The organism is Pseudomonas sp. DTU12.1 (assembly GCF_009873475.1).
GTDB lineage: Bacteria > Pseudomonadota > Gammaproteobacteria > Pseudomonadales > Pseudomonadaceae > Aquipseudomonas > Aquipseudomonas proteolytica.
In genome coordinates, this window is sequence record NZ_CP045254.1 from 1547401 (window position 1) to 1660553 (window position 113153).

Annotated in this window: 109 protein-coding genes and 1 pseudogene (2 of these 110 only partly in view); 55 read left to right on the forward strand and 55 right to left on the reverse strand. The window is 60.8% G+C overall.

Going from position 1 to position 113153, the window contains the following annotated elements:
- Positions 1-775 carry the 5' portion of a LysR substrate-binding domain-containing protein gene (locus tag GDV60_RS06790; protein WP_070995747.1) on the reverse strand. It extends 122 nt beyond the left edge of the window, so only the first 775 of its 897 coding nucleotides appear in the window; it begins with the start codon at positions 773-775; its stop codon lies off the left edge, out of view.
- 109 nt (positions 776-884) lie between these two features.
- Between GDV60_RS06790 and GDV60_RS06795 the strand changes: the two genes are divergently transcribed.
- The 8 genes from GDV60_RS06795 to rpoS all read left to right on the forward strand — a co-directional run bounded on the left by GDV60_RS06795 (position 885) and on the right by rpoS (position 8003).
- Positions 885-1997, forward strand: coding sequence for an S-(hydroxymethyl)glutathione dehydrogenase/class III alcohol dehydrogenase (locus tag GDV60_RS06795; protein ID WP_029297245.1), 1113 nt, complete (start codon positions 885-887; stop codon positions 1995-1997).
- 8 nt (positions 1998-2005) lie between these two features.
- Positions 2006-2851 (forward strand): S-formylglutathione hydrolase, encoded by an 846-nt coding sequence (gene fghA / locus GDV60_RS06800; protein ID WP_029297243.1) that lies wholly within the window; start codon positions 2006-2008, stop codon positions 2849-2851.
- Between the two features lie 54 nt (positions 2852-2905).
- Entirely contained in the window at positions 2906-3379 is a 474-nt protein-coding gene (gene ispF / locus GDV60_RS06805) for a 2-C-methyl-D-erythritol 2,4-cyclodiphosphate synthase (protein WP_029297241.1), read from the forward strand.
- Complete coding sequence (gene truD / locus GDV60_RS06810) at positions 3376-4434, forward strand: tRNA pseudouridine(13) synthase TruD (RefSeq protein ID WP_159906673.1); 1059 nt, start codon at positions 3376-3378, stop codon at positions 4432-4434. Before ispF ends, truD begins: the two co-directional genes overlap by 4 nt.
- A complete protein-coding gene (gene surE, locus GDV60_RS06815) occupies positions 4422-5171 on the forward strand; it encodes a 5'/3'-nucleotidase SurE (RefSeq protein ID WP_092234024.1) in 750 nt (249 codons plus the stop codon). The genes truD and surE overlap by 13 nt, the downstream gene beginning before the upstream one ends.
- A gap of 41 nt (positions 5172-5212) precedes the next feature.
- Positions 5213-5848: a protein-L-isoaspartate(D-aspartate) O-methyltransferase gene (locus GDV60_RS06820; RefSeq protein WP_169865481.1), complete on the forward strand. Its 636-nt coding sequence runs from the start codon at positions 5213-5215 to the stop codon at positions 5846-5848.
- 211 nt (positions 5849-6059) lie between these two features.
- Positions 6060-6893: a peptidoglycan DD-metalloendopeptidase family protein gene (locus tag GDV60_RS06825; RefSeq protein WP_159906675.1), complete on the forward strand. Its 834-nt coding sequence runs from the start codon at positions 6060-6062 to the stop codon at positions 6891-6893.
- A 105-nt stretch (positions 6894-6998) separates the two neighbouring features.
- Positions 6999-8003 (forward strand): RNA polymerase sigma factor RpoS, encoded by a 1005-nt coding sequence (gene rpoS / locus GDV60_RS06830; protein WP_025855149.1) that lies wholly within the window; start codon positions 6999-7001, stop codon positions 8001-8003.
- 195 nt (positions 8004-8198) lie between these two features.
- On the opposite strand, the gene GDV60_RS06835 is transcribed toward rpoS, so the two are convergent.
- Positions 8199-8408 carry a cold-shock protein gene (locus GDV60_RS06835; RefSeq protein WP_002554837.1) on the reverse strand — a complete coding sequence of 70 codons (210 nt, stop codon included), beginning with the start codon at positions 8406-8408 and terminating at the stop codon, positions 8199-8201.
- Between the two features lie 392 nt (positions 8409-8800).
- Here GDV60_RS06835 and dcd point away from each other — a divergent pair, with 392 nt between their 5' ends.
- Together dcd and GDV60_RS06845 are read left to right on the forward strand one after the other, a co-directional pair.
- Positions 8801-9367: a dCTP deaminase gene (dcd, locus tag GDV60_RS06840; RefSeq protein WP_003219273.1), complete on the forward strand. Its 567-nt coding sequence runs from the start codon at positions 8801-8803 to the stop codon at positions 9365-9367.
- A 107-nt stretch (positions 9368-9474) separates the two neighbouring features.
- Positions 9475-9672, forward strand: a complete 198-nt coding sequence (locus GDV60_RS06845; RefSeq protein ID WP_029297182.1) for a hypothetical protein — start codon at positions 9475-9477, stop codon at positions 9670-9672.
- Between the two features lie 174 nt (positions 9673-9846).
- On the opposite strand, the gene GDV60_RS06850 is transcribed toward GDV60_RS06845, so the two are convergent.
- The 11 genes from GDV60_RS06850 to GDV60_RS06900 all read right to left on the reverse strand — a co-directional run bounded on the left by GDV60_RS06850 (position 9847) and on the right by GDV60_RS06900 (position 19535).
- Positions 9847-10611 (reverse strand): ABC transporter ATP-binding protein, encoded by a 765-nt coding sequence (locus GDV60_RS06850; RefSeq protein WP_133714113.1) that lies wholly within the window; start codon positions 10609-10611, stop codon positions 9847-9849.
- 13 nt (positions 10612-10624) lie between these two features.
- Positions 10625-11743, reverse strand: a complete 1119-nt coding sequence (locus GDV60_RS06855; protein ID WP_159906677.1) for a succinylglutamate desuccinylase/aspartoacylase family protein — start codon at positions 11741-11743, stop codon at positions 10625-10627.
- A gap of 9 nt (positions 11744-11752) precedes the next feature.
- Positions 11753-12463 carry an ABC transporter permease gene (locus tag GDV60_RS06860; protein WP_029297172.1) on the reverse strand — a complete coding sequence of 237 codons (711 nt, stop codon included), beginning with the start codon at positions 12461-12463 and terminating at the stop codon, positions 11753-11755.
- The gene (locus GDV60_RS06865; RefSeq protein ID WP_092234039.1) at positions 12460-13188 is read right to left on the reverse strand and encodes an ABC transporter permease; all 729 of its coding nucleotides are present in this window, start codon (positions 13186-13188) and stop codon (positions 12460-12462) included. The genes GDV60_RS06860 and GDV60_RS06865 overlap by 4 nt, the downstream gene beginning before the upstream one ends.
- A 60-nt stretch (positions 13189-13248) precedes the next feature.
- Positions 13249-14031 carry a transporter substrate-binding domain-containing protein gene (locus tag GDV60_RS06870; protein WP_159906679.1) on the reverse strand — a complete coding sequence of 261 codons (783 nt, stop codon included), beginning with the start codon at positions 14029-14031 and terminating at the stop codon, positions 13249-13251.
- Positions 14032-14274: 243 nt separating this feature from the next.
- Positions 14275-16716, reverse strand: coding sequence for a penicillin acylase family protein (locus GDV60_RS06875; protein ID WP_159906681.1), 2442 nt, complete (start codon positions 16714-16716; stop codon positions 14275-14277).
- 216 nt (positions 16717-16932) lie between these two features.
- The gene (locus GDV60_RS06880) at positions 16933-17577 is read right to left on the reverse strand and encodes a glutathione S-transferase N-terminal domain-containing protein (RefSeq protein ID WP_070995754.1); all 645 of its coding nucleotides are present in this window, start codon (positions 17575-17577) and stop codon (positions 16933-16935) included.
- 173 nt (positions 17578-17750) lie between these two features.
- Complete coding sequence (locus GDV60_RS06885; RefSeq protein ID WP_026136698.1) at positions 17751-17951, reverse strand: SEC-C metal-binding domain-containing protein; 201 nt, start codon at positions 17949-17951, stop codon at positions 17751-17753.
- The gene (locus tag GDV60_RS06890) at positions 17948-18439 is read right to left on the reverse strand and encodes an LEA type 2 family protein (protein WP_159906683.1); all 492 of its coding nucleotides are present in this window, start codon (positions 18437-18439) and stop codon (positions 17948-17950) included. Before GDV60_RS06890 ends, GDV60_RS06885 begins: the two co-directional genes overlap by 4 nt.
- A gap of 125 nt (positions 18440-18564) precedes the next feature.
- Entirely contained in the window at positions 18565-19035 is a 471-nt protein-coding gene (locus GDV60_RS06895) for a YchJ family protein (protein WP_070995755.1), read from the reverse strand.
- A 2-nt stretch (positions 19036-19037) separates the two neighbouring features.
- Positions 19038-19535: a DUF6231 family protein gene (locus GDV60_RS06900; protein WP_029297160.1), complete on the reverse strand. Its 498-nt coding sequence runs from the start codon at positions 19533-19535 to the stop codon at positions 19038-19040.
- Positions 19536-19726: 191 nt separating this feature from the next.
- On the opposite strand from GDV60_RS06900, the gene GDV60_RS06905 reads away from it, so the two are divergent.
- The 3 genes from GDV60_RS06905 to GDV60_RS06915 all read left to right on the forward strand — a co-directional run bounded on the left by GDV60_RS06905 (position 19727) and on the right by GDV60_RS06915 (position 21644).
- Entirely contained in the window at positions 19727-20422 is a 696-nt protein-coding gene (locus GDV60_RS06905) for an OmpA family protein (RefSeq protein ID WP_159906685.1), read from the forward strand.
- A 180-nt stretch (positions 20423-20602) separates the two neighbouring features.
- Positions 20603-20893: a DUF1145 domain-containing protein gene (locus GDV60_RS06910; protein ID WP_092234058.1), complete on the forward strand. Its 291-nt coding sequence runs from the start codon at positions 20603-20605 to the stop codon at positions 20891-20893.
- Positions 20886-21644, forward strand: a complete 759-nt coding sequence (locus tag GDV60_RS06915; protein WP_159906687.1) for a collagen-like protein — start codon at positions 20886-20888, stop codon at positions 21642-21644. The genes GDV60_RS06910 and GDV60_RS06915 overlap by 8 nt, the downstream gene beginning before the upstream one ends.
- 108 nt (positions 21645-21752) lie before the next feature.
- On the opposite strand, the gene GDV60_RS06920 is transcribed toward GDV60_RS06915, so the two are convergent.
- Positions 21753-22217 carry a CopD family protein gene (locus GDV60_RS06920; RefSeq protein ID WP_070995758.1) on the reverse strand — a complete coding sequence of 155 codons (465 nt, stop codon included), beginning with the start codon at positions 22215-22217 and terminating at the stop codon, positions 21753-21755.
- Positions 22218-22316: 99 nt separating this feature from the next.
- On the opposite strand from GDV60_RS06920, the gene dinG reads away from it, so the two are divergent.
- From dinG to pdxH, 5 genes are all read left to right on the forward strand, one after another.
- Entirely contained in the window at positions 22317-24461 is a 2145-nt protein-coding gene (dinG, locus tag GDV60_RS06925) for an ATP-dependent DNA helicase DinG (RefSeq protein ID WP_029297151.1), read from the forward strand.
- Positions 24462-24549: 88 nt separating this feature from the next.
- The gene (locus GDV60_RS06930; RefSeq protein ID WP_159906689.1) at positions 24550-26805 is read left to right on the forward strand and encodes a beta-galactosidase; all 2256 of its coding nucleotides are present in this window, start codon (positions 24550-24552) and stop codon (positions 26803-26805) included.
- A gap of 52 nt (positions 26806-26857) precedes the next feature.
- A complete protein-coding gene (locus GDV60_RS06935) occupies positions 26858-28003 on the forward strand; it encodes a serine hydrolase domain-containing protein (protein WP_104911728.1) in 1146 nt (381 codons plus the stop codon).
- A 139-nt stretch (positions 28004-28142) separates the two neighbouring features.
- Entirely contained in the window at positions 28143-29153 is a 1011-nt protein-coding gene (locus GDV60_RS06940; protein ID WP_070995760.1) for an OmpA family protein, read from the forward strand.
- A 27-nt stretch (positions 29154-29180) separates the two neighbouring features.
- Positions 29181-29828 (forward strand): pyridoxamine 5'-phosphate oxidase, encoded by a 648-nt coding sequence (gene pdxH, locus GDV60_RS06945; RefSeq protein WP_029297146.1) that lies wholly within the window; start codon positions 29181-29183, stop codon positions 29826-29828.
- A 44-nt stretch (positions 29829-29872) separates the two neighbouring features.
- On the opposite strand, the gene GDV60_RS06950 is transcribed toward pdxH, so the two are convergent.
- Positions 29873-30109, reverse strand: coding sequence for a hypothetical protein (locus GDV60_RS06950; protein ID WP_070995761.1), 237 nt, complete (start codon positions 30107-30109; stop codon positions 29873-29875).
- A 157-nt stretch (positions 30110-30266) separates the two neighbouring features.
- Here GDV60_RS06950 and GDV60_RS06955 point away from each other — a divergent pair, with 157 nt between their 5' ends.
- The gene (locus GDV60_RS06955; RefSeq protein WP_029297142.1) at positions 30267-30731 is read left to right on the forward strand and encodes a glycine zipper 2TM domain-containing protein; all 465 of its coding nucleotides are present in this window, start codon (positions 30267-30269) and stop codon (positions 30729-30731) included.
- A 519-nt stretch (positions 30732-31250) separates the two neighbouring features.
- Here the strand turns inward: GDV60_RS06955 and GDV60_RS06960 are convergent.
- The 3 genes from GDV60_RS06960 to nhaA form a co-directional block, all read right to left on the reverse strand.
- Positions 31251-31586, reverse strand: a complete 336-nt coding sequence (locus tag GDV60_RS06960; protein ID WP_029297138.1) for a hypothetical protein — start codon at positions 31584-31586, stop codon at positions 31251-31253.
- Positions 31587-31622: 36 nt separating this feature from the next.
- Positions 31623-32033, reverse strand: a complete 411-nt coding sequence (locus tag GDV60_RS06965; RefSeq protein WP_256679363.1) for a colicin E3 — start codon at positions 32031-32033, stop codon at positions 31623-31625.
- 159 nt (positions 32034-32192) lie between these two features.
- Entirely contained in the window at positions 32193-33380 is a 1188-nt protein-coding gene (gene nhaA / locus GDV60_RS06970) for a Na+/H+ antiporter NhaA (RefSeq protein ID WP_029297135.1), read from the reverse strand.
- 216 nt (positions 33381-33596) lie between these two features.
- Here nhaA and GDV60_RS06975 point away from each other — a divergent pair, with 216 nt between their 5' ends.
- Positions 33597-34691, forward strand: a complete 1095-nt coding sequence (locus GDV60_RS06975) for a PLP-dependent cysteine synthase family protein (RefSeq protein WP_029297134.1) — start codon at positions 33597-33599, stop codon at positions 34689-34691.
- A 309-nt stretch (positions 34692-35000) separates the two neighbouring features.
- Here the strand turns inward: GDV60_RS06975 and GDV60_RS06980 are convergent, their stop codons facing one another.
- Together GDV60_RS06980 and GDV60_RS06985 are read right to left on the reverse strand one after the other, a co-directional pair.
- Positions 35001-36614, reverse strand: coding sequence for an NAD(P)/FAD-dependent oxidoreductase (locus tag GDV60_RS06980; protein WP_029297133.1), 1614 nt, complete (start codon positions 36612-36614; stop codon positions 35001-35003).
- Positions 36615-36720: 106 nt separating this feature from the next.
- Entirely contained in the window at positions 36721-37392 is a 672-nt protein-coding gene (locus tag GDV60_RS06985; RefSeq protein WP_154906454.1) for a COG3650 family protein, read from the reverse strand.
- A 172-nt stretch (positions 37393-37564) separates the two neighbouring features.
- Between GDV60_RS06985 and GDV60_RS06990 the strand changes: the two genes are divergently transcribed.
- Complete coding sequence (locus tag GDV60_RS06990; protein WP_070995766.1) at positions 37565-37921, forward strand: hypothetical protein; 357 nt, start codon at positions 37565-37567, stop codon at positions 37919-37921.
- A 17-nt stretch (positions 37922-37938) separates the two neighbouring features.
- Here the strand turns inward: GDV60_RS06990 and GDV60_RS06995 are convergent, their stop codons facing one another.
- Positions 37939-38538 carry a short chain dehydrogenase gene (locus tag GDV60_RS06995; RefSeq protein ID WP_154906452.1) on the reverse strand — a complete coding sequence of 200 codons (600 nt, stop codon included), beginning with the start codon at positions 38536-38538 and terminating at the stop codon, positions 37939-37941.
- A 105-nt stretch (positions 38539-38643) separates the two neighbouring features.
- Between GDV60_RS06995 and GDV60_RS07000 the strand changes: the two genes are divergently transcribed.
- A complete protein-coding gene (locus tag GDV60_RS07000) occupies positions 38644-39552 on the forward strand; it encodes a LysR family transcriptional regulator (RefSeq protein ID WP_070995768.1) in 909 nt (302 codons plus the stop codon).
- Here the strand turns inward: GDV60_RS07000 and GDV60_RS07005 are convergent.
- The 9 genes from GDV60_RS07005 to GDV60_RS07045 form a co-directional block, all read right to left on the reverse strand.
- Positions 39549-40034 (reverse strand): DoxX family protein, encoded by a 486-nt coding sequence (locus GDV60_RS07005; RefSeq protein WP_159906691.1) that lies wholly within the window; start codon positions 40032-40034, stop codon positions 39549-39551. The genes GDV60_RS07000 and GDV60_RS07005 overlap by 4 nt on opposite strands.
- The gene (locus tag GDV60_RS07010; RefSeq protein WP_159906693.1) at positions 40031-40795 is read right to left on the reverse strand and encodes a DNA-binding domain-containing protein; all 765 of its coding nucleotides are present in this window, start codon (positions 40793-40795) and stop codon (positions 40031-40033) included. Before GDV60_RS07010 ends, GDV60_RS07005 begins: the two co-directional genes overlap by 4 nt.
- Positions 40792-41673 carry a DUF692 domain-containing protein gene (locus GDV60_RS07015; protein ID WP_159906695.1) on the reverse strand — a complete coding sequence of 294 codons (882 nt, stop codon included), beginning with the start codon at positions 41671-41673 and terminating at the stop codon, positions 40792-40794. Before GDV60_RS07015 ends, GDV60_RS07010 begins: the two co-directional genes overlap by 4 nt.
- Before the next feature lie 22 nt (positions 41674-41695).
- Entirely contained in the window at positions 41696-42004 is a 309-nt protein-coding gene (locus GDV60_RS07020; RefSeq protein ID WP_159906697.1) for a DUF2282 domain-containing protein, read from the reverse strand.
- A 243-nt stretch (positions 42005-42247) separates the two neighbouring features.
- On the reverse strand, positions 42248-42949 hold the full coding sequence (locus tag GDV60_RS07025) for an ABC transporter ATP-binding protein (RefSeq protein WP_029297115.1): 702 nt from the start codon (positions 42947-42949) through the stop codon (positions 42248-42250).
- A complete protein-coding gene (gene livG, locus GDV60_RS07030) occupies positions 42950-43717 on the reverse strand; it encodes a high-affinity branched-chain amino acid ABC transporter ATP-binding protein LivG (RefSeq protein WP_038446527.1) in 768 nt (255 codons plus the stop codon).
- Positions 43714-44967, reverse strand: a complete 1254-nt coding sequence (locus GDV60_RS07035) for a high-affinity branched-chain amino acid ABC transporter permease LivM (protein ID WP_029297111.1) — start codon at positions 44965-44967, stop codon at positions 43714-43716. The genes livG and GDV60_RS07035 overlap by 4 nt, the downstream gene beginning before the upstream one ends.
- Positions 44964-45887, reverse strand: coding sequence for a high-affinity branched-chain amino acid ABC transporter permease LivH (gene livH / locus GDV60_RS07040; protein ID WP_029297109.1), 924 nt, complete (start codon positions 45885-45887; stop codon positions 44964-44966). Before livH ends, GDV60_RS07035 begins: the two co-directional genes overlap by 4 nt.
- A gap of 228 nt (positions 45888-46115) precedes the next feature.
- On the reverse strand, positions 46116-47243 hold the full coding sequence (locus tag GDV60_RS07045; RefSeq protein ID WP_159906699.1) for a branched-chain amino acid ABC transporter substrate-binding protein: 1128 nt from the start codon (positions 47241-47243) through the stop codon (positions 46116-46118).
- Positions 47244-47584: 341 nt separating this feature from the next.
- Here GDV60_RS07045 and GDV60_RS07050 point away from each other — a divergent pair, with 341 nt between their 5' ends.
- Complete coding sequence (locus GDV60_RS07050) at positions 47585-47890, forward strand: DUF2288 domain-containing protein (protein WP_029297105.1); 306 nt, start codon at positions 47585-47587, stop codon at positions 47888-47890.
- Positions 47891-48192: 302 nt separating this feature from the next.
- On the opposite strand, the gene GDV60_RS07055 is transcribed toward GDV60_RS07050, so the two are convergent.
- From GDV60_RS07055 to GDV60_RS07065, 3 genes are all read right to left on the reverse strand, one after another.
- Positions 48193-50373 (reverse strand): hypothetical protein, encoded by a 2181-nt coding sequence (locus GDV60_RS07055; protein WP_159906701.1) that lies wholly within the window; start codon positions 50371-50373, stop codon positions 48193-48195.
- Between the two features lie 209 nt (positions 50374-50582).
- Entirely contained in the window at positions 50583-52808 is a 2226-nt protein-coding gene (locus GDV60_RS07060) for a bifunctional diguanylate cyclase/phosphodiesterase (RefSeq protein WP_159906703.1), read from the reverse strand.
- A gap of 141 nt (positions 52809-52949) precedes the next feature.
- On the reverse strand, positions 52950-53318 hold the full coding sequence (locus GDV60_RS07065; protein ID WP_029297096.1) for a YkgJ family cysteine cluster protein: 369 nt from the start codon (positions 53316-53318) through the stop codon (positions 52950-52952).
- A gap of 246 nt (positions 53319-53564) precedes the next feature.
- On the opposite strand from GDV60_RS07065, the gene GDV60_RS07070 reads away from it, so the two are divergent.
- Complete coding sequence (locus tag GDV60_RS07070; RefSeq protein WP_159906705.1) at positions 53565-54911, forward strand: MFS transporter; 1347 nt, start codon at positions 53565-53567, stop codon at positions 54909-54911.
- Positions 54912-55079: 168 nt separating this feature from the next.
- Here the strand turns inward: GDV60_RS07070 and rapA are convergent, their stop codons facing one another.
- A complete protein-coding gene (rapA, locus tag GDV60_RS07075) occupies positions 55080-57926 on the reverse strand; it encodes an RNA polymerase-associated protein RapA (protein WP_092234105.1) in 2847 nt (948 codons plus the stop codon).
- 218 nt (positions 57927-58144) lie between these two features.
- On the opposite strand from rapA, the gene GDV60_RS07080 reads away from it, so the two are divergent.
- The 3 genes from GDV60_RS07080 (at position 58145) to ccoM (ending at position 58963) form a co-directional block, all read left to right on the forward strand.
- Positions 58145-58486, forward strand: coding sequence for a hypothetical protein (locus GDV60_RS07080; RefSeq protein ID WP_029297088.1), 342 nt, complete (start codon positions 58145-58147; stop codon positions 58484-58486).
- Between the two features lie 25 nt (positions 58487-58511).
- Positions 58512-58703: a hypothetical protein gene (locus GDV60_RS07085; protein WP_154906447.1), complete on the forward strand. Its 192-nt coding sequence runs from the start codon at positions 58512-58514 to the stop codon at positions 58701-58703.
- A gap of 143 nt (positions 58704-58846) precedes the next feature.
- Positions 58847-58963: a cytochrome c oxidase subunit CcoM gene (gene ccoM / locus GDV60_RS27000; RefSeq protein ID WP_029297086.1), complete on the forward strand. Its 117-nt coding sequence runs from the start codon at positions 58847-58849 to the stop codon at positions 58961-58963.
- A gap of 239 nt (positions 58964-59202) precedes the next feature.
- Here ccoM and GDV60_RS07090 read toward each other — a convergent pair whose 3' ends face one another.
- Together GDV60_RS07090 and GDV60_RS07095 are read right to left on the reverse strand one after the other, a co-directional pair.
- Entirely contained in the window at positions 59203-60678 is a 1476-nt protein-coding gene (locus tag GDV60_RS07090) for an inorganic phosphate transporter (protein WP_029297084.1), read from the reverse strand.
- A gap of 330 nt (positions 60679-61008) precedes the next feature.
- Positions 61009-61209 (reverse strand): hypothetical protein, encoded by a 201-nt coding sequence (locus tag GDV60_RS07095; protein WP_029297082.1) that lies wholly within the window; start codon positions 61207-61209, stop codon positions 61009-61011.
- 536 nt (positions 61210-61745) lie between these two features.
- Between GDV60_RS07095 and pcaR the strand changes: the two genes are divergently transcribed.
- From pcaR to pcaC, 11 genes are all read left to right on the forward strand, one after another.
- Positions 61746-62588: a pca regulon transcriptional regulator PcaR gene (gene pcaR, locus GDV60_RS07100; RefSeq protein WP_029297080.1), complete on the forward strand. Its 843-nt coding sequence runs from the start codon at positions 61746-61748 to the stop codon at positions 62586-62588.
- Between the two features lie 174 nt (positions 62589-62762).
- Complete coding sequence (locus tag GDV60_RS07105) at positions 62763-64109, forward strand: MFS transporter (protein ID WP_029297078.1); 1347 nt, start codon at positions 62763-62765, stop codon at positions 64107-64109.
- Positions 64110-64405: 296 nt separating this feature from the next.
- Positions 64406-65263: a CoA transferase subunit A gene (locus GDV60_RS07110; RefSeq protein WP_029297076.1), complete on the forward strand. Its 858-nt coding sequence runs from the start codon at positions 64406-64408 to the stop codon at positions 65261-65263.
- Positions 65263-66042 carry a CoA-transferase subunit beta gene (locus tag GDV60_RS07115; RefSeq protein ID WP_029297074.1) on the forward strand — a complete coding sequence of 260 codons (780 nt, stop codon included), beginning with the start codon at positions 65263-65265 and terminating at the stop codon, positions 66040-66042. Before GDV60_RS07110 ends, GDV60_RS07115 begins: the two co-directional genes overlap by 1 nt.
- The gene (gene pcaF / locus GDV60_RS07120) at positions 66039-67244 is read left to right on the forward strand and encodes a 3-oxoadipyl-CoA thiolase (protein WP_178121336.1); all 1206 of its coding nucleotides are present in this window, start codon (positions 66039-66041) and stop codon (positions 67242-67244) included. The genes GDV60_RS07115 and pcaF overlap by 4 nt, the downstream gene beginning before the upstream one ends.
- 28 nt (positions 67245-67272) lie before the next feature.
- Positions 67273-67977 (forward strand): protocatechuate 3,4-dioxygenase subunit beta, encoded by a 705-nt coding sequence (gene pcaH, locus GDV60_RS07125; protein WP_070995774.1) that lies wholly within the window; start codon positions 67273-67275, stop codon positions 67975-67977.
- Position 67978: 1 nt separating this feature from the next.
- Complete coding sequence (gene pcaG, locus GDV60_RS07130; RefSeq protein WP_159906709.1) at positions 67979-68545, forward strand: protocatechuate 3,4-dioxygenase subunit alpha; 567 nt, start codon at positions 67979-67981, stop codon at positions 68543-68545.
- A gap of 183 nt (positions 68546-68728) precedes the next feature.
- Positions 68729-70024, forward strand: coding sequence for an MFS family transporter (locus tag GDV60_RS07135; protein ID WP_029297066.1), 1296 nt, complete (start codon positions 68729-68731; stop codon positions 70022-70024).
- Positions 70025-70034: 10 nt separating this feature from the next.
- Complete coding sequence (locus tag GDV60_RS07140; RefSeq protein WP_159906711.1) at positions 70035-71399, forward strand: 3-carboxy-cis,cis-muconate cycloisomerase; 1365 nt, start codon at positions 70035-70037, stop codon at positions 71397-71399.
- 10 nt (positions 71400-71409) lie between these two features.
- Positions 71410-72201, forward strand: a complete 792-nt coding sequence (gene pcaD / locus GDV60_RS07145) for a 3-oxoadipate enol-lactonase (RefSeq protein ID WP_159906713.1) — start codon at positions 71410-71412, stop codon at positions 72199-72201.
- A 217-nt stretch (positions 72202-72418) separates the two neighbouring features.
- Positions 72419-72811: a 4-carboxymuconolactone decarboxylase gene (gene pcaC / locus GDV60_RS07150; protein WP_029297061.1), complete on the forward strand. Its 393-nt coding sequence runs from the start codon at positions 72419-72421 to the stop codon at positions 72809-72811.
- 47 nt (positions 72812-72858) lie between these two features.
- On the opposite strand, the gene GDV60_RS07155 is transcribed toward pcaC, so the two are convergent.
- From GDV60_RS07155 to GDV60_RS07180, 6 genes are all read right to left on the reverse strand, one after another.
- A complete protein-coding gene (locus GDV60_RS07155) occupies positions 72859-74439 on the reverse strand; it encodes a M91 family zinc metallopeptidase (RefSeq protein WP_159906715.1) in 1581 nt (526 codons plus the stop codon).
- Positions 74440-74606: 167 nt separating this feature from the next.
- Positions 74607-75506: a polysaccharide deacetylase family protein gene (locus tag GDV60_RS07160; protein ID WP_159906717.1), complete on the reverse strand. Its 900-nt coding sequence runs from the start codon at positions 75504-75506 to the stop codon at positions 74607-74609.
- Positions 75507-75590: 84 nt separating this feature from the next.
- Complete coding sequence (locus tag GDV60_RS07165) at positions 75591-76841, reverse strand: OprD family porin (protein WP_159906719.1); 1251 nt, start codon at positions 76839-76841, stop codon at positions 75591-75593.
- Between the two features lie 166 nt (positions 76842-77007).
- Positions 77008-78465 (reverse strand): AdeC/AdeK/OprM family multidrug efflux complex outer membrane factor, encoded by a 1458-nt coding sequence (gene adeC / locus GDV60_RS07170; RefSeq protein ID WP_029297052.1) that lies wholly within the window; start codon positions 78463-78465, stop codon positions 77008-77010.
- Positions 78465-81632: an efflux RND transporter permease subunit gene (locus GDV60_RS07175; protein WP_029297050.1), complete on the reverse strand. Its 3168-nt coding sequence runs from the start codon at positions 81630-81632 to the stop codon at positions 78465-78467. The genes adeC and GDV60_RS07175 overlap by 1 nt, the downstream gene beginning before the upstream one ends.
- A 3-nt stretch (positions 81633-81635) precedes the next feature.
- Positions 81636-82775, reverse strand: coding sequence for an efflux RND transporter periplasmic adaptor subunit (locus GDV60_RS07180; RefSeq protein ID WP_159906721.1), 1140 nt, complete (start codon positions 82773-82775; stop codon positions 81636-81638).
- Positions 82776-83040: 265 nt separating this feature from the next.
- Between GDV60_RS07180 and GDV60_RS07185 the strand changes: the two genes are divergently transcribed.
- Together GDV60_RS07185 and GDV60_RS26755 are read left to right on the forward strand one after the other, a co-directional pair.
- Positions 83041-83673, forward strand: coding sequence for a TetR family transcriptional regulator (locus GDV60_RS07185; protein WP_029297045.1), 633 nt, complete (start codon positions 83041-83043; stop codon positions 83671-83673).
- Between the two features lie 252 nt (positions 83674-83925).
- A pseudogene (locus tag GDV60_RS26755) lies at positions 83926-84015 on the forward strand (outer membrane lipoprotein carrier protein LolA); the annotation flags it as partial.
- On the opposite strand, the gene GDV60_RS07190 reads toward GDV60_RS26755, so the two are convergent.
- The 3 genes from GDV60_RS07190 to GDV60_RS07200 are packed head-to-tail and all read right to left on the reverse strand — an operon-like array spanning position 84008 to position 86582.
- Complete coding sequence (locus tag GDV60_RS07190) at positions 84008-85063, reverse strand: alkene reductase (protein WP_154906440.1); 1056 nt, start codon at positions 85061-85063, stop codon at positions 84008-84010. The pseudogene GDV60_RS26755 and the gene GDV60_RS07190 sit on opposite strands and share 8 nt — an antisense overlap.
- A gap of 26 nt (positions 85064-85089) precedes the next feature.
- Positions 85090-86256: an MFS transporter gene (locus GDV60_RS07195; protein ID WP_032858023.1), complete on the reverse strand. Its 1167-nt coding sequence runs from the start codon at positions 86254-86256 to the stop codon at positions 85090-85092.
- Between the two features lie 11 nt (positions 86257-86267).
- On the reverse strand, positions 86268-86582 hold the full coding sequence (locus GDV60_RS07200) for a helix-turn-helix transcriptional regulator (protein WP_029297039.1): 315 nt from the start codon (positions 86580-86582) through the stop codon (positions 86268-86270).
- A 154-nt stretch (positions 86583-86736) separates the two neighbouring features.
- Between GDV60_RS07200 and GDV60_RS07205 the strand changes: the two genes are divergently transcribed.
- Positions 86737-87321, forward strand: coding sequence for an ACP phosphodiesterase (locus GDV60_RS07205; RefSeq protein WP_092234135.1), 585 nt, complete (start codon positions 86737-86739; stop codon positions 87319-87321).
- 108 nt (positions 87322-87429) lie between these two features.
- Here GDV60_RS07205 and GDV60_RS07210 read toward each other — a convergent pair whose 3' ends face one another.
- Together GDV60_RS07210 and olsB are read right to left on the reverse strand one after the other, a co-directional pair.
- A complete protein-coding gene (locus GDV60_RS07210; RefSeq protein ID WP_092234138.1) occupies positions 87430-88221 on the reverse strand; it encodes a lysophospholipid acyltransferase family protein in 792 nt (263 codons plus the stop codon).
- A complete protein-coding gene (olsB, locus tag GDV60_RS07215) occupies positions 88221-88976 on the reverse strand; it encodes an L-ornithine N(alpha)-acyltransferase (protein WP_029297033.1) in 756 nt (251 codons plus the stop codon). The genes GDV60_RS07210 and olsB overlap by 1 nt, the downstream gene beginning before the upstream one ends.
- Positions 88977-89106: 130 nt before the next feature.
- Between olsB and GDV60_RS07220 the strand changes: the two genes are divergently transcribed.
- The 9 genes from GDV60_RS07220 (at position 89107) to GDV60_RS07260 (ending at position 98379) form a co-directional block, all read left to right on the forward strand.
- Positions 89107-89982 (forward strand): acyl-CoA dehydrogenase family protein, encoded by an 876-nt coding sequence (locus GDV60_RS07220; RefSeq protein ID WP_159906723.1) that lies wholly within the window; start codon positions 89107-89109, stop codon positions 89980-89982.
- Positions 89983-90119: 137 nt separating this feature from the next.
- Positions 90120-91202, forward strand: a complete 1083-nt coding sequence (locus GDV60_RS07225; protein ID WP_159906725.1) for a serine hydrolase — start codon at positions 90120-90122, stop codon at positions 91200-91202.
- Positions 91199-91513 carry a hypothetical protein gene (locus GDV60_RS07230; RefSeq protein ID WP_029297027.1) on the forward strand — a complete coding sequence of 105 codons (315 nt, stop codon included), beginning with the start codon at positions 91199-91201 and terminating at the stop codon, positions 91511-91513. The genes GDV60_RS07225 and GDV60_RS07230 overlap by 4 nt, the downstream gene beginning before the upstream one ends.
- A gap of 108 nt (positions 91514-91621) precedes the next feature.
- Positions 91622-92797, forward strand: coding sequence for a M20 aminoacylase family protein (locus GDV60_RS07235; protein WP_104911752.1), 1176 nt, complete (start codon positions 91622-91624; stop codon positions 92795-92797).
- Positions 92798-92857: 60 nt separating this feature from the next.
- A complete protein-coding gene (locus tag GDV60_RS07240; protein WP_029297023.1) occupies positions 92858-94168 on the forward strand; it encodes a citrate-proton symporter in 1311 nt (436 codons plus the stop codon).
- Positions 94165-95607, forward strand: coding sequence for an amidase (locus GDV60_RS07245; protein WP_159906727.1), 1443 nt, complete (start codon positions 94165-94167; stop codon positions 95605-95607). The genes GDV60_RS07240 and GDV60_RS07245 overlap by 4 nt, the downstream gene beginning before the upstream one ends.
- 63 nt (positions 95608-95670) lie before the next feature.
- The gene (locus GDV60_RS07250; RefSeq protein ID WP_029297019.1) at positions 95671-96441 is read left to right on the forward strand and encodes an IclR family transcriptional regulator; all 771 of its coding nucleotides are present in this window, start codon (positions 95671-95673) and stop codon (positions 96439-96441) included.
- A gap of 188 nt (positions 96442-96629) precedes the next feature.
- Positions 96630-97220, forward strand: a complete 591-nt coding sequence (locus tag GDV60_RS07255) for a YceI family protein (protein ID WP_159906729.1) — start codon at positions 96630-96632, stop codon at positions 97218-97220.
- A gap of 1 nt (position 97221) precedes the next feature.
- A complete protein-coding gene (locus GDV60_RS07260) occupies positions 97222-98379 on the forward strand; it encodes a phosphatidylserine/phosphatidylglycerophosphate/cardiolipin synthase family protein (RefSeq protein WP_092234153.1) in 1158 nt (385 codons plus the stop codon).
- A gap of 119 nt (positions 98380-98498) precedes the next feature.
- On the opposite strand, the gene bglX is transcribed toward GDV60_RS07260, so the two are convergent.
- Complete coding sequence (gene bglX, locus GDV60_RS07265; RefSeq protein ID WP_070995788.1) at positions 98499-100790, reverse strand: beta-glucosidase BglX; 2292 nt, start codon at positions 100788-100790, stop codon at positions 98499-98501.
- A 253-nt stretch (positions 100791-101043) separates the two neighbouring features.
- Between bglX and GDV60_RS07270 the strand changes: the two genes are divergently transcribed.
- The 4 genes from GDV60_RS07270 (at position 101044) to GDV60_RS07285 (ending at position 104459) form a co-directional block, all read left to right on the forward strand.
- Positions 101044-101652 carry a LemA family protein gene (locus GDV60_RS07270; RefSeq protein ID WP_029297013.1) on the forward strand — a complete coding sequence of 203 codons (609 nt, stop codon included), beginning with the start codon at positions 101044-101046 and terminating at the stop codon, positions 101650-101652.
- Positions 101649-102377: a YgcG family protein gene (locus GDV60_RS07275; protein WP_371923397.1), complete on the forward strand. Its 729-nt coding sequence runs from the start codon at positions 101649-101651 to the stop codon at positions 102375-102377. Before GDV60_RS07270 ends, GDV60_RS07275 begins: the two co-directional genes overlap by 4 nt.
- A gap of 28 nt (positions 102378-102405) precedes the next feature.
- Complete coding sequence (locus GDV60_RS07280) at positions 102406-103023, forward strand: TPM domain-containing protein (RefSeq protein ID WP_029299129.1); 618 nt, start codon at positions 102406-102408, stop codon at positions 103021-103023.
- Between the two features lie 218 nt (positions 103024-103241).
- Positions 103242-104459 (forward strand): SAM-dependent methyltransferase, encoded by a 1218-nt coding sequence (locus GDV60_RS07285; protein WP_159906731.1) that lies wholly within the window; start codon positions 103242-103244, stop codon positions 104457-104459.
- 111 nt (positions 104460-104570) lie between these two features.
- On the opposite strand, the gene GDV60_RS07290 is transcribed toward GDV60_RS07285, so the two are convergent.
- From GDV60_RS07290 to GDV60_RS07315, 6 genes are all read right to left on the reverse strand, one after another.
- Complete coding sequence (locus GDV60_RS07290) at positions 104571-105461, reverse strand: DMT family transporter (protein ID WP_070995791.1); 891 nt, start codon at positions 105459-105461, stop codon at positions 104571-104573.
- Between the two features lie 206 nt (positions 105462-105667).
- On the reverse strand, positions 105668-108235 hold the full coding sequence (locus GDV60_RS07295) for a TonB-dependent receptor (protein ID WP_159906733.1): 2568 nt from the start codon (positions 108233-108235) through the stop codon (positions 105668-105670).
- 118 nt (positions 108236-108353) lie between these two features.
- A complete protein-coding gene (locus tag GDV60_RS07300; RefSeq protein ID WP_070995793.1) occupies positions 108354-109322 on the reverse strand; it encodes a FecR domain-containing protein in 969 nt (322 codons plus the stop codon).
- Positions 109319-109858 carry an RNA polymerase sigma factor gene (locus tag GDV60_RS07305; RefSeq protein WP_092234170.1) on the reverse strand — a complete coding sequence of 180 codons (540 nt, stop codon included), beginning with the start codon at positions 109856-109858 and terminating at the stop codon, positions 109319-109321. The genes GDV60_RS07300 and GDV60_RS07305 overlap by 4 nt, the downstream gene beginning before the upstream one ends.
- Before the next feature lie 195 nt (positions 109859-110053).
- The gene (locus GDV60_RS07310; RefSeq protein WP_092234173.1) at positions 110054-110941 is read right to left on the reverse strand and encodes a dihydrodipicolinate synthase family protein; all 888 of its coding nucleotides are present in this window, start codon (positions 110939-110941) and stop codon (positions 110054-110056) included.
- Between the two features lie 25 nt (positions 110942-110966).
- On the reverse strand, positions 110967-111749 hold the full coding sequence (locus GDV60_RS07315) for an aldolase (RefSeq protein WP_029299117.1): 783 nt from the start codon (positions 111747-111749) through the stop codon (positions 110967-110969).
- A gap of 157 nt (positions 111750-111906) precedes the next feature.
- Between GDV60_RS07315 and GDV60_RS07320 the strand changes: the two genes are divergently transcribed.
- Positions 111907-112434, forward strand: coding sequence for a helix-turn-helix domain-containing protein (locus tag GDV60_RS07320; protein ID WP_029299116.1), 528 nt, complete (start codon positions 111907-111909; stop codon positions 112432-112434).
- 146 nt (positions 112435-112580) lie between these two features.
- Here GDV60_RS07320 and GDV60_RS07325 read toward each other — a convergent pair whose 3' ends face one another.
- Positions 112581-113153, reverse strand: the 3' portion of a protein-coding gene (locus GDV60_RS07325; RefSeq protein ID WP_159906735.1) for a DUF4917 family protein. 444 nt of this gene lie beyond the right edge of the window; the window shows 573 of its 1017 coding nt (coding positions 445-1017); its start codon lies off the right edge, out of view — the gene reads right to left on this strand; the stop codon is at positions 112581-112583.

The following is a 113153-nucleotide window of genomic DNA, read 5'->3' on the forward strand; positions in this document are numbered from 1 at the left end:
GATGGGCCTCAAGCAGTGAAACCAGCGCCCCGCTGTGCAAGTGCTCCAGCACGTAATAATCCGGCAACTGACACAACCCCACCCCCTGCAACGCCGCATCCAGCACTGCCTGCCCACTGTTGCAGCGCCAGTTTCCCTGCACCCTTTGGGAGAATTCGCGTCCATCCTGGGCCAATTGCCAAATATCCGAGCTGCCGATCAGGCAGTTATGCCGGCTCAGTTCCGACAAGCTATGTGGGCGTCCATACCTTTCCAGGTACGACGGCGACGCGCACAGATACATGCGCCGGGGTGCCAGGCGGCTGGCGACCATTCGCGAGTCCTGCAGGCGCCCCAGGCGAATCGCCAGGTCCAGGCCTTCATGCACCAGGTCGAGCGGGCGGTTGCTCAGTTCGATATCCACCCGCAATTGCGGATACAGCCCCATGAAGCGTGTAACCAGTGGCACGATAAAACGTTCGCCATAGGCCACCGCGCAGGTCATGCGCAACATGCCCTTGGGCTCGCTGGTCAGGTCGCCCACGGCGCGCAAGGCTTCTTCGCGCCCGTCTTGCAGGCGCTGGCAATGCTGGAGGAAGGTCTGGCCGGCCTCGGTCAGCGTCACCCGCCGGGTACTGCGATAGAGCAAGCGGGTTTGCAGGCGCTCCTCCAGGCGTGCCACCTGGCGGCTGATATGGGACGAGGACACGCCAAGGCGCTCGGCGGCGGCGGTGAACTGGCTGCATTCGGCCACGGCGACGAATTCATCGATGCCTTCCCAGCGGTTCTCCAGCATGCAGATTGTCCCTGTATGGCAATAATGTTTTGCTTTTGCCTGGATTATTAATCAGTGGGCCATGTTTTACACTGCCCGTCTCACTTTTCAAGCCCCTGGAGAAACCCGGATGATCAAGTCACGCGCCGCTGTCGCCTTTGAAGCCAAGAAACCGCTGGAGATCGTGGAAGTGGATGTGGCCATGCCCAAGGCTGGCGAAGTCCTGCTGCGTGTGGTCGCTTCCGGGGTTTGCCATACCGATGCCTACACCCTGTCGGGCGCCGATCCTGAAGGTATTTTCCCGTCGATCCTGGGCCACGAAGGCGGCGCAGTGGTCGAAGCCATTGGCGAGGGTGTGACCTCGGTAGCGGTGGGCGACCACGTGATCCCGCTGTACACCCCGGAATGTGGCAAGTGCAAATTCTGCCTGTCGGGCAAGACCAACCTGTGCCAGGCCATCCGCGCAACCCAGGGCAAAGGTCTGATGCCGGACGGCACCACGCGTTTTTCCTACAAGGGTCAGCCGATTTTCCACTACATGGGGACTTCGACCTTTTCCGAGTACACCGTGCTGCCGGAAATCTCCGTGGCCAAGATTCCTAAAGAAGCCCCGCTGGAAAAAGTCTGCCTGCTGGGTTGTGGCGTCACCACCGGCATCGGTGCGGTGATCAATACCGCCAAGGTCAAGCCAGGCGATACCGTCGCCATCTTCGGCCTGGGCGGGATTGGCTTGTCGGCTGTGATCGGCGCGGTGAAAGCCAAGGCCGGTCGTATCATCGCCATCGATATCAACCCGGCCAAGTTCGAGATTGCCAAGCAACTGGGCGCCACCGATTGCATCAACCCGAAAGACTACGACCGCCCGATTCAGGATGTGATTGTCGATTTGACCGACGGCGGCGTGGACTTTTCCTTCGAGTGCATTGGCAATGTGCAACTGATGCGCGCAGCGCTTGAGTGCTGCCACAAAGGCTGGGGCGAGTCGGTGATCATCGGTGTCGCCGGTGCCGGTCAGGAAATTGCCACCCGTCCGTTCCAACTGGTGACCGGCCGCGTCTGGCGCGGTTCGGCATTCGGTGGCGTGCGTGGCCGCAGCGAGTTGCCAAGCTACGTGGAAATGGCCCAGACCGGCGAAATCCCCCTGGATACCTTCATCACCCACACCATGGGCCTGGAAGATATCAACAAGGCTTTCGACCTGATGCATGAAGGCAAGAGCATTCGCACCGTCATCCATTTCTGAGGTCGGCCATGAGTCTGGAAAACCTGTCATGCCAGAAGAGCTTCGGCGGCTGGCACAAGCGTTACAAGCATCATTCCGAGGTGCTGGACTGCGACATGACCTTCGCCGTCTACCTGCCGCCCCAGGCGGAGCAGGGCGGCAAGCTGCCGGTGTTGTACTGGCTGTCGGGGCTGACCTGTACCGATGAAAACTTCATGCAGAAGGCTGGCGCGCATCGTGTGGCGGCCGAGCTGGGAATGATCATCGTCGCGCCGGATACCAGCCCTCGTGGGCCGGGTGTACCGGGTGATCCGGACAACGCCTGGGACTTTGGCCTAGGGGCCGGGTTCTACCTGAATGCCACGCAGGAACCTTGGAGCAAGCATTATCGGATGCACGACTATGTCGTGCAGGAATTGCCGGCGTTGGTTGAAGCGCATTTCCCGGCTTGCGACAAGCGCGGCATCAGTGGCCACTCCATGGGCGGGCACGGTGCGTTGGTGTGTGCCTTGCGCAACCCGGGGCGCTATCAGTCGGTGTCGGCCTTTTCGCCCATCAATAATCCGATGGATTGCCCTTGGGGCCAAAAAGCCTTTTCTCGCTACCTGGGGGAAGAGCGCTCCAAGTGGCGCGAATGGGACGCCTGCGTGCTGATCAGCGAAGCCTCGCAAAAGCTGCCATTGCTGGTGGATCAGGGCGATCGCGACGACTTCCTGGCCACCCAACTCAAGCCCGAGGCCTTGTTGCAGGCTGCCAAGGCGGCGGGCCATCCGCTGGAGCTGCGCCTGCAACCGGGCTATGACCACAGCTACTTCTTTATCGCCAGCTTCATCGAGGACCACTTGCGTCATCATGGACGTGCTTTGCTCGGTTAATGTCCGGCAAAAGTAGGTAGAATCACGCCCTGAATTAAATCGGGGCGTTTTTTTATGCGTATTGGCCACGGCTATGATGTGCACCGTTTCGCCGAAGGCGACTTCATCACCCTGGGCGGCGTGCGCATTGCGCACCACCATGGGTTGCTGGCTCATTCCGACGGCGACGTTGTGCTGCATGCCTTGAGCGATGCCTTGCTCGGCGCAGCGGCGTTGGGGGATATCGGCAAACACTTTCCGGACACCGACCCCACTTTCAAGGGCGCGGACAGCCGCGTGCTGCTGCGGCATGTGGTCGGCCTGATCCATGCCAAAGGCTGGAAGGTCGGCAATGTCGATAACACCATCGTTGCCCAGGCGCCAAAGATGGCGCCGCATATCGAATCGATGCGCGCCGTGATTGCCGCCGACCTGCAAATAGAACTGGATCAAGTCAACGTGAAAGCCACCACTACCGAAAAGCTCGGGTTTACGGGTCGTGAAGAGGGCATCGCGGTGCACTCCGTCGCCTTGTTGTTGCGCGCATGAACGACCTGCAATTGTTGGGCCCTAGGGCCTATGGCGAGGCACTGGGCAGTGCGGTGCTCAAGGCCACGGCCGAAGATTTTCAAGTGGATGAAGTGCTGGATATCCCGCTGACTGGCGAGGGTGAGCACCTGTGGTTGTGGGTCGAAAAGCGCGGGCTGAACACTGAAGAGGCTGCGCGGCGCATTGCCAAGGCGGCCGGTGTGCCGTTGCGCACTGTCAGCTATGCCGGCCTCAAGGATCGCCAGGCGCTGACGCGCCAGTGGTTCAGCGTGCAGTTACCGGGCAAGGCCGATCCCGACTTGAGCGCGGCGCAAAACGACACCCTGAAGATTCTCAAGACCGCTCGCCACAAACGCAAGTTGCAGCGTGGTGCACATTCGGCCAACGGTTTTACCCTGCGCCTGACCCAACTGGCGGGCGACCAGGCTGCTATCGATGCGCGCCTGCAATTGATCGCCAAGCACGGGATTCCCAATTATTTCGGCTCCCAGCGCTTTGGCCACAACGGCGGCAATGTCGTCGATGCCCGCGACTGGGCGGCCCGCAAGGCGCTGCCGGAGCAGCGCAATGTGCGTTCGCGCCTGCTGTCGACGGCGCGCAGTTTTGTGTTCAATAAAGTGTTGGCGGCACGGGTTGCCGATGGTTCGTGGCAGCGGGCCCAGGTCGGTGACCTGCTGGCATTCACCGATAGCCGCAGCTTTTTCCCGGCGGGGGAGGCGGAGTGCTGCGATCCACGCCTGGCGATCCTCGACCTGCATCCCACCGGCCCGCAATGGGGTGAAGGCGATTCGCCCGCCACTGGCGCCACCCATGCACTGGAACAAGCGGTTGCTGCGAGCGAGGCGGACCTGTGCGATTGGCTGGCCAAAGCCGGCATGAGCCAGGAACGTCGCATTCTGCGACTGCCCATTGGCGGGTTGACGTGGCATTATCCCGAGACTGACATTCTGCAATTGGAATTCGTCCTGCCGGCCGGATGCTTCGCCACTGTCTTGGTGCGCGAGCTTGTTGATCTGGTGCCGGTGGGGCAGACGGACAGCCCATGCGTATTCTGATATCTAACGACGACGGGGTCACCGCACCCGGCCTTGCCGCGCTTCATGCTGCGCTGGCGGATTACGCCGAGTGCGTGGTGGTTGCCCCCGACCAGGACAAAAGCGGCGCCAGCAGTTCGCTGACGCTCGACCGTCCCTTGCACCCGCAGACGCTGGCCAACGGCTTTATCAGCGTCAATGGCACGCCGACCGATTGCGTGCACCTGGCGATCAACAGCTTGCTGGCCGATGAGCCGGACCTGGTTGTTTCCGGGATCAACCTGGGCGCCAACCTGGGCGATGACGTGTTGTACTCCGGCACTGTGGCGGCGGCCCTTGAAGGGCGCTTCCTGGGGCGCACGGCTTTCGCTTTTTCGCTGGCGTCGCGGCAGGTGGATAACCTGGCGACCGCTGCGTATTTTGCGCGCAGGCTGGTCGAGGCCCACGGCACGCTGGTGCTACCGCCGCGTACGGTGCTCAACGTCAATATCCCCAATCTGCCCCTGGACCATATTCGCGGTATCCAGTTGACCCGCCTGGGCCATCGCGCGCGCGCGGCGGCACCGTTGAAAGTGGTCGATCCCCGTGGCAGGGAAGGCTACTGGATTGCCGCAGCGGGCGACGCCGAGGATGGCGGACCGGGCACGGACTTTCATGCGGTGATGCAAGGTTATGTTTCGATTACCCCGTTACAACTTGATCGCACATTCAATGATGCCTTCGGTGGGCTCGATCCCTGGTTGGAGGGGCTGCGCTGATGGCTCGTGAACAGGACGACCTGTTGCGCCGTGGCATCGGCATGACTTCCCAGCGCACCCGTGAGCGTTTGATCCAGCGGCTTTACGAAGAGGGTCTGTCCAACGCCCAGGTGCTGGAAGTCATCCGCCGTACACCGCGCCACCTGTTTGTCGATGAGGCGCTGGCCCATCGTGCCTACGAAGATACCGCGTTGCCCATTGGCCACAACCAGACCATCTCCCAGCCCTATATGGTGGCGCGGATGAGCGAGTTGCTGTTGGCTGCGGGTCCTTTGGACAAAGTGCTGGAGATTGGTACGGGGTCCGGGTACCAGACGGCCGTGCTCTCGCAATTGGTCGAGCGGGTGTTTTCCGTCGAGCGGATCAAGGTCTTGCAGGACCGGGCCAAGGAGCGCCTGGTGGAGCTGAACCTGCGCAACGTTGTGTTTCGCTGGGGGGATGGCTGGGAAGGCTGGCCGGCATTGGCGCCCTACAACGGCATCATCGTGACGGCCGTCGCCACCGATGTGCCCCAGGCACTCCTCGATCAACTGGCACCGGGTGGGCGCCTGGTGATACCGGTGGGCTCGGGCGAAGTGCAGCAGTTGATGTTGATCGTGCGCGAAGAAGAAGGTTTTTCCCGGCATGTCCTGGGAGCGGTGCGTTTCGTTCCGTTACTTAATGGGCCGCTGGCCTGATCATTTGTCACGGCGCACTGAATTCTATTGCTGGGTATGTGTCTTACAGCGGGGTTCATTGAGTCAACATCAAGTTGGGTAGTTTATAAACGAGATGAATTTTTCGTTTCTACCTTGTTGCCGGTTAAAGTCTGGCAGCCAGTTATACTTGCGACATATTTCAAGCCTGATACAGGCGTTCATGTTTCAGCCACCACAAAGGGAGCGGCGGGTGAGTCTCACAGTCATTGCGCAGCGTATGAGTAAAACGAGCTTTCAGCGACTGGTGATTGGCCTTGTCTTGAGTTCCTTGCTGGCTGCCTGCTCCAGCACAGGTAGCGGCGCGCGGGTTGTCGACCGCAATAGCGCAGCACCGCAACGGCCTACGGTGACCACCGGGCAATACGTGGTGCGCAAGGGCGATACGATGTTCTCGATCGCCTTCCGTTATGGCTGGGACTACAAGGCGCTCGCAGCGCGTAACAATATACCTGTGCCCTATACGATCCATCCGGGGCAGACCATCCGTTTCGATGGACGCACGGGTTCGGCATCCACGGCAGTTGTGACAAAATCCGGTTCCTCGGCTTCTTCTTCCAGCAAGACTACGGTCTTCACCCGGCCTGCAGGCACCGTTGCGCCTAAGGTTGCGAGCAAGCCGGCACCCGCGCCGTTGCCACCTGCGGGACCTGCGCCGACCGGTTGGGGATGGCCCTCAAATGGCATCCTGATTGGAAAATTCTCTTCAAACGGTAGTTTGAATAAAGGCATTGATATCGCCGGGGATTTGGGACAGCCTGTTTTAGCTGCGTCTGATGGGACCGTTGTATACGCCGGGAGTGGTTTACGGGGCTACGGCGAATTGGTCATCATCAAACACAGCGATACCTACGTCAGTGCCTACGGTCATAACCGCAGGTTGTTGGTTCGGGAGGGGCAGCAGGTCAAAGTCGGACAGACAATTGCCGAAATGGGGTCGACTGGTACAGACCGGGTGAAACTGCACTTTGAGATTCGCCGCCAGGGTAAACCTGTAGATCCACTGCAATTCCTACCCCGGCGTTGATGTGTTGTCAGCCTGTTCCCTCACGTAGAAGGAACAGGCTCCAGCGTTGCCAAGGATAAAGGCGTCGCTTGAGCTTGAGGTCGAACTCACCAAAGGACTATAACAATGGCTCTCAGTAAAGAAGCGCCGGAGTTTGACATCGACGATGAGGTTCTCCTTATGGAGACCGGCATCGCTACGGAATCGATGTCGAATGAGGGACCCGCTGTACCTTCAGTTCGTACCAAGTCCAAAAACTCCACAGCGTTAAAACAGCATAAGTATATTGATTACACCCGGGCGCTTGATGCTACCCAGTTGTACCTCAATGAAATCGGCTTTTCCCCCTTGCTCACTCCCGAAGAAGAAGTCCATTTTGCGCGACTGTCGCAAAAGGGTGATCCGGCTGGGCGCAAACGCATGATTGAAAGCAACCTGCGGCTGGTGGTGAAAATCGCCCGACGCTACGTCAATCGTGGGCTGTCCCTGTTGGACCTGATCGAAGAAGGCAACCTCGGTCTGATCCGGGCTGTGGAGAAGTTCGACCCAGAGCGCGGTTTTCGCTTCTCGACCTACGCTACGTGGTGGATTCGCCAGACCATCGAGCGTGCAATCATGAATCAGACCCGGACCATCCGGCTGCCGATTCATGTCGTCAAGGAGCTGAACGTGTACCTGCGGGCGGCACGTGAACTCACCCAGAAACTTGATCATGAACCTTCGCCTGAAGAGATCGCCAACCTGCTGGAAAAACCGGTGGGAGAGGTCAAGCGCATGCTGGGTCTTAATGAGCGTGTGTCTTCGGTCGATGTCTCGCTGGGTCCGGACTCGGATAAAACCCTGCTGGACACCCTGACGGATGACCGGCCAACGGATCCGTGCGAGCTGTTGCAGGACGATGACTTGTCACAGAGTATCGACCAATGGCTTTCAGAGTTGACGGACAAGCAGCGTGAGGTGGTGATTCGCCGCTTTGGCCTGCGTGGCCATGAAAGCAGCACCCTGGAAGATGTAGGCCTGGAAATCGGCTTGACCCGTGAGCGGGTGCGGCAGATCCAGGTGGAGGGTCTCAAGCGCTTGCGGGAGATTCTGGAGAAGAATGGTCTGTCGAGCGAGTCGTTGTTTCAATAACGACGCTTGAGCCAATGTGGGAGCGGGCTTGCTCGCGAATGCGCAGTATCAGTCGACAGATGTACCGACTGATCCACTGCATTCGCGGGCAAGCCCGCTCCCACATTTTTTTGTGCTCGACCATAACGACCGAATGGCGGGCATAAAAAAACCCCGCTTTTAAGGGCGGGGTTCTTTCGACTGAGTCAGTACAAGTTAGATAACTTGAACTTCTTCAGCTTGCATGCCTTTCTGACCGCGGGTAGCGATGAAAGAAACCTGTTGGCCTTCTTTCAGGCTTTTGAAGCCGTCGGATTGGATAGCTTTGAAGTGAACGAACAGGTCGTCACCGGATTGTGGAGTGATGAAGCCGAAGCCTTTTTCATCGTTGAACCACTTAACGGTACCAGTTTGGCGATTAGACATGGTGTATCTCCTTGGACAAAGTTAACTGCGACTCAGGAAAAGCCCTGGCCGAGACTGAGTGCAAAGAGCAGGAAAAATTCTTGGAGATGGTTGGATCGAAATTCAACATATCGTGTAGAGATTCTCAGTGACACAAGCAGCACAGTGGCGCCACCTTAACCCTTTTTCCGGAACGTGCCAATGGTATTTCCGAAGGTTTCTCTATTTTCGTGACTGGCGGTGCCTTTTACAGGCCTGCCGCCCTTTGATTCCGGGGCAGGGCTCGCCCCGCACGGCTGACAGTGACCGGGCTCAACTTAATCAAGAAAAACCCCCGCGTCCTTTGAACCGCGAGGCCAGCCCCGGTAAGATGCCCAACAGAATTTTCCACCTCGCTATTCAGGACACCCGCCATGAGCATCAAATCGGACAAGTGGATTCGCCGCATGGCGCAAGAGCACGGCATGATCGAACCCTTCGTCGAGCGCCAGATGCGCGGTGAGGGCGCCGAACGCCTGATTTCGTTCGGGGTTTCCAGCTACGGCTACGATGTGCGTTGCGCCGATGAATTCAAGGTGTTCACCAATATCAACTCGGCCACCGTCGATCCGAAAAACTTCGATGAAAAGAGCTTCGTCGATGTGAAGAGCGATGTGTGCATCATCCCGCCTAACTCCTTCGCCCTGGCGCGCACTGTCGAGTTTTTCCGCATCCCGCGTAATGTCCTGACCATCTGCCTGGGCAAGAGCACCTACGCGCGCTGCGGCATCATCGTCAACGTGACGCCGCTCGAGCCGGAATGGGAAGGCCACGTGACCCTGGAGTTCTCCAACACCACCACCTTGCCCGCCAAGATCTACGCCAACGAAGGCGTGGCGCAGATGCTGTTCTTCGAATCCGATGAAGAGTGCGAAGTGTCCTATAAGGACCGTGGCGGCAAGTACCAGGGCCAGCGCGGCGTCACTCTGCCACGCACCTGATAGAAACGTCTTACAGAGCAAGGGAATTTGTCAGCGGGCAGGCACTCTATTGGGTGTACTGCCTCGGCGCGTGCACAGCGCGCCGAGCCACGCTTGAGGAGTACCCTATGAAGATCGACCCGCGAATCAGCGCCGAACTTGCCCGGCTTGAACCCAACCAGATTGGTGTTCTGGCCTGGTCCTTGATGGCCGACCCCGCCGCTGGCGGCATCCCTGGCCAGCCTGACCCCGATACCCCGGAACAACCTACTGAACCTGGCGTACCGACTCTGCCGGACGAGCCACCACCCGCGCCTGTGGCTTGATACCTGTGGCGAGCGGGCTTGCCCCGCGCTGGGCTGCGCAGCAGCCCTGAAACCTGACACCGCAGTTCACCTGGATAAATGCGGCGAAGTTATCTGGACTGTGGCAAGCCCGCTCGCCACAACCAGGCCAGAGTCTGAACAACCTTTTCGCCAGGCCTCAGCGTTGTGCGCTGTTTATTTCAGGTTGCCACTCAAAAACTGCTGCAGTCGCGCGCTTTTCGGGTGGTCCAGCACCTCTTGCGGGGTGCCTTCTTCTTCCACCAGGCCTTGATGCAAGAACAGCACCTGGCTCGAGACCTTGCGCGCAAAACTCATCTCATGGGTCACCATGATCATGGTCCGCCCCTCTTCAGCCAAACCCTGGATCACCTTCAATACTTCGCCGACCAGTTCCGGGTCGAGGGCCGACGTTGGCTCGTCGAACAGCATCACCTCCGGCTCCATCGCCAGGGCGCGTGCGATAGCTACCCGCTGCTGCTGGCCACCCGACAGGAACGCCGGGTACTGGTCCGCTACCCGTGCCGGCAGCCCAACCTTGTCCAGATAACGCCTGGCGCGGTCCTCGGCGTCCTTTTTGCTACACCCCAAGACCCTGCGGGGGGCCATGGTGATGTTCTCCAACACGCTCATATGGCTCCATAGGTTGAAGTGCTGGAACACCATCGCCAGGCGGGTACGCAGGCGCTGTAACTCGGCCTCGTCGGCCACGCGCATACCATGGCGGTCGCTGACCATGCGGATCGGCTGGCCATCAAGGCTCATGGCACCGTCATTGGGTTGTTCAAGGAAATTGATGCAACGCAGGAAGGTGCTTTTCCCCGAACCGCTGGCGCCGATCAGGCTGATCACATCACCGCTTTTGGCCTTTAGCGAAACCCCTTTGAGCACTTCATGGTCGCCATAGCGTTTATGCAGGCCTTCAACGGTCAATTTGTACATGGGGCGTGCATCCTCAAGGCGATAGTAAATAGCCACTGCGATAGGGCGTATGTCCGGCGACATGGGCAATCACCATGCCGGCTGTGGCCATGCGCCGCAGCGACCGGGCATACAGCAGGCCGGCGTGCCGGCAATGGATGGGGCTGACGCGGTCGTTAATGGGGTCGATGACTTCGGCGACCAACTGCCCGGCCTCGAGGTATTCCCCTGGCAGCGCGTGAAACACCAGCAGGCCGCCCACGGGGGTGGTCACCGGCTCGACGGCGGCAAGCGGCGTGGCGGGGTAGGGCAACCCGGGTAGGGGCGCAGGTTCGCCGCTGATGGCGCCAAAGTGCATCAGGTAGTCGATGATCGCCTGACAGTCGAGGCTGGCCAGGCCGTGATTGACATCACCCTGGCCGCGCAACTCCAGGGTCACCGAAAAGCTGCCCAGGGGAATCGCGAAGCGTTGGCCAAACCGTTGCTGCAACTGCCACCAGAGCAGGGTGAAACACTCATCGAAGGACTGCCCGCCGGAATCGGTGGCCAGCAGGCTGGCTTCGGCGCCGATGTAGCGGGCCAACGGCTCGACCTGGGGCCAGGCCTCGGGTGTGGTGTACAGATGGGCGACGGCTTCGAAGTCGCAATGCAGGTCCAGCACCATATCGGCATCACAGGCCAGGCGTTGCAGCACAAGGCGCTGGGATTGCAGTTGCGTGGTGGGTATATGGCGGTCGAGAGCCTGGCGCAGGCTCTCGCGGATCAATGCGACGTTAAGCCGTGGATCATCCCCCAGCAGGCCTTCGACCTGATTGCCGACCTCTTCACTGAGGTCGATAAACAGACGATTGAAGTTCTGCCCGCTCTCCAGTTCGTAGCGGCCCAGGGGAATATCCATCAATACCTGTTCCAGGCCTACCGGGTTGGCGACGGGCACCAGCACGATTTCGCTACGCAGGCGGCCGGCAGTGGCCAGTTCCGCCAGGCGTGCCTTCAAGTGCCAGGCCACCAGCATGCCGGGCAACTCGTCGGCGTGCAGCGAGGCCTGGATATAGATTTTTCCTTCGGCCTGCTCTGGCCCGAAGTGGAAGCTGTGGATCTGCCGTGCGGTGCCGGGCACCGGTGCGAGGATGGGGTGAATCTGTTGCCGCATAGGGGCTCCTTAATGACCAGGCCCGAGAAAGGCCAGCCAGCGACGCTCCGCCAGACGAAACAGACCGACCAGGGCAAACGTCACGGTCAGGTAGATCAGCGCAGCGATACCAAACGATTGGAACGTGAGGAAGGTGGCCGAGTTGGCGTCCCGGGCCACTTTGAGGATGTCCGGGATCGTCGCGGTAAAGGCCACCGTCGTCGAGTGCAGCATCAGGATCACTTCATTACTGTAGTACGGCAATGAACGACGCAGGGCCGAGGGCATGATCACGTAGGCATACAGTTTCCAGCCGCTCAGGCCATAAGCTTTCGCCGCCTCGACCTCACCGTGGGCCATGCTGCGGATGGCCCCGGCGAAGATTTCCGTGGTGTAGGCGCAGGTGTTGAGGGCAAACGCAAGCAGGGTGCAGTTCATTGCGTCGCGAAAAAACGCATCCAGCACCGGCTGGGCACGAATGGCAGCCAGGCTGTAGATGCCGGTGTAGCAAATCAGCAACTGGATGTAGAGCGGTGTGCCGCGAAACAGGTAGGTGTAAAACTGCACCGGCCAGCGCACCCAGCGGTTGGGCGAGACGCGGGCGATGGATAACGGGATCGACACCACGAAACCGATGCAGAGCGAAGCCGTGAGCAACCACATCGTCATGGCCAGGCCCGTTATGTGGTTGCCGTCGCTGTAGAGGAAGGGGCGCCAGTATTCCTGCAAGAGTTCGATCATCGCACCGCCTCCCGAACACCTGCCGCGTAACGGGTTTCCAGCCTGCGCAGGACGAAGTTTGATGCGCTGGTGATGGCCAGGTAGATCAAGGCCGCGACCACCAGGAAAAAGAACAACTGATAGGTGCTTTTGCCCGCATCCTGGGCGGCCTTGACCACGTCGGCCAGGCCGATGATCGACACCAGTGCCGTGGCCTTGAGCATCACCATCCAGTTATTGCCGATACCCGGTAGGGCAAAGCGCATCATTTGCGGGAAGGTCACGTAGCGAAAGCGCTGCCGGCGTGAGAGGCCATAAGCCGTGGCGGCCTCCAACTGGCCGCGGGGCACGGCGAGGATCGCACCGCGGAACGTCTCGGTGAAATACGCACCGTAGATAAAACCCAGGGTAATCACCCCGGCGCCGAAGGGGTTGATCTCGATGTATTCCCATTCCATGTAGTCGGTGAAACTGGTCAGCCAGGTTTGCAGGCTGTAGAAAATCAGCAGCATCAGCACCAGATCCGGCACGCCGCGAATCAGGGTGGTGTAGAGCTGGGCGGGGATGCGCAACAGCGCCACGCTCGACAACTTGGCGCTGGCCCCGAGCAGGCCCAGCACGACGCTGACGGCCAGGGACAGCACCGACAACTTGATGGTCATCCAGGTGCCTTGCAGCAATAGCGGGCCAAACCCTTGCAGGCTGAACGCGCCAAGCCCGAGGGTCTGCAGCAGGTCTTCAAACATGGGGTATGCCCTTGGCCATCGATAGTGCGCCCACCCCTTGGCGGAGTGGGCGCCGCAGCATTACTTGCCGCTGTACAGGTTCAGATCGCCAAAGTGTTTTTTCTGGATGGTGGCGTAGGTGCCATCATCGTGTAACGCTTTGATACCTTTATCCAAGAGGGCTTTCAGCTCTTTGTTACCTTTTGCGATGCCCACGGCGGTCTTGGAGGGCAGCATTTCGCTGTCTACCGGCTTGCTGACTTCGTAGTCCGCGCCTTGCGACGACTTCAAAAAGCCCAGCTCGGCTTGCAGCATGTCCTGGATCGATGCATCAAGGCGGCCCGAGGTCAGGTCGGCATACACCTGGTCCTGGTTCTGGTAGGCCTGGGTTTTTACCCCGGCTTTGTCCAGCACGGCCTTGGCATAGGCTTCCTGGATGGTGCCTTGCTCATAACCCACGGTCTTGCCTTTGAGCGACGCAATATCTTCGCTCAGGCCGGCGCCTTTCTTGAACACGTAGGAAGTGGGGCCGGAAAACAGCTCGCTGGAGAAGTCGATAACCTTCTCGCGTGCCGGGGTCACGGTCATCGACGAAATCACGCCGTCGAACTTCTTGGCTTTGAGGCCCGGGATCATGCCGTCAAAGTCGCTTTCTACCCACTTGCACTTGACCTTCAGCTCCGCACAAATGGCGTTGCCCAGGTCGATATCGAAGCCCACCAGGCTACCGTCGGCCGCCTTGGATTCAAACGGCGCGTAGGAAGGGTCCACACCAAAACGCAATTCTTTGTATTCCTTGGCCAGGGCGGTACCGGCGGCCATGCACAGAGCGAGTGCAGAAAGGGTCAGCAATGCTTTTTTCATTATGTAATCCCTGGAAACCACGATAAGCGCTTGTGGCGCGATTAGGACTGTTACTGAACGGGGTCAGGCAAATCGCAAGTAGCAATTTCTGCACCATAGTTCCGAACGGTCTTTTTAATAGGTGGGATTACGCGAAGGGTAACGTGGCAAGAGCCCGATATCGGGCGCTACATAGCTTCAGCACCATTGCAGTGCAGCCTGATCATCAATGGCAGGAGCTGGCATGCCAGCTCCTGCATCGGGTTATTTCCCAGGGGTCAGCGTCAATCGGGTCTTGCCGTACGCCTTGTCAAAGTTCTGTGGTTGCATCGGGAAGCTCAAGTACTGCGCCTTGAGCCACGGATCGATGCCATTGGCATAGTACGGGCTGGCAGGGTTGCCGGATTGGCCGATACCGCCCTGGCCCATCATGGGTTCTACCTGACCGAAATCCACAATCATGCGCATGGCCTGGACTTGGGTGGTGGCGAAATCCTGCCCCCAGTTGTAGGGCGCAGCGTTCAACGTAGTGTGATCACCACCTGCCGCCAACGGGCCACGCAAGGTTTGGCCACTGCTGGTTTTCCAGGTGTAGCTGTGCAGTTTGCCCCATTGCCAGGCCTTGTGATCTGCACCCAACAAGCTGTCGCCGGCGGTGATTGCTGCGACCAGGCTGCGGGCGAGGATCGCCGGTTTGTCTTCTTTTTGCGCCGTGCGCAGGTCGTCCCAGAATGGGCTGTCTTCACGTCCCAACAGATGGTCGGCCTGGGCGGCGTAGGACAGGTTGGCGTTGCTGACAAACGCTTTCCAGGTGGCGCTGGTTTCCGGGTCCAGTTCATCGAGGAAAATCTGCTTGGCGCTTTCTTGCAGGAACAGTTGGTAGATCGCAGCATCGCTCGACGTGGCTGCCAGGCGCCCGTCGAACGCCATCAGTCGGCCCAGGGCCTCCTGGGCCTTGGCCCGATCGGCGGCAGGCAGGGCATCGATCGCCTGTTTCAGTGGCAGGGCCATACCCGGTGCCTGGAACATGCCTTTGAGCTTGGCAGCGAACAGCGTGGTCTGGTCGTACTGCATGGCAATCACGCTACGGCTGTCGTGTTTGCCGTTGCCGGCCAGTTGCGCCAGGCGTTCGCTGCGTTCGGGTACGGCCCAGGAGTTGGACAGTTGCATGCCATAGCCGTGGGGCACGGTGCGTTGGTTGGCGGTGCCGACCCAACCTTGTGGCGGGTCCTGGTCATAGGGGTGCAGCATCGCGTCGGCGTAGCCATCCCAGTCAAAGCGCCCGTCCCAGCCTGGCGACGGCAGCAGGCCTTCGCCTTCGCGGCGGTTGGGGAAGCGCCCGGTGACCTGCCAGCCAATATTGCTGGCGTCGGCAAACACCATGTTCAGGGGGATGGCACGAATCTCACGGCTGGCGTCCGAGGCTTTTTCCACGTTCTGCGCCCGGGACAGGTCGAAAAACGCATCCAGGCTCTTGTCATCCTTGAAGTCGGCGGTTTGCAGGGCCAGGCCGTAGCCGCTGGTCAGCGACTGGGCGCTGTTGAGCAGCGGCCCGTGGCGGGTTTCGTACACCGTTTCGCGAATCGGCCGCTGGCCCTTGGCGAAGAAGGTTTCGTTACGCACGATGGTCGGCACCCATTTGCCATTGTGCTCGTAGTACAGCGCGCTGCCCTGGCGTCTGACCTTTTCCAGGAACAGGTCCTGGGTATCGCCGGAGACCTGGCTCATGCTCCAGGCCACCTTGCCATTGAAGCCGGATAGCAGCGTAGGTACCCCGGCAATCGACACCCCGGCCGCCTGGTATTTCGGTGCGCGGATTTGTACGAACGTCCACAGGGACGGTGCCTGCATCGGCGTCGACAGGTCGTTCGCCAGCAGGCTGCGGCCACTGCGGCTGCGTTGCGGGGCGATGGCCCAGTTGCTGGCGGTGGAAACCCCAAGGGTGTTGAGGCTGCCCAGGCGCTCGTTGATGCTGGTGAGCGTGGCAAGGCCGGGAATCTGCCCGAGGTTGACGCCCTTGAGCTTCTCGGCTTCCGCCGCAGGCAGGGGTTCGTCCGGGTAGCTTGGGGTCAGCCAGGCGAGTTTGTCGGCGCCGACTTTTTGCGCCAACACCAGGGCGGACAACTCTTCCTGCAGGTTGGCCGACTCACTGAAATTGAGCAGGCAGAACAGCAGCGCCGAATCCTCTGGCTTCCAGTATTCGGGCTTGTAGCCGCTCTGGGCCAGGTCTGCCGGCAGCTTGTCGCGGTAGCGGAACAGGTAGGCATTGACCCCGCGGGCATACACTTCGAAGAAGCGCTTGAGGCGCGGTGACGAGGCGTTGTATAGCTCGCTGGCGCTTTTCTTGAGGTTTACCGCGCGCATGAAACGGTCGACATCCAGCACATCCGGCCCGGACATTTCTGCCAGGCGGCCCTGGGCCAGCAGGCGCAGTGTGACCATCTGGTTGATCCGATCGCTGGCGTGCACATAACCGAGGGTGAACAGTGCGTCGTGGAAGGTGTTGCTTTCGATCAGCGGCATACCCTGGCTGTTGCGCCGCACGGAGACATTTTGCGCCAGGCCCTTGAGCGGCTGTACGCCGGAAACGGGAGGCAGAGTGTCCTGGCTGTTCAGTGACTGGCAACCGGCCAGGCCCAAGGCACTGGCCACTGCCGCGGCAACGCCGAACCGGGGAAGAAAGCGTGAGAGGGCTGGCGAGGCCATGGCAAAGCTCCTGCGGGGGGTAGCGTCAGTAAAGGCGCTACGTTAGTGAGCGCGGCGAACCGACGCAAGCGGGAGGCGATGCTAATTTTTTCAAACACTCGCAAACCCTTGTAGGAGCCGGCTTGCCGGCGAAAAACTACCAGGCGCCACGCTTATCCAGGCCCCGGCGTTTTCGTTGACGATCTTCGCCGGGTAGCCAGTTCCTACAGGGCACGATCAGGATTTCGGCGGGTTGACCTTCTGTACCAAGTCATAGGCCCGCACCGTCGCCGGGCGTTCCTTGATCAGGTTGAACCAGCGATGCAGGTGGGGGAAATCTTCCAGGCGCTGGCTCTGCCATTTGTGGGAAACAATCCACGGGTAGATCGCCATATCGGCAATGCTGTAGGCCTCGCCGGCGACGAAGCTGCGATCGGCCAGGCGCCGGTCCAGCACGCCATAGAGGCGCGCGGTTTCATCGACGTAGCGTTTGATGGCGTAGGGGATCTTTTCCGGGGCGAACTGGCTGAAATGGTGATTCTGCCCGGCCATCGGGCCCAGGCCGCCCATTTGCCAGAACAACCATTGCAGTACTTCCTGGCGAGCGCGCAGGTCCTTGGGCAGGAACTGACCGGTTTTTTCCGCGAGGTACAGCAGGATGGCGCCGGATTCAAACAGGGAAATCGGTGCGCCACCGTCACTCGGCTGCTGATCGACAATCGCCGGAATGCGGTTGTTGGGCGCGATCTTCAGGAAGTCTGGCTTGAACTGGTCGCCCTGGCCAATGTTGATCGGGTGCACCTCGTAGGGCAGGCCGGCTTCTTCCAGGAACAACGAAATCTTGTGACCGTTGGGGGTGGTCCAGTAATACAGGTCGATCATGAAGCTCTCCAGGATTGGTGATGCTTGAACGGGCAGGGCGCCCGATGATGTGCCTGTAGGTATAGGTAATGGTCGACTAGGGAAAATTCAATGAAATATTTGGGTCTATCGATAGAACCGTAGGAGCCGGCTTGCTGGTAAAGACCGACAAGCCTGCGCCTACGTAAGGCGTATCAGGCGCCGTGGCACTTCTTGAACTTCTTGGCGCTGCCGCATGGGCATGGGTCGTTGCGGCCCACATCCTTCAGGGCATTGCGCACGGGTTCCTGGTGGGCATGGCCGCAGTTCGGGCCGTGGACATGACCATGGTCGTGATCGTGATGATCGTGATCGTGGTTGCAGTCAGGACCATGGACATGGGGTTGCTGAGTCATTGGTGTCGCTCCGGAATAAAATCGCCGGGGATTATCTCGTCATTGCGCATCACGTGCACGTCGTTACCGATGAATAATCCGGTTTTCAGTTCACCTTCCAGGCGATAGGGGATGGGCCGGTCCGGGTTTTTCAACAGGTCGGCGATTTCTCGCACCTGCGGCCACAGGTTGGTGCGCACCGTGACTTTGAAAAATCCCCGGCCATGGGGCGCAATTGTCAGCCATTCGTTGGACTCGCCTTCGGTCAGTTGCACATCGGCCAGGCTGATCTTGTAGATCAGGCCGCGCACGGTCAGGTCCGAGTCGCCGCGGTTATCCACACGAAAGTGCAGCTTGAATTTCTGTTCCAGCAACTTGGCGCGCACCAACTCCACCTTGACCAGGTGGATCTGCGGTGGCGGCGTGTCATCGGCGAACCAGGACGTGCATCCCGAGAGCCCAACGGCCAGCATCAACAAATAGCTATAGCTTCGTAATCGGCTGACCATGACGCATTCCTTTGTAGGAGCCGGCTTGCCGGCGATGGTCGTCAACGATGACGAGGGCAGTCTGGGTAAATGCGGTGCGCTTGCCTTCTTCGCGAGCAAGCTTGCTCCTACAAAGAAGCGGATTCTTACAGGTAGCTGGAACAGCACTTCTTGAACTTCTGCCCGCTGCCGCACAGGCAGGCATCATTGCGTCCCGCCTTCACCTCCACGGTAGGGTCAATAAAGTACCAGTGCCCATCGTTCTGTACGAAAGACGACTGTTCCCGGTGGCTATGTTCGCCGGTGCTGTCATGCCAGCGCGCGGTAAAGGTGACGAAGGCATGTTCCGGCTGCCCACCAAACACCTCGGAACTTTCGACCTCCAGGCCCAGCCAGGTGCTTTGCGCGCTCCAGGCCCCGATAGCCTCACGATCCAGGCCGCTGCGTTGTGCCGGTAGCGTAGTCGCCACCAGGTAATCCACCAACCCCAGCACATAGGCGCTGTAGCGTGAGCGCATCAACGCCGTGGCGCAGGGTGCGGGGTGGCCAGAGTGATAATGGCCGCAGCAGGCATCCAGCAGGTTGCCGCTGCCGCAAGGGCAAATGGAGGTGCTCATGGTTACCACCAGTACTTTCCAAAGTTTTCCGGGTTGGCCCAGAACCGGGCGTTCAGCCAGTCCGGTACCTGTTTGTATTCAAGCAGATCGTAGGTAAACAGCGTCAGTACCTGATTGTCGCGGCAAAAGTGCTCGCTGGTCTGCAGGGCCAGGGAGAAAAAATCAGTGTCTTTCCAGCCGCAGGCCGCCAGGTCGGCGAGGACGGCTATACGGCTGGCATTGAGGTTGCGCACGCCGCCCAGTAGCTCCAACCCTGCACGTTTTGACAGGTGCTCCAGGCAGTCGACCACCAGGGCCAGGTCAAATCGCTGGGCCGCCAGGTCGGCAGGCAATGGCCCGGGCCCTGCGACGCAGACCACGGTGTCCGGGTGGGCCTGCTTGAACGCATCCAGCGCCGGGAAGTGGCCGGCACCCAATACCAGCAGGCGTTTGGGGGCTTGGCGATCAAGCAGGGCAGCGAGTGATTGCTGCGGCGTACGGGAAGAATTACCGGCGGTCATCGAAGATCCTCACATCAGAACCGTGAAGACTAGCCTGCTTGAGCGCGCGGGCCTAGAGCGGGCGGCGGCCTGTCGGCTGGAAAAAGCAGCGTGGGCCAATGAATACGGGGGTGTGGCGCGCTGGCGCGGATGAAAAGAGCGGTCTTTACTCCACCCATCGGCTTGCGGCCGATCCCCTCAGGAGAAATCAAATGAGCATCATGCGGACAGCTCTACCCTTGGTTCTGCTAACCGGAGTATTGACAGGTTGCGCAGGCTTGCAAAAAACCGATTGGCCCACCTGTGCAGCCCTCGGCGGCGTAACCGGTGCCGCGCTGGGCGCCACCGAAAGTTCGTCATGGGCCGGCGGTGGTGCGTTGTTGATCGGCGGCATGGCCGGCGCCTATTGCTGGGTCCATGGCGACGGTGATGAGGATGGCGACGGTGTACCCGACAGCCGCGACCAATGCCCGGGCACCCCCAAAGGCGTGCAGGTCGATGCCAATGGCTGCCCGCCAGTACCCGAGGCGGTAGTCGTCGAAGAAGTGGTGGTGGTCAAGGAAGAGACCATCGTGATTCGTGACGTGCACTTTGAGTTCGACTCGGCCCGGCTGACGGCGGCTGATAAAACCAAGCTCGACACCGTCGCCGCACGCCTGAAACAGGAGGCGCCGAGTGCCCAACTGCGGGTCAGCGGGCATACCGACAGCGTCGGTAAAGATGCGTACAACCAGAAGCTCTCGGAAAAACGCGCCCATTCGGTGACCGACTACCTGGTCAGCTCCGGGGTGCCCCGCAGCAACTTTGTGTCGGTGACAGGTGCTGGTGAAACCCACCCGCTGGCGGACAACAAAACCGCCGACGGCCGTGCCCTGAACCGCCGCGTGGAAATCCAGATCAACCGCTAGCGCGCTGCACACCTGCCCCTGGGTGGCTCCAGGGGCATTTCTGACGGAAGCTTCAGACAATCCTCGGCGATCTGGTCGCCAAATCGCAGCTATCTCAAGTTTTTTTATCCTTCACTGGCAAATCGCCTGTAGAACTCGTTACTGTGCGCCCAAAGAATAATGTGCAAGGGGGCGTAGGGCATGAAGCTGTTGTTGCGATTGGGGAAGTTGCTGGCGATGCTGTTCTGGGTCGTTGTGCTGGTCAATCTGTTCAAACCGCTGACCAATCCATTTCATCTGCTGGTCAACCTGGTCGGTATCCTGTTGTTGCTGACCCATCTTCTGGAGTTGGTGTTATTCAACGCCAGCGTCAAACATCGTGCCCACCCTTGGCGTGACCGCCTGCTGATCCTGTTGCTGGGAATGTTCCATATAAAGAGCCTGCCTGCACCTACGGCTGATCAAGACAACAAGGATGGCAATCATGCGTAACGTTCTTCTCCTGGCCCTGCTGGTCAGCCCCATTGCCTTGGCCGAAAGCGTCAGCGTCGAGACCAACTCGTTGCTGCGCTTGCCCAACAGCACCAGCGTGCTGCAGTTGGAACGCCTGGAAGTGGCCGACTATGGCACCTTGTTGATTCCGGCGAATATCACCCAGGTCACCGTCGACGAACTGCACCTGGGCCGCGACGCGCGGATCGCCATCGTGCCCAGCGCCTCGGCCCTGCAATTGCAGGTACGGCATGCGCAGTTGGAGCATGGCAGCCAGATCACCTCCCGGGGGGCACCCGGCACCCATGAAAAGCCGGCCAAGCCGGGGCGTGACCTGACGTTGCGGATCAATGCATTGAATGCGCAGCTATTGTCTGTCGATGCCCGGGGTGGCACCGGCGCCCAAGGTTATAGCGGCCTGGATGGCGCCAATGGCGAAGACCCAGGGTGCACCTGGGGTTCGGCCGGGCGTGGCGCCAATGGCGACAACGGCGGCGACGGGCTGCCAGGCGCTGCGGGTGCGACAGTGCGCATCGAATTGCCACAGGATTATCCGAGCGAGCAGATAAAGGTCTGGGTCGACGGCGGTGCTGGCGGCTTGCCGGGTGTTGCCGGCAAACCGGGCAAGGGCGGGCAGTCCAAGGGGTGCCTGGTGTACCGCGCCGATGGCGGCGAGAAAGGCCGGCCGGGGTTGGAAGGTCAGGCAGGGCCTTCCGGACCTGCCGGCACGGTGACCATCCAACGGCTTTGAGCTATAGGCACTGGCCCCATCGCGGGCAAGCCCGCTCCCACACTTGATTTGCGAACCGATTCAAATGTGGGAGCGGGCTTGCCCGCGATGAGGCCCTGAAGAGCACCCTCAGAACATCGGCCGAGCCGAGGCAACCGCCACCACCACCAATCCCACAATCAGATTGATCCCTACCAACTTTCGGATTTTTCCCAGCACCTGCGCGCCCGTCGCCCAGTCCTCGGCCGCCACAGCCGTGCGCAGTTCAGGCAGTTGCAACGCCTGGATGCGGATAAACAGCGCCGTCATCACTACATATAGCCCCATCATCACCTGCACATAACGCGGTGCGGTTTCAAACCCGTTGAAGCGCAGTTGCAATAGGCCGACGCCACTGATCGGCAAGATCAGCACCGCCACCCAGACCCACACGAAAAAACGTGGAAACACATTCGTCCACAGTTTCAGCCGCGCCGGCCCTTCAAGCGCCGCCACAGCGGCCGGGCGCAGGATCATCCAGGCGAAAAACATACCACCGACCCATACCAGGGCGGCCAATACATGCAGGGTGTAGGCAAGGCTAAAGACGGTCATTGAGGTACTCCGTTCTGCGCGGGATTAATTAGCGGGGTATGATAGCGGCCGATCCGAACCACTGAAAATTTATCCAGCGTTTTTTGCGCCCGACTATCCATGATCAGCACTGAACTCAAAACCACGATCCAGGGCGCCTACTCGCGTTTTCTCGAAGCCAAGAGCTTGAAACCGCGTTACGGCCAGCGCCTGATGATCGCCGAAGTAGCCAAGGTCCTCGGGGATATCGACACCGACGACGAAGGCCGGCGCAGTGGCGACCCCGCGGTCGTGGCCGTCGAGGCCGGCACCGGTACCGGCAAGACCGTAGCCTACAGCCTGGCGGCGATTCCTACTGCCAAGGCCGCCGGCAAGCGCCTGGTGATTGCCACCGCCACCGTGGCCCTGCAGGAGCAGATCGTCTACAAAGATCTGCCAGACCTGATGCGCAACAGCGGCCTGAGCTTCACCTTTGCCCTGGCCAAGGGCCGTGGCCGTTATATGTGCCTGTCCAAACTGGACGTGCTGCTCCAGGAAGGCCACGCGCAAACCGCCACGGCCTCGCTGTTCGAAGAAGAAGGCTTCAAGATCGAAGTCGATGAGGCCAGCCAGAAGCTGTTTACCAGCATGATCGAGAAGCTGGCCGGCAATAAGTGGGATGGTGACCGCGACAGCTGGCCCAATGCCCTGGAAGACGCCGACTGGGCGCGCCTGACCACCGATCATAGCCAGTGCACCAACCGTCACTGCCCCAATTTCGGCCAGTGCGCCTTCTACAAGGCCCGCGAAGGCATGGGCAAGGTTGACGTGATTGTCACCAACCACGACATGGTCCTCGCCGACCTGGCCCTGGGTGGCGGGGCGGTGCTACCTGACCCGCGTGACACGCTGTACGTGTTCGACGAAGGCCACCACTTGCCGGACAAGGCCATCGGCCACTTCGCCCACTACACGCGCCTGCGGTCCACTGCCGACTGGCTGGAAACCACCGCCAAGAACCTCACCAAGCTGCTGGCCCAGCATCCGCTGCCCGGCGACCTGGGCAAGCTGATCGAGCAGGTGCCGGAGCTGGCGCGGGAGATCAAGACCCAGCAACAGTTCATGTTCAGCGCCTGCGAGCAGGTGGCGGACTTCAAGCCCGGCGAAGACGTCGAAGGCCGCGAACGGCCCCGCCATCGCTTTGTCGGCGGGCTGATCCCCGAGCACATGCGCGAGATGGGCGTGGAGTTGAAGAAGGGCTTTTCACGCCTGACTGATCTGTTCACCCGCCTCACCGACTTGCTCAAGGAAGGCATGGACGGCGAGGTCAATATCGGCATTGCCAGCAACCAGGCCGAAGAGTGGTACCCGCTGTTTGGCAGCCTGCTGTCCCGTGCCCAGGGCAACTGGGAGTTGTGGACCGCCTTTACCGTCGAAGACCCGGAAGACAATCCGCCCATGGCTCGCTGGCTGACGCTGTCGGAAAGCGGCGCGTTGTTCGATATCGAAGTCAACGCCAGCCCGATCCTCGCGGCGGAGATGCTGCGGCGCAACCTGTGGAACGTAGCCTACGGCGCCCTTGTGACCTCGGCCACCCTGACCGCCCTCGGTACCTTCGAGCGCTTTCGCATGCGTGCCGGCCTGCCGAAAAAGGCGGTTACCGCCGTGGTGCCCAGCCCGTTCCACCACGCCGACGCCGGTGTGCTGCGGGTGCCGGATCTCAAGGCCGACCCACGGGATGCGCCGGCCCACACCGCAGCAATCATTCGTGACCTGCCGTCGCTGGTGGAGGGTTCCAAAGGCACGCTGGTGCTGTTCTCGTCACGCAAACAGATGCAAGACGTGTTCGACGGCCTCGACCGCGACTGGCGCAAACAGGTATTCATCCAGGGCAACCTGTCGAAACAGGAAACCCTGAACAAGCACAAGGCGCGGGTCGATGGTGGGGATTCCAGTGTGCTGTTCGGCCTGGCGAGCTTTGCCGAAGGTGTCGACTTGCCCGGGGCTTACTGCGAACACGTGGTGATCGCGAAGATCCCGTTCTCGGTGCCTGACGATCCGGTCGAGGCCGCGCTGGCCGAATGGATCGAAGCTCGTGGCGGCAATCCGTTCATGGAGATCTCCGTGCCGGATGCCTCGTTGAAGCTGGTCCAGGCCTGTGGCCGCTTGCTGCGTACTGAAGAGGACCGTGGCACCATCACCTTGCTCGACCGCCGATTGGTCACTCAACGCTATGGCAAGGCTATCCTGAATGCCTTGCCGCCTTTCCGGCGCGAAATTTCTTAAGCCACAGTGGGCGAAGTCGCCCACTTCGTGGTCTATCTCGTTTATGTCATCAGGCCATTCACCGGCCGATTGGGAGAACCTTGTTCGTATGATTCGCACGCTGCCCGCTCTTTTTGCCCTGCTGTTCGCCACGCCATTGCTGGCCGCACCGGCTGGGCAACAGACGCTGTTCAACTTTGTCCGGCCGGCCGATGTGGTCAAGGTGGCGACCCAGGACGCCAGCCTGCCGCAATACAACGCTGAACAGACCCCGGAAGGCGAAGTGCTGCGCCGCATCACCTTCAACCCGGCGGCGGAGCCAAGCCTGGTGCTCAGCCCGCAGAGCGGCGTGTGGGACTGGTCGCAATCGAGTGCCATGAGCCTGCGCATCCAGAGTGCGATGGATTGGGCACTGACGTTGTACGTCAAGGTACAGAGCAGCGACGGCAAGACCCTGGTCAGCCGTATCGATTTACCGGCGGGGCCTGCGCAAACCCTGCTGGTGCCCCTGCTGGCCAACTCGCCCTTGAGCCAGGGCATGAAGGCCGGGCCGCCGATGCCCATCACTGTGGACGGTCAGCGCGTCATGCTCGCTGGCAGTGCCGGCGAAATCGATCGCAGCCAGGTGGTCTCGGTCACTCTGTCGATGATCAAGCCGGCAGCGCCGCAAAGTATCCTGCTGGAGCGCTTTGGCGTGCAGGACAGTGAACCGGTGCTCAAGGCCGCCTACAGTGAGCTGGTGGATGCCTATGGGCAGTCCAACCGCGCGCGCTGGCCAGAAAAAGTCAGCAGCGACGAGCAGTTGAAAGCCGCTGCCGCCAAGGAGCAGCAACAACTCAAGGGCTGGCTCGCAGAGCGTGACAAGAGCGCCCTGGACAAGTTTGGCGGCAGCACCAAGGGCCCGGCCTTTGAAGCCAGCGGCTTCTTCCGCACCGAAAAGCGCGACGGGCGCTGGTACCTGGTGACACCGCTGGGGCATCCGTTCTACTCCTTGGGCGTCAACACCGTGAGCCCGGACAATAGCCAGACTTATGTTGCGGGACGCGAATGGATGTTTGGCGCACTGCCCAAGGCGGGCGAGCCCTTCGACAAGTATTACGGCAGCGGTGACAACCGTGGCGGCAATGGCGCCGATGCAGGGCGCGGTTTCAATGTGGGGCGCTGGTACAACTTCTACGGTGCCAACCTGCAACGCACCTACGGCCAGGCGTGCGACCCGGCGGCCGAGGCGCAGCCCTGCACGGCCCCAGGTTTTGACCAGGCCCGCTGGACAGGCCACACCCTGGACCGCCTGCAAGCCTGGGGTTTCAACACGATCGGCAACTGGAGCACCCCGCACTTGGGTGACGCTCGTCGCGTGCCTTACACCTTGCCGCTGTCGATCATTGGCGACTACACCAGTATCAGCACCGGTATCGACTGGTGGGGTGGCATGCCCGATCCGTTCGACCCGCGCTTTGCCATGGCCACTGAGCGGGCCGTGGCGATCGCCACCCGCGACCATCGCGACGACCCCTGGTTGATTGGCTTCTTTGCCGATAACGAACTGGCATGGGCCGGTCCCGGCGATGATGCGAAATCCCGCTACGCCCTGGCCTACGGCACTCTGCGCATGACTACGGATGTGCCGGCCAAGCGCGCGTTCCTCAAGCAATTGCGCGACAAGTACCGCAACGAAGATGGCCTTTCCAAAGCCTGGGGTATCCAGCTGGCTGGCTGGGAGTTGATGGAAGATCCAGGTTTCGAGCCGCCGGTTCCCAACGCCGAGCATCCGGAAATCGAGGCTGATTTCCAATACTTCCAGAAGACCTTCGCCGACGCCTACTTCAAGACCATCTCCGATGCACTTAAATGGCATGCGCCCAACCAGTTGCTGCTGGGTGGCCGCTATGCGGTCAGCACCCCGGAGGCGGTGGCGTCCTGCGCCCAGTATTGCGATGTGTTGAGCTTCAACATGTACACCCTCAAGCCCCAGGACGGTTACGACTTTGCGGCGCTGCGCGCACTGGACAAGCCGGTGCTGATCAGCGAGTTCAACTTCGGCTCGGCCGACCGTGGCCCGTTCTGGGGTGGGGTCACGCAATTGGCACGGGAGGAGGCGCGCGCCCCGGCTTATGCGACCTTCCTCAAGCAGGCCATGGCCGAGCCGTCGATTGTCGGCGTGCACTGGTTCCAGTACCTCGACCAGCCAGTGACCGGGCGTTTACTGGACGGTGAAAACGGTCACTTCGGTCTGGTGGGGATCACCGATGTGCCGTTCCAGGGCTTTGTCGACAGTGTGCGTAAAAGCAACCTGGCGGCTATCCAGCAGTTGGCCCAGGAAGCCGAAAAAGCCAAGGCTGCAACGGGTTCCCAAACCCAGTAATGACTGGAACAATGGGCGCCACTTAACGTAGGTCTTTTCCGGGGGGATTCAGGTGCAGATTCAGGGTCATTACGAACTTCAATTCGAAGCAGTGCGTGAAGCCTTCGCCGCATTGTTTGACGACCCTCAGGAGCGCGGTGCTGCGCTGTGTGTGCAGATTGGCGGCGAAACCGTCGTCGATCTGTGGGCCGGTACCGCCGACAAGGACGGTGCCGAGGCCTGGCACAGCGACACCATTGCCAACCTGTTCTCCTGCACCAAGACCTTTACCGCTGTCACGGCCTTGCAACTGGTTGCCGAAGGCAAATTGCAACTGGACGTCCCCGTGGCCAACTACTGGCCTGAATTCGCGGCGGCGGGCAAGGAAAGCATCACCTTGCGCCAACTGCTGTGCCATAAGGCCGGGTTGCCAGCGTTGCGTGAGACGTTGCCCGCCGAAGCCCTGTATGACTGGCCGTTGATGACGGCGGCCCTGGCCGCCGAGGCTCCCTGGTGGACCCCCGGGGAAGGCCATGGCTACGCCGCCATCACCTATGGCTGGCTGGTTGGGGAACTGCTGCGCCGCGCCGATGGGCGTGGGCCGGGGGAGTCGATCGTGGCCCGGGTTGCCCGCCCGTTGGGCTTGGACTTTCACGTCGGGCTGGCGGACGAAGAGTTTTATCGTGTCGCGCACATTGCCAGGGGCAAAGGCAATATGGGGGATGAGGCGGCCCAGCGGCTATTGCAGGTCACCCTGCGTGAGCCCGAGGCAATGAGCACCCGGGCGTTTACCAATCCGCCTTCTATACTAACCAGCACTAACAAACCCGAGTGGCGTCGTATGCAGCAGCCTGCGGCAAATGGGCATGGCAATGCGCGCAGTTTGGCCGGGTTTTATAGTGGTTTGTTGGACGGAAGTTTGTTGGAAGCCGATATGCTTGAACAGCTGACCCGCGAGCACAGTATCGGGCCGGATAAAACCTTATTGACGCAAACCCGCTTTGGCCTGGGTTGCATGTTGGACCAGCCGGATGTGCCCAATGCCACGTTCGGCCTTGGCCCGCGTGCATTTGGGCATCCTGGGGCGGGTGGTTCCGTGGGCTTTGCTGACCCGGAACATGATGTAGCATTTGGTTTCGTGACCAATACTCTAGGTCCGTATGTACTTATGGACCCACGCGCGCAAAAGTTGGTAAGAATATTGGCCGGTTGTCTGTAAATAGCTTGCCGTCCGGCGTTTTTTTGTTAAAAAGGCACCTACAAAAGGCGCTTGAAAAGTATTGTTACTTTAAACTTCGTGAAGCGTCTGTTTAACGGGTCATCCAGACCCCTGTGTTTTCTCATTTTGTGGATATCTCATGTTATCGAACAAGTCCTTGGCACTGGCGCTCTGCCTAACTATTACTGGCTGTGCACAAACTCCACAAAATGATGCGTCTGGCGAGCATTGGTGGTCATTCGGGTTCGACAAGTCGGCGACCAAGGACGTTACTGCCAAAGCCGATGCCAAGGCGGCTGACGCCAAGGCCGATCTTAAGGCCGACCTGCAGGCGGCAACGCCGGCTCCATCTGCGGCCCCGGTAGTCGCCAAGACTGAAACCGACACCAAATGGTGGTGGCCGTTTGAAAGCAAGCCAAAACCCCTAAGCAAAGTCGATGTGACCAACATCCCGATGCCAGACCCGAAAATCACCCAGGCCTGGCTGGACGACTACGAGCCGCGCCTGCGCGCCGCGATCAAGGACAGCAACCTGCAACTGGAGCGTCGCGACAATGTTCTGGTGGTGATAGCCCCGGTCGATGGCTCCTACAACCCGAAACGCCCGGCGATGTTGCTGCCAGTGACCTTGGGTCCGTTCACCCGTGTGGCCAAAGCCGTTGAAAGCGATCCAAAGACCGCCGTGCTGGTGCTTGGTCATATCGACACCGTGCAAAACCAGCCCCTGACCAAAGAGCGTGCCCAGTCCATCGCGTCGATCTTCAGCCTCAGTGGCTTGAAGCAGGACCGCTTGATGTTGCGTGGCATGGGTGACCTGATGCCTCGCGCTGCCAACGACAGCACCCAGGGCCGTGCCCTGAACCGTCGCATGGAAATCATGTTCACCCAGCGCACTACCATGCTGGCACTGCTGAGCAAGTACAACTCGCCAAACCCGCCGAAGCCAGAAATGGTTGCGGTACAGGACGTGGTTGCCCCAGCGCCGGTCGCCAAGAAAGCGGTTGCCGCCAAGAAAGCACCTGCCAAGAAGGCCGCCGCCAAGCCAGCGGCGAAAAAAGCGGCCGCCAAGCCAGCAGCCAAAAAGCCAGCTGCTGCCAAGGCTGCAACGCCAGCGAAAAAAGTAGCTGCAAACGACCAGGCGAAAAACTGAGCAGTTGAGCAAGAAGGATAAAGCCGCATGACCCAGGCACTGGCTGATATGCGCCGTGACTACACACGGGACGGTTTGAGCGAGGCCCAGGCCCCGGCCGAGCCGTTTGCCTTGTTCCACCAGTGGTTCAACGACGCGGTCAAGACCGAGCAACCGCCGGTCGAGGCCAATGCCATGACCCTGGCGACCGTCGACCAGGAGGGCCGGCCTCACTGCCGCGTCCTGCTGCTCAAGGGGCTGGATGCTCAGGGCTTTACCTTCTTCACCAACTACCAGAGCGCCAAGGGCCAGCAAATGGCAGCCCGCCCGTTTGCTGCCATGACCTTCTTCTGGCCGACCCTGGAGCGCCAGGTGCGTATCGAGGGTCGGGTGGTCAAGGTCACGCCCGAGGAGTCGGACGCCTACTATCAAGTACGCCCACTGGGCAGCCGTATCGGCGCCTGGGCTTCCCCGCAAAGCCAGGTGATCCGCGATCGCCAGCAGTTGCAGGACCTGCTCACGCTGACCGAACAGCGTTTCAGCGAGACCCAGCCGGATTGTCCGGAACACTGGGGTGGTTATCGCCTGCTGCCGGAGCGCATCGAGTTCTGGCAGGGCAGGGCAAGTCGCCTGCATGATCGCTTGAACTATCGTTTGCAGGGTGCCGACTGGACACGCGAGCGATTGGCACCCTGAAAACGTCATACTTGTAGGAGCCGGCTAGCCGACTCCTACAGCCTCTACTTGACCTCATATTGCCGTGCTGCGTCCTGCAGCCACTGTGGCAAGTCCTTCCGCTTGACCTTCTCAGCCTTGGCGCGGTCCAACTGTTGCAGCATAAAGTTGCGCTTGTGCTGATCGTCTCCTGCCAGTGACAGCGCCAGGTCGCGGTCTACCCAGCGCTTGATCCGCCGGTACAGCCACCAATGGAAATACAGGCCGGCTGCGGTGGTAGCTACAATGATGAAGTAGTCCATGAAATTCCTTGTCTGGGTGCAGGTGCTACCGTTTGTCTGTTTTTGCGGTACAGCCTGTCTGTACTGGGGCTGAATGAAAGCAATTTTCTCCGGGCCGTGCCGTGACAGGCGTCAAGCAGCGGAGTCTAATAAAGATATGTCCTTTGGAGTTGATGCTATGCGTAAGTCTGTTCTGCTGGTTGCCTGCTTTACCACCATGTCGTTGCTGCTGGGTGGCTGCGCCTCCAGTTTGACCGGCGACTCGTATTCCCGTGACGAAGCCCGTCGCGTGCAGAGCGTGCGCATGGGCACCATTGAATCCCTGCGTCCGGTCAAGATCGAAGGCACCAAGACCCCAATCGGCGGCGCAGCAGGCGCAGTCATCGGCGGTGTTGGTGGTAGCGCCATCGGCGGCGGTCGCGGCAGCATCGTCACCGCCGTTATCGGTGCCGTGGCGGGCGGCCTGCTGGGCTCGGCCACCGAAGAAGGCCTGACCCGCACCCAGGGCGTTGAAATCACCGTGCGCGAAGACGACGGCAGCATGCGCGCCTACGTCCAGGCCGTGCAGGAAAACGAGATTTTCCGCATCGGCGACCGCGTGCGCATCATGACCGTAGACGGGACCAGCCGCGTTACCCGCTAAGCGTCATACAGTAAAAGAAAAACCCCGACCGGGTGACTGGTCGGGGTTTTTTTAGTTCGGCTACGGATTTTCTTAATATGATTTTTAATTTCGGGCGGGCGCGTTAAACGTTGCAGGTAAGTTGGAAGTGATGAATAGAGTCATTTATCACTCTGCCGGCTAAGGTTTCTATAGCCGTCAGTTGAGCGGGGGTCAGGTTGTAGCCCTCCCAGCCGTGTTGCTCTTCGGACCATTGCATTATGGTTTTCAACTTGTCCTCGCACCCATGAGGTAGCTCGATTACAAACACTTGGAGGTCAGTAACCTTATCGAAGGCTTCAATCAGATATCTCATGGTGCGACTCTTTTTTCTTTTTTTGGATTTTCGTGGAGATGGATTTGATTATTAACGGCTCTAGCTCACCTCCAAGTTTACTGCCGGGATATGTTGTAACCATCGACGGGCTCCATCTTTTTACTGGTTAAAGGGGCGCCGTGAAGGAAAAACTCTCAGATTGAGTGACGGGTTGGAGGGAGCGATCAGGTGAATATTTCGATGTCATCTCGCGCGCTACTTATCACGCCGCTCAGTGATGGGTGTTTTTGCCCAGCCTGGTGCATTGCCGCAGACACCTTAGCGGTGTCCAATGTTCTGAATCGACGCGCTATATGACCTACAGCGACTATGGCAGCTGAGGCAATCGCTTGGTTGTCATGACTTATATGTTCTAAGCAGGTCTCCTGAGCCCAGGCGCTATTTTTTTCATTAAGCCCGATAGAAATCAGTGCAGTTGCTACCTTTCGTTCGTCTCCAGCGGCAAGACTACTTACTGCTTCCTCATGGCTCATATCCGGGTCGTGATAGTGGATGTTCATTTTTCTGCTCCGAGAGTTTTTCCTTTGCGGTTGGTTTTACCCGCTTTTATCAGCGCATTTTTCATGTCTTGATGAAGCTCTTCCCAAGACCTCACATGGCCGTGGTAAAGCATCTGTTTCACGGCCGCCCAGCACCGCATGTTCGCCATAGTCTGCGAGGCGCTCCAGGGGAATGTAACCAGACGGGTTGTTGTAGCTGATGATGGCGTCCGGCAAGTTGCAGGACTTGGCGAAAACGCACCCGACGACAGGAGCCAGGGTCGGTTCTGACGTAGGCTGAAGCTTTGCTTCGTAGGCCTGCTGGCGTGCGAGCATTGCGTTGTAGGGTTGCTGGAGCGCCTCGCGGGCCGCCAGTTCGCGCTCGTTCATAGGTTCCAGGCGGCGATAGCCACCGGTGCCGGTCCCGTAGGAGCGCCAGACCTGCGGTCTGTCTTGGTTGTTGGCCATCATGCCCTCCTGGCGAGTTACACCGCGACATCCGTTCTTGAAGTCGGATGTGCGACGTTATGGGAGGAGCACGAGAAAAAATGTAGGAAGGTGCTGTAAGCGAGGGGAGAAGAGGCTTAAAGAATGAGGGGGCAGGAAAGCCTGCCCCCTCGTTACGCGTTACGCGTTGACCGTCACCTGCTTGCGACTGGCCATCGCCGTCACTGCATAACCAATCAATGCAGCAAGGATCGAACCGGTGAGAATGCCCATCCGGTCCATCCCGGCGTATTCGCTACTGCCTGGTACGAACGCCAGCGAACCGACAAACAGGCTCATGGTGAAGCCGATACCACACAGGATGGCCACGCCCATGACTTGGCCCCAATTGGCGCCAGTCGGCAGGGCCGCAAGGCCGGTTTTCACTGCGAGCCAGGTCAGGCCAAACACACCGACGGTCTTGCCCACCAGCAGGCCTGCGGCGATACCCATAGGCACATGGTGGGTGAAGCTTTCCAGGTTGACCCCGGCCAGTGACACACCGGCGTTGGCAAACGCGAACAGCGGCAGGATGCCGTACGCCACCCAGGGGTGCAGGGCGTGTTCCAGGCTCAGCAGGGGCGATGGCTCGGCGTTCTTGGTGCGCAGCGGAATGCAGAACGCCAGGGTGACGCCGGCCAGGGTTGCGTGCACACCACTCTTGAGTACGCAGACCCACAGGATCAGGCCGATGATCAGATAGGGCCCGAGCTTCACCACCCCCAGGCGGTTCATGGCTATCAGCGCGACAAGGCACGCGCCAGCGCCTGCCAGCGACGCGGTGGACAGGTCGCCGGAGTAGAAAATCGCGATGACAATGATGGCGCCCAAGTCATCAATGATCGCCAGGGTCATCAGGAACAGCTTCAGCGACACCGGGACACGCTTGCCCAGCAGTGCCAGCACGCCGAGGGCAAAGGCGATATCGGTGGCCATCGGGATGGCCCAGCCGCCCAGCGCCGCCGGGTTATCCTTGTTCAGCGCCCAGTAGATCAGCGCCGGCACCACCATGCCGCCGATAGCCGCTGCGCCTGGCAGCACGACCTGGGATGGCTTTGACAGGTGGCCGTCGAGCAACTCGCGCTTGACCTCCAGGCCGATCAGCAGGAAGAACAGGGCCATCAGGCCGTCGTTGATCCATAGCAGCGAAGGCTTGGCGATTTGCAGGGCGCCGATCTGGACGGCGACGGGCACTTCAAGAAAGCTGTTATAGAACGAGGACAGCGGCGAATTGTTGATGATCAGGGCCAGGGCGGCTGCAGCGATCAGTAACAGACCACTGGCCGCTTCGAGCTGGAAGAAACGGGTAAACGTGCTACGCAGAGGCAAGGGATGCTCTCCAATCAAAGTTCAATAGGGGCGTACCCTAACCCGTACTGTTAGTTGTTAAAACAAAAGTTATATTCTTTTTTGTTATATAAAAGCGCCGTTGTATGGATTGCGTCAAAGCCTGGCAATTGTGTATCGAATTGAGTCATGACTGTATCTGTGTGCAGTGTAGGAAAGTCCCTAAGATCAAGCCTGAAAACTTAATGGAGCCTGAGCATGAGCGACCACCGTCCGTGGGCCCGAGAGGCCATCCGCATTATTGAAGCGGACTTCCAGCGCAGCGCCGACACCCACCTGATCCCCCTACCGCTGCCGGGTTTGCCGGGGATCGAGTTGTATTTCAAGGATGAGTCCAGCCACCCCACCGGGAGCCTCAAGCACCGGTTGGCCCGCTCTTTGTTCCTGTATGCCCTGTGCAACGGCTGGCTCAAGCCGGGCGCGCCGGTGATCGAAGCCTCCAGCGGCTCGACGGCGATTTCCGAGGCGTACTTCGCGCGCTTGTTGGGCCTGCCGTTCATTGCGGTGATGCCGGCCACGACCTCCCAGGAAAAGATTGCGCAGATCGCCTTTTACGGCGGCAAGAGCCATCTGGTGCAGGATCCCACGCAGATCTACGCCGAATCCGAGCGCCTGGCGCAGGAAAGCGGCGGGCACTTCATGGATCAGTTCACCTACGCCGAACGGGCCACCGACTGGCGGGCGAACAACAATATTGCCGAGTCGATCTTCCAGCAGTTGCGTTTCGAGCGGCATCCCGAGCCGAGCTGGCTGATTTCCAGCCCGGGTACCGGCGGTACCACCGCGACCCTCGGGCGTTATGTGCGTTATCGCCAGCATTGCACCCGGGTGTTATGCGCCGACGCCGAGCGTTCGGTGTTCTTCGAGTATTACCAGACCGGTGACGCCAGCCTGCGCCTGGACTGCGGTTCGCGGATCGAGGGCATTGGCCGGCCACGGGTAGAAGCGTCATTTCTGCCCAAGGTGATTGATGCGATGGTCAAGGTGCCGGATGCCTTGTCGTTGGCGGCCATGCATTACCTGGCGCAACGCTTGGGACGGCGGGTCGGGGGTTCCAGCGGTACCAATCTGATTGGCGCGTTGATTGCCGCGCAGCAGATGCAGGCGGCAGGAGAGTCGGGGTCTATCGTGGCGATTCTGTGTGATGGGGGCGAGCGTTATGCCACGACCTATTACGACGATGCGTGGCTGGTCGGGCAAGGGTATGAGTTGGAGGAGCTGATTGACGCTGTTGCAGCCAGTGTCGAGCGGGGCGAGCCGTTGCCGGACAGCATCCTGCGCGCCAATATCTAAAATTTCCTGTGTATGGAGACCGTTGTGGGAGCCGGGCTTGCCCGCGATGGCCGTAGATATCTACACAACTCTCCAGTGGCGAGCGGGCTTGCCCCGCGCTGGGCTGCGAAGCAGCCCCAAAAAGCCCTCCGCGTTTCTTCAGATAAACCTCTGATGGCCGGGTTTAGGGCTGCTTCGCAGCCCAGCGCGGGGCAAGCCCGCTCGCCACAGGAAAGTTCGTCAGTTTCTGAAAGTTGTGTAGATACCTATGGTGGCCATCTCGGGCAAGTCCGGCTCCCACGATAGAGAGGGGCGTTTGCGGGTGAGCTGTCAGGCCTCGATGCCGAGGATATCCCGGGCCACGGCTTCGGCAATCCGAATCCCGTCAACGCCTGCCGACAAGATCCCACCGGCATAACCGGCGCCTTCGCCGGCCGGGAACAGGCCTTTGACATTCAAGCTCTGCATCGACGCATCGCGAGTGATCCGCAGCGGCGACGAAGTGCGGGTCTCGATCCCGGTCAGTACCGCGTCGTGCAGCGAGTAGCCCTTGATCTGCTTCTCAAAGGCCGGCAACGCTTCGCGGATGGCCTCGATGGCGAAGTCTGGCAAGGCCAGGGCCAAGTCACCGAGGGCTACACCTGGCTTGTAGGACGGTTCTACAGTTCCAATGGCGGTGGACGGCTTGCCGGCGATGAAATCACCGACCAGTTGCGCCGGCGCTTCGTAGTTGCTGCCGCCGAGGATGAACGCGTGGGACTCCAGACGCTCCTGCAATTCGATCCCGGCCAGAGGGCCACCCGGGTAGTCCACTTCCGGGGTGATGCCGACCACGATCCCGGAGTTGGCATTGCGCTCGTTACGCGAGTACTGGCTCATGCCATTGGTCACGACCCGATTTGGCTCGGAAGTGGCCGCAACCACCGTACCGCCCGGGCACATACAGAAGCTATATACCGAACGGCCGTTCTTGGCGTGGTGCACCAGCTTGTAGTCGGCCGCGCCCAGTTTCGGGTGCCCGGCATACTTGCCCAGGCGTGCGGCGTCGATCAGCGATTGCGGGTGTTCGATGCGAAAGCCCACCGAAAACGGCTTGGCTTCCATGTACACACCACGGCCGTGGAGCATACGGAAGGTGTCGCGGGCGCTGTGGCCGAGGGCAAGAATCACGTGCTTGGAGAGGATCTGTTCGCCCCCAGCGACCACCACGCCATTCAACTGGCCGTCTTCGATCAGCACGTCGGTGACCCGTTGTTCAAAACGGACCTCACCGCCCAGGGCGATGATCTGCTGGCGCATGTTTTCCACCACACCGGTCAGGCGGAAGGTGCCGATGTGCGGCTTGCTGACATAGAGGATCTCATCCGGCGCGCCGGCCTTGACGAACTCATGCAAGACCTTGCGCCCGTGGAACTTCGGGTCCTTGATCTGGCTGTAGAGCTTGCCGTCGGAAAAGGTCCCGGCGCCGCCCTCGCCGAACTGCACGTTGGACTCGGGGTTGAGTACGCTTTTGCGCCACAGGCCCCAGGTGTCCTTGGTACGTTGGCGCACTTCGCGGCCGCGTTCGAGGATGATCGGCTTGAAACCCATCTGCGCCAGCAACAACCCGGCAAAGATCCCGCAAGGGCCGAAGCCGACAACGATGGGCCGCTCGCTCAGGTCTGCCGGCGCCTGGCCCACGACCTTGTAGCTGACATCGGGCGCGGCATTGATATTGCGGTCGTCGGCGAACTTGAGCAGCAGGGCAGCTTCACCCTTGACCTCAAGGTCGACGGTGTAGATAAAGCACAGCTCCGACGATTTCTTGCGCGCATCGTAGCTGCGTTTGAACAGGGTGAAATCGAGCAGATCATCACTGGCGATGCCCAGGCGCTGCACGATGGCAGGCCGCAGGTCTTCTTCGGGATGGTCGATGGGCAGCTTGAGTTCGGTGATTCGTAGCATGACAGGATCCGATATGCGGCGTTTGGTAGGGCCGGCGGTTTTGCAAACCGGCGATTATAAGCCCCAACGACGCATTCCCGTCATGCTAAAACCGCCCAGGGGCGAATCAGTCGTCTCGCGAGCCGCCAAATGCCGCGCAGCCACGCTGCACTTGACCGTTGATCCGAAGTTCGGCGCTCATGTGTTGCAGGCTGCCGCTGACGCTATCGATGCAGCGCTGGGGCGCGACCCACAGTTCAATCTGCTGGCCGTTGGCTTCGGTGGTGAGGTTGAAACGGCCGTCACCCAGTTGCTCTTCCACATAAGGCACCGGCAACGGTGGCTGGCCTTCGCGTTGCAGGACCATGCCCTTGTTGGTCACATTCAGTGCCCAGGCTGGCTTGTGCCCGTTGGCTCGCAGGATCATGCGCTTGAAGTCCGGGTCGTCACAGGCTGAGGTCGAGCGTTCGACGCGGTACAGCTGTTGCAGCTCCACCTGGCCCTGGGTGCCGCTGGCGACCCCGGAAAATTTGCCGCGCAAGTCGGCAAACAACGCCCCTTGCTGGCCGGCCAGGGACGCCGCTTCCTGGAGGATGCTGGTACCGCCGGTATCGTTGACCACGTAGTTACGCTGGTCATGGCAGGGCTGGAACAGCAATTTGTCGCCGATGGCCGTCAACTCGCCTTGCATGCGAGTCAGGCCCGCAGTGGAGGGCGTCGCCGGATCGCGTTCAAACACCTGGCAGGCAGCGAACAAGGGCAGCAGGGCAAACAGAGCAAGGGTACGGGCGGCAAACATTATCGGGTCTCCTGACAAGTGCCGCCACGTTACGCAGGCTGGCGCTGCATCACAAGCCGAGGATGGCGGGCGATTAGGTTTCAGCATTTTAATGGCGCGCGGATTTAAGCCTTTTCCTCTGTTTGCTGTGCCAACCTTGTGCAACGTTCAAGCTTTTCAAAGGAGCACGTGTATGAGCCTTCGATGGGCCTTTTTCGCCCTGGTCTGGATGACGCCCCTGGCCTGGGCCCAGGCTCCGGCCAAGCTGTTCTACAGCTCACAGACCGACTTTACCGAGATCACGGTGAGCCTGAAAAAAGCCTCTGTGCCCCGGCCTGAGTTTATTCAAGTCAACGTGACGCTGACGCCCGAGGCCAGGGCTCGTACCAAAGCCCTGAGCCTGTTGGCCATGCACAAACGGATAACGCTGTATCTCAATGGCCGGCAGCTCAATACCGCGACGGTTCAGAGTGTCCTTGACGGCCCCGACCTGACGTTTTCCATTCCCCGTGACCAGTTGCTGGAGATGATGCCATCGCTGCTCGAGTGATACTGGCCGGCCGCCGTTCAGCCGACGATGTAAGTCTGTCCGGTCTGTAAGCCTTCAACACTCTTTGCGTAGGCTAATGCCACCTCCGCCGCAGGAACCGGCTTGAAGCCCCTGAAGTACGGCGCATAGCTACCCATAGCCTCTACCAACACGGTCGGGCTGACCGAATTGATGCGCAAGCCCCGTGGCAATTCAATCGCCGCCGCTTTGATGAAGGCATCGATGGCGCCATTGACCAGTGCGGCCGAAGCGCCGGTGCGGATCGGGTCGCGATTGAGGATGCCGCTGGTGAAGGTGAACGACGCACCGTCGTTGGCAAACTCGCGGCCGATCAGCAGCAGGTTGACCTGGCCCATCAGTTTGTCTTGCAGGCCGAGGTCGAAGTGGCTGGCATCCATGTCGCCCAGGGGCACGAAGTTGACGTTGCCGGCGGCGCATACCAGGGCGTCGAACTTGCCAGTTTGCGCAAACAGTTGGCGGATCGACGCGCTGTTGCTGATATCGACCTGAAAGTCGCCGCTCTGGCGACCAATGCTGATCACTTCGTGGCGCTGGGACAGCTCGGCCTTGACTGCCGAGCCCACCGTGCCGCTGGCGCCAATCAACAGGATTTTCATGGTGTGGTACCTCAAAGGGTTCAAGTGAGCCTGCAGTCTAGAGTGGTTTTTTCGGCAGATAAGCGCACTAATAGGCAACCTTTGGTTTTCAATTGGAAACAATCCATGAGCGAGATGGACGACCTGGCGGCGTTTGCGGTGTTGATCGAAGCCGGCAGCTTTACCCTGGCAGCCCAGCAACTGGGCTGCAGCAAGGGGCAGCTGTCCAAGCGCATCAGCCAGCTGGAGGCACAGTTCTCGGTGGTGTTACTGCACCGCACCACCCGCCGACTCAATCTGACCGCTGCCGGCGCGGCCTTGCTGCCACAAGCCCAGGCGCTGGTCATCCAGGTGGACCGCGCACGTCAGGCATTGGCCCGGCTGAAAGACGATGTGGCCGGGCCGGTGCGTATGACGGTTCCGGTTTCCCTGGGCGAAACCTTCTTTGATGGCCTGTTATTGGAGTTTTCCCGCCAGTACCCGCAAGTGCAGGTCGAAGTGGATCTGAGCAATAATTATCGCGACTTGGCCAGGGACGGTTTTGATCTGGCGGTACGCTCAGAGGTTGCCAACGATGAGCGCCTGGTCGCCAAGCCCCTGTTGGCCTGGCATGAAATGACCTGTGCCAGCCCAGCATATCTGCAACAGTACGGTGAGCCGCTGACACCCGCGGATCTGGTTGGGCACCGCTGTTTACTCAACAGCCATTACAGTGGGCGTGAAGAGTGGTTGTATCACCAGCAGCACGAGCTGTTGCGAGTGCGGGTGGATGGCACGTTTGCCTCCAACCACTACAACCTGCTGAAAAAGGCCGCGCTGGTGGGGGCCGGTATCGCACGGTTGCCGTCCTATCTGTTGCAAGAGGAATTGGCTGACGGCCGGCTTCGTTGGCTCTTGCGTGATTATCAGACCCGCAGCATGCCGATGTACCTGGTGCACCCATATCAGGGCGGGCTACCGCGTCGCACCCAAGTGCTGGCCGATTACCTGGTGGGCTGGTTCAAGCGCAACGGCGAAGCGTTGGACCGGCTCTAGCGCCAGCGCCGGGCGATCCAGTGATCAATCGATAGCCGTCCTGGCCCCTTGGCCATCAATACCAGGAGCAACGCGCTCCAGGTGCCGTGGGTCGGGTAGGCATCCGGATAGACAAACAGCTGAATCACCAGGGTCATGCCCAGTAACGCCAGCGCTGAAAAACGCGTGGCGAGCCCCAGCAGAATCAGGACCGGGAAAAGGTGCTCGGCGAACGTCGCCAGGTAGGCGGCCACTTCTGCTGGCACAAACGGTAGCCGGTATTCACTTCGAAACAACGGCACGGTGGAGCTGGCCAGGTGGGGCATGCCCAGTTCGAAGGTGCCGTCTATCAGGTCGACGGCAAACCCCTGGACCTTGGTCTGGCCGGACTTCCAGAACACCGCTGCAATGGAAAAGCGTGCGACAAGGGCGATCAGGCTGTAGGGGATTTTTTCGAAGGTTTGAGTGATGCGTGCACTCAGGCACGGGGCGGCAGTATTCATGGGTGTACCTTGATTTGGGTGATGGCGCGGTGGTTGATCAGCAGTCCCAGGCATTGGTGCAGGTCGAATTCGCTGGCCGCGTCGAGGGCGTATGCCATCGCCATTTCCAGGGGCCAATCGTTGTTCAGGCTGTTGATGAAGGTCACGCAGCCGCTGTCGATGCAAAACACTTCGACCTCCAGGCCGTTGCGCAGGACCATCGCACTTTGCCCATGCCAGGGGTCGAGTCGGGCGACGGGGTCGGTGGTTTGGTGCGCAGCCCATAGGGCCACCACGGCGTAGTCCGAGCGCAAGGTGGCAACGCAGGGATGCAATTGCAGGCGCACGTTGCCCAGACTTGATAACTGCTGCAGTTGGTTCACCACGGCGTGTGGATTGGCCACGGGGGTGTCAATGGCGTGATATGCACTGATGCGCAAGCGTTCCAGTCGAGCCACGTCGGCCACGTACGGCACATCGGCAGCGGGGGCGAAGCCCTTGATAAAGTCCGCCAGGTCACTGCCGTAGTCGTGGAGCAGCGGGCTGATAGGCGGATACGCCTGGATATACAACCCCGCCATCGCCCGGAAAAAATGCTCGCCCACCAGTTGTTGGGTCACCGGATAACTGTCGGCCAGGGCGTTGATCAATGAGCTGTGGACGTTATTGCGATACACCGCAAAACGGCTGGCAGGCTCGGCGCCATTGCGGCTGAATAATCCATCCGGGCATGGCAGGCCCGGCGTAAGCAGGGCCTGGGCGAACTGTTCGTGCCGGTTCATGGGTGCACCGCCGCAGCCAGCAGATGCTGGTCCGCTTGCCGGGCTTCGGCGTGCAATACGCTAAAGGCCGGTACATCGTTGTCGCGCTCGATCAGCGTAGCCACCGGGCCGGTGCGTTGCAGTGCCTGTTGATACAACTGCCAGACGGCGTTGTCGACCGGCGCTCCGTGGTCATCGATCAGCAGGCGATCACCGAGGCTGTCGGCATCTTCGGCAAAACCCGCCAGATGAATCTCGCCCATGCTGTGCAAAGGCAAGGCATTGAGGTAGGCCAACGGATCCTGCTGATGATTGATGCAGGACACATACACATTGTTCACGTCCAGCAACAAGCCGCAGCCGGTGCGCTGGATGACCTCGCTGATAAAGTCGGTTTCGTCCAGGGAGGAGTGTTGGAACAGCAGGTAGGTCGACGGGTTCTCCAGCAACATGCGCCGCTTGAGCGTGCTTTGTACCTGGTCAATGTGTTCGCACACCCGCTTGAGGGTTGCGTCGTCATAGGCCAGGGGCAGCAGATCATTGAGAAACACCGGGCCGTGGCTGGACCACGCCAGGTGTTCGGAAAAGGAGTGGGGTTGATAGCGTTCCACCAGTGCCGCCAGGCGCGCCAAGTGAGCGTGGTCCAGCGGGCCTTCGCCGCCGATGGACAGGCCGACGCCGTGCAGCGACAGCGCATAGTGCTCGCGGATCAACCCCAGGTAGTGGTGGAACGGTCCGCCGGCCACCATATAGTTTTCGGCGTGGACCTCAAAAAAACCAATGTCGGGCAGGGTGGCGAGCACTTGCTGGAAGTGCTCGCTCTTGAGCCCCAGCCCGGCCCGGCGCGGAAGGCCGGGAGCCTGAGCCTGGGCGACATCAGGCAGGGATGAAAGCGTCATCGTCAGTACTCAGGCGGGGGATTCAGGATTTGGCCTTGAAGGCTTCCAGTTGGCCAAAACCGGTTGGCGAGGTTTTGCTTTCCATCTTCATGCAGGTGCCCTCGGGGACCAGGTTCCAGGCGTTGGCCTGGTAGTCGGTTTTCGAGGTGCCCGCGCAGGTGGTGCCAGCGCCTGCGGCGCAGTCGTTCTTGCCTTTGAGGGCGACGCCAAAGCATTTTTCCATCTTCGGCTCGTCGGCATGGGCGACAGTGGTCAGGGTGCTCAGGCTCAAGGCAGAACCCAGGGCCAGGACGAGGGTGGCGACGGACAGCGAACGGGTGGTAGTGGTCATGGTGTTTCTCCAGTAGTGAGGTAGGTAAGAAAGCGTTTGTGCTTGCTTACCCCACTAGAGAAAGGGGGGAGGGGATCGTTACACGGGGATCGAAGAAAACTTGAAAACAACGCAAATTCTACGGTTCACACAAAACAAATGTGGGAGCGGGCTTGCCCGCGATAGAGGTGTGTCAGCCAATACATCCGGCCCTGGCACTCCGCCATCGCGGGCAAGCCCGCTCCCACATTTTTTACGCCGTTTTTAGCCGCCCAGGTACGCCTCGCGCACTTTCGGGTCGGTCAGCAATTGCTCGCCGCTGCCCTGCATCACCACCCGGCCGTTTTCCAGTACATAGGCACGGTCGGCAATTTTCAACGCCTGGTTGGCGTTCTGCTCCACCAAAAACACCGTCACACCGTCCTTGCGCAGTTGCTCGATGATGTCGAAGATCTGCTGGATGATGATCGGCGCCAGGCCCAGGGAAGGTTCGTCCAACAGCAGCAGCTTAGGCTTGCTCATCAGCGCACGGCCGATGGCGAGCATCTGCTGTTCGCCGCCGGACATGGTGCCGCCGCGCTGGCTGAAACGCTCCTTGAGCCTAGGGAATAGGTGCAGCACCTTGTCCATCTGCTCCTGGTAATCGCCCTTGTCGGTAAAGAACCCGCCCATGGCGAGGTTTTCTTCCACGGTCAGGCGGGCAAACACCCGACGGCCTTCCGGGACCACGGCAATGCTCTTGCGCATGATCGCTGCCGAGTGCTGGCCCACCAGTTCCTCACCCATGTAGCGGATGCTGCCGCTGTGAGCCTGGGGCGAACCGCACAGGGTCATCAGCAAGGTGGACTTGCCGGCACCGTTGGCACCGATCAGGGTGACGATCTCGCCCTGGCGCACTTCCACGTTGACGTCGTGCAGGGCCTGGATCTTGCCGTAGAAAGTGGAAACGTTTTCGAATTGCAGCATTTACGCTTCCCCCAAATAGGCTTTGATCACTTCCGGGTTGTCGCGGATCTGCTCCGGCGTCCCGTTGGCCAATGGCGTGCCCTGGTTGATCACGACGATATGGTCGGAAATGCTCATGACCAGTTTCATGTCGTGCTCGATCAGCAGCACGGTGGCGTTGTTTTCTTCACGCAGCACACCGATCAACGCCTTGAGGTCTTCGGTTTCCTTGGGGTTGAGGCCTGCCGCCGGTTCGTCGAGCATCAGGATCCGCGGGCGGGTCATCATGCAGCGGGCGATTTCCAGGCGACGTTGCTGACCATAGGCCAGGGTGCCGGCTGGGCGGTTGGCAAACTCGGTGAGGTTGACCTTGTCCAGCCAATACGCGGCGTACTCCATGGCCTCGCGCTCGCTCTTGCGGAACGCCGGAGTCTTGAACAGGCCTGCGAAGAAGTTGGTGTTCAGGTGACGGTGCTGGGCAATCAGCAGGTTTTCCACTGCGGTCATGTCCTTGAACAACCGCACGTTCTGGAAGGTCCGCACCACGCCCTTGCGGGCGATCTCGTGACCGGCCAGGCCCTGGATCGGCTGGCCGTCCAGCAGGATGCTGCCACCGGCCGGCTTGTAGAAACCGGTCAGGCAGTTGAACACCGTGGTCTTGCCGGCGCCGTTGGGGCCGATCAAGGCGACCACTTGTTTCTCTTTGACGGTCAGGGCAACGCCATTGACCGCCAGCAAGCCGCCGAAGCGCATGCTCAGGTTTTCGACTTTCAGGATCTCGCGGCTCATTTGCGCAGCTCCATATGTGGACGTTGCATGGGCAGCAGGCCTTGAGGGCGCCAGATCATCATCAGCACCATCATGGCGCCGAACATCAACATGCGGTACTCGCTGAACTCACGCATCAGTTCCGGCAGCAGGATCATCACGATGGCCGCAAGAATCACGCCCAACTGCGAGCCCATGCCACCCAATACCACGATGGCGAGGATGATTGCCGACTCGATGAAGGTAAACGACTCCGGCGTCACCAGGCCTTGGCGAGCAGCAAAGAAGCTACCGGCAAAACCGGCGAACGCAGCACCCAGGGTAAAGGCGGAGAGCTTGATGATGGTCGGGTTCAGGCCCAGCGCGCGGCAAGCGATTTCGTCTTCACGCAGCGCTTCCCACGCGCGCCCGATCGGCATGCGCAGCAGGCGGTTGATCACGAACAGCGCGGCCAGGGCCAGCAGCAGGGCGACCAGGTACAGGAACACCACCTTGCTCACCGGGTTGTAGGCAATCCCGAAGTACTCGTGGAAGGTCTGCATGCCCTCGGCAGCGGAGCGATCAAACGACAAGCCGAAGAACGTTGGCTTGGGAATGCTGCTGATGCCGTTGGGACCCCCGGTGATATCGGTGAGGTTACGCAGGAACAGGCGGATGATTTCACCGAAGCCCAGGGTCACGATGGCCAGGTAGTCACCGCGCAGGCGCAACACCGGGAAGCCCAGCAGGAAGCCGAACGTCGCCGCCGCCATGCCGGCCAATGGCAGGCAGATCCAGAAGCTCCAGCCCAGGTAGTGCGAGAGCAGCGCGTAGGTGTAGGCACCCACTGCGTAGAAGCCCACGTAACCCAGGTCGAGCAGCCCGGCCAGGCCCACCACGATGTTCAGGCCCAAGCCCAGCAACACGTAGATCAGGATCAGGGTGGCAATATCCACCGCACCACGGGAGCCGAAGAATGGCCAGATCAACGCGGCCACGATCAGGCCGATGATGATGTAGCGCTGGGTGCGCGGCAGGGTCAGGAACTGGCTGACCTTGGGCGAGACCAGCGGGCCCCGGTTGGACTTGAGCAGCGCACCAACCTGCTGGGTGAACAGTACCCGCAGGAACATCAGCACCGAGCACAGGGCGATGATGGTCAGTGTCACCGGCCCGGTGCCGTGTACTTCAAGGTTGATCCCGACAATGCTCAACTTGAGCCCGAGTACCGGAAAGGCCACGGCCCATACCAGCAAGGCGCTGAAAAACGCCGATTTAAGATATCTGCTCATACTTTCTCAACCTCCGGACGGCCCAGGATGCCGGTCGGCCGGAATAACAGCACCAGAACCAATAGACCGAAGGCCACCACGTCCTTGTACTGGTCGCCGAAGATATCGGCACCAAAGGCTTCGGCCACACCCAGCACCAGCCCCCCGAGCATGGCGCCCGGAATACTGCCGATGCCGCCCAGAACCGCCGCGGTAAAGGCTTTGAGGCCCACCAGGAAGCCGGCGTTGGGGTTGATCACGCCATACTGCATGCTCAGCAGCACTGCCGCGACGGCGGCCAATGCGGCACCGATCACGAAGGTCAGGGCAATGATGTTGTTGGTGTTGATGCCCAACAGGTTGGCCATCTTGATGTCTTCGGCGCAGGCCCGGCAGGCGCGCCCCAGACGGGAGCGGGAGATGAACAGGGTCAGGCCGAGCATCGCCACCAGGGTGACGACGAAGACTAGGATCTGCATGTAGGAAATCAGGACTTCTTCTGCACCGCCCGGCCCGAAGGAAATACTGCCCGGGATCAGGTTGGGAATGGACTTGTCCTTGGAGTCCTGGGACAGCAATACGGTGTTCTGTAGGAAAATCGACATGCCGATGGCGGAAATCAACGGGATCAACCGGTTGCTGCCACGCAAGGGGCGGTACGCAACGCGTTCGATACTGTAGCCGTAGGCACTGGTTACGACGATTGACGCAAGGAACGCGGCAGTCATCAACAGCGGCAGGGAGTGGATACCCATCATGGCCAACCCGGCAATGGCGATGAAAGCCACATAGGAGCCAATCATGTACACCTCGCCGTGGGCGAAGTTGATCATTCCAATGATGCCGTAAACCATTGTGTAGCCAATGGCTATCAAGGCATAGGTGCTGCCAATGGTCAGGCCATTAACCAGCTGTTGGAAAAAATGATAGATCTCAGGCATTACAGCGCTCCTAAAAACCCGATACGCATTTCACTGGTGGAGTCATCTTCCAGCCTGGTGCTGTGTTCTGTGAGCACATTTGCACAAAGCATTTGCCAGCGAACCGCTGGTGACGGTTTTAAGATTTTCAGGTGAACCAGCGCCCGGATCGCGGGTGCGTGGCCCATAAACCTCGTAAAACAAAACCCACTGCTTGCACAGTGGGCTTGTTGTCCAGTAACGCCTGGCTTACTGAGGGGAAACTTCGGTTTTTGGTTGACCGAAGTGCCATTCGTAGACCACGAACTTGAAGTCTTTCAGGTCGCCCTTGGCGTCGAAGCTCAGGTCGCCGGTCGGGGTCTTGAAGGTACCCGCGTGGATGGCCTCGGCCACTTTGGTGGTGTCTTCGCTTTTGGCAGCAGCGATGCCGCCGGCGATGATTTCCACCGCCGAGTAGGCTGGGAACACGAACGGACCGCTTGGGTCTTTGCCGTCAGCCTTGAGTGCGTCGACGATTGCCTTGTTGGCAGGGTCTGCGTCGAAGGATTTCGGCAGGGTGACCAGCAGGCCTTCGGAGGCTTTCTGGGCGATTTGCGAGATGGAGTCGTTGCCGACGCCTTCCGGACCCATGAACTTGGCTTTCAGGCCTTTTTCCTGGGACTGGCGCAGGATCAGGCCCAGTTCTGGGTGGTAGCCGCCGTAGTAGACGAAGTCGACGTTGGCTTGCTTGAGCTTCTGGATAATCGAGGAGAAGTCCTTGTCGCCGGCGTTCAGGCCTTCGAAGACGGCGACTTTCACGCCTTTTTCTTCCAGGGTCTTCTTCACGGCAGACGCGATGCCTTCACCGTATTGTTGCTTGTCGTGCAGTACTGCAACGACCTTCGGCTTGACGTGGTCGGCGATGTAGTTGCCGGCCGCTGGGCCCTGGGCGCTGTCCAGGCCGATGGTACGGAAGACCAGCTTGTAGCCACGAGCGGTGATATCCGGGCTGGTGGCAGCCGGCGTGATCATGATCACACCTTCGTCTTCGTAGATGTCGGTAGCGGGTTGAGTGGAGCTGGAGCAGAGGTGGCCGACCACGAACTTGACGCCGTCGTTGACCACTTTGTTGGCTACGGCAACGGCTTGTTTAGGGTCGCAAGCGTCATCGTATTCCTTGGCTTCGAGCATCTTGCCGTCGACACCGCCCTTGGCGTTGATGTCTTTGATGGCTTGCTTGGCGCCCATGAACTGCATATCGCCGTATTGGGTCACAGGGCCGGTTTTAGGGCCGGCAATACCGATCTTGATGGTGTCAGCTGCGAACGAATGGCCGGCAACCCCAGCCAGGACCATAGCGGCAAACAGTTTGGAAATCTGCTTAGTAGCCTTATTCATAGTGCTCCACTCTTACTGTTGTATTTTTTATAGTTCTAGCGGCCTTGTGGGCTACAGAACCGGATCAGATATCTCGGATATCCCCCCGGCAGCGGCCTGGCAACTGTACCGGTACAGTGTAGAGCGCCGGTTGATCGCTTGAAAAGCTAGCTACTGGGGGCAAACCCTGGGTATGTCGCTTAAATGAAAGAAAAAGACAGAATTGCGGCGGGTGAATGCCAGAGTCTCGGGCAATCCTTGGCGTTCCTGACGCTTTCAATCGGTGCCTCAATTGCAACTGGGTTTTTCTGAGGAAGTCTCGACGGTATGATTGCGCCGATTTTTTCCTCAGGTGAGTTCCCATGACGCAAGAACCTAGCACCCTCTATGCCAAGCTGCTCGGCGAAACCGCGGAAATTTCCTGGAAGGAGCTTGAGCCGTTCTTCGCCAAGGGTGCCCTATTGTGGGTCGACGCGGGCCTGGATTTGATCGAAGCCGCCGAGGGCATGGCCGAGGATAGCCGGGACAAAGTGGCCGCCTGGCTGGCCTCGGGGAGCCTTGGCGAAGTGTCTGCGACGCGGGCATTGGACCTGCTGGAGCGTGATCCGAGCCTGTGGGCGGTGGTGGTTTCGCCGTGGATTCTGATCCAGGAAAGGGCATCGAATTAAATGCTCGCACTGAAATGGTGCGAGTTTTTCCCGGTGGGAAGTGTGTAGCGGAGTAACCGCTTTCGCCATGATGGCAACTGGCCGTGAAGAAAGGTCACAGGCGAGGGTGACGTAAACGTCATGGGAACAGTTTTGCGGGCCGCGAATGGCTCGGGGAATTGTTTCTTGGTGTGGCAAGGTTATGGATATTGTCGCCTGGCAGACCGCTTTCGCGAGCAAGCCCGCCCACAGTCGACCGCATTCCAAGGGTGGACCTCGGTCAACTGTGGGGGCGGGCTTGCCCGCGAAGGCCGCGCCGCGGTCTAGGCCGTCTTCCCGGTATGGTTATTCAAGGAAATAACCTTGGTCTTGCCAATCCGGTGACGATAAATCTCACGCAGGTACTTGATCGCCTTCTTCACACAGTCCCGCGACAGGCGGATATCGTTGATCGAGACAAACTTCTCTTTGTCATTGATCAGCTCGCGGTACTTCTTCTCATACATCGGCTTGATCGCGTACCAGTTGGTATCGAGGATTTTCGCCGGGTTCTCGAATTCGTTGAGCAACTCGTCAATACGGTCCTCGTCGAAGTCTTCATGGATGATGAAGTCCAGGATCGAGTTGTCCAGCGTCTCGTCGAAGCGGTACGGGTTGCGGGCAAAGCAGCGCTTGATAAAGGCCACGATCAACGTCAGGAAATCATCCGACAGGCACGGGCTCTTGGCGATCAGGGTGGTCAGCGACAGGTTGGCCGAGGCGCCGATCACCAGTGCGTAACGCTTGAGGGTGGTGTTGGGGAACAGGCTGTTGAGGTGCGTCTTGAGCCGGTTCAGGTCCATATAGGACAGTTTGTAGTCCTTGGGCAGGGAGACGATGGACACCACCGACGAGCAGTTCTTGAAGAAGTGCAGGTCATGCAGGGCCGCCGCGTCGTAGCCGGAATTCTTGTACTGCTCCAGCGACGCCCGATAGCGCTTGGACTCGATCGGCAGCAGGCTGATGCCTTCGATGGCCTGGGTGACCTTGTTGAAGTGGGGCAGGTCGATGGAGCGGAAGAACAGGTCATCGATGTTCAAGCGCTGCGGTTCTTTTTCAAACACCTTGAACTTGTCATTCGACGGCGCCGGGGTTTCCGGGACCACAGACTCGGCATAGGCAATCGCCACCGGCCCGGCCAGGCTCATGAACAGGTCGTTGGCGTCCAGGCGAATGGTTTCACCGATATCAATGCCGGCCCGGCGGAAATAGTTCTGGTCGTAGTCGGTTGTCACCGCCTGGGCCGTCAGAATGTTGAAGATCTGCTGTGAGATGTACTGGTTGGCGTGTTTTTCCATGGCATTGACGTCAATGTTCTGGATGTTGCCATCGTCGCTTTCTTCGGCGTAACGCATGATGTCGTTGGAGATCAGCATCATGGCGTTCCACGGGCGAATACGCCCTTTGACGCTGGCCTCGCTGCTGTCTTCATTGTCGAAGTTGTACGAGAAGTCCCATTCCTCCGACAGGTACTTGCACAGCAGCCGCCCGGCGTTGATGTGCAGAGCCTCGGACATTTCGCTGCGGTGATCGGAGATATTCGGCAGCACGCAAATGCCGCTGGTGAAGATCGGCTCGAACACAAAGGCGTGGCCGCTCTTGCTGTCGTGCTCGTCGGCGGGCTTGGTGTCGAAGGTTTTGTTCATGTACGAGTGCTGCTGGGCCAGGCCAAATTCCGAGGCCATGCCCGAGCCGGTGCCGCCGCCAGCGCTGAAGATCGAGAAATACAGGCGCGACTGGTTGGCCTTGATCCCGCAGGAATCGATCAGGTACGAATGGATCATCTTCCAGTCGGGGCTGGAAAAACGCTGGGTGTCTTTGTTGAGGATGATCTTGGCCAGGTACTGGCCGAGGATCGGTGCGTTACCGGCGCCACCGGCGTGCACTTCCGACAGGTCCATGATTTTCATCTTGCTGTAGTCGCGCAAAAAGCCGCTTTTTTCGCCCTTGCGGGAAAAACGGATGCGCCCGGCGATGTCTTTGTCCAGGTCGCCGAGCATCACCAACGGTTCTACCAGGAATACCGGCTTGCTGGCCTTGCTGGCGCCCAGGCGCAGGTTGTTGCGGATCCATTGGGCAGGGCTGTAGCCCTTTTCAACGTAGGATTTGTCTTCGGTGCTGAACTCGTTCAAGTAGAACTTGCGCGCGTTGTAGACCAGCTCCGCGACATCCAGGGCAATGTTGGAACCGCAGCGCCCCAAGCCGATCAGGCAGACCGAGGGAAACTCCTGCTCGCTGCGTAACTCGCTGTCGCCCTCAAGGTGCGGCGGGCGTGGGAACACCATGTCGCGCAGGCCGTCGAGGTTGTCGAGGATGCGGTCGGTGTTGGTTTCGGTGAAGTACAGGTATTGCTGGGTGCCCAGCGCACGTTGACTGTTCAATGACTTTGAACCTGAGGGTTTTTCCGCAGGAGCTGTCAGCAACACGTCGGATACCGCAGTAGCAGGATTATTTTTAGAAGTCATTGTGCGCCATGTGCCTGGACGGATGGCTGGAAAGCATCAAAGAGCCATCACCGAGTGAGAGTTCGCGACTTTTAAAGTGCGTTTTAGGCCTCAGCGACCCGTCTTAACCCTATTGTTTCTAGGGAAAAGCGACGCCGGACTCTCATGAATCGGCCGTTCGTCGGCGTTCTTTAATCAAAATGATGGCGATATGCCAAGGCTTTTGCGCGTCAACGGATGGGACGTACCACCGAAGAGGTGTCCTTGCCGCCTGCCTGGCTTAACGGTGTGAGCGGGTTGTGCTGATCCAGCGCGATGATCAACGCGCTGACTTCATTGGCCGGCACTGCTGCACTGAGCAGATAACCCTGCACATAGTCGCAACCATGCTTGATCAGAAGCTCCAGTTGTTGCGCAGTTTCCACCCCTTCGGTGATGACCTGCAGGTGCAGGGTGTGGGCCATGCCGATGATCGCCTGGACAATCTCCATATCGGTGGTGGATTTGGGAATGTCCTGGATAAAGGACCGATCGATTTTCAAGGTGTTGAGGGGCAGGCGCTTGAGATAGGAAAGGGAGGAGTAACCGGTGCCGAAGTCATCGATGGACAGCGAAACACCCAGCGCGCGGATTTGCCGCAGCAGGATCAGGGTGCTGCTGATGTTGCCCATCAGGGCATTTTCGGTGACTTCCAGTTCCAGGCGGCTGGCGGCGATACCGCTGCTGCGCAGGGCATATTCGATCTCGTCCGCCAGTTCGTCACGGGCCAGGTTCAGGGCCGAGCAGTTGACGGCCATGCTCAGGTCGGGGTGGCCCTGTTCCGTCAGCCAGCTCAGGTCGGCACAGGCCTGGCGTAGTACCCAGTTGTCCAGTTCGGCGATCAGCCCGTTGTTTTCGGCAATACCGATAAACCGGTCGGGCGCCAGCAAACCATGGACGGGATGTTGCCAGCGCACCAGGGCTTCAAGCCGGGTGACTTTGCCTTTGCGCAGGTCGAGAATCGGTTGGTAATGCAGGACCAGTTCTTTTTGGTTGCGTAGTGCGTTACGCAGTTCCTCTTCCAGTTGCAGTTCAAGAGAGGCCCGGGTTTTCAGGTTGGAGCTGAAGAAATTCAAGCTGTTGCGCCCGCCATCCTTGGACTGATAGAGCGCCAGGTCGGCGGTTTTCAGCAGTTCCTCGCTGGTGGTTCCATCCTCGGGAAACACGCTGATACCGATGCTGGTGGTCATCACCATGCGCCGGCCGGCCAGCTCGATGGGCTCTTTCATTTTCAGCATGATGCGCTGGGCCATGTGCCGCGCTTCGTCGCGATGATGGATATTGATCAGGATGCAGAACTCATCGCCGCCAAACCGCGCCACTACATCATTGTGGCTGCGTACCGAACTCTTGATATGCCCGGCCAGGACCGTCAGCAGCTCATCGCCGGCGTCATGGCCCAGGCTGTCGTTGATCCGCTTGAAGTGGTCGATGTCGAGGAAAATCACCGCCAGCATGCCCCCGTCGAGGGATTTCTGTGCGAGCTTTTCGGCGAAGATCTGGTTGAAACCCCGACGATTGAGCAGGCTGGTCAAGGCATCATAGTGGGCGACTTGCTGCAGGGACGCGCGCGCCTGGTCCAGTTCGCTCAGCAGGGTATTAACCCGACGCAGGTCGCGTTCCTTGTGCTGCAGTTTCTTGTCGGCGAGGGCCGCACTGATGCTGCTGCCGATCACCAGCAATGTGATGACGGCCACCGACAGCCCCAGTTGCGTCGGATTATTGTCGATTGGCAGCGGCGGCACAGCCCCTGTGGGCAGCAGCAGTTGCATGGCGGCCATGCCGGTGAAGTGCATGCTGAGAATGCCGGCGCCGAGCACCAGGCTGGCGCCGTACTTGAGCAGTTGGTGGAACATCCCGCTGCCACTGCGCAGGTAATGGGACAACAGCAAGGCTGCCAGGCTGGCGCCGATGGCGATGGCCACCGACAACCCGAACAGCGCGCCGGAAAAGTACACCTGGGCCTCGGAGCGCATGGCGGACATGCCCACGTAATGCATCAGGGCGATGCCCAGGCCCATCCAGATGGAGGCGACCAGGTATTGATGAAAGTGCAGTTGCGCATGACTGAGGGTTTGCATGGCGAATAGCGACGCGACCATTGCGATCAACAAGGAGGCAACGGTCATGAACACTTCGTAATGGATGGCAATGGGCGCCTGGAACGCCAGCATGCTGATGAAGTGAGTCGACCAGATCCCGCCGGCCAGGCAAGCGGCGCCGATCCAGCGCCAGCGGCGTTTTGCCGTGGGGTTGTCAACGTGGCCGACCCGTTCAGCCATGTCCAAGGTGCCGAAGCCCGCTGCGCAGGCAACCAGGTACGCCAGTAGCACCAGGAAGGGGTTATGGGTGCAATCGAGTAATAAATGCCCGCTCTCGGGAAGGGGGGTAAAAAAATGCAGACCCAGCCATTCCATAGCATGTCCCGTTTGAGTCATCTCGTGTCACGGCGCGCGGCGATGACCTATGGATTCGAGTATAGAAGGCTCAACGGAATCGCAAGCGGTAATGGCATTTTGACTTCTTCGATTTTGGCATGCTGACCATAGCCAATGATTCTAAGCGCTGATCGGCAATTCGTACTCGTAAGGCGGTTGCTCAAGCGGCGCCAGGCCGAACGCGGCGCGGGCGGCGTCGCAATCGACGTTCACTTCGCCCTGGCTCCATGACGCTTCGAACTCCCGGCATACGCTGGAACGCTGGGCGTAGATCGAGCAGCGTGTGCCGCTGCCCACTTCGCCTTCCAGGCTGCAGCAGCGCGCCGGCTTTTGGTCGGTGCCGATCATCGCCACTCGGCTGGGGTTGATCTGTACCACCAGTTCATCGGGCACGGTGCCGCCTGATGAAGCGCATTCGCCCCAAAAGAAAGACACGCGAAAGTGTGAACAGCAGGCACCGCAATTCAGACACGGACTGGCATCGGACATGGCACGTCATCAATAAGAGGTAAGGGGGGAACTGCGGAAGGCTCGCTATTCTATTCCTGCCAAGGCGCTTGGGAAGGGGGGCGCGTGCTTATTTTTTTACCGGGGAAAATCGGGCTGCCCTGGATGAAATTACGCCCTATCAGCTTTACGAATCATTACAGACAACCGCGCCGCGCCTGACTAGATTGCAGGTTCCGGGCAGGATGCGTCGGCATCGAGCCTCTATAACAATAAAGAGACGGACCCATGCAGAACTCGACCCAAGCGGCGAATGCCTGGCGCATTCTGTTCCTGCTGTTCCTGGCCAACCTGTTCAACTTCTTTGATCGCACGATTCCGGCGATCATCATCGAGCCGATCCGCATGGAATGGCACCTCAGTGACTTCCAGCTCGGCATCATCGGCACCGCGTTCACCATCGTTTATGCCATTGCCGGCTTGCCTTTGGGGCGCCTGGCCGATACCGGCTCACGTAGCAAACTGATGGGCTGGGGCCTGGCGAGCTGGAGTGCGCTGACGGCGGTCAACGGTATGGTTGGCAGCTTCTGGACCTTCCTGCTGGTGCGCATGGGCATCGGTATCGGCGAAGCCAGTTATGCACCGGCCGCCAACTCGTTGATCGGCGACCTGTTCCCGGCCCACCGCCGCGCCCGGGCCATGGGGATTTTCATGCTGGGCCTGCCCTTGGGCCTGTTGCTGGCGTTCTTCACCATCGGCGCGATGGTCCAGGCGTTCGACAGCTGGCGTGCACCGTTCTTTATTGCCGCGGTCCCGGGGCTGATCCTCGCGATCTTCATGTTCTACATCAAGGAGCCCAAGCGCGGCGCCGCCGAAACCGTGCAAGTTTCCCAAGAGAAAGTCGACCGGCCGATTCGTCGCGTGCTGGCGGTCCCGACCTTCCTTTGGTTGGTGCTGGCCGGGCTGTGCTTCAACTTTGCCACCTATGCCTGCAACTCGTTCCTGGTGCCGATGCTGCAACGCTACTTCCTCATGCCGCTGCAAGAAGCAGCGGTAGCAACCGGGGTGATTGTCGGTGTGACGGGCTTGTTCGGCCTGACCCTGGGTGGGCTGGTGGCCGACAAGATTCACCAACGTATCCCCAACGGCCGCCTGCTGTTTGCCGCGTTCAGCCTGATTATTTCCACGGTCTGCACGGCCTGGGCCCTGCATGCGGGGCGCGTCGAGATTGGGGTGTTTGTCGCGGTGTTCAGTGTGGGCTGGCTGTTTGCCTATAACTTCTATACCTGTGTGTACACGGCGATTCAGGACGTGGTGGAGCCACGCCTGCGGGCTACGGCCATGGCACTGTTCTTTGCCGGCCTGTATCTGCTGGGTGGTGGTATGGGGCCAGTGGTGGTGGGCGCATTGTCTGATCACTTTGCCCATGCGGCGATGTATGCGGCGGGTGCCGAACAAATGACCGAAGCGTTCAAGGCCGTGGGCCTGCATGACGCCATGTACCTGATCCCGGTGGCGTTGTTCCTGACCATGCTGTTTCTGTTCCAGGCTTCGCGGTGTTTTGTGCGCGATGCCAAGCGGATGAAGGATGGGTTGGGGGTGGTGGAGGTGCCTGGTCCGGCGGTTCCTGCTTGAGATCGAGGTGATGCCATCGCAGGCAAGCCAGCTCCCACAGTTAACCGAGTTGCCAACTGGAACACCGGTCAACTGTGGGAGCTGGCTTGCCTGCGATGAGGCCCTCAAGACCCCATAAAAAAGGCCCGCATTGCGCGGGCCTTCTTGTTTGACAGGGCAGGGCGCGGATCAACCCGCTACCAACACCCGAATCGCTTCCAACCGCAATGCTGCCTTGTCGAGCATGGCCAGGCCTTGCTCGCGTTGTTGGCGCAGGGCAACCAGTTCGCTGTCGCGCACGGTTGGGTTGACCGCTTGCAGGGCTGTCAGGCGCGCCAGCTCTTCGTCGGTGTCTGCTGCCAGGCGACGTTGTGCCTCGGCCACACGTTCGGCGTGGCGCGGGGCGATTTTCTCTTCGCCGGCGTTGATCCGTGGCGTCAGCTGGTCACGCTGGGCCTGCACGAACTTGTTGGCGCTGGCCCGTGGCACGCTTTCCAACTGGTCGTTCAGGGTGGTGAATGACACACGGCCCGACAAGTCATTGCCATTGGCATCCAACAGGCAACGCAGTGCCGCTGGCGGCAGGTAGCGACCCAGTTGCAGCGAACGCGGCGCCACCACCTCACTGACGTAGAGCAGTTCCAGTAACACGGTGCCCGGCTTGAGCGCCTTGTTCTTGATCAGCGCCACGGCGGTGTTGCCCATGGAACCGGACAGCACCAGGTCCATGCCGCCCTGGACCATCGGGTGCTCCCAGGTGATGAACTGCATGTCTTCGCGAGACAGCGCCTGGTTGCGGTCGTAAGTGATGGTCACGCCTTCGTCGTCGCCGAGGGGGAAGCTGGCGTCGAGCATTTTTTCGCTGGGCTTGAGGATCAGCGCGTTTTCCGAATGGTCTTCGCTGTCGATGCCAAATGCATCGAACAGGGTTTCCATGTAGATCGGCAGAGTGAACTGATCGTCTTGCTCCAGGATGTCTTCGACCAGCGCATCACCTTCACCTGCGCCACCGGAGTTGAGTTCCAGCAGGCGGTCGCGGCCGGTGTGCAACTCGGCTTCCAGGCGCTCGCGCTCGGCGCGGGCTTGGTCGATCAGGCCTTGCCATTCGCCGTCGTCGGCGTTTTCCAACAGCGGCAGCAGGCGCGGGCCGAACTGGTGCTGCAAGGCGTTGCCGGTCGGGCAGGTATTAAGGAAGGCATTCAGCGCTTCGTGGTACCACTGGAACAGCCGCTCTTGCGGACTGGTTTCCAGGTACGGCACGTGCAATTCGATCACATGCTTCTGGCCGATCCGGTCCAGGCGCCCGATGCGTTGCTCCAGCAGGTCCGGGTGCGACGGCAGATCGAACAGCACCAGATGGTGGGCGAACTGGAAGTTGCGGCCTTCACTGCCGATTTCCGAACAGATCAGCACCTGGGCGCCGAACTCTTCATCAGCGAAGTAGGCGGCGGCACGGTCCCGTTCGAGGATGTTCATGCCTTCGTGGAATACCGTGGCCGGGATGCCGGAGCGCACGCGCAGGGCGTCTTCCAGGTCCATGGCGGTTTCGGCATGGGCGCAGATCACCAGGACCTTGGTGCGCTTGAGCATCTTCAACTGGTCGATCAGCCACTCGACGCGCGGGTCGAAGCGCCACCAGCGGTTTTCTTCTTCAATATCTGGCTGCGACTGGAAGCTGACTTCGGGATACAACTCGGCATGCTCGCCCAGCGGCAGTTCCAGGTACTCGTCCGGGCACGGCAGCGGGTAGGCGTGCAGTTTGCGCTCGGGAAAACCTTGCACCGCGGCGCGGGTGTTACGGAACAGCACGCGGCCGGTGCCGTGGCGGTCCAGCAGTTCACGCACCAGGCGTGCGCTGGCTTCGGTGTCGCCATCGTTGACGGCGGCCAGCAGGGCTTCACCTTCGTTGCCAAGGAAGCCTTGGATAGTCTTGTGCGCAGCCGGTGAAAGACGGCCCTTGTCCATCAATTCCTGGACGGCTTCGGCCACTGGGCGATAGTTCTCGCTCTCGGCGCGGAAGGCTTTGACGTCGTGGAAACGGTTCGGATCCAGCAGGCGCAGACGCGCGAAGTGGCTGTCCTGGCCCAGTTGCTCCGGGGTTGCGGTCAGCAGCAGCACGCCGGGAATGGTCTCGGCCAACTGCTCGACCAGCTGGTATTCGGCGCTGGCTTTCTCTTCATGCCAGACCAGGTGGTGCGCTTCGTCGACCACCATCAAGTCCCAGCCGGCGGCGAACAGCGCGTCCTGGGCTTTCTCGTCATCCACCAGCCATTCCAGGGCCACCAGCGCGAGCTGGGTGTCTTCGAACGGGTTGCTGGCATCGCTTTCGATAAAACGTTCTTCGTCGAACAGCGCAACCTGCAGGTTGAAGCGCCGGCGCATTTCTACCAGCCATTGGTGCTGCAGGTTTTCCGGGACCAGGATCAACACGCGATTGGCGCGGCCGGACAGCAACTGGCGATGGATCACCAGGCCGGCTTCGATGGTCTTGCCCAGGCCTACTTCGTCGGCCAGCAGGACCCGTGGTGCGATACGGTCGGCCACTTCACGGGCAATGTGCAATTGGTGTGCAATCGGCTGCGCACGTACGCCACCCAGGCCCCAGAGCGAGGACTGCAATTGGCGGCTGGTGTGTTCCAGGGTGTGGTAGCGCAGGGAGAACCAGGCCAGCGGGTCGATCTGCCCGGCGAACAGACGGTCGCTGGCGAGGCGGAACTGGATGAAGTTCGACAGTTGGGTTTCCGGTAGGGTGACCTGCTCGTTCTGCCCATTGAGACCGTGGTAGACCAGCAGGCCATCGACATCGTCGACCTCGCGCACGGTCATTTTCCAGCCTTCGAAGTGGGTGATGGTGTCACCCGGCGAAAACCTCACGCGAGTGAGGGGCGCATTCCGTAGCGCATACTGGCGGGTGTCGCCAGTGGCCGGATAGAGCACGGTCAACAAGCGGCCGTCCTGTGCCAGAACGGTGCCTAACCCCAGCTCTGCTTCGCTGTCACTAATCCAGCGTTGCCCCGGTTGATACTGCTGCGCCATGCTGCCTGACTCCCGCCGTGAAAAAGCCGACTATTCTAACGGAACAAGGGCCCCAGCCAAAGGACTCTGACAAAAACTACTCCGCTTGCAGGGATGAAAGAGGGCGATTCGACGGGTGGCAGGGCACGGGTGACTGACGACTGGGTCACAAGTTGGCGAGCCTGGGCTCAAGTCGCTGGTGCGCCAGCCGACAGCCTGCTGACAGGAGACTAATAATTATGCTGCCACCGATCTTGCCCTTGAGTGTTGTGCCGGTCACGTCGCAACTCGACCCCGTGCGCCCAAAGCCCGATATTCCACCGGTGGTCCCCGCGCAGCCGAGTTCCAACGAAAGCACCATCGACCTCAAGCACCGCGACGCCGAACAATCGACGCTGATGCTGCGCGAAGAGCAACGACGCCAACAGGAACAGCAGAAACGCCGGCGCGAAGCCGACGAGGATCCCGAGCAGCACCTGGCCATTCCTGGTGATGAGCTCAATGCTGATAACACCGTGCCAGTCGCGCCGCTGATCGAAGACGCGCCCCGCCAGGGTTTGTGGGTGGATGTCGAGGTTTGACCCCCGGGCGGGCCAGGACGCATTATTGAGTCACTCCAGCCACCACGTAAGCCATGCCATGAGTGACGACAAGCTGATCGACCTGAATGCCGAACGGGCCAAACGGGTACATGACCTCAACGACAAGCGCCTGAATGACGTGCGCCAGGCATTCGAGCAGGCCATGCCGTTGGGCAAGACGAAGAAAAAGTCGAAAAACAAACCGAAAAAACGCTGAAATGCTCTGAATCTGTTGATTCAGGTCAGTTATTTCCCTTCTTTACGCCCCGTTGCGGGCGACATTGATCCCCGTCAATTTATCCCCCCGGCTTCTTGGTTAACTTAGCCCCATCGCAACAGGGCAAGAGCAGGAGGCCGGTCATGTTTTTCGATAATGTGGTTTTCGCCGGGGTGCTGACTGTCGGCCTCATGGTGCTGTTTTTTGTAGGGTTTGGTTTTTTTATCTGGAAAGACGCGAATAAGCGTAAAAAACCATAGGTTTTTCCGGGTTACATGAGCACGCAAGGCATTTTGGGCGACTTCGGTCGCCCTTTTTTTTGCCCGGATTTTGACGCAGTTCTTGTAGGAGCCGGCTTGCCGGCGAAAATCACCAACGATAACGCGGTGGGCCTGGTGCCCCGTGCTGCTCTCCAGTTTTTCGCCGGCAAGCCGGCTCCTGCAAGGACAAAAAAAGGCGTGACCCGCGAGGGTCACGCCTTTTTCAGTTGCGCGGGCTGTTAACTGCCCAGCGCCTTGGATGCCAGCCAGAACAACCCGGCCGACAGGCTCACCGTGGCCGGAAGGGTCAGCACCCAGGCCATCAGGATGGTCTTCACGGTGCCGCCTTGCAGGCCGCTCTTGTTCGCGACCATGGTCCCGGCCACGCCCGAAGACAGCACGTGGGTGGTGGAGACCGGCAGGGCGAAGATGTTGGCAAAGCCAATCATGGTGGCGGTGGTGATCTGCGCCGACATGCCCTGGGCATAGGTCATGCCCTGCTTGCCGATCTTCTCACCGATGGTCAGTACCACACGCTTCCAGCCCACCATGGTGCCCAGGCCAAGGGCCAGGGCCACGGCGAGGATCACCCAGAACGGGGCGTATTCGGTGGTAGCGGTCAGGTCTTTACGCAGTTTTTCCAGGTCCGACTTCTCGCGGGAATCAAGGCCTGGCAGCTTGCCGACTTTCTTCGCGGTATCGTCCAGGCACAGCAAGTAGCGACGGACTTCAATGCGCTGGTCGGAGGTCAACGAGTGGTAGTCAGAGACACCCTTCAATGTGCCGAGGAGGGCGTTGATGGTGGGTTCGGTCTGTTGCGGATTGCAACGGAACTTGCCTGGCAGGTCGTCTCTGACACTTTTGCCCAGGGCAAGGAATTCGCCGAGGGTTTCGTGGTTGCGCTGATAGAACTGGTTGAGGTGCAGGGTGGCGTCGCGGGTTCGCTCGATCTGGTAAGTGGTGCTGCCCAGATCGAGTACGAACTGCGCGGGCACGATACCAATCAGCACCAGCATGATCAGGCCGATACCTTTCTGACCGTCGTTGGAACCATGCACGAAACTCACGGCCATCGCCGAAATCACCAGTACCAGGCGGTTCCAGAACGGCGGGTGTTTCTTGTCGTCGAGCTTGCGGCGCTGGTCCGGTGTCTTGTGCATCTTGGACAGCGGACGCCACCATTTAAGACCAATCAACACCAGGGCTGCGACCAGGAAGCCGGCCATGGGCGAGAACACCAGCGAGGCGCCGATATCAATAGCCTTCTGCCAGTTAACCCCGTCCGCCAGCGGAATATCGTTGATCAGGGCATTGGCCAGGCCGACACCGAGGATCGAACCGATCAGCGTGTGGGAGCTGGATGCCGGGATCCCGAAATACCAGGTGCCGAGATTCCATGTGATGGCGGCGGCCAACAATGAGAACACCATGGCCAGGCCATGTCCGGTGTTCACATTGATCAGCAACTCCACCGGCAGCAAGTGCACGATGGCATAGGCAACGCCTACCCCGCCGAGCAACACGCCGAGGAAGTTGAACACCCCGGAAAAGAATACGGCCAGGTGCGGCGGCATCGCTTTGGTATAGATGACTGTGGCCACCGCGTTAGCGGTGTCATGAAAGCCATTGATGAACTCGAAGGCGAGGACAAAGGCGAGGGCGAGCAACAGGCTCACAAGAACCCAGGCATCCAGTCCGCTGAATAAATCGATCATGAAGGTTTTATGACCCGGTCGTAAGGGGGCGCGATTATGCCAGAAAACCTCAGTAATCGATGCACTAGCTGCTCGCCGGTAACATTCTTCAACGAATTAGTTTGGAGGAGGGGTGCGGCTACCAGATATTCCGCTGGTTTGGCAACTCATTGATTTGTAAAGAATAGAGGGGGTTGAGCGGGGTGCGACAATTAAGGTAAGGCGGCTGAAACGGCTGTATGAAATTTCGTAATGGCGCCGAAACTGACGATTGGAGGGCATACCCAAGGCGCCCCTGCCAGAAGGTGCTGGCAGGGCGGTGACTGGCCAGTGGGCTCAGTCCAGCAGAGCTTATGGCTCTTCGGCCTTGAGGTCCTTTTCGATCTTTTGGATTTCCTGGGCAAACGCCTGGTCGAGCAGGCTGGCTCGTTTGCGCCATGGTTTGCGTTCCGGCTCCGGTTGGGCGGCGTAGGTGGTGACTTCCCCGCCGTAAACATCCTTGTAACGTTGCTCCTGGCGCTCAAGTTCCGCGCGCAGTTCGTCTTTCGTCACATTGCTACCTAATTGAGTTGAGTTTGATTCCGGTGAAGCGCGATATCAGGAAGAGGCATACGACTCACCACTTCCGAATTGCGCGCGGCCACGGCACCGGGGAAGTACAACTGTCGTAGCAACAGTTTTCTTTTTCAGGCTGGGTACATGCGGCCAAGGCCTGGATAAGGCAAGGGCTGGGTTCAGCGGGATCAAGATCGCGCGGCAGGCCCACTTCACATTGTCGCAGAGTGCATTATAGCGGCGCATTTGAATAAGACTATCGTCAACAAGTTAAAAAGCGTCAACTTGGCCTGGTGAGAGGGTAGTTCAATAGTGTCGAGAAGTTGGCGCCACTTGCTTAATAACCGGCATGTGACAGTTGAAAGTAAAATTGGCATTAATTAAGTCAACACTGCTGCGCCTGATCCAGGTAGCCAACAAATTGCGATTATCGAATGATCGTCCGATAATCGCCCAATCTTGGCGCCCCTGCCTTGTACATCTGCCGCGCGGCGGCTTGTAATGGCGCTTGAAAATAAGAGAAAGGACCTGAAATGAACGATCAATTGCGCAACTCCTTTGCCTCAGTGGCGCCGCCGATCGTTGCGTCACCGGCCAAACGCATCCAGGCGTTTACCGGCGACCCGGATTTCATGACCTCCCTGGCACGCGGGCTGGCCGTGGTGCAGGCGTTCCAGGAGCGCAAGCGCCACCTGACCATCGCGCAGATCAGCCATCGCACAGAAATCCCCCGCGCTGCCGTCAGGCGTTGCCTGCATACCTTGATCAAACTCGGCTACGCCACTACCGACGGGCGCACCTACTCGCTGTTGCCCAAGGTCCTGACCCTGGGGCATGCCTACCTGTCGTCCACACCCCTGGCGGTTTCTGCCCAGCCCTACCTGGACCGCATGAGCGAGCAGCTTCACGAAGCCTGCAACATGGCGACCCTGGAAGGTGACGACATCCTCTATATCGCCCGCTCCGCCACGACCCAGCGCCTGATCTCGGTGGATCTGTCGGTCGGTGGCCGGCTGCCGGCCTATTGCACGTCCATGGGGCGGATCTTGCTGGCCGCCCTGGATGATGCGTCGCTGCAGGACTACCTCGATCATGCCGACCTGCAAACCAAGACCAGCCGCACCCTGACCACGCCCGAAGCGTTGCTGGAATGCCTGCAACAAGTGCGGCAACAGGGTTGGTGCATCGTTGACCAGGAACTGGAGCAGGGCCTGCGCTCCATTGCCGTGCCGGTGTATGACGCGTCTGGCCAGGTGCTGGCTGCGCTGAACGTCAGCACCCACGCCGGCCGGGTCAGCCGTAGCGAGCTGGAGCAACGCTTCCTGCCGAGCATGCTTAGCGCCAGCCAGGAGCTGAGTGCCCAGTTGTTTGCTTAAGCTGTTCGGTGACCGCACAGATCCCGGTTTGATGAATTGACGGTGTTTCCCCTGGCTTATTAATGTCGCGGCAGCGTGATTGACCGCGACGGCGTACGCCGCAGGTCTGATTTCGCTCCAATAATAATGACGACTCACCGTCGTCCGCCCGCCATCGGTGTGGAAATAAAAACAATGAATCAGCCTTCGCCTTCTGTTGGTACATGTCTGGACGTGCAGTCCTTTATCAACGCGCAACCTTTGTCCCGCTATCAATGGCGGGTGGTGATCCTGTGTTTCCTGATTGTCTTTCTCGATGGCCTGGATACTGCGGCCATGGGCTTCATTGCGCCGGCGCTGTCCCAGGATTGGGGGATCGACCGCGCCAGCCTCGGCCCGGTGATGAGTGCGGCGTTGATCGGCATGGTGTTTGGCGCCTTGGGCTCGGGGCCCTTGGCCGACCGGTTCGGGCGCAAGGTGGTGCTGGTGGGGGCCGTGCTGGTGTTCGGCGCCTTCAGCCTGGCCTCGGCCTACAGCACCAACGTTGATCAGCTACTGGTGTTGCGGTTCCTGACCGGCCTGGGCCTGGGCGCCGGAATGCCGAACGCCACGACATTGCTGTCTGAATACACCCCGGAGCGCCACAAGTCGTTGTTGGTGACCAGCATGTTCTGTGGTTTCAACCTGGGCATGGCCGGTGGCGGGTTTATCTCGGCCAAGCTCATACCGCTGTTCGGCTGGCACAGCTTGCTGCTGATCGGCGGCATCCTGCCCCTGATCCTGGTGGGGGTGCTGCTGCTGTGGCTGCCGGAGTCGGCGCGCTACCTTGTGGTGCGCAATCGCGGCACCGACAAAGTGCGCAAGGCCCTGGCACCCATCGACCCGGCCACCGTCGCCCAGGCCGCCAGCTTCAGTGTCCCGGAACAGAAAACCGTCAAGGCGCGCAATGTGTTCGCGGTGATCTTCTCCGGCACTTACAGCACCGGCACCTTGTTGCTGTGGCTCACGTACTTCATGGGCCTGGTGATTGTGTACCTGCTGACCAGTTGGTTGCCGACCCTGATGCGTGACAGCGGCGCCAGCATGGAACAGGCGGCATTCATCGGCGCGTTGTTCCAGTTTGGTGGCGTGCTCAGCGCCGTGGGCGTGGGCTGGGCCATGGACCGGTTCAATCCGCACAAGGTCATCGGTACTTTCTACCTGCTGGCTGGGGTGTTTGCCTACGCCGTGGGCCAAAGCCTGGGCAATATCACCCTTTTGGCCACCCTGGTGTTGATCGCCGGGATGTGTGTCAACGGTGCGCAATCGGCCATGCCTTCGCTGGCCGCGCGGTTCTACCCGACCCAGGGGCGCGCCACGGGTGTCTCGTGGATGCTGGGGATTGGACGTTTTGGCGCGATCCTCGGCGCATGGATGGGCGCCACCTTGCTGGGGTTGGGCTGGAACTTCGAGCAGGTGCTGACGGCGTTGGTGATTCCGGCTGCATTGGCCACCACTGCGGTGTTGATCAAAGGCCTGGTTAGTCATGCGGATGCCACCTGAGACTTAAGGCCGGCACGCTTCAAAAGTGTGGGAGCGGGCTTGCTCGCGAAGGCGGTGGCTCAGGACAAAATGTATTGACTGACACGCCGCCTTCCCGAGCAAGCCCGCTCCCACATGGACGGTGCTCACATTGAATTCAGGGGTGTTTGGCGGAATGTTAGCCAAGCAACAATCCGTTCGATTATCGAACGGATAGTCGATTATCGGATTGTTTGGCTCTAGACCCCGGCTTACTCTTCAAGCACTTCGGCGCTGCCTCCAGCGCCTTTTTCGACCTACATCGGGAGCCCAACCCCATGGCTGAAATCCTTTCGCTGGCTGATGCGGTAAAGCAGTTCGTCAATGACGGTGATACCGTCGCGCTCGAAGGCTTTACCCACCTGATCCCTACAGCGGCAGGTCATGAAATCATTCGTCAGGGCAAGAAAGACCTGACGCTGGTACGCATGACGCCCGACCTGATCTACGACCAACTGATCGGTGCCGGCTGTGCGCGCAAGTTGATTTTCTCGTGGGGCGGCAACCCTGGCGTGGGTTCCCTGCATCGCCTGCGGGACGCGGTCGAGAAGCAATGGCCGCAACCGTTGGAGATCGAAGAACACAGCCATGCGGACCTGGCCAACGCCTACGTGGCCGGCGCTTCCGGCTTGCCGTTCGCAGTGTTGCGGGCGTATGCCGGTTCCGACCTGCCCAAGGTCAACCCGTTGATCAAGACCGTGACCTGCCCCTTCACTGGCGAAGTGCTGGCGGCGGTGCCGTCGGTGCGCCCGGACATCACCGTGATCCATGCGCAAAAGGCCGATCGCAAGGGCAACGTGCTGTTGTGGGGGATCCTTGGGGTGCAGAAAGAGGCGGCATTGGCGGCCAAGCGTTGCATCGTCACTGTCGAAGAGATCGTCGATGACCTCAACGCGCCGATGAACGCCTGCGTGCTGCCGACCTGGGCCCTGACCGCCGTGTGCCATGTGCCGGGTGGCGCGCATCCGTCCTACGCCCACGGTTACACCGAGCGCGACAATCGCTTCTATCAAGCCTGGGACCCCATCGCTCGGGATCGTGGGACGTTTACCGCCTGGATCGATGAATACATCCATGGCACCGCCGACTTCAGTCAATTCCAGGCCAAGCTGGCTGCCGCCCAGGAGGCCAAGTAATGACTTACTCGACCAATGAAATGATGACCGTCGCCGCTGCGCGTCGCCTTAAAAACGGCTCGGTATGCTTCGTCGGTATTGGCCTGCCATCCAAGGCCGCCAACCTGGCGCGCCTGACGTCTTCGCCGGATGTGGTGTTGATCTACGAGTCCGGCCCGATTGGCGCCAAACCCTCGGTACTGCCGCTGTCCATTGGTGACGGCGAACTGGCGGAAACCGCCGATACCGTAGTCCCCACCGGTGAGATTTTTCGCTACTGGCTGCAAGGCGGGCGCATTGACGTCGGCTTTCTAGGCGCGGCCCAGGTCGACCGTTTCGGCAATATCAACACCACCGTGGTCGGTGACTATCATCAGCCCAAGGTGCGCCTGCCGGGCGCCGGTGGCGCGCCGGAAATCGCCGGTTCCGCCAAGAGCGTGCTGATCATCCTCAAGCAGTCGTCCCGTTCGTTTGTCGACAAACTGGACTTTATTACCTCGGTCGGCCATGGCGAAGGCGGCGATTCGCGCAAGCGCCTCGGCCTGCCAGGCGCAGGCCCGGTAGGGATTATTACCGACCTGTGCATCATGGAACCGGAAGAGGGCACCCACGAATTTGTGGTCACGGCTTTGCACCCAGGCGTGACCCGCGAGCAAGTGATCGCCGCCACCGGCTGGGCGGTGCGCTTTGCCGATCAACTCGGCACCAGCGCCGAGCCCACCGACATCGAACTGAACGCCTTGCGCGACCTTGAAGCCCGTACCGCCGCCGCCCATGGCCAAACCCCAGGAGAAGCCTGATGCGCGACGTGTTTATCTGTGATGCGATCCGCACCCCCATCGGCCGCTTCGGCGGTGGCCTGTCCACGGTGCGCGCCGATGACCTGGCGGCCTTGCCGATCAAGGCACTGATGGCGCGCAACCCGTCGGTGGACTGGACCGCGGTCGACGAAGTGTTCCTCGGCTGCGCCAACCAGGCTGGCGAAGACAACCGCAACGTGGCCCGCATGGCTTCGCTGTTGGCCGGCTTGCCATCGAGCATCCCTGGCGTGACCCTCAACCGTTTGTGTGCCTCGGGCATGGACGCCATCGGCACCGCGTTCCGCGCCATCGCCAGTGGCGAAATGGAGCTGGCGATTGCCGGTGGCGTCGAGTCGATGTCCCGTGCGCCGTTCGTGATGGGCAAGGCCGATGCCGCGTTCTCGCGCAACATGAAGCTGGAAGACACCACCATCGGCTGGCGTTTTATCAACCCGTTGATGAAGGCCCAGTACGGCGTCGATGCCATGCCGCAGACCGCTGACAACGTGGCGGATGACTATAAAGTCTCGCGCGCCGACCAGGACGCCTTCGCCTTGCGCAGCCAGCAACGCACGGCCGCTGCCCAGGCTGCCGGGTTCTTCGCTGAAGAAATCGTGCCGGTGCGGGTCGCCCACAAAAAAGGCGAGACCCTGGTGGAGCACGACGAGCATCCACGCGCCGACTCCAGCCTCGAGGCCCTGGCCAAGCTCAAGCCCGTGAATGGTCCGGGCAAGACCGTCACCGCCGGCAACGCCTCCGGGGTCAACGATGGCGCTGCCGCCTTGATCCTGGCCAGCGCCGAAGCCGTGAAAAAGCACGGCCTGACTGCCCGCGCCCGTGTGTTGGGCATGGCTAGCGCCGGGGTCGAACCCCGTGTGATGGGCATCGGCCCGGTGCCTGCGGTGCGCAAACTGGTTGAGCGCCTGGGCCTGGCCGTCAGCGACTTTGATGTGATCGAACTCAACGAAGCCTTCGCCAGCCAAGGCCTGGCGGTGCTGCGCGAGTTGGGCCTGGCGGACGACGCAACCCAGGTCAATCCCAACGGTGGCGCAATTGCCTTGGGCCATCCGCTGGGCATGAGCGGTGCGCGCCTGGTGTTGACCGCGCTGCATCAACTGGAAAAAACCGGCGGCAGCAAAGGCCTGGCGACCATGTGTGTTGGCGTCGGCCAAGGCCTGGCCCTGGCGATTGAACGCGTTTGAGACTGACAAGAATAAAGAGGATGACTCCATGAGTGACAAGCCCGGATACCGGCGCCCGCAAGCGGGTACTCAGCCTGATTACCTGCACCCGGCGTACCAGTCGACGAACCTGCGTTCGCCGTCCAAGCCGTTGGTGTTTCTGCCCCATTCGCTATCGGAAATCACCGGCCCGACCATCGGCGCCGAACGCATTGCCGAGCACGACAATGACCTGACTGCCCAGCACGATGGCGAACCCCAAGGCGAGCGCATCATCATTCACGGTCGGGTCCTGGATGAAAACGGCCTGCCTGTGCCGGGCATCCTGGTCGAGATCTGGCAGGCCAACGCTGCCGGTCGCTACAACCACAAGCGCGACTTGCACGATGCGCCCCTGGATCCGAACTTCACCGGCACCGGTCGCACCGTTACCGACGCCGATGGCTGGTACCAGTTCCAGACCATCAAGCCTGGCGCTTATCCGTGGGGCAATCATCACAACGCCTGGCGCCCGGCGCACATTCACTTCTCGCTGTTCGGCCCCAGCGTGCTGACGCGTTTGGTGACCCAGATGTACTTCCCTGGCGACCCGCTGCTGGCCTATGACCCGATCTACAACTGCGTGCCCGACACTTCGGCCAAGGAACGCCTGATCGCCAGTTTCGATCTGGAAAAGACCGTGCCGCACTACGCCCTCGGCTACCGCTGGGACATCGTCCTGCGCGGCCGTGACGCCACGCCGATGGAGAAATGACATGACCCTTAACGCAACCACGTCCCACACCGTCGGGCCGTACTATCACATCGGCCTGACCTGGCTGAACCGCGAAGACCTGGCCAACGCCGGTACCCTCGGCGAGCGCGTGGCGATCACCGGGCAAGTGGTGGATGGCAATGGCGATGTGGTCAACGACGCCATGCTGGAAGTCTGGCAGGCCAACGCCGCCGGCAAATATGACCACCCCGAGGATGACCAGGACAAAGCCCTGGACCCTAACTTCGAAGGGTTTGGCCGAGTGCCGGTGGATGGTGAAGGGCGTTTCCGTTTTAGCACCATCAAGCCCGGCAGCGTGCCGGGCCTCAAGGGCACAACCCAGGCGCCGCATTTGGTGGTGTTGGTGTTTGCCCGTGGTTTGGTGAAGCACTTGCTGACGCGGATTTATTTCGAGGGCGAGGCGGCCAATGGCGATGACCCGTTGCTGGCGTGTGTGCCGGCAGAGCGGCGGCATACATTGGTTGCCAAAGCGGATGCGTCGGGGGTGTATCAGTGGAATGTGATTCTTCAAGGGACAGATGAAGAAACGGTGTTTTTCGATTACTGAGTAGTCTGAAAGGGCCCCATCGCGGGCAAGCCCGCTCCCACATTGGAATGCGATCACCTGTGGGAGCTGGCTTGCCTGCGATGAGGTCGGTACAGGCGCCCACAATCCAAAGGTCTGCTTGCGGAACGAGGTTGTTGCAAAGTATGTCTAGACTCTAACCCGTTCCCCTCGAGTGAAAACAACATGACAACGAATACCAGTCACTACACCGGAGAAGAACGCAGCAAAAGGATTTTTGCGATTGTCGGGGCCTCTTCCGGCAACCTGGTCGAATGGTTCGACTTCTACGTGTACGCCTTCTGCGCCATCTATTTTGCCCCGGCGTTTTTCCCCTCCGACGACCCCACGGTGCAACTGCTCAACACCGCGGGCGTGTTCGCCGCAGGCTTTCTGATGCGCCCCATCGGTGGCTGGCTGTTTGGCCGGGTCGCCGACAAGCACGGGCGCAAGAACTCCATGATGATCTCGGTGCTGATGATGTGTGCCGGCTCGCTGGTCATCGCTTTCCTGCCCACCTACAAAGACATCGGCGCCTGGGCGCCGGCGCTGCTGTTGATGGCGCGCTTGTTCCAGGGCCTGTCGGTGGGCGGCGAGTACGGCACCACGGCAACCTACATGAGTGAAGTTGCACTCAAGGGCCAGCGCGGCTTCTTCGCGTCGTTCCAATACGTGACATTGATCGGCGGGCAACTGCTGGCGGTGTCGGTGGTGGTGATCCTGCAACAACTGCTCACCGAAGACGAACTGCGGGCCTGGGGCTGGCGCATTCCGTTTGTGATCGGTGCGGTGGCGGCGGTGATTTCGCTGTTGCTGCGCCGCTCCCTGAAAGAAACCACCAGCAAGGAAATGCGTGACAACAAGGACGCCGGCAGCATTGCCGCGCTGTTCCGTGATCACAAGGCCGCGTTTATCACCGTGCTCGGCTACACCGCTGGCGGCTCGCTGATTTTCTACACCTTCACCACCTACATGCAGAAGTACCTGGTGAACACCGCCGGCATGCACGCCAAGACCGCCAGCTACATCATGACCGGTGCGCTGTTCCTCTACATGTGCATGCAGCCGCTGTTCGGCATGCTCTCGGACAAGATCGGCCGCCGTAACTCGATGCTCTGGTTCGGCGCCCTCGGCACCCTGTGCACGGTGCCGATCCTGCTGACCCTGAAAACCGTGACCAGCCCGTTCCTGGCCTTTGTGCTGATTACCCTGGCGCTGGCGATTGTGAGTTTCTACACCTCCATCAGTGGTCTGGTAAAAGCGGAAATGTTCCCGCCACAAGTACGCGCCCTTGGTGTAGGCCTGGCCTATGCGGTGGCCAATGCGATCTTCGGTGGTTCGGCGGAATACGTGGCCCTGGGCCTGAAGTCCATTGGCCTGGAAAACACCTTCTACTGGTACGTGACCGGCATGATGGCCATTGCGTTCCTGTTCAGCCTGCGCCTGCCGAAACAGGCTGAGTACTTGCACCACGATCTGTAAGGGATGAGTTATGACACTGCGCACGAGCAACCAATTGTTCGACGCTTACTTCACCGCCGATAGCATGGCCAAGGTGTTCTGTGACCAGGGACGCTTGCAGGGCATGCTGGATTTTGAAGCCGGATTGGCCCGGGCGCAGGCCCAGGTCGGGTTGATCCCGCCGGCCGCCGTGGCGCCGATTGCCCAGGCCTGCCTGGCCTCGTTGTACGACGTGGATGCCCTCGGCGTAGCGATTGCCACGGCGGGCAATTCGGCGATTCCGTTGGTCAAGGCCCTGGGCAAGTTGATTGCCAGTGAAGACGCCGGCGCCGAGCGCTATGTGCATCTGGGCGCCACCAGCCAGGATGTGATGGACACCGGCCTGGTGTTGCAACTGCGCCAGGCGCTGGTGCTGATCGAGGCAGACCTGGCCCGGCTGGGCGCGGTGCTCGCCGCCCAGGCGCAGCGCTATGCCGACGTGCCATTAGCCGGGCGCACCTGGTTACAGCACGCCACGCCGGTCACCCTGGGGATGAAAGTCGCCGGTTGGCTGGGGGCGGTGACGCGCAGTCGTCAACGGCTGCTGGAGTTGAAACCACGCCTGCTGGTCCTGCAATTCGGCGGGGCGTCCGGTACCTTGGCGGCGTTGGGCGAACAGGCGATGCCGGTGGCGCAAGCCCTGGCGGCGGAGTTGCAACTGACGCTGCCAGAACAACCCTGGCACACCCAGCGTGATCGGCTGGTGGAGTTTGCCAGCGTCCTTGGCCTGATCGCCGGCAGCCTCGGCAAGCTCGGTCGGGATATCAGCCTGTTGATGCAGACCGAAGCGGCGGAAGTGTTCGAGCCGTCGGCACCGGGCAAGGGCGGTTCCTCGACCATGCCGCACAAACGCAACCCGGTGGGCGCCGCTGTACTGATCAGTGCGGCCACCCGTGTGCCTGGCCTGGTATCGACGATGTTCAGCGCCATGCCCCAGGAACACGAACGCAGCCTGGGCCTGTGGCATGCCGAGTGGGAGACCTTGCCGGAAATCTGCCGCCTGGTGTCCGGCGCCTTGCATCAGGCGCTGCTGGTGAGCGAAGGCCTGGAAGTCGACGCGCAACGCATGGGCAAAAATCTCGACCTGACCCAGGGGCTGGTGCTGGCCGAAGCCGTCAGTATCGTGCTCGCCCAGCGCCTGGGACGTGAAACCGCCCATCACTTACTGGAGCAGTGCTGCAAACGCGCCGTCGCCGAGCAGCGCCATTTGCGCGCGGTGTTGGCCGATGAGCCGCAAGTCACCGCAGAGCTGTCGGCGCTGGAGTTGGATCGCCTGCTGGACCCGGCGCATTACCTGGGCCAGGCACAGACCTGGGTCAGCCGCGCCGTGGCCGAACACTTTGCATTTTCTGCCTGAGGAGGCTGCTGTGGGATCTGTACAACTCGCCGATGGCGAACTGAATTACCAACTGGAAGGCCCCGAAGGTGCGCCGGTATTGGTGCTGTCCAACTCACTGGGCACTGACCTACGGATGTGGGACACGCAAATGCCGGCGTTCACCGAGCACTTTCGGGTGCTGCGCCTCGATACCCGTGGCCACGGCAAATCCCTGGTTACCGCAGGCCCCTACAGCATCGAACAGCTAGGGCGGGATGTGCTGGCGCTGCTGGATGCGCTTAACATCGAACGCGCGCATTTCTGCGGCTTGTCCATGGGCGGCCTGATTGGCCAGTGGCTGGGCATCAATGCTGGCGAGCGCTTGCTCAAACTGGTGGTGTGCAACACCGCAGCGAAAATCGGCACTGCGGATATCTGGAACCCTCGAATAGAAATGGTCCTGCGCGATGGCCCGGCGGCCATGGTGGCGCTGCGCGATGCGTCGATTGCGCGCTGGTTTACCGCAGATTTTGCCCAGGCTCATCCCGAGCAGGCCCAGCGGATTACCGACATGCTGGCCGCCACCGATCCCGCCGGTTACGCCGCCAACTGTGGCGCGGTGCGCGATGCCGATTTTCGCGAGCAAGTGTCGTTGATCAGCGTGCCGACCCTGGTGATCGCCGGTACCGAAGATGCGGTGACACCGCCGTCTGGCAGCCGCTTTATCCAGGAGCAGGTACGGGGGGCTGAGTACGCCGAGTTCTACGCGGCACACCTGTCCAACGTACAGGCCGGGGCTGCGTTCAGCGATCGGGTGCTGGCCTTTTTGTTAGCTGATTGATGGGGTTTGGGTTTGGGTTTGGTTGTGGTTGTGGTTGTGGCGAGCGGGCTTGTCCCGCGCTGGGCTGCGCAGCAGCCCCCAAAAAACCCCAGAGTTGCATCAGATAGGAATGGGACGCAGGTTTTAGGGCTGCTGCGCAGCCCAGCGCGGGACAAGCCCGCTCGCCACAACAACCCCGCTCGCCACAACAAGCCCGCAGTCAATATAGGAGAATTTTGTGGACGAAAAACAACGTTATGCCGATGGCCTCAAGGTCCGTCGTGAAGTGCTGGGCGATGCCCATGTCGATCGCAGCCTCAATGCCCTGACCGAGTTCAACAGCGAGTTCCAGGAAATGATCACCCGCCACGCCTGGGGTGACATCTGGACCCGCCCGGGTTTGCCCCGGCACACTCGCAGCCTGATCACCATCGCGATGCTGATCGGCATGAACCGCAACGAAGAGCTCAAGCTGCACCTGCGGGCCGCCGCCAGCAATGGCGTGACCCGCGCCGAGATCAAGGAAGTGCTGATGCAGAGCGCGATCTACTGTGGGATCCCGGCGGCCAATGCGACCTTCCACCTGGCGGAGTCGGTATGGGATGAGTTGGGGGTTGAGTCGCGCGGTTAAGGGCGGCTCCTCCCCCTCATGCATCGCTCAGGGCGGCTGATTATTGCTCAGTCAATGTGAGAGTAAGACTTGCGCAGGGGAAAACCCATTTCTTCACGCAGCGCATTTTCGGTAAAGGTCTTGGGGTTGGTTGTCGTGGGGGGAGTGGCGCGGTCGTTGTCAAAATCAAAGGCCGGTGCATCGGTCTCCACGCCAACGGCTTGTCGCTCTGAGTTGGGCTCTGGAAACTCCAGATCAGGTCGGGTGGTTGTACCCGGTAAGGAAGTGCCATTGGCGCCGTTATAGGCATGTGCCATTTCATGGTAGAGGTCGACTATCGGCGGGATCGGGGTGGGAGTGAATATGATGCGCGGGTTGCTGTGTATCGTCGCGCTGGTCGCCACCGAACCCTTGGTATTGTCATGGATGAAACCTAACTGTGTGGACTCGCTGATATCGTCATAGTCCTTGAGTTGTTTGTCGGTTTCTCTTGTGAACGCGTTGGCGAACGAATAGTTAGAGCGGGTCAAGGTTTCTTTGATCGTGACGGGAGCACCATTGCGCTCGGCGGCCTGGTCTAACTCGGTGAGCATCTTTTGCGCAGTCGGCGAGTTTCTAAAAAACTCAAGATCATCTTCTGTACGCTGTCGGAACTTATCTGTGCCTTCGATATTCAAGCCCTTATTGCCGGCATCGCTTATTGTGACTTGTCTTAATGTAGAACCGGGAACCCGGCACACACGATCCCCGGCATCGGCATAGACTTTGTCGCGGGCATCGTTTGCAAAGACGGTGTCCCGCCCCCGCCCGGTATAAAAGGTGGTAGGGCCTCTTCCGTACATAAAGTCCTGGCCGGGGCCACCGTGCATCACGTTAAAGGGGCTTTCGCTGATCATGAAGTCGTCGCCTGCGCCCCCATCCATGTAGCTGAATGTACCTTTGCTCCCGGCGCCAGAAAACATCTGGTCTCTGCCGGCATTTCCATACATCACGGATTTACCGGTCCCGCCTTTCATTTTGTCATCGCCACTGTTGCCTTCGGCATAACCGGCCCCGCTGCCCAGGGTGATGTCATCATTTCCAGCCCCGCCATAGACTGCAGTCAAACCACTGCCAAGGGCTTCAATCTGGTCATTGCCTCTGCCACCTTCAATGGTGATGGGTACGGTGACGCTGGGATCAACCTTGATTTTGTCATTGCCGCCTTTGGATTTTATGTGCAGTTCTTCAGGGTAGTTTTCATGGTTGTTGAGCTTTAAAGTGTAGTGAGCGCCATTGACTTGCAAGTTGATTTCGTTGGCTGAAGGTTGGCTGACTTTTATAGTGTCTGCTTTATCTCCGGTTTCGATTTGAAGTACGTTGTTGATATTTCTATAGTTATCCTCTTTTTCAATTGTCCATGAGGATTTATGGATAACTTTTATGTTGTTATCGCTAAAGAGTGGCGCCGAGTTTGTGTAGTTTGGGTATTTCTCGACGTAATTCTGCTCGGGTAGGAGTTTTGACTTTGATGTAAAGCGGGTGGTCGCTTCTTGTATGTGGGGGCTTTGAATTACGGTAACGGCGGGAGTGGTTCTTTGGCCGGAAGTTTCGGAGGGTGGGGAAGAAAGGGTGACGTTGGGATATGTTGAAGCAGGTAAGTTCACCATTACAGACTCTCGCTAGGACGTATGCACTTTGAGAGTCGGTGGTGGGTTGTTGGGTAAACGTTCCTGAAGAAAGTAATACCGGTTTTTTAAATGACTTAAAGTATCTGGCTCAAAATATTCGACAGATACTCATGGAGAAGGTGTGTTTTATTCCGGGTTCACGCGCCTCATCGGGCGTCCGCGTCCCACACCCAATTCCACATACCGGGCAACTGCACCACCTCGTGGAGGTCTTTTACCGTGCGGGCCAGGGCGCCACGTTCCAGCGCCGAGCGGTCGCTGTAGAACGGTTCAGCGGCAGTTTTCAAGCCATTGGCCTGGGCGGTGTCCATCAGGATCTGCAGGTATTCCTGCAGGTGCCGGGCGGTATAGCGGTTGATGTCGTGAAAGGTGACGACCACGGGAATCACCCCGTCGACGGTCGGCAACTGGCCCAGGGCAATGCGTTCGCGCACCAGCGACAGCTGCCGCAACAGGTTGGCGCGGCGCTGGGGGCTGGCATTGAAGCCCCAGATCTTGCCGTCATTGGCACTCAAATCGGTCAACAGAATGTGCATGCCGTGGCGCTGGTACGCGGCGAAGGTCCGTCGGTCGTAGTTCCAGAACGGTGGGCGTACCAGCCTCGGTGCGGCGCCGGTGATCGAGGCGATGCTCGCGGCGCCCTGGCGCAGGGTCTGTTCCAGGTCGTTGTCATTGAGCAGACGGTGATTGCTGTGCCAGCGCGTGGCAGTGTGAAACGCCAGGATGTGGCCGGCAGCGTGCTCACGCGCCATGGTCTTGCGCCCGCGCGGGCTGCCACCGGCGCGCCAGGCGTCGGTCTGTAAAAAGAAGATCGCCTTGATCCCCGGTTGCACCGGGTTGTCGGCCAGGTCCTGAATCACCGAACGGCTGGGGTTGGCGTAGCCCGAAGCACTGGGGCCATCATCGAAGGTCAGCAAAAAGCGGATCGGCGCCTGGGTTTGCAGGCGTTGTTCGGTCAGTGGCGTCAACGCTACGGGCGCGCCGATGCAGCCACTGAGGCAAAGTGCCAGGGCGAACAGGGCGGTAGCGAGGACGGCGGGCTTCATGGTGTGCGCGGGCTCAGGTAAAGGCCGCTACTGAGTGGGATCAGCAGCGGCAGGCGCGCACCATACAGCAAGATTGTCGCCGGTTTACAGCAGACTTATCGGATAGCTGACGATCAACCGGTTTTCATCAAATTCGTTGTTGCTGTAGTCCCGACGCATGCTGGAATTGCGCCAGCGCAGGGTAAGGTTTTTCAGGCTGCCGCTTTGCACGGTGTAGCCGACTTCGCTTTCCCTGCCCCATTCCTTGCCGTCGCTGACGGTGGCGGTATGCACGTTGCTGCCGCTGATGTAGCGGTTCATCAGGGTCAGCCCGGGCACGCCGAGCGCGGCGAAGTTGTAGTCATGGCGCAGCTGCCAGGATTTTTCCTCGGCGTTGTCATAGCTGGCATTGAAGCTGTCGTTGGCCAGGGTGCCGCCGCTGGTGCCATTGACCCGCATCCACGCGCTGTCGCCACTGAGTTTTTGCAGGCCGACGTAGAAGGTGTTGCCGCCGTACTTGGCCGAGAACAGGCCGGACCAGGTCTTGTTGTCCAGGTTGCCGGCACGGGCGCTGCCGTCTTCCTTGCCGTAGAAGAAGCCCAGGTTGGCGCCCAGGGTCCAGTCGCCCACGGGCTGGCTGTGGGTCAGGTTGAGGTATTGCTGGCGGTAGATGTCCTTGAGCTGGGCATTCCACACGCCGACCTGGGTGCGCTTGTCGTTGAATGCATATTCGGCGCCCTGGAAGTTGAAACGATCGGAGGTGAAGGCGGTTTTACCGAACATCGACATGTCGGTCATGCTGCTGTCATCACGCGGGCTGTTGGCGCGGAACTGGCCGCCATACAGGCTCAGGCCGTCGATCTCTCTGGAGGTGATCTGCCCGCCGCGCAGGGTTTGCGGCAGGGAGCGACCGTCGTCCGAACGCAGGATCGGCAACACCGGCATCCACTCGCCGACTTTCAGCTCGGTCTTGGAAAACCGCGCCTTGAACGCCACCCCCAGGCGACCGAAGTTGTCCGCTGGTTTGCCGTCGTGATCCAGGGGCAGCAGTTGAGTGCCGCCAGAGCCGCCGCCGCCGTCGAGCTTTTGCGAGTACATACCCAGCACGTCCACGCCAAAACCCACGGTGCCCTGGGTGAAGCCGGACTTGGCGTCGAGGATGAAACTCTGCGTCCACTCCTGCGCACCGCCCTGGGTCTTGGTCGGGTCGGTGAAATTGCGGTTGAAGAAGAAGTTGCGCAGGTTGAGGTTGGCGCTGGCATCTTCGAGAAAGCCGTGTTCTTCGGCGACAGCGGGAAGGGCAAGGCTGGCGACAGCGGTAGCCAGCAATAGCCGGCGAGGGTGCAAAGTGCTCATGGCGTGGGACCTGTTGTTATTGGTGGTTTTCAGGTGCGGGCCATGGTGCGTGGCGTTGCCGGGGCGATTCAATTGGGGGAGGGCGGGTTTTGGGCGGTGATCGCACGAAACTGTGCGCCCATGAAAAAGCCCACCAAAAGGTGGGCTTCGTGTGTCGCTACGCCGCTCAGAACAACTTGAGTTTCGGCGCTTCTTCTTTCACTGGCTCATTCTTCGCTGTCTGTTCGTTCCAACCGCCACCGAGGGCCTTGTACAAGGTCACTTCGCTGGTCAGTTGGGCCAGGCGGTCGGTGATCAGCGTTTGCTGGGCAGCGAACAGCTGGCGTTGGGCGTCGAGGAAGGTCAGGTTGCTGTCGACACCAATGCGGTAGCGACGCTCTGCCAGACGGTAGTAGTCCTGGTTCGCCGAGACGAAATCACGCTGGGCCTGCAACTGTTGGTTGTAGGTCGCACGTGCCGCCAGGCCGTCGGAGACTTCCTGGAACGCGGTCTGGATCGACTTCTCGTAGGTCGCGACGTTGATCTCTTTCTGGATCTTCGAGTAGTCCAGGCTTGCGCGCAGGCTACCGGCGTTGAAGATCGGGATGTTGATCTGTGGCGCGAACGACCAGGTACCCGAGCCGCCCTTGAACAGGCCGCCGAGGTCCGGGCTCAACGTACCGGCATTGGCGGTCAGGCTGATGCTCGGGAAGAACGCAGCCCGTGCCGCGCCGATATTGGCGTTGGCAGCCTTGAGGTTGTGCTCGGCCTGCAGGATGTCGGGACGACGTTGCAGCAGGTCTGAAGGCAGGCCAGCCGGTACTTCGCTCAACAGGTCGTCGGACAGCGGCTGAGTAACGAGATTCGCCGGCAGGCCGGTGCCCAGCAGCAGGGTCAGGTTGTTTTCGTCCTGGGCCACCTGGCGGGTGTAGCGGGCCAGTTGCACACGGGCGCTTTCAACCGAGGTGCGCGCCTGGCTCAAGTCCAGGGCCGAGGCTACGCCGACTTCGTTGCTGCGCGAGGTGAGCTTGAAGCTCTGCTCGTAGGCGGCCAGGGTGTCCTGGGTCAGCTTGAGCAGTTCCTTGTCCGCTTGCCAGGTCAGGTAGGCATTGGCCACGCTGGCCACCAGGCTGATCTGCGTGCTGCGGCGCGCTTCTTCAGTGGCGAAGTATTTCTGCAACGCTTCTTCGCTCAGGCTGCGCACCCGGCCGAACAGGTCCAGCTCGTAGGCGTTGATCCCGAGGGTCGCCGAGTAGGAGCTGGTGATGTTCGATTCGCCGGTTTGCGAGGCCCGTGCCGGAACGCGCTGGCGGCTGCCGCTGCCATTGGCGCCGACGGCCGGGAACAGGTCCGCACGCTGGATGCGGTACTGCGCGGCAAAGGCGTCGATGTTCAGCGCGGCGACGCGCAGGTCACGGTTGTTGACCAGTGCAACCTGGATCAACTGTTGCAGGGCAGGGTCGTGGAAAAACTGCTTCCAGCCCTGTTCGGCCGCGGCCTGGCTCGGCGCCTGGGCCGACGAATACGCCGGCCCCTGCGGGAATTGGGCGGCAACCGGCGCTTCAGGCTGCTGATAGTCAGGGATCAGCGAGCAGCCACTGAGCACAAATGCCGTGACTGCCAGGGAAAGTAGCGACTTGCGCATTAGCCAGCCTCTTTAGGAGTTTGCGGTGTATCGGACTTGTCAGTTTTTTTCCGGCTGCCAATGGCGGACACGGTCACGAAGAACAGTGGCACCCAGAAGATCGCCAGGACGGTAGCGGTGATCATACCGCCAATTACCCCGGTACCGATTGCGTGTTGGCTGCCCGAACCTGCGCCCGAGGAGATCGCCAGCGGCAGTACACCGAGGACGAACGCCATGGACGTCATGATGATCGGACGCAGACGCATGCGGGACGCTTCGATGGCCGCCTCGACGATGCCCTTGCCCTGTTCATGCAGCTCCTTGGCGAACTCCACGATCAGGATGGCGTTCTTCGAGGCCAGGCCCACGGTCACCAACAACCCCACCTGGAAGAACACGTCGTTGGACAGTCCCCGCAGGCTGGTAGCCATCAGTGCACCGATTACACCCAGCGGCACAACCAGCACCACCGCAATCGGGATCGACCAGCTTTCGTACAGCGCTGCCAGGCAGAGGAACACGACCAGCAACGACAGGGCGTACAGCGCAGGCGCCTGGGAGCCGGACAAGCGTTCTTCATAGGACAGGCCGGTCCAGGCATAGCCCACACCCGCTGGCAGTTGCTTGGCGATACGCTCGACTTCTGCCATCGCGTCACCGGTGCTGTAGCCCGGCGCCGGGGTCCCGAGGACTTCCATTGCCGCTACGCCGTTGTACCGCGACAGTTTCGGCGAACCGAAGATCCAGTTGCCAGAGGCAATGGCTGATAACGGCACCATTTTCCCGTCGTCGGCGCGTACGTACCATTTGTTCAGGTCTTCCGGGGACATCCGGCCAGCGGCATCGCCCTGGATATAGACCTTCTTCACTCGACCACGGTCGATGAAGTCGTTGATGTAGCTGCCACCCAGGGCAATCGCCAGGGTCTGGTTGATGCTCGACAGGCTGATGCCCTGGGCGCTGGCCTTTTCGTCGTCGATGGTCAACTCATACTGCGGCTCATCGTTCACACCGTTTGGACGCACGCCAGCAAGAATCTTGCTTTGGGCCGCCATGCCGAGGAACTGGTTACGGGCGTTCATCAAGGCATCGTGACCAACACCGCCCTGATCCTGCAGGAACACGTCGAACCCCGTTGCGTTACCCAGCTCCAGTACCGAAGGCGGCACGATGGCGAACACCATGGCGTCCTTGAAGGTCTGGGAGAAATAACCCTGGGCCCGCTTGGCCACCTCGAATACCGACATCGAGGCATCCCGCTCGTCCCATGGCTTGAGCATCACAAACGCCAGGCCCGAGCTTTGGCCACGACCGGCAAAGTTGAAGCCGTTGACGGTAAACACCGACTTCACGGCCGAACCTTCACCCGGTTCGCCTTCCTTGTCGTTGAGCAGGTAGGCACGCATGTCGTCGATCACGGTTTGCGTACGCTCGGCGGAAGAACCGACCGGCGTCTGCACCTGGGCGAAGATCACACCCTGGTCTTCCTCGGGCAGGAACGCGCTCGGAATACGGGTGAACAGCCAGATCATGCCGGCGAAGATGATCAGGTACACCAGGAACGAAGGCGCCTTGTGCTTGATCATGTTGCCCACGCCACGCTCGTAGCTCAGTACGCCACGGTCGAAGGTGCGGTTGAACCAGCCGAAGAAACCACGCTTGGGTTGCCCGTGTTTCTCGGGGTCGATCGGCTTGAGCATGGTGGCGCACAAGGCCGGGGTGAAGATCAGTGCAACCAGCACCGACAGGGCCATCGCCGACACAATGGTGATGGAGAACTGTTTATAGATCACACCCGTGGAGCCGCCAAAGAATGCCATCGGCAGCAGTACCGCCGACAGTACCAGGGCAATACCCACCAGGGCGCCCTGGATCTGGCTCATGGACTTGACCGTCGCCTCCTTGGGCGACAGGTGTTCCTCGGCCATCACCCGCTCGACGTTTTCCACCACCACGATCGCATCGTCCACCAGCAAGCCGATGGCCAGGATCATGCCGAACATGGTCAAGGTGTTGATGGTGAAGCCGAAGGCCGCGAGGATGCCGAATGTACCCAGCAATACCACCGGTACCGTCATGGTGGTGATGATGGTGGCGCGAAAGTTCTGCAGGAACAGGTACATCACCAGGAACACCAGGATGATCGCCTCGACCAGGGTATCGACTACCCCGGAAATCGATTCGGTCACCACGGGGGTGGTGTCATAGGGAACCACGGCTTTCATGCCCGGCGGGAAGAACGGCTCCAGGGACGCGACCGTGGCGCGGATGGCCTTGGCGGTGTCCAGGGCGTTGGCGCCCGAGGCCAGTTTGATCGCCATGCCGGAAGCCGGCTTGCCGTTGAACTGGGCGCTGATGCTGTAGTTCTGACCACCCAGCTCGACCCGGGCGACATCGCCCAGACGCACTTGGGAGCCATCGCTGTTCACGCGCAGCAGGATCTTTTCAAACTGCTCGGCGCTTTGCAGACGGGTCTTGCCGATGATGGTGGCGTTCAACTGAGTGCCGGGCAGAGCAGGCAGGCCGCCCAGTTGGCCGGTGGCCACCTGTACGTTCTGGGCCTGCACGGCGGCGCTGACATCCACCGGGGTCATCTGGAAGTTGTTCAACTTGGCCGGGTCCAGCCAGATACGCATGGCGTACTGGGAACCGAAGACCTGGAAGTCACCGACGCCAGACGTCCGCGAAATCGGGTCCTGGATGTTGGAAACGATGTAGTTGGACAGGTCATCCTTGGTCATGGTGCCGTCTTCGGACACCAGGCCGATCACCATCAGGAAGTTCTTCACCGACTTGGTTACGCGGATCCCTTGCTGCTGCACTTCTTGCGGCAGCAATGGGGTCGCCAGGTTGAGTTTGTTCTGCACCTGGACCTGGGCGATGTCGGGGTTGGTCCCCTGGTTGAACGTCGCGGTGATGGTCATGCTGCCGTCGGAGTTACTGTCCGAGGCCACATAACGCAGGTTGTCGATACCGTTGAGCTGTTGCTCGATCACCTGCACCACGGTGTCCTGCACGGTTTGTGCGGACGCGCCTGGGTAGGTCACCTGGATATCAATGGCGGTTGGCGCGATGGCCGGGTATTGGTTGATGGGCAACTTCAGGATCGACAGTGCCCCGACCAGCATGATTACCAGGGCTATTACCCAGGCAAAAATGGGACGGTCGATAAAAAATTTCGACATGTATTACTCCCCTTTGCCAGCGGCGGCAGGAGCAGTACCGGCGGGCTTGGCGTTGGTGGCTTCCTTCGCTTCAACCGTGATGCCCGGCTTGATGAACTGCAAGCCTTCGGTGATCACACGGTCACCGGCATTCAGGCCTTTTTCCACCAGCCAGTAGGCACCAGCGGTACGGTTGGCCACCAGCACGCGCTGTTCAACCTTGTTGTCGGCAGTCACCACCAGCGCCGTCGGGATACCCTTGATGTCGCGGGTCACGCCCTGTTGAGGGGCGAGGATTGCCTTGCTGTTCACACCGGCCTGCAATTGCGCGTGGACAAACATGCCCGGCAGCAGGGTGTGGTCAGGGTTGGGGAACACGGCGCGCAGGGTTACCGAACCGGTGGTCTGGTCGACCGACACTTCGGAGAACTCCAGGCGGCCTTGCTGGCTGTATTCGCTGCCGTCTTCCAGGGTCAGCTTGACCATGGCCGCGTTTTCACCGGCTTTTTGCAGTTGGCCGCTTTCCAGGTCGCGACGCAGTTTCAGCATCTCGGTGGACGATTGCGTGACGTCGACGTAGATCGGGTCCAACTGCTGGATCACGGCCATGGCATCGGCCTGGCCATTGCTGACCAGTGCGCCTTCAGTGACCGAGGAGCGGCCGATACGCCCGGAAATCGGGGCGAATACCTTGGTGTAGCGCACGTTGATCTGGGCGCTCTGCAGGTTGGCTTCCGAGGTCATGCGGTTGGACACGGCGGTGTCGTATTCCTGGCGGCTGACGGCCTGCTCGTTGACCAGTTGCTTGTAGCGGTCGGCAATCGACTTGGTCTGCTGCAGGTTGGCCTGGGCGCTTTTCAGGGTGGCCTCATAGACCGACGGATCGATCTGATAGAGCTGCTGGCCTTCCTTGACGTCGCCGCCTTCCTTGAACAGGCGTTTGAGAATGATGCCGTTGACCTGCGGGCGCACTTCCGCGATGCGGAACGCAGTGGTGCGCCCCGGCAATTCGGAGGTCAGGGTATAGGCTTGAGGCTCGATGGTGACCACGCCGACCTGAGGGGTTTGAGCGGGCGGCGCCGCTTCTTCCTTTTTACATCCGCTGAGCAGCGATGCCAGGGCGACGGCAGTGACCAGAGCGGTAACAGCTGGCTTAAGTTGCATGAAGATCCTCGGGTCAGGCGCGCTTGATGCGCACAAGAAGTGTGGAAGGGTAAAAAACAGGCATTGAGTAGATAAGTAGCTTGCTAGGCAATATACTTACGTTCATGGTTGTTTGTAAACTCTTGACAGGCTTCGCGGATTCCTTACAAGGCAGCGCTGAAAGCCTCGATTCTATTACGTTCGGCGCCCATGAAGGTGTCGTCCCATAATTATTCAGAAGGTGGTCATCAACCACCGCTCGTGTCCTGATTGAGGTGTTACTGCCATGGTTCGTCGTACCAAAGAGGAAGCTCAGGAAACGCGTAGCCAAATACTTGAAGCCGCCGAGCAAGCCTTTTATGAGCGCGGCGTTGCGCGCACTACGTTGGCAGATATCGCGGCCAGGGCAGGGGTGACGCGGGGCGCGATCTATTGGCACTTCAGCAACAAGTCGGACCTGTTGCAGGCACTGCTCGACACGCTGCACGAACCGCTGGACGAATTGGCCAGGGCCAGTGAAAGCGAGGATGAGGTAGATCCGCTGGGCTGCATGCGCAAGCTGCTGATCCATCTTTTTCATCAGGTGGCCCTGGACCCGAAGACTCGGCGCATAAATGAGATCCTGTTCCATAAGTGCGAATTTACCGATGAAATGTGCGACATGCGCCGTCAGCGCCAGACCCACAGCCTTGAGTGCAACCTGCGCATCGGCCTGACGCTGCGCAATGCAGTCCACCGCGGGCAACTCCCGGAAAACCTCGACACCGCTCGCGGGGCGGTGTGCATTCACGCTTATATCAATGGGCTTATTGGCCAGTGGCTACTGGTGCCTGACAGCTTCGAGCTGTATCAGCAGGCCGAGCGTCTGGTGGATATAGGGCTGGACATGCTGCGCCTGAGCCCCGGCCTGCGCAATTGATACAAAATGCGTAATTACGTTCGTTTGTGTCAACAGTAAAGCCCAAGGACGGTCAATCGTCCTTCCGACTTATTTGTGGGGTGACTTTATATACGCGCTGGCGCCGGGTTGAAAGGTAGCCGGCTAAGTATTTTGTAGCGATATTGTTGCATTGCTGTGAAGGAGTGTTTCCTACAACGGATGGCTCACATAAAAAGCCCCGGCTCTCACGAACCGGGGCTTTTGCGTTTCTGCTTTTGTGTAGGAGCGAGCGTGCTCGCGAAGAACGTTAACGATAACGCAGTGCATCTGGTTTATTGCGGCGTTCTCAGGTTTTTCGCGAGCAAGCTCGCTCCTACAGTGGCAGGGTCGGGTAGTCGATGTAACCGACCGGGCCCTTGGCGTAGAAGGTCTGTGGGTTCGCTTCATTCAGCGGTGCATCGGCCTGGAGGCGCGCCGGCAGGTCCGGGTTGGCGATAAACGGTACGCCAAAGGCCACCGCATCCGCCTTGCCCGAAGCCAGCCAGGTGTTGGCGCTGTCCTTGGTGAAGCGCTCGTTGACGATGTACGGGCCACCGAACGCGGCTTTCAATTGTGGGCCCAGGCTGTCGCCGGCTTCCTTTTCCCGGGCGCAGATAAAGGCGATGCCACGCTTGCCCAGTTCACGGGCGACGTAGGTGAAGGTTTCTGCCAGGTTGTCATCGCCCATGTCGTGGAGATCGCCCCGCGGCGACAAATGCATGCCCACGCGGCCGGCGCCCCAGACTTCGATCACGGCGTCAGTTACTTCCAACAACAGCCGTGCACGGTTTTCCAGGGACCCGCCGTACTCGTCAGTGCGCTGGTTGGTACTGCTTTGCAGGAACTGGTCGAGCAGGTAACCGTTGGCGCCGTGCACTTCCACCCCATCAAAACCGGCAGCCTTGGCGTTTTCGGCACCCGTGCGGTAGGCGTCGACGATATCCGCGATTTCTGCGGTTTCCAGGGCGCGTGGGGTCGGGTAGTCCGCCAGTGGGCGCACCAGGCTGACATGGCCTGCCGGCTGGATGGCGCTCGGTGCCACCGGGGCTTCGCCGTCCAGGTAGGACGGGTGCGAGATACGCCCTACATGCCACAGCTGCAGGAAAATCTTGCCGCCTGCGCCATGCACGGCCTTGGTGATGTTGGTCCAGCCGCGCACCTGGTCGTTGGACCAGATGCCCGGGGTGTCCGGATAACCCACGCCCATCGGCGTCACCGAGGTGGCTTCGCTGAGGATCAGCCCGGCGGAGGCCCGCTGCACATAGTATTCAGCCATCAGCGCATTGGGTACGCGGCCGGCATCGGCACGGCAGCGGGTCAGTGGCGCCATGATGATGCGGTTGGACAGTTGCACATCGCCCAGTTTGATCGGATCGAAAATAGTCGTCATCGCAAACGCTCGTCTGTTCCAAGTGATTAATTAGTGGCCGGCGCCAGGTCGGCATCGCCGCTCTGGCGGAACGTGATCAGCGTGACCACCAGCGCCAGGATCGCCAGGGCTGCAGCCGCCAACGGCACGCTGGTCAGGCCGAAACCGTGGGCAATCACGCTGCCGCCAACCCAGGCGCCCAGCGCGTTGCCGATGTTGAAAGCGCCGATATTGAGGGTCGAGACCAGGTTGGGCGCGGCCTTGCCGAACGTCACCACGTTGATCTGCAGCGCCGGCACGGCGGCAAACGACGCGGTGGCCCAGAGGAACAGGGTGATTTCGGTGGGAATAATGGCGACGCTGGTCCAGGTCAAGGCGGTGGACACCACGGCCATGCTGATAAACACGCCGATCAGGGTGGCTGCCAGGCGCTTGTCCGCCAGCTTGCCGCCAATGATATTGCCCACGGTCAGGCCCAGGCCGATCAGCAGCAGGGTCCAGGTCACGCCTTTGGGCGAGATACCGGTTACATCCCCCAGCAGCGGCGCGACGTAAGTGAAGAGGGTGAACATCGAAGCGGCAAACAGCGCAGTCATGCTCAACGACAACCAGATGCCGGCACCCTTGAGGGCCGCCAGTTCGGCGCGCATGTCGAGTTTTTCTTCATCACGCTTGGCCGGCAGGAAGCGGATCAGGCCGATCAGCGCAATGACGCCAATCACCGTCACGGCCCAGAAGGTCGAGCGCCAGCCAGCTTCCTGGCCCAGCGCGGTGCCCAGGGGCACGCCGAGTACGTTGGCCAGGGTCAGGCCGGTAAACATCAGGGCCACCGCCGACGCGCGCTTGTTGGCCGGTACCAGGTTGGCGGCCACTACCGAGCCGATCCCGAAGAACGCGCCGTGGCACAGCGCGGTCACCACACGGGCAAACATCAGCACGTTGTAGTCACTGGCCAGGGCACAGAGCAGGTTGCCGATGATGAAAATGCCCATCAGCGCTACCAGGGCTGCCTTGCGCGGCAGCTTGGCGGTGGCCAGTGCCATGAACGGGGCACCGATGGCCACGCCCAGGGCGTAGCCGGTCACCAGCCAGCCGGCGCCTGGAATCGACACACCGAGGTCGGCCGCCACATCGGGCAACAGGCCCATGATGACGAATTCGGTGGTGCCGATGGCGAAGGCGCTTAGGGCCAGTATGAGTAGCGAGAGAGGCATCGAGGGGTCCTTTACAGCGGGGGGCTGAGTTCTTCGGTGATGGCTTGGATAAACGCTTGGATCACGTCTTCATTGCGGCGGAAAAAGTGCCATTGCCCGGCTTTCTGGCTGCTGATCAAGCCTGCGCGTTGCAGGGTGGCCAGGTGTGCCGACACGGTGGATTGCGACAGGCCGCAGCGCTGGTCGATCTGGCCGGCGCAGATGCCGTACTCGTGGTTGTGCACTTGCTCGGGGAACTGCACTTTCGGGTCTTTCAGCCAGTTGAGAATGTCTCGCCGTACTGGGTGTGCCAGGGCTTTTATTATTTCGTCGAGGTCAATGGACATGGCAGGGCTCGGTGTTGGTAAAACGTTATATCGCGATGAGGCGAACTTTAAATCGCTATATCCCGATATACCAATACGATTTTGATCTTGTTACCAGATAAATCGGTATATCGGGTTATAACGATACGTTGATGGCAGTGCTAAACTGCGCGCCATGAATTATCTCGCACATCTGCACCTTGGCGGCCAACTTCCTGCACAACTGCTGGGCAGCCTCTATGGCGATTTCGTCAAAGGCCGCCTACAGGGCCAGTACAGCCCGCAAATCGAGGCAGCAATCCAACTGCATCGCTCGATCGACCGCTTTACCGACAGCCATCCACTGGTCGGGCAGGCATTGTCACGCTTCACCCTGACCCGGCGGCGCTATGCGGGGATCGTCCTCGACGTGTTCTTCGACCATTGCCTGGCGCGGGATTGGGCCCAGTATGCCGACCAGCCGCTGGAGCGCTTTACCTCGCAGGTGTACCAGGTGCTGGCGGCAGAGCCGCAGTTACCGGGGCGCCTGGCGCAGATTGCGCCGTATATGGCGGCCGATGACTGGCTGGGCTCCTACCGCGAGTTCGCGGTGATGGAGCAAGTGCTGCGGGGGATTTCCCGGCGCTTGAGCCAACCCCAGGAACTGGGGCAGGCGATGCAGGAACTGCGGCTGTTGTATGAGCCGTTGAGCGAGGACTTCCGGGTGTTCTACCCCCAGTTGCAGGCGTTCTCGAACAATCACTTGGCAATACAGCTCTAAATGTGGGAGCGGGCTTGCTCGCGAAGGCGGTGTATCAGTCAACCTATCCATCACTGACCCACCGCCTTCGCGAGCAAGCCCGCTCCCACACTTGGAACGCTGTTCGCTTCAGGCCGCGTACGCGGGGCGAACCGGCAGTTGCTCGCTTTGCGGCACCGGCCCGAACAACGCCTTGTGCACCGCCTGCTGCGCCTGATACGCCAGCGCTGCACGCTCCTGGCCGGCGCAGGCAATCGGCTTGAGCAGATGAATCTCAACGTCGCCCTGATCATTGGCAAACAGGCGCATCAGGTGCGAGAGCAAATCATCATCACCAATAAACGGTGCGAGCGGATCGATCTGCCCATCGCGCAAATACCGGATAGCCACCGGTTGCAGCGCTACATCGGCATCAATCGCACTGGCCAGTAGCCGGCCATGGAAGGTGCGCAGGCTGCGGCCATCGGTGGTGGTGCCTTCAGGGAACATCAGCAGCGGGTGTTTTTGCTGCAGATGACGGGTCATCTGCTTGCGGATCAATTGGCTGTCACCCGAGCCACGGCGGATAAACAGACTGCCGGCCTTGGCCGCCAGCCAACCGGCCACCGGCCAGGTACGCACCTCGGCCTTGGACAGAAACGACAGCGGCGTCACCATGCCCAGCAGCGGGATGTCGGTCCAGGACACATGGTTGCTGACCCACAGCATCGGCTGTTGCGGCATTTCGCCATGCACGCTCACGCGAAAGGGCAGGGCATTGCTCAAGCGCGCCATGAAAAACCGCGACCAGCGCTGGCGCCGCACCATGGAGTTGGCAACCCCCAGGCGCTCGAACAGACCAAACACTCCGGCCATGCTCAAGCCCAGGCTTACCACCAGCAGCACGCGGGCGATCCGCCCGTAGACCCGCAGGCGCCCCATCACATGGCCGCCTTGAAGTGGCGGGCATAACGCGGGCACAACTCGTCGCGCTTGAGCAGGATGAACACGTCAGCCACCTGGAAATCCTCGTCCCAGCATGGCTCACCGCAGATCTTCGCGCCCAGGCGCATGTAGGCCTTGAGCAGCGGCGGCATTTCGGCGATGACGTTGGACGGCAGGTCCAGGCTCGGCAGCGGTTTTTTCGGTTCGGCGCGCAGGTGTTCGTTGCACAGGTAGCGTTCGCGCAGGCGCTGCATGATTGCGTGGGCCTGGATGCCACCGTCGTGCATCGGGATGCTGGCGCAGCCCATCAGGTAGCTGTAGCCGCCCTGGTTGAGCACTTCGGCCAGTTCGCCCCACAGCACCGCGATGGTGCCGCCGTTGCGGTAGGCCGGGTCGACGCAGGTACGACCGATCTCCAGGATCGGCCCTTGCAGATGCAACAGGCCGTGGAGGCTGAATTCTTCTTCGCTGTAGAACCGGCCCAAGGTGCTGGCCGCCTGGTGATCCAGCAGCCGGGTAGTGGCAACCAGTCGCCCGGTGTTCAAGTCCCGTACGCCAATGTGGCTGCAGTGAACATCATAGTCATCCATGTCCAGGCCCAGCTCCGCGCCTTTCAGCTTGGCATTGAACTCGCCGCTGAAAACGGTGAAACGCAGGGCCTGGGCTTCCTGCAAAGCCTGGGCGCCGATCAGGCGTTCGGCTTGCAGACGGCGTTCATTGCCGGTGTCACTGATGCGGGCGATCTGAGTCATGGCGAGTCTCCAGGTGCCGGCCAGGGTTGCGGCCAGTCGACTTTGTTGTGCAAAGTCAGGCTATGTACCCCCGGTGTCATCTCCATGAATCTACGGTGACGCTTAGATGACAGCCCCCAAGGAGCCCTCCATGCCCTGGCACGCTTTGCTCGATCGACCCGACCGACTGCCCGTCCACGCCAACCTGGCCGAGGGCTACAGCGTTTTATTGCAACGCCTGGGGCAGGTGACGCCCTTCGAATTGGCAACCCAGGGTGCGCGCCTGATGGCCACGCCCGGCCTGGCGTTTCTGGTGGGTTATCAAGCAGCTTTGCGCGCGTTATGGCCCAGCGCGCCCCACAGCCTGGGCGCCTTGTGTGCGACCGAACAGCGCAGCCTGCGCCCAGTGGACATGCAAACGCGCCTGGACGACTTGCGCCTGAGCGGGCGCAAGGACTTCGTCACCGCCGGCGATGCCGCCGACTGGCTATTGATCGCCGCGCGTTGCGAGGCCGCCGATGAAAAACCGCGCCTGAGCCTGGCAGTGGTGCTGGCCGGCGAACCCGGCGTACGCGTCGAGCCCTTGCCCGCGATCCCGTTGATGCCCGATATCAGCCACGGGCGCGTCCACCTCGACCATGCCGCCTGCGAGCGTTTGCCAGGGGATGGTTGGGACGACTACGTCAAACCCTTCCGCACGCTGGAAGACACCTATGTCTTGAGCGCGATGACCGCCTGGCTGCATGGCATCGGCCAGGAGTGTGATTGGCCCCAGACCCTGCGTTTGCAGTTATTGGCGTTGCTGGCCGGCTGCGCCGAAGTCATTCGCCAGCCCACGGCCTCGGCGGCAGGGCATGTGTTGTTGGGGGGATTGTTTGCGCAGTTCGAGGCGCTGAAGCCGCAGGTCAATGAGGCGATGGCTGCTGGGCAGTGGGCCGCTATGTGGCAGCGCGACCAAGCCGTGCTGGACCTTGCCGCCAGCGCCCGGGCCAAGCGCCTGGAAAAAGCCCTGAACCCATCCCCTTGAGCTTATGTGGCGAGCCCGCTCGCCACGACAGCTTTAGCTGCTTGGGTTTATGCGGCGCGGCAAACCGATGGCCTGTCGCCAAACCGTCATTTATCTGCATTAGGCTCGCGGGTTTGAATGCCCCCGAGTGCTTGTCCATGGTCAAAGGCCTGCTGTGCGTCGCCATGCTGCTGTTCACCGCTACCGCACACGCCCAGGCCTGGCCGGCGAAGGATTGGTCCCAGGGCGCGCAATTGACCGGCCCCGCCGTGAAGGCCCTGGAGGACTATGCCTTCCCGGCCCGCAATGACCTCACCCGCCAAGGCATCCGCACCGACGCGTTGCTGGTGATCCGTGACGGCGAAGTCATTTATGAACGCTACGCCGCGCCCACTACCGCCAGCACGCCGCACCTGACCTGGTCCATCAGCAAAAGCCTGATGGCCACGGTATTGGGCGTTGCCTACGGCGAAAACCGCTTCAAGCTCAGCGACCCAGTCGCGCGTTTCTATCCGCCGATGAAGCAACACCCGAGCATCACCCTGGCGCACCTACTGAACTGGACCTCGGGCCTGGACTGGCAGGAAGACTACGAATACGCGCCGCTGAAATCCTCGGTGGTGGCCATGCTCTACACCCGTGGTCATACCGATATGGCGGAGTTTGCCGCCGACACTCCTACCTTCGCTGCAGCGGGCCAGGCGTTTCGCTACTCCAGCGGCGACAGCAATCTGGCGTCCGCCGCCCTCAAGGGCATGCTTGGCCATAAGGCGTATGTCGATTACCCGTGGACCGCGCTGTTCACGCCCTTGGGAATTGGCAGCGCCACCTGGGAAAGTGACGCCAATGAAACCTTTGTCGCCTCGTCCTATGCCTATATGACTGCCCGCGATCTGGCGCGCATTGGCTTGTTGATGGCGCGGGACGGGCGCTGGGGCGAGCGGCAATTGCTGCCCAAGGCGTGGGTCGACTTCAATCGCCAACCCCTGGCGCAGTACATCGCGGGCCAGGACGAAGCGGTGCCCGGCGGCCACTGGTGGCTCAACCGTCAAGTGCAGGGCGCTGCCCGGCCCTGGCCGGATGCGCCCGACGATACCTTCGCGGCCCTGGGCCACTGGGGCCAGGCGTTGTATGTGTTGCCCCAGGCAAGGTTGGTGATCGTGCGCTATGGCGATGACCGCGATGGCAGCTATCGCCACAATGAACTGCTCAAGCGCGTGCTTGCGGCGGTGCAGCCATGATCCGTCGTCGGCCGTTTATCAGCCTGTTTCTCCTGTTGTTGCTCGCGGTGCTGGGTTGGACCTGGCACGAGCGCGTCAACCTGCAAGCCTTCCCCGACATCATTGCCGCCTACACCGCCAAGGAGTACTGCTCGTGCCGGTATGTGGCGGGCAACCCGGCTGACTATTGCCTGGGCTATGTGAAGCAATACATCCCCACCAGCGCCTTTGCCGATCACCCGGATACGCGCCTGGTCACCGCCAGTGGCCTGGGCCGCAGCCACAGCGCCCAATGGCTGGGTGAGCGCCAGGGCTGTCGCCTGCTGCCCTGAGGTTCCACAGGGTGGAACCACCTTTGATTGTCCTCGCACGCCCATCGCGGTTATCTGTGGCGGTGCCACAAAAAAGAACGGGAATACCCGCCTGCGAGGAGAGTCACCATGAGCCCACACCAGCACATCCTGGATTGGCTGAGCGATGTCGCCAGCGACCTGCACGCCGTGCGCCAGGATATCCACGCCCACCCCGAACTGGGGTTTGAAGAAAACCGCACCTCGGCCTTGGTCGCCCAATCCCTGAAAAACTGGGGTTATGAAGTGCATACCGGCATCGGCCAGACCGGCGTGGTCGGCGTGCTGCGCAATGGCAGCAGCTCGCGCACCCTGGGGATTCGGGCCGACATGGACGCCTTGCCGATCATCGAAAACACCGGCGTCGCCTACAGCAGCCAACACGCCGGCTGCATGCATGCCTGCGGTCACGATGGTCACACCACCATGCTGCTGGGCGCCGCGCGTTACCTGGCGGCGACGCGTCAGTTCGACGGCACCCTCAACCTGATTTTCCAGCCGGCCGAAGAAGGCCAGGGCGGCGCCGAAGCGATGCTCGCCGATGGCTTGCTGGAGCGCTTCCCCTGTGACGCGCTGTTCGGCATGCACAACATGCCCGGCTTGCCTGCCGGCCACCTGGGCCTGCGGACCGGGCCGATGATGGCTTCCCAGGACCTGCTTACCGTGACCCTCGAAGGTGTCGGCGGCCACGGCTCCATGCCGCACCTGACCATCGACCCGCTGGTCGCCGCCGCCAGTACGGTCATGGCCTTGCAGACGGTAGTGGCGCGCAACATCAATGCCCAGGAAGCGGCGGTGGTCACGGTCGGTGCCCTGCAAGCGGGGCAAGCGGCCAACGTGATCCCCCAGCAGGCCGTATTGCGCCTGAGCCTGCGCGCCCTCAATGCACCGGTGCGCGAGCAGATGCTGGAGCGGGTCAAGGCGATCATCCAGACCCAGGCCGAGAGCTTTGGCTGTACCGCGCAGATCGAACATCGCCCGGCCTATCCGGTACTGGTCAACCATGGCGACGAAACCGAGTTCGCCCGCCAGGTCGGCATTGCCTTGCTCGGTGAAGCGGCGGTCGACGCCAATACACCCAAGCTGATGGGCAGCGAAGACTTCGCCTGGATGCTCCAGCGCTGCCCCGGCAGCTACCTGTTTATCGGCAACGGCGTGTCGCGGCCGATGGTCCACAACCCCGCCTATGACTTCAACGACGAGATCCTGCTGACCGGTGCCGCCTACTGGGGTGCCTTGGCCGAGAGCTGGCTCAAACCGGCCTGAACCCCCTGCCTTTTTCCTGCCGCTGGACCTTTTGCTCAACAGGTTGAATGGAGTGTTCTCATGCAGACTTCAATAAAAGGCGTGTCCCGCACCCGGCAAGTGGTAGCGGCGGTGGTCGGCAACGCGCTGGAGTGGTACGACTTCATCGTCTACGGCTTTCTGGCCAGCATCATCGCCCGGCAGTTCTTCCCCTCGGACGACGAGTACGCCTCGCTGTTGATGGCCCTGGCCACCTTCGGCGTGGGTTTCTTCATGCGCCCGGTGGGCGGCATCCTGCTGGGCATGTACGCCGACCGCAAAGGCCGCAAGGCCGCCATGCAACTGATTATCCGCTTGATGACCGTGTCTATCGCGCTGATCGTATTTGCCCCCAACTACGCCGCCATCGGCATGGGCGCGCCGCTGTTGATCGTGGTGGCGCGCATGCTCCAGGGCTTTGCCACGGGCGGTGAATATGCCAGCGCCACGGCGTTCCTGGTGGAAAGCGCGCCGGCCCATCGCAAGGGCCTGTACGGCTCCTGGCAATTGGTCGGGCAGTGCCTGGCGGTGTTTGGCGGCGCGGCGATGGTCGCGTTGGTCACGCACTTTTTTACTCCAGAAACCCTCGACTTATGGGGCTGGCGCCTGCCGTTTGTGTTCGGCCTGCTGATCGGCCCGGTGGGCTTGTGGATTCGCCGGCATATGGAAGACCCGGAGGAATTTATCGAGGCGCGCAAACAGGCCACCGGCCCGGCGCCGAGCCTGATGACGGTGCTGCGTGAGCATCGGCGCAGCATCCTGGTGAGCATGGGCCTGGCCTGTGGTGCGACGGTGTCGTTCTACGTGGTGCTGGTGAATATGCCGACCTTCGCCCACAAGAACCTGGGCCTGCCCCTGGACCAGGTATTGATGGTGCAGATGTTCGCCGTGGCGCTGATGACCGTGGTGATTCCGCTGTCTGGCCTGCTGTCCGATCGCCTGGGGCGGCGGCCGGTGTTGATGGGCTTCACCCTGGCGTTTTTCGTGATGGTTTACCCGCTGTACGTGTGGGTCGCGGCGGCGCCGTCCATTGAGCGGTTGCTGGTGATGCAAGTGATGTTGTGCATCGCCATCGGCGGCTTCTTCGGCCCGGCGCCGACGGCCCTGGCCGAGCAGTTTCCCATCGAGGTGCGCTCCACCGGGGTGTCAGTGGCGTACAACGTGGCGGTGATGGTGTTTGGTGGCTTTGCTCCGCTGATCGTCACCTGGCTAAGCAAAGAGCTGGGCACCCCGGTGGCCCCGGCGTTTTATGTGCTGTTCGCTTGCGTCCTGACGCTGCTGGGCACTTACTGCATGCATGAGGCGCCGAGGGCCGCAGCACCGGCGCGCTTTACCAAGGGAGTGAAACCTTGAACATTGTTGAGCTCGATGCAATTGCGTTGTCCCAGGCGATCCACGCCCGGCAGGTGTCGTGTCACGACGTGATGCAGGCTTATCTGGCGCAGATTGCGCGTTTCAACCCGTCGGTCAATGCCCTGGTGTCGTTGCGCGACGAAGAGCACGTGCTGGCCGAGGCCCGGGCCTGTGATCGGGAGCTGGACCAGGGCCGCTCCCGTGGCTGGATGCATGGCATGCCCCAGGCGATCAAGGATCTGGCGGCAACCAAGGGTTTGCGCACGACCATGGGCTCGCCACTGTTCGCCGAACAGGTGCCCGCTGAAGACGCCATCGCCGTGGCGCGGGTACGGGCCAGTGGCGCGATTATCATCGGCAAGAGCAATGTGCCTGAATTCGGCCTGGGCTCGCAGACCTACAACAGCGTGTTCGGCACCACCGGCAATGCCTACGACCCCGCCTTGGTGGCCGGCGGCAGCAGCGGCGGGGCGGCGGTAGCCTTGGCGCTGCGCATGCTGCCGGTGGCCGACGGCAGCGACATGATGGGCTCGCTGCGCAACCCGGCGGCGTTCAATAACGTGTTTGGCCTGCGCCCGTCCCAGGGCCGCGTGCCCCATGGGCCGGCGCCGGAGCTGTTTGTCCAGCAGTTGGCCACCGAAGGCCCGATGGGCCGCAGCGTGGCGGATGTGGCGCGGTTGTTGAGCATCCAGGCGGGCTTCGATGCGCGGGTGCCGTTGTCGCTCAAGGACGATCCGAGCGTATTCGGCGCGCCGCTGGCCCGCGACTTCAAGGGCGCGCGCCTGGGGTGGCTGGGGGATTACAACGGCTATCTGCCGATGGACGATGGCGTGCTTGGCCTGTGTGAATCAGCCCTCGGCGATTTCAGTGCGTTGGGCTGCGAAGTGGAAGGCTGCCAGCCGGACTTTTCCATGGAGCGCCTGTGGCACACCTGGCTGGTGCATCGTCATTGGCTGGTGCAGGGCGCGCTGGGGGCGGCGTATGCCGACCCGCAAAAACGTGGGTTGCTCAAGCTGGAAGCGCAGTGGGAAGTGGAGGGCGGCCTGCAGCTGAGCGCAGCGGATGTGTATCAGGCCTCGTTGGCGCGCAGCGAGTGGTACCGCGCCCTGGCCAAGTTGTTCGAGCGTTACGATTTTCTGCTGTTGCCCAGTGCCCAAGTGTTCCCTTTCGATGCACAACAGCACTGGCCGCGCGTCGTTGGAGGGCGAACCATGGATACCTATCACCGCTGGATGGAGGTAGTGATCGGCCCGACATTGGCCGGCCTGCCGAGCATGAGTGTGCCGGTGGGCTTCAACCTTCAAGGCTTGCCCATGGGCCTGCAAATCATCGGCCCGGCCCAGGCGGATCGCGCCGTACTGCAACTGGCCTACGCCCATGAGCAACTGACGCATTGGGTCCAGCGCCGCCCTCCGCAATGCTTGAGGGCGAACGCCTGAGGGGAGGGCGGCCTGTATCTTGCTGTGAAATTCGATCATCCATCAGCAACCGGGAGATCAGCCATGGGCAGCAACGCCGACACGGGGACTGTGCGTTCAGTGGAGCGGGCACTGGCCATCATTGAGTTGCTCGGCGAGCACCAGGCCCTGGGGCTTGAGGAGCTGCATTACCTGACGCGCCTGCCCAAGGCCACGGTGTCGCGGATGTTGCTGACCTTGCAGGAGCAGGGCTGGATCTACCGTGGCCTGAGCGACCGGCGTTATCGCATCAGCGCCCAGCGTTTGTTCGGCGATACCCAGCAACGTTTCAAGCGCCGCCTGGTGGAGTGTGCGGCGCCGTGGTTGCTGGAACTCAGCGAGCGCACCGGGTTGGTGGCGGACTTGTCGAACTTCGACGGCGAGCGCCTGGAAGTCATGGAAAGCGCGATCCCCACGGTGCTGCGCAAGCTCTACCCCAACAACTGCCAGATCGTCGGCCAGCATGCCAGCCTGTTCCATTCGGCCATGGGCAAGGCGTGCCTGGCCGAGTTGGCGGCGGATGAAGTCCAGCGCCTGGCCAGCCGCGAGCATGTGCCGGCCGACGATCAGTACCGTGCGTGCGAGCAATCCCAGCATCAGGGGTTTGGCCAGCGTACCGAAGGGTACTGGGAGTATCCGGTGCGCTTGCCGTTCCTGATCCGCGCGGTGGCGCTGCCAGTGCGGGCCAATGGGCGGCTGGTGGGGAGCATGGCGTTGCATTGGCCGATGCACCAGGCGCCGGTGGAACGGGTGTTGAGTCTGCATCTGGCTAGCCTGGAGGCGACCGTGCAAGGCGTGCAGCACGCATTGGCCTGATGCCGGATCGGGCTTGTGTGGGAGCGGGCTTGCCCGCGATAGCGGTGGGTCAGTCAACTATCTATTAACTGACCCTCTGCTATCGCGGGCAAGCCCGCTCCCACATTTAAATTGCCGGGGCCGTTAGATTGCGTGCGGCAAGCCGGCCAGTTAATGTTCGAGCAGGTTTTTCTCCGCGCGAGTGTTTAATGTTCAACGTATCCGTCTTCAAACCCCTGGCCTTCCTGCTACTGGCCGCCATCGCCGTGCCTGTGCAGGCCGCCTGGTACCTGGATAACGAATCCTCAAGGCTGTCGTTCGTCACCACCAAAAACACTGACCTGTCTGAAGTCCAGCGCTTCCTGGTGCTGCACGGCAAGGTCGACGACAAAGGCGCGGCACAGTTGGAAGTCGAGCTGGAGTCGGTCAACAGCGGCATCCCGCTGCGCGACGAGCGCATGCGCAACGACCTGTTCCAGATCAAGACCCACCCCGATGCGCTGATCAACGCACAAATCAACCTGCAACCTATCAACGACCTGGCCACCGGCGCGCAGTTGGAGTTGCGCCTGCCGCTCTCGGTCACCCTGCATGGCAAGACCCAGACCTACAACGCCGAACTGCTGGCGACACGCCTGGATGACCGGCGTTTCCAGGTGGTGACCCTGGAGCCGCTGGTGTTGCACGCCAAGGATTTTGACTTGCTCTCTGGCGTAGAGACTTTGCGCAAGGCTGCCGGGCTGGACGCGATCAGCCTGTCGGTGCCGGTGGGTGCGGTGCTGATTTTCACGGCGCGCTGACATGAGCGGCGCGGTGTTCCCCTGGCGCAGCGCCAACCGCTTCGAATTGCTGATCGACGGCCCGAACTTTTTCCCGCAGATGCTGGTGGCGATCGCCCGCGCCGAACGCCAGGTGGAGCTTGAGCTGTATCTGGTGGAGGCGGGTGCCTGTGCCGAGCAGATGGTCAAGGCGCTGGTGCATGCGGCCGAGCGTGGGGTCCAGGTGCGCTGCCTGTTCGATGACTACGGCAGCCTGGCATTTACCCTGGGCCTGCGGCGCCGCTTGACCGATGCCGGGGTGGAGCTGCGCTTCTACAACCGCCTGCGCTGGCGCCGTTGGATGCGCAACCTCTACCGCGACCACCGCAAGCTGCTGCTGGTCGACCAGAGCATCGCCGTGGTGGGCGGCACCGGGGTCACCGATGAGTTCTGGACGCCCGGGCAGGACACCTGTGAGTGGCACGAAGTCATGGTGCAAATCAGCGGCCCGCTGGTGCTCGACTGGCAAGCCCTGTTCGACCGCCAGTGGCGGGTCAACGACCACCGCCGTGCCTGGAAGCCGGCCACGCATTTTGGTTTGCCGCGCCTGCCCAAAGTACCGGCGACCGGCCCGGGCCTGGGGCGGGTGGCGTATGCCGACGCGGGCCAACATCGGGACATTTTGCAATCGCTGATCCGCGCCCTGAACAGCGGCCAGCGCCGTATCTGGCTGGCCACGCCGTACTTCTTGCCCACCTGGGGGGTACGCCGGGCCCTGCGCCGTGCGGCCGGGCGCGGTGTGGATGTACGCCTGCTGCTGACCGGGCCGCGCACCGACCATCCTTCGGTGCGCTACGCCGGGCACCGTTATTACCCGCGCCTGCTCAAGTCCGGGGTGCAGATCTTCGAATATCAGCCCTGTTTCCTGCACCTGAAGATGGTGCTGGTGGACGATTGGGTGAGCATCGGCTCGTGCAATTTCGATCACTGGAACCTGCGTTTCAACCTGGAGGCCAACCTGGAAGCCTTGGATCCGGAGTTGACGCTGGCGGTGGCGGGCAGCTTCGAGCGCGATTTTGCCCAGAGCCAGGCGGTTAGCCTGGAGGCATGGAAGGCCCGGCCATTGTGGCGGCGGGTCAAACAGCGGGTGTGGGGCTGGATTGATCGGTTGGTGGTCAACCTGCTGGATCGAAGAGGTTAGGGAGCACACCGCCAATCCAATGTAGGAGCTGGCTTGCCTGCGATGGCGGCACCTCGGTCTATCAGTGCCACCGAGGTGTTGCCATCGCAGGCAAGCCAGCTCCTACATACCGCTTCAAATCACAGCAGTTCGAAACTCTGCTGCTGCACGTCCTGAGAGTCCAGGCCGATCTGCACATTGAACTGGCCAGGTTCGGCCGCGAACTTGAGCTGGGTGTTGTAGAACTTCAAGTCATCCTCGGTAATGCTGAAGTGCACCACCTTCGATTCGCCGGCCTTGAGCAGGATCTTCTGGAAGTTCTTCAGTTCCTTGATCGGGCGGATCATCGAGCCGGCCACGTCCTGGATGTACAACTGCACCACGGTTTCGCCATCCACCTTGCCGGTGTTTTTCAGGGTGACACTGGCGTCGAGCTTGCCGGTCTTGTTCAGGGTGGTGGACGACAGCGCCATGTCCGACAGGCTGAAGCGGGTGTAGCTCAGGCCATAACCAAACGGATACAGCGGGCCTGTGGTGTCATCGAAGTACTGCGAGGTGTAGTTGCCCGGTTTGCCCGGCGTGAACGGCCGGCCAATGGTCAGGTGGTTGTAGTAGGTCGGAATCTGCCCCACGGAGCGTGGGAAGGTGATCGGCAGCTTGCCCGAGGGGTTGTAGTCACCGAACAGCACGTCGGCAATCGCATTGCCGCCTTCGGTACCGGCGAACCAGGTTTCCAGGATCGCATCGGCCTGCTGACTCTCTTCGAGGATCGACAGCGGCCGGCCGTTCATCAGCACCAGGACCAGCGGCTTGCCCGTGGCTTTCAAGGCCGTGATCAGGTCGCGCTGGCTTTGCGGGATGTTCAGGTCGGTACGGCTCGATGACTCGTGGGACATGCCACGGGACTCGCCTACGGCAGCCACCACCACATCGGCGTTTTTCGCGGCCTTGACCGCTTCGTCGATCAGCACCTGGGCCGAGCGCGGATCATCCACCACTTCCGGGGCATCGAAATTGAGGAAGTTGAGGTAGTCCACCACCGCCTTGTCGCTGGTGATGTTGGCGCCACGGGCGTAGATCACTTTGCCCTGTTCACCGATCACCGCGTTCATGCCGTCCAGCAGGGTCACCGATTGCGCAGGTTTACCGGCGGCGGCCCAACTGCCCATCATGTCGATGGGCGCCTTGGCCAGCGGGCCGACCAGGGCGATGGTCGCGGATTTCTTCAGGGGCAGGGTGTCGTTCTGGTTTTTCAGCAACACCAGGCTGCGCCGCGCAACGTCGCGGGCTTCGCTGCGGTGCAGGCGACTTTCGGCATAGGTATCGGCCGGATCGTCTTCGGCCTTGCCGATACGCAGGTACGGGTCGGCAAACAGGCCCATGTCGTACTTGGCACCGAGTACTTCACGCACGGCGTTGTCGATGTCCTTTTGCTCGATCTCGCCGGATTTCAGCAGCCCTGGCAATTCCTTGCCGTAGAGCTGGTCGTTCATGCTCATGTCGATGCCGGCCTTGATCGCCAGCTTGGCTGCTTCGCGGCCGTCCTTGGCGACGCCGTGCTTGATCAGTTCGAAGATCGCACCGTGGTCGCTCACGGTCAGGCCCTTGAAACCCCACTCCTTGCGCAGCAGGTCGTTCATCAGCCAGGTGTTGGCGGTGGCGGGCACGCCGTTGATCGAGTTCAACGCCACCATCACGCCGCCGGCGCCGGCCTTGATCGCGGCGTGGTAGGGCGGCAGGTAGTCCTGGTACATCTTGACCGGGCTCATGTCGACCACGTTGTAGTCGCGCCCGCCTTCCACCGCGCCGTACAGGGCGAAGTGCTTTACGCTGGCCATGATGCTGTCGGCCTGGGCCGGGCTCGGGCCCTGGAAGGCCTTGACCATCACTTCGCTGATGCGCGACACCAGGTAGGTGTCTTCGCCGAAACCTTCGGAGGTGCGGCCCCAGCGGGCGTCGCGGGAGATATCGACCATCGGCGCGAAGGTGATGTCGAGGCTGTCTGCCGCCGCTTCTTTAGCGGCAATGCGCCCGGAGCGGCCGATGGCGTCCATGTCCCAGCTCGAGGCAAGGGCCAGGCTGATCGGGAAAATGGTGCGGTGGCCGTGGATCACGTCATAGGCGAAGAACATCGGGATCTTCAAGCGGCTGCGCATGGCCGCGTCCTGCATCGGACGGTTTTCCGGGCGGGTGATGGAGTTGAACGTGCCACCAATGCGCCCGGCGGCGATTTCCTTGCGGATCATCTCGCGCGGCATTTCCGGGCCGATGCTGATCAGGCGCAATTGGCCGATCTTTTCATCCAGGGTCATCTGCCCGAGCAGGTCGCTGACGAACGCGTCCTTGTCCTTAAGCGCAGCGGGCTTGGTCTCGGCAACGACGGAGTGACTGGCCAGAGTGGCAACAAGGCCCAGCAAACACAGCTTTTTCATGAATATCCTTTTTCGGCGTACTGCGCAGCGTCACGTAAACACTGCTCGGCCAAAATGTGGGGAGCGACTATTGTTGTTCGGGTGTTGTGTGGGTAAATACCGCACACTTGCGGGCTCTTTATGAACTATCCATAAAGAAGGGCATCTTTTAGCTGATTGGCTCGCTGTAATCCAGTAGTGGCGGATTATGCCCCAAGCGCGTGATGTATAGGGTCAGTCGTCAAATTCCATAAGGTTGGTCAGGAGACACACCATGCAAGCAGCACAGACTATTCGATGGGGCTGGAAAGCCGCGGCCCTGCTACTGATCAGCAGCGTGCTGAGCGGTTGCGGCATCAACAAGATCCCGACCCTGGACGAACAGGTCAAGGCGGCCTGGGCCCAGGTGCAGAACCAGTATCAACGGCGCGCCGACCTGATCCCCAATCTGGTGGAAGTGGTCAAGGGCTACGCGGCCCATGAGCAGGACACTCTCACCGCCGTGATCGAAGCGCGCGCCAAGGCGACCTCGATCCAGGTCGATGCCAGCACCCTCGACAACCCGGAAAAACTCAAGCAGTTCCAGCAAGCCCAGGAAGGCCTGAGCGGTGCCCTCAGCCGCCTGATGGTGGTGTCTGAACGCTATCCGGACCTCAAGGCCAACCAGAACTTCCTGGCCCTGCAATCGCAGCTTGAAGGCACCGAAAACCGCATCAGCGTGGCCCGTCGCGACTTTATCGCCGCCGTGCAGGCCTTCAACACCGAGATCCGCACGTTCCCAGGCCGCCTGTGGCACAGCGTGATGTACAGCGACTTGCCGGTGCGCGCCAACTTCGAGGCCACCAGTGCCGATGCCGATAAAGCGCCACAAGTGAAATTCTGATGACCCTGCGTGCTGGGTGGCTGGCGGCGCTGCTGCTGGCCGTGAGCCTGACTGCCCAGGCGGCGCCGGATTTTCCGGCGCTGACCGGACGGGTGGTCGACAACGCGCAGATGATCGACCCGCCGGTGCGTGCGCAACTGAGCCAGCAATTGCAGGCGCTGGAGCAGACCAGCGGCGACCAGATCGTGGTGGTCACGGTGCCCGACCTGCAAGGCCTGCCCATTGAAGACTTCGGTTATCAACTGGGTCGGCACTGGGGCATCGGCCAGAAGGGCAAGGACAACGGTGCGCTGTTGATCGTGGCTCGCGACGAGCGCCAGTTGCGCATCGAAGTGGGCTACGGCCTGGAAGGCGTACTTACCGATGCGCAGTCGTGGGTCATCATCAACCAGGTGATTGCGCCCAAGTTCAAGGCGGGCAATTTCACCCAGGGCATCAGCGACGGCGTGGCCGCCATGATCCAGGTGGTTGGTGGCGAGCCGCTGGCCGTGCCGGCCCATGTGGCTGATCCCAACTTCGCCAAGGACAACCCGGTATTCTCCATCGGCTTGTTCATTCTGTTGCTGGTGGTGTTGTGGCTGTGCAACCGCATGGGCCTGCCGGTAGGCGCCATTTTGCTGGCGATTCTCAGCAGCAGTGGGCGCGGTGGCGGCGGTGGCGGGGGCGGTGGCTTCAGGGGCGGCGGTGGCGGTTTTGGCGGCGGCGGGGCTTCGGGTGGCTGGTAATGACAATAACTAAAGAGCATCTACAACCATGGCTTTACTGACAGAACACGAGCAGCGCCAAGTGGCCGAAGCGATCGCCAGGGTCGAGCAACAGACCGACGCCGAACTGGTGACCGTGCTGGCCGCCCGCGCCGACGACTACGCCTACATCCCGCTGCTGTGGGCCAGCGTGGTGGCGTTGGTGGTGCCGGGGATCGTGCATTACCTGTCGGGCTGGTTGACCATGCACACGCTGCTGCTGGCGCAATGGGCGACGTTCATTGTGCTGTGCCTGGTGTTCCGCCTGCCGGCCATCACCACCCGCCTGATCCCGCGCTCGGTGCGGCATTGGCGCGCGTCGAACCTGGCACGCCGGCAGTTCCTGGAGCAGAACCTGCACCACACCCTGGGCAGCACCGGGGTACTGATTTTTGTCAGCGAGGCCGAGCGTTACGTGGAGATCCTGGTGGATGACGGGATTTCCCAGCGCCTGGATGACAGCAGTTGGGATGCCATCGTCAAGACGTTTACCCAGCAGGTGAAACAGGGGCAGACGTTGACCGGGTTTATCACCTGCATCGAGGCCTGTGGCGAACTGCTCAAGGTGCATGTGCCCCAGACCCACACCCGTAACGAACTGCCCAACCGCCTGATCGTCCTCAAGTAACCGGTGGGGGCTGCCGTCTGTGGGAGCTGGCTTGCCTGCGATAGCATCACCTCGGTGTGACTGACACACCGAGGTGCCCGCATCGCAGGCAAGCCAGCTCCCACACAAGCCAGCCCCCACATTTTGAATTGTGCTGACCGTTGGGCAAATTACTCCGTGCCCTGAGCCCCCATCCCCCCTAAAATGCCTGGCATTCCCTGCCCGAGGCGTTTTTGTTCATGTCTGTCACCCCTAAACCTGCCACCCCCGCGCCGGATCATCACGCCCAGTTCATCGAACTGCTGCGCGCAAGCCTTGAGCAGAATGCCTTTATCAAGCTGGTGCTGGCCAAGTACGTGGGTGAAGAAGCCGAGTTGCAACGCCTGATCATCAAGCCGGTGACGGTCAAGGAGCAGGCGTGCCTGTCTTTTGTCTATCGCTACAAGACCCGTGATATCACCAAGAATTTCCCCCTCGAAGACGGCGTCGCGACGCTTGCCGCGCTGTTGCCAGCCTCGTTCAAGAACGCCCATCTGCTGTCATTGACCGACGAGGCGCAGCTGGAATACAGCAAGAAGAACAAAAGCTCGCTGTTCAAGAGCAAACCCCAGCAACTGCGTGAAGCACCGTCGGCCGAACACAACCGCGAGAAAAACCGCTTCCTTGACCTGACGCGGCCGTTTCTCGCCGACCTGGGCGTGACCAACGCCAAGCACGAGCTGATCCCGGCGATGTCGCGCAAGTGGAAGCAGATCAACAAGTTCATCGAGGTGTTCAGCCATGCGCTGACCTCATCCCCCTTGCAACTGGACCGGCCAGTGCGGGTCGCGGATTTTGGTTCGGGCAAGGGCTACCTGACGTTCGCCATCCACGACTACCTGCGCAACACCCTCAAGGCCGACGGCCAGGTGACGGGCGTGGAGTTGCGCGAAGACATGGTCACCCTGTGCAACAACGCCGCCGCTCGCCTGGAACACCCGGGGCTGGTGTTCAAGTGCGGTGATGTGCGCAGCGTGGCGCCCAGCGAGCTGGACGTGATGATCGCCCTGCATGCCTGCGACATCGCCACCGACTATGCGATTCATACCGGCATCCGCTCCGGGGCGTCGATCATCATGTGCTCGCCGTGCTGCCACAAACAGATCCGCTTGCAGATCCAGAGCCCGGCGCTGCTCAAGCCGATGCTGCAATATGGCCTGCACCTGGGCCAGCAGGCGGAAATGGTCACCGACAGCCTGCGCGCGTTGTTCCTGGAAGCCTGTGGCTATGAGACCAAGGTGTTCGAGTTCATCTCCCTGGACCACACCAACAAGAACAAGATGATTTTGGCGGTCAAGCGTGCCGAGCCTTCGGATAACGCGCAGTTGCTGGAGAAAATCCGCGAATTGAAGGCGTTCTACCAGATCAGCGAGCACTGCCTGGAAACCCTGCTACGCGCCGATAGCTACCTGCCCTGAGCACCACGCAGAACCAAAAATGTGGGAGCGGGCTTGCTCGCGAAAGCGCTGGGTCAGTCGCCGTATGTATTGACTGACCCAGCGCTATCGCGGGCAAGCCCGCTCCCAGATTTAGAGTGTATGCGGCTTGGCCGGCTGCACAGCCGTCTTGCGCCCCAGCATCACCGTCACGATCACCCCGCAGGCAAACAGCCACGTAATCGGCTCGATGTGCTCGCCAAAAAACAGCGCGGAAAAGGCGATGGTGAAGAAGATCTGCAGCAGCTGGATCTGGCTGACCCGCGCGATTCCGCCCATGGCCAGCCCGGCGTACCAGGCAAAGAACCCCAGGAACTGCGAAAACAGCGAGACGTAGCCAAACGCCCACCAGGTGCGGGCCGAAATCGCGCCTTCGTGTTGCAGCGCCAGGTACGCCACCGGCCCGATCAACAGTGGCGTCGACAGCACCAGCGCCCAGCAGATCACCTGCCAGCCGCCCATCTCCTTGGCCAACCGGCCGCCTTCGGCATAGCCCAGGCCACCCACGGCAATTGCCCCAAGCATCAGCAAATCACCGGCCTGGATGCTACCGGCGCCGCTGATCAGCGCATAACCAAGCACCAACGCACTGCCCAGCGCCGCGCAGGCCCAGAAGGCTTTTGACGGCCGTTCATGGGACAACCACGCCGCATACAACGCCACGCACAGAGGTTGCAGGCCGTTGACCAGGGCGCCGTGGGAGGCGGGCAGGGTTTGCATGGCCCAGGCCGACAACACCGGGAAGCCGAGGATCACCCCGGCAATCACCAGGCTCAGGCCGCGTACCTGGCGCCAGGTCGGCCAGGCTTCGCGACGCCACAGCAACAGCAAGGCTGCCGGCACCGCCGCGAACAACGCGCGGCCCAGGCCATTGAGCAAAGGATGGATTTCCTGCACCACGATGCGGGTAAAGGGCAGGGTCAGGCTGAAGATGATGACGCCGAGCAGGCCTAAGGCCATGCCGGTGTTTTCGCGCGAGTTCATGGGAACAACCGGATCGAATGGGCAGGAGGATGCTGCCCATCTAGCCACAAAGCCCGCACGGCGCGGGCTTACAGCTGGGTGCAGATTGAACCGTACAGTTCCTGTAGGAGCCGGCTTGCCGGCGATGGCGCCGGTAAAAACAACGCTCGCCACAACAGGCCTGTCTGCTTGGATTTATGCGTTTCGGCAAGCCGGCTCCTACAGGGTTAGAAGAACCGCGTTACGCTGATCTTGGCATTGCGTCCGACGCTGGTGGCGCTGTCGCCACTCAAGGCCGGCATGTAGCTGCGGTTGAACAGGTTGTCGACGGTGAAGTTGACTTCGGTGCCCTTGAGGTACGGCTGTTGCGGTGTCCATTTGGCGAACAGGCCCTGGGTGTCGTAGCTGGCGTTGGGGTACTGGTCGTAGAAGCTGTCGCCGAAGCCGCTGTTCAGGCCGCTTGAATATTTGTCGCTGGGCAGGCGATCGGTCTTGCGCACGAACTGGCCTTGCCAACCCACTTGTGCGTCCCAGGCAGGAATCTTGGTGCCCAGCATCGCGACCCATTTGGCCGGTGGAATGTCACGGGCCCACACGTGGATGTCGGTCGCCCACGGGTTGGTGTAGGGATTTTCGCGCTTGCCGGTGGCCCACGAGTAGCTCAGGGAGCCGAACAGGTAGGTCGAGTCGTAGTAGCCTTCGAGCTCGAAGCCTTTGATGGTCATGCTGCCGACGTTGCGGTAATTGGTCTTCGACGCCATGTCGGTGCAGACCTTGGCGATGGAGCCTTCCATGTAGTTCTGTTGCTGGCAGCCGAGGCCGGTGGCCTTGAAAATTTCGTCTTCGATCTTGTTGTGGAACAACGTGCTGCGCAGTTGCAGGCTGTCGCCGCTGGCAATCACGTTGGCGAAGTTGGTGATGTTGCCCACGGTGATGGCAGTGATGCGTTCCGGGTCGAGGTTGCGGCTGGTGGAGGTGCGGCTGCCCAGGCCCTGGACTTCGTATTGTTCGTCGATCACCGGCGCGCGCCAGGTCTTGCTCCAGTTGGCGAACATCACCACGTCCGGGGTGACCTTCCAGAACGCTGCCAGGCGCGGCGACCAGCCGGCATAGGTGCGGTCGCTGTAGTCGTGGCCGAAGGCCGGGTCGGGGTTGCTGTAGTACGGCGCGTCGTTGGCTTTGCCACGGTTGACCACGTGGTCATACCGCAGGGATGGGGTGATGGTCACGTCGCCCAGGGTTACGGCGTCCTGGATGTAGAACGCATGGGTGTCGACCTTGCCGTGGGGCATGAACGCCGGTTGGAAATGCCCGTAGTTGTACTCAGGCGTGTCGTACTTTTCACCGGGCATCCAGCTTTCGGTATCGCGGATGTGCTTGCGGATCTGCACGCCGGTGGTCAAGGCATGGTCCAGCGGGCCCGTGTTGAAGAGGCTGATGTTGCGTAGTTCGAGAATCTTGTCGGTGTAGGCGGTGTCCATCTTGCGCCCGCCCGTGGATAAGCTCGTCACGGCCGTGGCATCGCGTGTGTCGGTCTGGTCGGTGTTGGACTCCGAATAGCTGAGCTTCATGTCGATCAGCGGGTTACCCAGGGGCTGGTATTCGTACTTGCCCGACCAAGTGGTATCGACGGTGTGGCGGTTGGCCAGGAACCGTCTGACGGCAGCGTCATAGCCATAGCGGTCGATATCGGCCTTGCGCGGTGGCGATGGGTAACTCCTGGCCGAAAACGGCGTCCAGCGTTCGCTGTTGGCCCGGGAGTAGGAGAAACCGAGGCTGTGCTCATCGGTGAGGTACATGTTCAGTTTGAACAGTTGACCGTCCACATCTTGTGCGCTGTTGGGCAGGCGCTGCGGGTTGATCGGGTAGTCCTTGCTGTCGTAGTCGCGCTTGTCGGCCAGCTTCATGTCGCCGCCGTCGCGCTTGGTCAGGTAGGCCAGGGCGTCGATGCGGCCGTCATCGGTGCGGCCATACACGGCACCGCTGTAGACCTGTTCGTGGTCGTTGCTGGCATACCCATACTTGAGCATCGCACCGCTGTTGCGTCCGTCCTTGAGCAGGTCCGGCGCATCCTTGGTGACCATGTTGACCGTACCACCGAAGCCTCCGTTGCCGGTGAAGGCCGAGTGCGGGCCTTTTTCCACCTCGACGCTCTTGATCATCTCGGGCTCGATAAACACGGTCCCTTGCTGATAGCGCTCGAAACCGCTTTTGGCCGCGCCATCGACGGTCATCGGCACGTCTTCAGCCTCGCCCATCCCGCGAATGTTGATGATCTGTCCGCCAGGCTTCATCGAGCCGCCCATGGTCACGCCCGGCAGCGTCTGCACCAGGCTGGCGATGTTGTTGGGTTGCAGGCGGTCGATATCGGCCTGGGACAGGGTCGAGCGTCCAACGGTGCTGGCATCGACTTGATTGCCGGTACCGATCACGCTCAAGGCGTCCAACTGCACGCTGGTGCTGTTGGTGGTGCGGCTTTCTTCGGGGCGCACGACATAGGTGCTGCCGACTTTGATCAGGGTGAATTCGCCGGTCTTGAGCAGGGTGCGGATCGCTACTTCGGGGGTGTAATCACCGTTGATCGCGGGCGCCTGGACATCTTTCAGCAGGTCCTCATCGAACAGCAGCTGGATTTTCGCCTGTTGCGCCACCTGGCTCAGGGATGTGGCCAGCGGTTGGGCCGGCAGTTGCAGTTTGAGCGACTCGGCCTGGGCCGTGAGGCTGACGGCCAGGCAGGCGGCGATGAGTGTCGGTCGAAGAGACAGGTGCAGGGCAAGGCAAGGCGCGCGAAACATGAAATCCCCCAAGGCGGCTAAATAGCCAAAAAAGGCATGCGTATCAAACGCAGACCGGAGGAAGACGCGGCAGGAAAAAAAATCCTCACATGCGAATGCAAAATATTCTCAAGTAGCGCTACTTACGTGCTTCGATACGGACCCTGCCGTCGGCCAGGGGCACGGTTTTCACCGGCAGCAAAGCAGGCAGTGCGTTAAGCAGCGCATCCGGGTCGTTGACATCGAGATTGCCGGAAACCTTCAGTTGCGCTACTGGGCCATCGGCCAACACCACGGCCTTGGGCCGATACAGGCTCAGCTCATCCAGCAGGCTGGCCAGCTCGCGGTTGCGAAAGGACAAGTGGCCGCTGCGCCAGTCGGCGACTTCGCCAGCGGCCAGGGTTTGCTGCTGCATGGAGCCCTTGGCGTAGCTGTAGGTCGCCCGTTGTTGAGCGCTGAGCAGCACGGCGCTGGCGTTCTGGTCGGGGGCGAAGGCGACGGTCCCGTGGGCCACGCTGACCACCAGTTGCTGCTGGCTGCGACGCACGTCAAACGCGGTGCCCACCACCCGCACGTCGGCCTCGCCTGCGCGCACGAACAGAGGCCGCTCCTTGTCGGGCGCCACCTCCACGTACAACTGGCCTTGGTCCAGGTGAATCACGCGGCGATGGGCATCGAAGTCCACCCGTAAGCGGGTGCTGGCGTTGACGTACAAGGTGCTGCCATCCGGCAGGTCCAGGGTGCGCATGCCTTTGGCCTGCGCCGCGACCTCGGTGTGATAGAGCCCACGCGGGGCCCCCAGGTTGCTGGCGAGCAACGCGCAGACCAGCGCGGCAGCCACCGCCAGCGCCGGGCGCCAAGGCGCGGGTTTGCGTGTGGGCAGGGGCAGGGGTTTGTTCAGTTGCTGCAGTTCGCCAAGGTCGGCCCACAGCTGTTCGAATTCGGCGTAGGCGCGCGCATGGGCCGGCACGGCGTGCCAGGCGGCGAAGGCCTTGCGGTCCTGCGTGCCAACTTCGTTGCGATTGCGTGCAAACCAACTGGCTGCCTGGGCATCGATGGTGTCGTGCTCATCAATTCCGTGGCCGTCGCGGGTGCTCAAGCGGGTCATTCTGGCTGCTCCTTGCCCGGGTCTTTTTGAAGTCGCTGCTTGCAGTGCAGCAGGGCAAAGGCGATGTGCTTTTCCACCATGCTGATCGAAACGCCCATGCGCTCGGCGATCTGCGCCTGGCTCAGGCCTTCGAAGCGGTGCAGCATAAGGGCTTCTCGCCTGCGGGGCGAGAGTTCGGCGAGGACTTCTTTCAACTGTTCCAGGCGTTGGATGCGTTGAGCGGCGGCCATGGGATCGTTTTGCTCGTCGGTGACAGGCTCGGCGTCCCATTCGGCCTGTTGATGGTGGACGCTGTGCCGCACCTTCTGTTTGCGCCAATGGTCACGCAACAGGTTGCGTGCCATCTGAAACAGAAAGGCCCGTGGCTGCTCGACCTTGGTCCGGTCGTTGTAGTCCAGCCATTGGGTAAAGACATCCTGGGTCATGTCCGCCGCGTCGCTGGCGTTGTCCGTGCGTTTGCGCAGGTAATGCAGGATGTCTGCATAAAACCCGCGAAAGGCGTCGGCCGACAACGGGTCGGGCTTGAAACGAGACATGGATATCCTTCTTGACGCAGCACGCTGCAGAAAAGTCGCGAATGATATCGAGAACTATTGCTATTTGTCTCCGTAAATTTAAAGACCCCTGCGATCCAATGTGGGAGCGGGCTTGCTCGCGAAAGCGGTGTATCAGTCGATAAATGTATTGGCTGATCGACCGCATTCGCGAGCAAGCCCGCACAGGGTTGTGGTTTAGCTCAATGAGGTCAGCAGTTTCTGCAACTGCGCCTGGCCCGCCATGTCCAGCGGGAACACCGGCAGTCGCGGATCACCCACCTCCAGCCCGGTCATGCGCAAACCTGCCTTGATCGTCGCCGGCAAGCCACCCTTGAGGATAAAGTCCAGCACCGGCAACTGACGATAGAACAGCTCCCGCGCCCGGTTGAGGTCATTGGCCAGTACCGCCTGGTACAGGTCCAGGTTGAGCTGTGGGATCAGGTTCGGCGCAGCGGTGCACCAACCCTTGGCCCCGGCGGCGAAGGCTTCCAGGGCCAGGGGGTTGCAGCCGTTGTAGAACGGCACCTGGCCTTCGCCCTGGCGGTACAGCTGGTGCATGCGCTGGATATCGCCGGTGCTCTCCTTGACCATCGTCACGTTATCAACGCTGTTGACGATCCGCAGGATCAGCTCCACGGACATATCCGTGCCGCTGGTGGCCGGGTTGTTGTAGAGCATGATCGGCACACCGACGCTGTCGCCAATAGCCGCGTAGTGCGCAAGGATCTGCGCTTCACTGAGCTTCCAGTAGGACGTCGGCAGCACCATCACCACATCAGCGCCCTCGGCTTCGGCAAAGCGCGCGCGGCGCACGGCCTTGGCGGTGGTCAGGTCGGACACGCTGACAATGGTCGGCACGCGCTTGGCGACCTTGCGGATACTGTAGGCACTGACTTCATCCCACTCGGCATCGCTCAGGTAGGCGCCTTCGCCGGTGCTGCCCAGCGGGGCGATGGCGTGCACGCCGCTGTCGATCAGACGGTCGATGGAGCGGCCCAGGGCGTCGAGGTCAAGGGTGCTGCCGTCGGCGCTGAACGGGGTGATGGTGTAGCCGATAATGCCGTGAATAGTTGGGGTGGACATGGAATGTCTCCGGTCGAAAAAGGCTTCAGTTCAGGCAATCGGCGTGTTGGCGCAGGTTCTGCCGAGCGTAGTAGTTGAACGCGGCGCCGTGGCGCTTGGGCTTGGAGATCCAGTCATGGGCCTCGCGTCCCAACTGCGGCAGGATCGGCTTGACGGTACCGGCGGCCATGGCCAGCAATTGCAGTTTGGCCGCCCGTTCGATCAGTTGCGCGATCACACAGGCTTCTTCGATGGTGCTTCCAGTGGACAACTGGCCGTGGTGAGACAGCAGGATGGCGCGCTTGTCGCCCAGGGCCTCGGTGATGATTTCGCCTTCTTCATTACCCACCGGCACACCCGGCCAGGCTTCGAGGAATGCGCAGTCTTCATACAGCGGGCACAGGTCCATGTGCGACACCTGCAGCGGCACTTCGAGCATCGACAGTGCGGCGATGTGGGTCGGATGGGTGTGGATGATGCAGTTCACATCCGGCCGGCCACGATAGACCCAGCTGTGAAAACGGTTGGCCGGGTTGGGCATGCCGTGGCCTTCCAACACCTCCAGGTCTTCGTTGACCAGCAGCAGGTTGCTGGCAGTGATTTCATCGAAACCCAGGCCCAGTTGCTGGGTGTAGTAGGTGCCAGGCTGCGGGCCACGGGCGGTAATCTGCCCGGCCAGGCCCGAGTCGTGGCCGTTCTCGAACAGAATACGGCAGGTCAGGGCCAGCTTTTGCCGGTCGGTCCACGTATTATCCGCCAGGGTACTTTGCATCTGGGTCAGCGCTTGCTTGACCAGTTGGTCTTTGGGGAGTGCTAATGTCTTGGCCATATCGGTGTCCTTTGGGTGGTTCAATGGACGTCGATTTGCGGGTTCCCGCTGCTCGCAAGGTCGTTGGGTTCTGCAAATGACACTAAAGAGGCTATATGACACTTTGTGTCATTGGCAAGCAATAATCATCGCATCCTGCTTGGATTAAACGCTGCGCATGTCTATCCGTTTGAAATTATTGAGAAAAAAACTCGGGGTCACCTTGGAGGCATTGGCCGAAAAATCCGGGATGACCAAGAGTTACCTGTCCAAAGTCGAACGCGGCCTGAACACCCCGTCGATTGCCGCCGCGCTGAAACTGGCCAAGGCGTTGAACGTCAAGGTCGAAGAATTGTTCAGCGAAGACAGCGTCAGCCTCGACAGCTACAGCCTGGTGCGCAGCCATGAGCGACCTGATACCTCGCCGGGTTATGCGGTACTGGCCCATCAGGTCAGCGAGCGCAGCCTGCTGCCGTTCATCATCTACCCGCCGTCGGAGTTCAGCGACAAGACCTTCAAGGAGCATGTGGGGGAGGAGTTTTTGTTTGTGCATGAAGGCCGGGTGGAAGTGGACTTCATGAGCGAGCGGGTGCTGCTGGAGCGCGGCGATGCGCTGCACTTCAATGCGCAAAAGCCCCACCGGATCCGTTCAGTGGGTGAGGTGCAGGCGCAGTTGCTGGTGGTGGTACACAGCGCCGAAGAATAGGCCTGGAACGCGGTCAAGGTAGGAGCTGGCTTGTGTGGGAGCGGGCTTGCTCGCGAAAGCGGTGTGTCATTCAACACATCCAGCGTCAGACCCACCGCTATCGCGAGCAAGCCCGCTCCCACATGGGGTCTCCAGTTAGGCTGGGATCAGTGCTCGACCGGCACCGACAATGCCGGCTTGCCCAGCGCATGGCTGCGCGCCGCAAAGAACCTGAGCTCCACCTCCATCCCCTCGAACAGCGCGGCATACCGCCGCTTTTGCTGCTGGATAAACCCGTCGCTGCGGCCAAACACCGAGATCGCCAGGGTCTTGATCCGCGACCGACGAATGGCCTCCACCAAGTGCTCGTCCTGTTCGCTCAGGTGATGGCCAAAGATGCACAGCGCGCCTGCCTGCCCCAGCAACTGTTCATAGCAGAACGACAGGTAATCCGAACTGCGAATGCTCTTGAGCTTCTCGCTGCTGGGGCCTTCGTTGATAAACAGCGGCACATCGTCGAGGGTCTTGATGGTGTTGTTGATGGCAAAGCTGCTGAGCAACGTGCTGTCGGTGGACGGCAATTTACGCGCCGAGCCATCCAGGTTGCGCACCAGATGCAGGCCACCGTGCAGGTACAGAATGCGCGTCGCGGTGGTGGCGGTGTCGCGCAGGTCAAAGCGTGAATCGGCGCCGCGAAACAGGTCGTCGATGCCCGGTGTGTGCAGGATCGACCAGTAGTT

What these genes read in the sequence shown, in the direction of transcription:
- GDV60_RS06920 (WP_070995758.1), bottom strand. Translation starts at nt 22,217, where the DNA reads ATGACCGTCTTTAGCCTTGCCTACACCCTGCATGTATTGGCCGCCCTG.
- pcaR (WP_029297080.1), top strand. Translation starts at nt 61,746, where the DNA reads ATGAACGATCAATTGCGCAACTCCTTTGCCTCAGTGGCGCCGCCGATC.
- GDV60_RS06905 (WP_159906685.1), top strand. Translation starts at nt 19,727, where the DNA reads ATGAGCATCATGCGGACAGCTCTACCCTTGGTTCTGCTAACCGGAGTA.
- ccoM (WP_029297086.1), top strand. Translation starts at nt 58,847, where the DNA reads ATGTTTTTCGATAATGTGGTTTTCGCCGGGGTGCTGACTGTCGGCCTC.
- GDV60_RS07160 (WP_159906717.1), bottom strand. Translation starts at nt 75,506, where the DNA reads ATGAAGCCCGCCGTCCTCGCTACCGCCCTGTTCGCCCTGGCACTTTGC.
- GDV60_RS07080 (WP_029297088.1), top strand. Translation starts at nt 58,145, where the DNA reads ATGCTGCCACCGATCTTGCCCTTGAGTGTTGTGCCGGTCACGTCGCAA.
- GDV60_RS07025 (WP_029297115.1), bottom strand. Translation starts at nt 42,949, where the DNA reads ATGCTGCAATTCGAAAACGTTTCCACTTTCTACGGCAAGATCCAGGCC.
- GDV60_RS07260 (WP_092234153.1), top strand. Translation starts at nt 97,222, where the DNA reads ATGAGCGGCGCGGTGTTCCCCTGGCGCAGCGCCAACCGCTTCGAATTG.
- adeC (WP_029297052.1), bottom strand. Translation starts at nt 78,465, where the DNA reads ATGCGCAAGTCGCTACTTTCCCTGGCAGTCACGGCATTTGTGCTCAGT.
- ispF (WP_029297241.1), top strand. Translation starts at nt 2,906, where the DNA reads ATGCGTATTGGCCACGGCTATGATGTGCACCGTTTCGCCGAAGGCGAC.
- rapA (WP_092234105.1), bottom strand. Translation starts at nt 57,926, where the DNA reads ATGGCGCAGCAGTATCAACCGGGGCAACGCTGGATTAGTGACAGCGAA.
- GDV60_RS06895 (WP_070995755.1), bottom strand. Translation starts at nt 19,035, where the DNA reads ATGAGCACCTCCATTTGCCCTTGCGGCAGCGGCAACCTGCTGGATGCC.
- GDV60_RS06855 (WP_159906677.1), bottom strand. Translation starts at nt 11,743, where the DNA reads ATGCGGCAACAGATTCACCCCATCCTCGCACCGGTGCCCGGCACCGCA.
- GDV60_RS07070 (WP_159906705.1), top strand. Translation starts at nt 53,565, where the DNA reads ATGCAGAACTCGACCCAAGCGGCGAATGCCTGGCGCATTCTGTTCCTG.
- GDV60_RS07110 (WP_029297076.1), top strand. Translation starts at nt 64,406, where the DNA reads ATGGCTGAAATCCTTTCGCTGGCTGATGCGGTAAAGCAGTTCGTCAAT.
- GDV60_RS06870 (WP_159906679.1), bottom strand. Translation starts at nt 14,031, where the DNA reads ATGAAAAAAGCATTGCTGACCCTTTCTGCACTCGCTCTGTGCATGGCC.
- GDV60_RS06900 (WP_029297160.1), bottom strand. Translation starts at nt 19,535, where the DNA reads ATGACCGCCGGTAATTCTTCCCGTACGCCGCAGCAATCACTCGCTGCC.
- GDV60_RS06930 (WP_159906689.1), top strand. Translation starts at nt 24,550, where the DNA reads ATGATTCGCACGCTGCCCGCTCTTTTTGCCCTGCTGTTCGCCACGCCA.
- GDV60_RS06955 (WP_029297142.1), top strand. Translation starts at nt 30,267, where the DNA reads ATGCGTAAGTCTGTTCTGCTGGTTGCCTGCTTTACCACCATGTCGTTG.
- GDV60_RS07225 (WP_159906725.1), top strand. Translation starts at nt 90,120, where the DNA reads ATGGTCAAAGGCCTGCTGTGCGTCGCCATGCTGCTGTTCACCGCTACC.
- GDV60_RS07320 (WP_029299116.1), top strand. Translation starts at nt 111,907, where the DNA reads ATGTCTATCCGTTTGAAATTATTGAGAAAAAAACTCGGGGTCACCTTG.
- GDV60_RS07255 (WP_159906729.1), top strand. Translation starts at nt 96,630, where the DNA reads ATGTTCAACGTATCCGTCTTCAAACCCCTGGCCTTCCTGCTACTGGCC.
- GDV60_RS07050 (WP_029297105.1), top strand. Translation starts at nt 47,585, where the DNA reads ATGACGCAAGAACCTAGCACCCTCTATGCCAAGCTGCTCGGCGAAACC.
- GDV60_RS07295 (WP_159906733.1), bottom strand. Translation starts at nt 108,235, where the DNA reads ATGTTTCGCGCGCCTTGCCTTGCCCTGCACCTGTCTCTTCGACCGACA.
- dcd (WP_003219273.1), top strand. Translation starts at nt 8,801, where the DNA reads ATGAGCATCAAATCGGACAAGTGGATTCGCCGCATGGCGCAAGAGCAC.
- GDV60_RS07005 (WP_159906691.1), bottom strand. Translation starts at nt 40,034, where the DNA reads ATGAATACTGCCGCCCCGTGCCTGAGTGCACGCATCACTCAAACCTTC.
- GDV60_RS07000 (WP_070995768.1), top strand. Translation starts at nt 38,644, where the DNA reads ATGAGCGAGATGGACGACCTGGCGGCGTTTGCGGTGTTGATCGAAGCC.
- olsB (WP_029297033.1), bottom strand. Translation starts at nt 88,976, where the DNA reads ATGACTCAGATCGCCCGCATCAGTGACACCGGCAATGAACGCCGTCTG.
- GDV60_RS07280 (WP_029299129.1), top strand. Translation starts at nt 102,406, where the DNA reads ATGGCTTTACTGACAGAACACGAGCAGCGCCAAGTGGCCGAAGCGATC.
- dinG (WP_029297151.1), top strand. Translation starts at nt 22,317, where the DNA reads ATGATCAGCACTGAACTCAAAACCACGATCCAGGGCGCCTACTCGCGT.
- GDV60_RS06965 (WP_256679363.1), bottom strand. Translation starts at nt 32,033, where the DNA reads ATGGCCAACAACCAAGACAGACCGCAGGTCTGGCGCTCCTACGGGACC.
- bglX (WP_070995788.1), bottom strand. Translation starts at nt 100,790, where the DNA reads ATGAAAAAGCTGTGTTTGCTGGGCCTTGTTGCCACTCTGGCCAGTCAC.
- GDV60_RS07055 (WP_159906701.1), bottom strand. Translation starts at nt 50,373, where the DNA reads ATGACTTCTAAAAATAATCCTGCTACTGCGGTATCCGACGTGTTGCTG.
- GDV60_RS06860 (WP_029297172.1), bottom strand. Translation starts at nt 12,463, where the DNA reads ATGATCGAACTCTTGCAGGAATACTGGCGCCCCTTCCTCTACAGCGAC.
- fghA (WP_029297243.1), top strand. Translation starts at nt 2,006, where the DNA reads ATGAGTCTGGAAAACCTGTCATGCCAGAAGAGCTTCGGCGGCTGGCAC.
- GDV60_RS06940 (WP_070995760.1), top strand. Translation starts at nt 28,143, where the DNA reads ATGTTATCGAACAAGTCCTTGGCACTGGCGCTCTGCCTAACTATTACT.
- GDV60_RS07200 (WP_029297039.1), bottom strand. Translation starts at nt 86,582, where the DNA reads ATGTCCATTGACCTCGACGAAATAATAAAAGCCCTGGCACACCCAGTA.
- GDV60_RS06845 (WP_029297182.1), top strand. Translation starts at nt 9,475, where the DNA reads ATGAAGATCGACCCGCGAATCAGCGCCGAACTTGCCCGGCTTGAACCC.
- GDV60_RS07065 (WP_029297096.1), bottom strand. Translation starts at nt 53,318, where the DNA reads ATGTCCGATGCCAGTCCGTGTCTGAATTGCGGTGCCTGCTGTTCACAC.
- GDV60_RS06795 (WP_029297245.1), top strand. Translation starts at nt 885, where the DNA reads ATGATCAAGTCACGCGCCGCTGTCGCCTTTGAAGCCAAGAAACCGCTG.
- GDV60_RS06850 (WP_133714113.1), bottom strand. Translation starts at nt 10,611, where the DNA reads ATGTACAAATTGACCGTTGAAGGCCTGCATAAACGCTATGGCGACCAT.
- livH (WP_029297109.1), bottom strand. Translation starts at nt 45,887, where the DNA reads ATGCCTGAGATCTATCATTTTTTCCAACAGCTGGTTAATGGCCTGACC.
- GDV60_RS07310 (WP_092234173.1), bottom strand. Translation starts at nt 110,941, where the DNA reads ATGTCCACCCCAACTATTCACGGCATTATCGGCTACACCATCACCCCG.
- GDV60_RS06865 (WP_092234039.1), bottom strand. Translation starts at nt 13,188, where the DNA reads ATGTTTGAAGACCTGCTGCAGACCCTCGGGCTTGGCGCGTTCAGCCTG.
- GDV60_RS07045 (WP_159906699.1), bottom strand. Translation starts at nt 47,243, where the DNA reads ATGAATAAGGCTACTAAGCAGATTTCCAAACTGTTTGCCGCTATGGTC.
- GDV60_RS06915 (WP_159906687.1), top strand. Translation starts at nt 20,886, where the DNA reads ATGCGTAACGTTCTTCTCCTGGCCCTGCTGGTCAGCCCCATTGCCTTG.
- GDV60_RS07195 (WP_032858023.1), bottom strand. Translation starts at nt 86,256, where the DNA reads ATGCCTCTCTCGCTACTCATACTGGCCCTAAGCGCCTTCGCCATCGGC.
- GDV60_RS07250 (WP_029297019.1), top strand. Translation starts at nt 95,671, where the DNA reads ATGGGCAGCAACGCCGACACGGGGACTGTGCGTTCAGTGGAGCGGGCA.
- GDV60_RS06990 (WP_070995766.1), top strand. Translation starts at nt 37,565, where the DNA reads ATGAGCCTTCGATGGGCCTTTTTCGCCCTGGTCTGGATGACGCCCCTG.
- GDV60_RS07230 (WP_029297027.1), top strand. Translation starts at nt 91,199, where the DNA reads ATGATCCGTCGTCGGCCGTTTATCAGCCTGTTTCTCCTGTTGTTGCTC.
- GDV60_RS07175 (WP_029297050.1), bottom strand. Translation starts at nt 81,632, where the DNA reads ATGTCGAAATTTTTTATCGACCGTCCCATTTTTGCCTGGGTAATAGCC.
- GDV60_RS07180 (WP_159906721.1), bottom strand. Translation starts at nt 82,775, where the DNA reads ATGCAACTTAAGCCAGCTGTTACCGCTCTGGTCACTGCCGTCGCCCTG.
- GDV60_RS06950 (WP_070995761.1), bottom strand. Translation starts at nt 30,109, where the DNA reads ATGGACTACTTCATCATTGTAGCTACCACCGCAGCCGGCCTGTATTTC.
- GDV60_RS06880 (WP_070995754.1), bottom strand. Translation starts at nt 17,577, where the DNA reads ATGATCGACCTGTATTACTGGACCACCCCCAACGGTCACAAGATTTCG.
- GDV60_RS07035 (WP_029297111.1), bottom strand. Translation starts at nt 44,967, where the DNA reads ATGAGCAGATATCTTAAATCGGCGTTTTTCAGCGCCTTGCTGGTATGG.
- GDV60_RS06835 (WP_002554837.1), bottom strand. Translation starts at nt 8,408, where the DNA reads ATGTCTAATCGCCAAACTGGTACCGTTAAGTGGTTCAACGATGAAAAA.
- GDV60_RS06910 (WP_092234058.1), top strand. Translation starts at nt 20,603, where the DNA reads ATGAAGCTGTTGTTGCGATTGGGGAAGTTGCTGGCGATGCTGTTCTGG.
- GDV60_RS07165 (WP_159906719.1), bottom strand. Translation starts at nt 76,841, where the DNA reads ATGAGCACTTTGCACCCTCGCCGGCTATTGCTGGCTACCGCTGTCGCC.
- GDV60_RS07020 (WP_159906697.1), bottom strand. Translation starts at nt 42,004, where the DNA reads ATGACCACTACCACCCGTTCGCTGTCCGTCGCCACCCTCGTCCTGGCC.
- rpoS (WP_025855149.1), top strand. Translation starts at nt 6,999, where the DNA reads ATGGCTCTCAGTAAAGAAGCGCCGGAGTTTGACATCGACGATGAGGTT.
- GDV60_RS07290 (WP_070995791.1), bottom strand. Translation starts at nt 105,461, where the DNA reads ATGAACTCGCGCGAAAACACCGGCATGGCCTTAGGCCTGCTCGGCGTC.
- GDV60_RS06820 (WP_169865481.1), top strand. Translation starts at nt 5,213, where the DNA reads ATGACTTCCCAGCGCACCCGTGAGCGTTTGATCCAGCGGCTTTACGAA.
- GDV60_RS07135 (WP_029297066.1), top strand. Translation starts at nt 68,729, where the DNA reads ATGACAACGAATACCAGTCACTACACCGGAGAAGAACGCAGCAAAAGG.
- GDV60_RS07090 (WP_029297084.1), bottom strand. Translation starts at nt 60,678, where the DNA reads ATGATCGATTTATTCAGCGGACTGGATGCCTGGGTTCTTGTGAGCCTG.
- GDV60_RS07235 (WP_104911752.1), top strand. Translation starts at nt 91,622, where the DNA reads ATGAGCCCACACCAGCACATCCTGGATTGGCTGAGCGATGTCGCCAGC.
- GDV60_RS07285 (WP_159906731.1), top strand. Translation starts at nt 103,242, where the DNA reads ATGTCTGTCACCCCTAAACCTGCCACCCCCGCGCCGGATCATCACGCC.
- GDV60_RS07300 (WP_070995793.1), bottom strand. Translation starts at nt 109,322, where the DNA reads ATGACCCGCTTGAGCACCCGCGACGGCCACGGAATTGATGAGCACGAC.
- GDV60_RS07060 (WP_159906703.1), bottom strand. Translation starts at nt 52,808, where the DNA reads ATGGAATGGCTGGGTCTGCATTTTTTTACCCCCCTTCCCGAGAGCGGG.
- GDV60_RS07240 (WP_029297023.1), top strand. Translation starts at nt 92,858, where the DNA reads ATGCAGACTTCAATAAAAGGCGTGTCCCGCACCCGGCAAGTGGTAGCG.
- GDV60_RS07210 (WP_092234138.1), bottom strand. Translation starts at nt 88,221, where the DNA reads ATGGGGCGCCTGCGGGTCTACGGGCGGATCGCCCGCGTGCTGCTGGTG.
- GDV60_RS06890 (WP_159906683.1), bottom strand. Translation starts at nt 18,439, where the DNA reads ATGGTCAGCCGATTACGAAGCTATAGCTATTTGTTGATGCTGGCCGTT.
- pdxH (WP_029297146.1), top strand. Translation starts at nt 29,181, where the DNA reads ATGACCCAGGCACTGGCTGATATGCGCCGTGACTACACACGGGACGGT.
- GDV60_RS07220 (WP_159906723.1), top strand. Translation starts at nt 89,107, where the DNA reads ATGCCCTGGCACGCTTTGCTCGATCGACCCGACCGACTGCCCGTCCAC.
- GDV60_RS07270 (WP_029297013.1), top strand. Translation starts at nt 101,044, where the DNA reads ATGCAAGCAGCACAGACTATTCGATGGGGCTGGAAAGCCGCGGCCCTG.
- GDV60_RS06885 (WP_026136698.1), bottom strand. Translation starts at nt 17,951, where the DNA reads ATGACTCAGCAACCCCATGTCCATGGTCCTGACTGCAACCACGATCAC.
- GDV60_RS07015 (WP_159906695.1), bottom strand. Translation starts at nt 41,673, where the DNA reads ATGACGCTTTCATCCCTGCCTGATGTCGCCCAGGCTCAGGCTCCCGGC.
- GDV60_RS07115 (WP_029297074.1), top strand. Translation starts at nt 65,263, where the DNA reads ATGACTTACTCGACCAATGAAATGATGACCGTCGCCGCTGCGCGTCGC.
- livG (WP_038446527.1), bottom strand. Translation starts at nt 43,717, where the DNA reads ATGAGCCGCGAGATCCTGAAAGTCGAAAACCTGAGCATGCGCTTCGGC.
- GDV60_RS07155 (WP_159906715.1), bottom strand. Translation starts at nt 74,439, where the DNA reads ATGGTGAACTTACCTGCTTCAACATATCCCAACGTCACCCTTTCTTCC.
- GDV60_RS07205 (WP_092234135.1), top strand. Translation starts at nt 86,737, where the DNA reads ATGAATTATCTCGCACATCTGCACCTTGGCGGCCAACTTCCTGCACAA.
- GDV60_RS07305 (WP_092234170.1), bottom strand. Translation starts at nt 109,858, where the DNA reads ATGTCTCGTTTCAAGCCCGACCCGTTGTCGGCCGACGCCTTTCGCGGG.
- GDV60_RS06975 (WP_029297134.1), top strand. Translation starts at nt 33,597, where the DNA reads ATGAGCGACCACCGTCCGTGGGCCCGAGAGGCCATCCGCATTATTGAA.
- GDV60_RS07105 (WP_029297078.1), top strand. Translation starts at nt 62,763, where the DNA reads ATGAATCAGCCTTCGCCTTCTGTTGGTACATGTCTGGACGTGCAGTCC.
- pcaH (WP_070995774.1), top strand. Translation starts at nt 67,273, where the DNA reads ATGAGTGACAAGCCCGGATACCGGCGCCCGCAAGCGGGTACTCAGCCT.
- GDV60_RS06875 (WP_159906681.1), bottom strand. Translation starts at nt 16,716, where the DNA reads ATGGCCTCGCCAGCCCTCTCACGCTTTCTTCCCCGGTTCGGCGTTGCC.
- GDV60_RS07185 (WP_029297045.1), top strand. Translation starts at nt 83,041, where the DNA reads ATGGTTCGTCGTACCAAAGAGGAAGCTCAGGAAACGCGTAGCCAAATA.
- GDV60_RS07190 (WP_154906440.1), bottom strand. Translation starts at nt 85,063, where the DNA reads ATGACGACTATTTTCGATCCGATCAAACTGGGCGATGTGCAACTGTCC.
- GDV60_RS07315 (WP_029299117.1), bottom strand. Translation starts at nt 111,749, where the DNA reads ATGGCCAAGACATTAGCACTCCCCAAAGACCAACTGGTCAAGCAAGCG.
- surE (WP_092234024.1), top strand. Translation starts at nt 4,422, where the DNA reads ATGCGTATTCTGATATCTAACGACGACGGGGTCACCGCACCCGGCCTT.
- GDV60_RS06995 (WP_154906452.1), bottom strand. Translation starts at nt 38,538, where the DNA reads ATGAAAATCCTGTTGATTGGCGCCAGCGGCACGGTGGGCTCGGCAGTC.
- GDV60_RS06980 (WP_029297133.1), bottom strand. Translation starts at nt 36,614, where the DNA reads ATGCTACGAATCACCGAACTCAAGCTGCCCATCGACCATCCCGAAGAA.
- truD (WP_159906673.1), top strand. Translation starts at nt 3,376, where the DNA reads ATGAACGACCTGCAATTGTTGGGCCCTAGGGCCTATGGCGAGGCACTG.
- pcaG (WP_159906709.1), top strand. Translation starts at nt 67,979, where the DNA reads ATGACCCTTAACGCAACCACGTCCCACACCGTCGGGCCGTACTATCAC.
- GDV60_RS06960 (WP_029297138.1), bottom strand. Translation starts at nt 31,586, where the DNA reads ATGAACATCCACTATCACGACCCGGATATGAGCCATGAGGAAGCAGTA.
- GDV60_RS07010 (WP_159906693.1), bottom strand. Translation starts at nt 40,795, where the DNA reads ATGAACCGGCACGAACAGTTCGCCCAGGCCCTGCTTACGCCGGGCCTG.
- GDV60_RS06985 (WP_154906454.1), bottom strand. Translation starts at nt 37,392, where the DNA reads ATGTTTGCCGCCCGTACCCTTGCTCTGTTTGCCCTGCTGCCCTTGTTC.
- GDV60_RS07140 (WP_159906711.1), top strand. Translation starts at nt 70,035, where the DNA reads ATGACACTGCGCACGAGCAACCAATTGTTCGACGCTTACTTCACCGCC.